At 57.1% G+C, this 115,343-nt stretch carries 109 protein-coding genes, 2 tRNA genes and 1 riboswitch (2 of these 112 running past the window's edge); of the genes, 34 read left to right on the top strand and 77 right to left on the bottom strand.

The window, feature by feature from the left end; genetic code table 11:
• On the bottom strand, positions 1-1,804 hold the start of the coding sequence (locus OYT1_RS04120; protein WP_062626885.1) for a YhdP family protein. 2,042 nt of this gene lie to the left of the window's left edge; only the first 1,804 of its 3,846 coding nucleotides appear in the window; the start codon lies at positions 1,802-1,804; the stop codon falls past the left edge of the window.
• A gap of 90 nt (positions 1,805-1,894) precedes the next feature.
• On the opposite strand from OYT1_RS04120, the gene glnE reads away from it, so the two are divergent.
• The 4 genes from glnE (at position 1,895) to OYT1_RS04100 (ending at position 9,794) form a co-directional block, all read left to right on the top strand.
• Positions 1,895-4,570: a bifunctional [glutamate--ammonia ligase]-adenylyl-L-tyrosine phosphorylase/[glutamate--ammonia-ligase] adenylyltransferase gene (glnE, locus tag OYT1_RS04115; RefSeq protein ID WP_062626884.1), complete on the top strand. Its 2,676-nt coding sequence runs from the start codon at positions 1,895-1,897 to the stop codon at positions 4,568-4,570.
• Positions 4,537-5,055, top strand: coding sequence for a DNA polymerase III subunit chi (locus tag OYT1_RS04110; protein ID WP_232013226.1), 519 nt, complete (start codon positions 4,537-4,539; stop codon positions 5,053-5,055). The genes glnE and OYT1_RS04110 overlap by 34 nt, the downstream gene beginning before the upstream one ends.
• 520 nt (positions 5,056-5,575) lie before the next feature.
• Positions 5,576-8,377: a valine--tRNA ligase gene (locus OYT1_RS04105; protein WP_062627026.1), complete on the top strand. Its 2,802-nt coding sequence runs from the start codon at positions 5,576-5,578 to the stop codon at positions 8,375-8,377.
• A 172-nt stretch (positions 8,378-8,549) separates the two neighbouring features.
• Positions 8,550-9,794, top strand: a complete 1,245-nt coding sequence (locus OYT1_RS04100; protein ID WP_062626883.1) for an MFS transporter — start codon at positions 8,550-8,552, stop codon at positions 9,792-9,794.
• An 8-nt stretch (positions 9,795-9,802) separates the two neighbouring features.
• On the opposite strand, the gene OYT1_RS04095 is transcribed toward OYT1_RS04100, so the two are convergent.
• Positions 9,803-10,123 (bottom strand): rhodanese-like domain-containing protein, encoded by a 321-nt coding sequence (locus OYT1_RS04095; RefSeq protein ID WP_062626882.1) that lies wholly within the window; start codon positions 10,121-10,123, stop codon positions 9,803-9,805.
• A gap of 99 nt (positions 10,124-10,222) precedes the next feature.
• Between OYT1_RS04095 and OYT1_RS04090 the strand changes: the two genes are divergently transcribed.
• Entirely contained in the window at positions 10,223-11,641 is a 1,419-nt protein-coding gene (locus tag OYT1_RS04090) for a M48 family metalloprotease (protein ID WP_062626881.1), read from the top strand.
• A 62-nt stretch (positions 11,642-11,703) separates the two neighbouring features.
• Here the strand turns inward: OYT1_RS04090 and OYT1_RS04085 are convergent, their stop codons facing one another.
• From OYT1_RS04085 to pmbA, 7 genes are all read right to left on the bottom strand, one after another.
• A complete protein-coding gene (locus OYT1_RS04085; RefSeq protein ID WP_062626880.1) occupies positions 11,704-12,111 on the bottom strand; it encodes a pilin in 408 nt (135 codons plus the stop codon).
• 185 nt (positions 12,112-12,296) lie between these two features.
• A complete protein-coding gene (locus OYT1_RS04080; protein ID WP_062626879.1) occupies positions 12,297-14,675 on the bottom strand; it encodes a GspE/PulE family protein in 2,379 nt (792 codons plus the stop codon).
• Between the two features lie 27 nt (positions 14,676-14,702).
• Positions 14,703-15,128, bottom strand: coding sequence for a universal stress protein (locus OYT1_RS04075; protein ID WP_062627025.1), 426 nt, complete (start codon positions 15,126-15,128; stop codon positions 14,703-14,705).
• 10 nt (positions 15,129-15,138) lie between these two features.
• Positions 15,139-15,879 carry a TerC family protein gene (locus OYT1_RS04070; RefSeq protein ID WP_062626878.1) on the bottom strand — a complete coding sequence of 247 codons (741 nt, stop codon included), beginning with the start codon at positions 15,877-15,879 and terminating at the stop codon, positions 15,139-15,141.
• Between the two features lie 113 nt (positions 15,880-15,992).
• Positions 15,993-16,874, bottom strand: a complete 882-nt coding sequence (sucD, locus tag OYT1_RS04065) for a succinate--CoA ligase subunit alpha (RefSeq protein ID WP_062626877.1) — start codon at positions 16,872-16,874, stop codon at positions 15,993-15,995.
• Between the two features lie 2 nt (positions 16,875-16,876).
• Entirely contained in the window at positions 16,877-18,040 is a 1,164-nt protein-coding gene (gene sucC / locus OYT1_RS04060) for an ADP-forming succinate--CoA ligase subunit beta (RefSeq protein ID WP_062626876.1), read from the bottom strand.
• A gap of 121 nt (positions 18,041-18,161) precedes the next feature.
• Positions 18,162-19,532, bottom strand: coding sequence for a metalloprotease PmbA (gene pmbA / locus OYT1_RS04055; protein ID WP_062626875.1), 1,371 nt, complete (start codon positions 19,530-19,532; stop codon positions 18,162-18,164).
• A 71-nt stretch (positions 19,533-19,603) separates the two neighbouring features.
• On the opposite strand from pmbA, the gene yjgA reads away from it, so the two are divergent.
• The 8 genes from yjgA (at position 19,604) to OYT1_RS04015 (ending at position 27,581) form a co-directional block, all read left to right on the top strand.
• Complete coding sequence (yjgA, locus tag OYT1_RS04050) at positions 19,604-20,122, top strand: ribosome biogenesis factor YjgA (protein ID WP_062626874.1); 519 nt, start codon at positions 19,604-19,606, stop codon at positions 20,120-20,122.
• On the top strand, positions 20,119-20,790 hold the full coding sequence (locus OYT1_RS04045) for an alpha/beta hydrolase (protein ID WP_062626873.1): 672 nt from the start codon (positions 20,119-20,121) through the stop codon (positions 20,788-20,790). Before yjgA ends, OYT1_RS04045 begins: the two co-directional genes overlap by 4 nt.
• A 16-nt stretch (positions 20,791-20,806) precedes the next feature.
• Positions 20,807-21,487: a leucyl/phenylalanyl-tRNA--protein transferase gene (gene aat, locus OYT1_RS04040; RefSeq protein ID WP_062626872.1), complete on the top strand. Its 681-nt coding sequence runs from the start codon at positions 20,807-20,809 to the stop codon at positions 21,485-21,487.
• Between the two features lie 134 nt (positions 21,488-21,621).
• Positions 21,622-24,135 carry a bifunctional diguanylate cyclase/phosphodiesterase gene (locus tag OYT1_RS04035; protein WP_084612001.1) on the top strand — a complete coding sequence of 838 codons (2,514 nt, stop codon included), beginning with the start codon at positions 21,622-21,624 and terminating at the stop codon, positions 24,133-24,135.
• A 132-nt stretch (positions 24,136-24,267) separates the two neighbouring features.
• A complete protein-coding gene (locus OYT1_RS04030; protein WP_062626870.1) occupies positions 24,268-25,038 on the top strand; it encodes a ZIP family metal transporter in 771 nt (256 codons plus the stop codon).
• A gap of 9 nt (positions 25,039-25,047) precedes the next feature.
• Positions 25,048-26,382: a 30S ribosomal protein S12 methylthiotransferase RimO gene (gene rimO, locus OYT1_RS04025; RefSeq protein WP_062626869.1), complete on the top strand. Its 1,335-nt coding sequence runs from the start codon at positions 25,048-25,050 to the stop codon at positions 26,380-26,382.
• 16 nt (positions 26,383-26,398) lie between these two features.
• Positions 26,399-26,611: a DUF3820 family protein gene (locus tag OYT1_RS04020; RefSeq protein WP_062626868.1), complete on the top strand. Its 213-nt coding sequence runs from the start codon at positions 26,399-26,401 to the stop codon at positions 26,609-26,611.
• A gap of 193 nt (positions 26,612-26,804) precedes the next feature.
• Positions 26,805-27,581: a restriction endonuclease gene (locus OYT1_RS04015; protein ID WP_062626867.1), complete on the top strand. Its 777-nt coding sequence runs from the start codon at positions 26,805-26,807 to the stop codon at positions 27,579-27,581.
• A 92-nt stretch (positions 27,582-27,673) separates the two neighbouring features.
• Here the strand turns inward: OYT1_RS04015 and OYT1_RS04010 are convergent, their stop codons facing one another.
• The 6 genes from OYT1_RS04010 to hisS all read right to left on the bottom strand — a co-directional run bounded on the left by OYT1_RS04010 (position 27,674) and on the right by hisS (position 36,363).
• The gene (locus OYT1_RS04010; protein ID WP_062626866.1) at positions 27,674-28,258 is read right to left on the bottom strand and encodes a superoxide dismutase; all 585 of its coding nucleotides are present in this window, start codon (positions 28,256-28,258) and stop codon (positions 27,674-27,676) included.
• A 144-nt stretch (positions 28,259-28,402) separates the two neighbouring features.
• Positions 28,403-31,816, bottom strand: a complete 3,414-nt coding sequence (locus OYT1_RS04005; protein WP_084612000.1) for an EAL domain-containing protein — start codon at positions 31,814-31,816, stop codon at positions 28,403-28,405.
• Between the two features lie 61 nt (positions 31,817-31,877).
• Positions 31,878-33,278 carry a ribosome biogenesis GTPase Der gene (gene der / locus OYT1_RS04000; RefSeq protein WP_062626864.1) on the bottom strand — a complete coding sequence of 467 codons (1,401 nt, stop codon included), beginning with the start codon at positions 33,276-33,278 and terminating at the stop codon, positions 31,878-31,880.
• Positions 33,279-33,290: 12 nt separating this feature from the next.
• The gene (gene bamB / locus OYT1_RS03995; protein WP_062626863.1) at positions 33,291-34,445 is read right to left on the bottom strand and encodes an outer membrane protein assembly factor BamB; all 1,155 of its coding nucleotides are present in this window, start codon (positions 34,443-34,445) and stop codon (positions 33,291-33,293) included.
• Between the two features lies 1 nt (position 34,446).
• Positions 34,447-35,085 carry a YfgM family protein gene (locus OYT1_RS03990; protein ID WP_062626862.1) on the bottom strand — a complete coding sequence of 213 codons (639 nt, stop codon included), beginning with the start codon at positions 35,083-35,085 and terminating at the stop codon, positions 34,447-34,449.
• A gap of 9 nt (positions 35,086-35,094) precedes the next feature.
• A complete protein-coding gene (gene hisS, locus OYT1_RS03985; RefSeq protein ID WP_062626861.1) occupies positions 35,095-36,363 on the bottom strand; it encodes a histidine--tRNA ligase in 1,269 nt (422 codons plus the stop codon).
• A 282-nt stretch (positions 36,364-36,645) separates the two neighbouring features.
• Here hisS and OYT1_RS03980 point away from each other — a divergent pair, with 282 nt between their 5' ends.
• From OYT1_RS03980 to OYT1_RS03965, 4 genes are read left to right on the top strand one after another with little or no spacing between them, the layout of a single operon-like run.
• Positions 36,646-37,170, top strand: a complete 525-nt coding sequence (locus OYT1_RS03980) for an SRPBCC family protein (protein ID WP_062626860.1) — start codon at positions 36,646-36,648, stop codon at positions 37,168-37,170.
• 26 nt (positions 37,171-37,196) lie between these two features.
• Positions 37,197-37,670, top strand: a complete 474-nt coding sequence (locus OYT1_RS03975) for a VOC family protein (protein WP_062626859.1) — start codon at positions 37,197-37,199, stop codon at positions 37,668-37,670.
• A gap of 38 nt (positions 37,671-37,708) precedes the next feature.
• Positions 37,709-38,206 carry an SRPBCC family protein gene (locus OYT1_RS03970; RefSeq protein WP_062626858.1) on the top strand — a complete coding sequence of 166 codons (498 nt, stop codon included), beginning with the start codon at positions 37,709-37,711 and terminating at the stop codon, positions 38,204-38,206.
• A 12-nt stretch (positions 38,207-38,218) separates the two neighbouring features.
• Complete coding sequence (locus tag OYT1_RS03965) at positions 38,219-38,524, top strand: helix-hairpin-helix domain-containing protein (RefSeq protein WP_062626857.1); 306 nt, start codon at positions 38,219-38,221, stop codon at positions 38,522-38,524.
• 16 nt (positions 38,525-38,540) lie between these two features.
• Here OYT1_RS03965 and ispG read toward each other — a convergent pair whose 3' ends face one another.
• From ispG to xseA, 9 genes are all read right to left on the bottom strand, one after another.
• Positions 38,541-39,773, bottom strand: coding sequence for a flavodoxin-dependent (E)-4-hydroxy-3-methylbut-2-enyl-diphosphate synthase (gene ispG, locus OYT1_RS03960; protein WP_062626856.1), 1,233 nt, complete (start codon positions 39,771-39,773; stop codon positions 38,541-38,543).
• Between the two features lie 2 nt (positions 39,774-39,775).
• Positions 39,776-40,654, bottom strand: coding sequence for a RodZ domain-containing protein (locus tag OYT1_RS03955; protein ID WP_084611999.1), 879 nt, complete (start codon positions 40,652-40,654; stop codon positions 39,776-39,778).
• On the bottom strand, positions 40,651-41,403 hold the full coding sequence (gene pilW, locus OYT1_RS03950) for a type IV pilus biogenesis/stability protein PilW (RefSeq protein WP_062626854.1): 753 nt from the start codon (positions 41,401-41,403) through the stop codon (positions 40,651-40,653). Before pilW ends, OYT1_RS03955 begins: the two co-directional genes overlap by 4 nt.
• Positions 41,400-42,485 (bottom strand): 23S rRNA (adenine(2503)-C(2))-methyltransferase RlmN, encoded by a 1,086-nt coding sequence (gene rlmN / locus OYT1_RS03945; RefSeq protein ID WP_062626853.1) that lies wholly within the window; start codon positions 42,483-42,485, stop codon positions 41,400-41,402. Before rlmN ends, pilW begins: the two co-directional genes overlap by 4 nt.
• On the bottom strand, positions 42,485-42,910 hold the full coding sequence (gene ndk / locus OYT1_RS03940; RefSeq protein ID WP_062626852.1) for a nucleoside-diphosphate kinase: 426 nt from the start codon (positions 42,908-42,910) through the stop codon (positions 42,485-42,487). Before ndk ends, rlmN begins: the two co-directional genes overlap by 1 nt.
• Before the next feature lie 90 nt (positions 42,911-43,000).
• The gene (locus OYT1_RS03935) at positions 43,001-44,119 is read right to left on the bottom strand and encodes a DegT/DnrJ/EryC1/StrS family aminotransferase (RefSeq protein WP_062626851.1); all 1,119 of its coding nucleotides are present in this window, start codon (positions 44,117-44,119) and stop codon (positions 43,001-43,003) included.
• A gap of 29 nt (positions 44,120-44,148) precedes the next feature.
• A complete protein-coding gene (locus tag OYT1_RS03930) occupies positions 44,149-45,798 on the bottom strand; it encodes a glycosyltransferase family 39 protein (RefSeq protein ID WP_062626850.1) in 1,650 nt (549 codons plus the stop codon).
• Positions 45,795-46,670: a methyltransferase domain-containing protein gene (locus OYT1_RS03925; protein ID WP_084611998.1), complete on the bottom strand. Its 876-nt coding sequence runs from the start codon at positions 46,668-46,670 to the stop codon at positions 45,795-45,797. The genes OYT1_RS03930 and OYT1_RS03925 overlap by 4 nt, the downstream gene beginning before the upstream one ends.
• A gap of 738 nt (positions 46,671-47,408) precedes the next feature.
• Positions 47,409-48,755 carry an exodeoxyribonuclease VII large subunit gene (xseA, locus tag OYT1_RS03915; protein ID WP_062627024.1) on the bottom strand — a complete coding sequence of 449 codons (1,347 nt, stop codon included), beginning with the start codon at positions 48,753-48,755 and terminating at the stop codon, positions 47,409-47,411.
• A 342-nt stretch (positions 48,756-49,097) separates the two neighbouring features.
• Here xseA and OYT1_RS03910 point away from each other — a divergent pair, with 342 nt between their 5' ends.
• From OYT1_RS03910 to OYT1_RS03880, 7 genes are read left to right on the top strand one after another with little or no spacing between them, the layout of a single operon-like run.
• Complete coding sequence (locus OYT1_RS03910) at positions 49,098-49,706, top strand: MotA/TolQ/ExbB proton channel family protein (protein ID WP_062626847.1); 609 nt, start codon at positions 49,098-49,100, stop codon at positions 49,704-49,706.
• A gap of 3 nt (positions 49,707-49,709) precedes the next feature.
• Positions 49,710-50,132, top strand: a complete 423-nt coding sequence (locus OYT1_RS03905) for an ExbD/TolR family protein (RefSeq protein ID WP_062626846.1) — start codon at positions 49,710-49,712, stop codon at positions 50,130-50,132.
• 1 nt (position 50,133) lies between these two features.
• Complete coding sequence (gene lpxK / locus OYT1_RS03900) at positions 50,134-51,117, top strand: tetraacyldisaccharide 4'-kinase (RefSeq protein ID WP_062626845.1); 984 nt, start codon at positions 50,134-50,136, stop codon at positions 51,115-51,117.
• The gene (locus OYT1_RS03895) at positions 51,098-51,286 is read left to right on the top strand and encodes a Trm112 family protein (RefSeq protein WP_062626844.1); all 189 of its coding nucleotides are present in this window, start codon (positions 51,098-51,100) and stop codon (positions 51,284-51,286) included. The genes lpxK and OYT1_RS03895 overlap by 20 nt, the downstream gene beginning before the upstream one ends.
• The gene (kdsB, locus tag OYT1_RS03890) at positions 51,286-52,062 is read left to right on the top strand and encodes a 3-deoxy-manno-octulosonate cytidylyltransferase (protein ID WP_062626843.1); all 777 of its coding nucleotides are present in this window, start codon (positions 51,286-51,288) and stop codon (positions 52,060-52,062) included. Before OYT1_RS03895 ends, kdsB begins: the two co-directional genes overlap by 1 nt.
• Before the next feature lie 2 nt (positions 52,063-52,064).
• A complete protein-coding gene (gene adk, locus OYT1_RS03885; protein WP_062626842.1) occupies positions 52,065-52,721 on the top strand; it encodes an adenylate kinase in 657 nt (218 codons plus the stop codon).
• Positions 52,718-53,116, top strand: a complete 399-nt coding sequence (locus OYT1_RS03880) for a GlcG/HbpS family heme-binding protein (protein WP_062626841.1) — start codon at positions 52,718-52,720, stop codon at positions 53,114-53,116. The genes adk and OYT1_RS03880 overlap by 4 nt, the downstream gene beginning before the upstream one ends.
• Before the next feature lie 72 nt (positions 53,117-53,188).
• Here OYT1_RS03880 and OYT1_RS13970 read toward each other — a convergent pair whose 3' ends face one another.
• The 13 genes from OYT1_RS13970 to OYT1_RS03815 form a co-directional block, all read right to left on the bottom strand.
• Positions 53,189-54,316: a methyl-accepting chemotaxis protein gene (locus OYT1_RS13970; protein WP_062626840.1), complete on the bottom strand. Its 1,128-nt coding sequence runs from the start codon at positions 54,314-54,316 to the stop codon at positions 53,189-53,191.
• Between the two features lie 94 nt (positions 54,317-54,410).
• On the bottom strand, positions 54,411-55,181 hold the full coding sequence (locus OYT1_RS03870) for an oxygen-binding di-iron domain-containing protein (protein ID WP_062626839.1): 771 nt from the start codon (positions 55,179-55,181) through the stop codon (positions 54,411-54,413).
• Between the two features lie 144 nt (positions 55,182-55,325).
• Positions 55,326-55,402, bottom strand: a tRNA-Pro gene (locus OYT1_RS03865).
• Positions 55,403-55,660: 258 nt separating this feature from the next.
• Positions 55,661-55,749 (bottom strand) — tRNA-Leu (locus tag OYT1_RS03860).
• A gap of 43 nt (positions 55,750-55,792) precedes the next feature.
• Positions 55,793-57,103, bottom strand: a complete 1,311-nt coding sequence (locus OYT1_RS03855; protein WP_062627023.1) for an adenylosuccinate synthase — start codon at positions 57,101-57,103, stop codon at positions 55,793-55,795.
• Between the two features lie 2 nt (positions 57,104-57,105).
• Positions 57,106-58,275 (bottom strand): ATP phosphoribosyltransferase regulatory subunit, encoded by a 1,170-nt coding sequence (locus OYT1_RS03850; protein WP_062626838.1) that lies wholly within the window; start codon positions 58,273-58,275, stop codon positions 57,106-57,108.
• A 4-nt stretch (positions 58,276-58,279) separates the two neighbouring features.
• A complete protein-coding gene (locus OYT1_RS03845; RefSeq protein WP_062626837.1) occupies positions 58,280-58,465 on the bottom strand; it encodes a DUF2065 domain-containing protein in 186 nt (61 codons plus the stop codon).
• Positions 58,466-59,362 (bottom strand): protease modulator HflC, encoded by an 897-nt coding sequence (hflC, locus tag OYT1_RS03840; RefSeq protein WP_062626836.1) that lies wholly within the window; start codon positions 59,360-59,362, stop codon positions 58,466-58,468. It lies immediately after the preceding gene.
• Complete coding sequence (gene hflK / locus OYT1_RS03835; RefSeq protein WP_062626835.1) at positions 59,363-60,544, bottom strand: FtsH protease activity modulator HflK; 1,182 nt, start codon at positions 60,542-60,544, stop codon at positions 59,363-59,365.
• Entirely contained in the window at positions 60,535-61,716 is a 1,182-nt protein-coding gene (hflX, locus tag OYT1_RS03830) for a GTPase HflX (protein ID WP_062626834.1), read from the bottom strand. The genes hflK and hflX overlap by 10 nt, the downstream gene beginning before the upstream one ends.
• Positions 61,716-61,946 carry an RNA chaperone Hfq gene (gene hfq / locus OYT1_RS03825; protein WP_035382914.1) on the bottom strand — a complete coding sequence of 77 codons (231 nt, stop codon included), beginning with the start codon at positions 61,944-61,946 and terminating at the stop codon, positions 61,716-61,718. Before hfq ends, hflX begins: the two co-directional genes overlap by 1 nt.
• Positions 61,947-62,024: 78 nt before the next feature.
• A complete protein-coding gene (locus tag OYT1_RS03820) occupies positions 62,025-62,414 on the bottom strand; it encodes a YchJ family protein (protein WP_062626833.1) in 390 nt (129 codons plus the stop codon).
• Positions 62,411-62,788 carry a VOC family protein gene (locus OYT1_RS03815; protein ID WP_062626832.1) on the bottom strand — a complete coding sequence of 126 codons (378 nt, stop codon included), beginning with the start codon at positions 62,786-62,788 and terminating at the stop codon, positions 62,411-62,413. The genes OYT1_RS03820 and OYT1_RS03815 overlap by 4 nt, the downstream gene beginning before the upstream one ends.
• A 114-nt stretch (positions 62,789-62,902) precedes the next feature.
• Between OYT1_RS03815 and OYT1_RS03810 the strand changes: the two genes are divergently transcribed.
• Positions 62,903-63,937 (top strand): aldo/keto reductase, encoded by a 1,035-nt coding sequence (locus tag OYT1_RS03810; RefSeq protein WP_062626831.1) that lies wholly within the window; start codon positions 62,903-62,905, stop codon positions 63,935-63,937.
• A gap of 1 nt (position 63,938) precedes the next feature.
• Here OYT1_RS03810 and OYT1_RS03805 read toward each other — a convergent pair whose 3' ends face one another.
• The 12 genes from OYT1_RS03805 to OYT1_RS03745 form a co-directional block, all read right to left on the bottom strand.
• Positions 63,939-64,832: a mechanosensitive ion channel family protein gene (locus OYT1_RS03805; protein WP_062626830.1), complete on the bottom strand. Its 894-nt coding sequence runs from the start codon at positions 64,830-64,832 to the stop codon at positions 63,939-63,941.
• The gene (locus tag OYT1_RS03800; RefSeq protein WP_062626829.1) at positions 64,832-65,563 is read right to left on the bottom strand and encodes a pseudouridine synthase; all 732 of its coding nucleotides are present in this window, start codon (positions 65,561-65,563) and stop codon (positions 64,832-64,834) included. The genes OYT1_RS03805 and OYT1_RS03800 overlap by 1 nt, the downstream gene beginning before the upstream one ends.
• 2 nt (positions 65,564-65,565) lie before the next feature.
• Positions 65,566-66,057, bottom strand: coding sequence for a nicotinamide-nucleotide amidase (gene pncC, locus OYT1_RS03795; protein WP_062626828.1), 492 nt, complete (start codon positions 66,055-66,057; stop codon positions 65,566-65,568).
• 27 nt (positions 66,058-66,084) lie between these two features.
• Positions 66,085-67,260 carry an O-succinylhomoserine sulfhydrylase gene (locus OYT1_RS03790; RefSeq protein WP_062626827.1) on the bottom strand — a complete coding sequence of 392 codons (1,176 nt, stop codon included), beginning with the start codon at positions 67,258-67,260 and terminating at the stop codon, positions 66,085-66,087.
• A gap of 35 nt (positions 67,261-67,295) precedes the next feature.
• A riboswitch (SAM riboswitch) is annotated at positions 67,296-67,373 on the bottom strand.
• Between the two features lie 29 nt (positions 67,374-67,402).
• Positions 67,403-68,929, bottom strand: coding sequence for an amidophosphoribosyltransferase (gene purF, locus OYT1_RS03785; protein ID WP_062626826.1), 1,527 nt, complete (start codon positions 68,927-68,929; stop codon positions 67,403-67,405).
• A 21-nt stretch (positions 68,930-68,950) separates the two neighbouring features.
• The gene (locus OYT1_RS03780; RefSeq protein WP_084611997.1) at positions 68,951-69,442 is read right to left on the bottom strand and encodes a CvpA family protein; all 492 of its coding nucleotides are present in this window, start codon (positions 69,440-69,442) and stop codon (positions 68,951-68,953) included.
• The gene (locus OYT1_RS03775; protein ID WP_084611996.1) at positions 69,439-70,116 is read right to left on the bottom strand and encodes an SPOR domain-containing protein; all 678 of its coding nucleotides are present in this window, start codon (positions 70,114-70,116) and stop codon (positions 69,439-69,441) included. Before OYT1_RS03775 ends, OYT1_RS03780 begins: the two co-directional genes overlap by 4 nt.
• An 18-nt stretch (positions 70,117-70,134) precedes the next feature.
• A complete protein-coding gene (folC, locus tag OYT1_RS03770; protein ID WP_062626823.1) occupies positions 70,135-71,421 on the bottom strand; it encodes a bifunctional tetrahydrofolate synthase/dihydrofolate synthase in 1,287 nt (428 codons plus the stop codon).
• 353 nt (positions 71,422-71,774) lie between these two features.
• On the bottom strand, positions 71,775-72,659 hold the full coding sequence (gene accD, locus OYT1_RS03760; RefSeq protein ID WP_062626821.1) for an acetyl-CoA carboxylase, carboxyltransferase subunit beta: 885 nt from the start codon (positions 72,657-72,659) through the stop codon (positions 71,775-71,777).
• A 59-nt stretch (positions 72,660-72,718) separates the two neighbouring features.
• A complete protein-coding gene (gene trpA / locus OYT1_RS03755; protein WP_062626820.1) occupies positions 72,719-73,519 on the bottom strand; it encodes a tryptophan synthase subunit alpha in 801 nt (266 codons plus the stop codon).
• The gene (trpB, locus tag OYT1_RS03750; RefSeq protein WP_062626819.1) at positions 73,516-74,757 is read right to left on the bottom strand and encodes a tryptophan synthase subunit beta; all 1,242 of its coding nucleotides are present in this window, start codon (positions 74,755-74,757) and stop codon (positions 73,516-73,518) included. Before trpB ends, trpA begins: the two co-directional genes overlap by 4 nt.
• Complete coding sequence (locus tag OYT1_RS03745) at positions 74,705-75,325, bottom strand: phosphoribosylanthranilate isomerase (RefSeq protein WP_062627022.1); 621 nt, start codon at positions 75,323-75,325, stop codon at positions 74,705-74,707. Before OYT1_RS03745 ends, trpB begins: the two co-directional genes overlap by 53 nt.
• Before the next feature lie 125 nt (positions 75,326-75,450).
• Here OYT1_RS03745 and queD point away from each other — a divergent pair, with 125 nt between their 5' ends.
• Together queD and OYT1_RS03735 are read left to right on the top strand one after the other, a co-directional pair.
• Positions 75,451-75,897 (top strand): 6-carboxytetrahydropterin synthase QueD, encoded by a 447-nt coding sequence (queD, locus tag OYT1_RS03740; RefSeq protein WP_062626818.1) that lies wholly within the window; start codon positions 75,451-75,453, stop codon positions 75,895-75,897.
• 13 nt (positions 75,898-75,910) lie between these two features.
• The gene (locus OYT1_RS03735) at positions 75,911-76,864 is read left to right on the top strand and encodes a GGDEF domain-containing protein (RefSeq protein WP_062626817.1); all 954 of its coding nucleotides are present in this window, start codon (positions 75,911-75,913) and stop codon (positions 76,862-76,864) included.
• Between the two features lie 26 nt (positions 76,865-76,890).
• Here the strand turns inward: OYT1_RS03735 and OYT1_RS03730 are convergent, their stop codons facing one another.
• From OYT1_RS03730 to clpS, 10 genes are all read right to left on the bottom strand, one after another.
• Positions 76,891-77,856: a diguanylate cyclase gene (locus OYT1_RS03730; RefSeq protein ID WP_062626816.1), complete on the bottom strand. Its 966-nt coding sequence runs from the start codon at positions 77,854-77,856 to the stop codon at positions 76,891-76,893.
• Between the two features lie 10 nt (positions 77,857-77,866).
• Positions 77,867-78,496, bottom strand: coding sequence for a DedA family protein (locus OYT1_RS03725; protein ID WP_062626815.1), 630 nt, complete (start codon positions 78,494-78,496; stop codon positions 77,867-77,869).
• 12 nt (positions 78,497-78,508) lie between these two features.
• Entirely contained in the window at positions 78,509-79,441 is a 933-nt protein-coding gene (gene secF / locus OYT1_RS03720) for a protein translocase subunit SecF (RefSeq protein ID WP_062626814.1), read from the bottom strand.
• A 9-nt stretch (positions 79,442-79,450) separates the two neighbouring features.
• Positions 79,451-81,262 carry a protein translocase subunit SecD gene (gene secD, locus OYT1_RS03715; protein WP_062626813.1) on the bottom strand — a complete coding sequence of 604 codons (1,812 nt, stop codon included), beginning with the start codon at positions 81,260-81,262 and terminating at the stop codon, positions 79,451-79,453.
• An 11-nt stretch (positions 81,263-81,273) separates the two neighbouring features.
• Positions 81,274-81,600: a preprotein translocase subunit YajC gene (gene yajC, locus OYT1_RS03710; RefSeq protein WP_062627021.1), complete on the bottom strand. Its 327-nt coding sequence runs from the start codon at positions 81,598-81,600 to the stop codon at positions 81,274-81,276.
• Positions 81,601-81,672: 72 nt separating this feature from the next.
• Positions 81,673-82,779, bottom strand: coding sequence for a tRNA guanosine(34) transglycosylase Tgt (gene tgt, locus OYT1_RS03705; RefSeq protein WP_062626812.1), 1,107 nt, complete (start codon positions 82,777-82,779; stop codon positions 81,673-81,675).
• Positions 82,780-82,851: 72 nt separating this feature from the next.
• Positions 82,852-83,937: a tRNA glutamyl-Q(34) synthetase GluQRS gene (gene gluQRS / locus OYT1_RS03700; RefSeq protein ID WP_062626811.1), complete on the bottom strand. Its 1,086-nt coding sequence runs from the start codon at positions 83,935-83,937 to the stop codon at positions 82,852-82,854.
• Between the two features lie 44 nt (positions 83,938-83,981).
• On the bottom strand, positions 83,982-84,518 hold the full coding sequence (locus tag OYT1_RS13545; RefSeq protein ID WP_145983664.1) for a hypothetical protein: 537 nt from the start codon (positions 84,516-84,518) through the stop codon (positions 83,982-83,984).
• 18 nt (positions 84,519-84,536) lie between these two features.
• Complete coding sequence (gene clpA, locus OYT1_RS03690) at positions 84,537-86,798, bottom strand: ATP-dependent Clp protease ATP-binding subunit ClpA (protein ID WP_062626809.1); 2,262 nt, start codon at positions 86,796-86,798, stop codon at positions 84,537-84,539.
• 1 nt (position 86,799) lies between these two features.
• Entirely contained in the window at positions 86,800-87,108 is a 309-nt protein-coding gene (clpS, locus tag OYT1_RS03685) for an ATP-dependent Clp protease adapter ClpS (RefSeq protein ID WP_062626808.1), read from the bottom strand.
• 237 nt (positions 87,109-87,345) lie between these two features.
• Here clpS and OYT1_RS03680 point away from each other — a divergent pair, with 237 nt between their 5' ends.
• On the top strand, positions 87,346-87,549 hold the full coding sequence (locus OYT1_RS03680; RefSeq protein WP_062626807.1) for a cold-shock protein: 204 nt from the start codon (positions 87,346-87,348) through the stop codon (positions 87,547-87,549).
• 87 nt (positions 87,550-87,636) lie between these two features.
• Here the strand turns inward: OYT1_RS03680 and selD are convergent, their stop codons facing one another.
• The gene (selD, locus tag OYT1_RS03675; RefSeq protein WP_062626806.1) at positions 87,637-88,683 is read right to left on the bottom strand and encodes a selenide, water dikinase SelD; all 1,047 of its coding nucleotides are present in this window, start codon (positions 88,681-88,683) and stop codon (positions 87,637-87,639) included.
• 8 nt (positions 88,684-88,691) lie between these two features.
• Here selD and mnmH point away from each other — a divergent pair, with 8 nt between their 5' ends.
• The 3 genes from mnmH (at position 88,692) to OYT1_RS03660 (ending at position 93,460) form a co-directional block, all read left to right on the top strand.
• Entirely contained in the window at positions 88,692-89,747 is a 1,056-nt protein-coding gene (gene mnmH, locus OYT1_RS03670; RefSeq protein WP_062626805.1) for a tRNA 2-selenouridine(34) synthase MnmH, read from the top strand.
• 247 nt (positions 89,748-89,994) lie between these two features.
• Entirely contained in the window at positions 89,995-91,494 is a 1,500-nt protein-coding gene (locus OYT1_RS03665) for a metallophosphoesterase (protein WP_062626804.1), read from the top strand.
• A gap of 1 nt (position 91,495) precedes the next feature.
• On the top strand, positions 91,496-93,460 hold the full coding sequence (locus OYT1_RS03660; RefSeq protein WP_062626803.1) for a CHAT domain-containing protein: 1,965 nt from the start codon (positions 91,496-91,498) through the stop codon (positions 93,458-93,460).
• A gap of 636 nt (positions 93,461-94,096) precedes the next feature.
• Here OYT1_RS03660 and OYT1_RS03650 read toward each other — a convergent pair.
• Entirely contained in the window at positions 94,097-95,122 is a 1,026-nt protein-coding gene (locus OYT1_RS03650) for an IS110 family RNA-guided transposase (RefSeq protein WP_062627780.1), read from the bottom strand.
• Here OYT1_RS03650 and OYT1_RS03645 point away from each other — a divergent pair.
• The gene (locus OYT1_RS03645) at positions 95,069-96,223 is read left to right on the top strand and encodes a DUF2971 domain-containing protein (RefSeq protein WP_119283464.1); all 1,155 of its coding nucleotides are present in this window, start codon (positions 95,069-95,071) and stop codon (positions 96,221-96,223) included. The genes OYT1_RS03650 and OYT1_RS03645 overlap by 54 nt on opposite strands.
• Positions 96,224-96,511: 288 nt before the next feature.
• Positions 96,512-96,796, top strand: coding sequence for a DUF4287 domain-containing protein (locus OYT1_RS03640; protein WP_232013225.1), 285 nt, complete (start codon positions 96,512-96,514; stop codon positions 96,794-96,796).
• A 29-nt stretch (positions 96,797-96,825) separates the two neighbouring features.
• Here the strand turns inward: OYT1_RS03640 and rplS are convergent, their stop codons facing one another.
• The 16 genes from rplS to ribBA all read right to left on the bottom strand — a co-directional run bounded on the left by rplS (position 96,826) and on the right by ribBA (position 114,155).
• On the bottom strand, positions 96,826-97,191 hold the full coding sequence (gene rplS / locus OYT1_RS03635; RefSeq protein ID WP_062625286.1) for a 50S ribosomal protein L19: 366 nt from the start codon (positions 97,189-97,191) through the stop codon (positions 96,826-96,828).
• Entirely contained in the window at positions 97,188-97,964 is a 777-nt protein-coding gene (gene trmD, locus OYT1_RS03630; RefSeq protein ID WP_062625287.1) for a tRNA (guanosine(37)-N1)-methyltransferase TrmD, read from the bottom strand. Before trmD ends, rplS begins: the two co-directional genes overlap by 4 nt.
• Positions 97,961-98,461, bottom strand: coding sequence for a ribosome maturation factor RimM (rimM, locus tag OYT1_RS03625; protein ID WP_062625288.1), 501 nt, complete (start codon positions 98,459-98,461; stop codon positions 97,961-97,963). Before rimM ends, trmD begins: the two co-directional genes overlap by 4 nt.
• 13 nt (positions 98,462-98,474) lie before the next feature.
• The gene (gene rpsP, locus OYT1_RS03620; RefSeq protein ID WP_062625289.1) at positions 98,475-98,729 is read right to left on the bottom strand and encodes a 30S ribosomal protein S16; all 255 of its coding nucleotides are present in this window, start codon (positions 98,727-98,729) and stop codon (positions 98,475-98,477) included.
• 88 nt (positions 98,730-98,817) lie between these two features.
• Positions 98,818-102,888 carry a DAHL domain-containing protein gene (locus OYT1_RS03615; protein WP_062625290.1) on the bottom strand — a complete coding sequence of 1,357 codons (4,071 nt, stop codon included), beginning with the start codon at positions 102,886-102,888 and terminating at the stop codon, positions 98,818-98,820.
• Complete coding sequence (locus OYT1_RS03610; RefSeq protein WP_232013224.1) at positions 102,885-103,922, bottom strand: cytochrome-c peroxidase; 1,038 nt, start codon at positions 103,920-103,922, stop codon at positions 102,885-102,887. The genes OYT1_RS03615 and OYT1_RS03610 overlap by 4 nt, the downstream gene beginning before the upstream one ends.
• A complete protein-coding gene (locus OYT1_RS03605; protein WP_062625291.1) occupies positions 103,909-104,946 on the bottom strand; it encodes an HD domain-containing phosphohydrolase in 1,038 nt (345 codons plus the stop codon). The genes OYT1_RS03610 and OYT1_RS03605 overlap by 14 nt, the downstream gene beginning before the upstream one ends.
• On the bottom strand, positions 104,943-108,200 hold the full coding sequence (locus tag OYT1_RS03600) for a PAS domain S-box protein (RefSeq protein ID WP_062625292.1): 3,258 nt from the start codon (positions 108,198-108,200) through the stop codon (positions 104,943-104,945). Before OYT1_RS03600 ends, OYT1_RS03605 begins: the two co-directional genes overlap by 4 nt.
• An 83-nt stretch (positions 108,201-108,283) precedes the next feature.
• Entirely contained in the window at positions 108,284-109,396 is a 1,113-nt protein-coding gene (locus OYT1_RS03595) for an FIST signal transduction protein (protein WP_062625293.1), read from the bottom strand.
• 136 nt (positions 109,397-109,532) lie between these two features.
• A complete protein-coding gene (locus tag OYT1_RS03590; protein ID WP_062625294.1) occupies positions 109,533-110,216 on the bottom strand; it encodes a thermonuclease family protein in 684 nt (227 codons plus the stop codon).
• A gap of 7 nt (positions 110,217-110,223) precedes the next feature.
• Complete coding sequence (locus OYT1_RS03585; protein ID WP_062625295.1) at positions 110,224-110,679, bottom strand: hypothetical protein; 456 nt, start codon at positions 110,677-110,679, stop codon at positions 110,224-110,226.
• Between the two features lie 26 nt (positions 110,680-110,705).
• Positions 110,706-111,206, bottom strand: a complete 501-nt coding sequence (locus OYT1_RS03580) for a phosphatidylglycerophosphatase A family protein (protein ID WP_062625296.1) — start codon at positions 111,204-111,206, stop codon at positions 110,706-110,708.
• On the bottom strand, positions 111,190-112,143 hold the full coding sequence (thiL, locus tag OYT1_RS03575) for a thiamine-phosphate kinase (protein WP_062625297.1): 954 nt from the start codon (positions 112,141-112,143) through the stop codon (positions 111,190-111,192). Before thiL ends, OYT1_RS03580 begins: the two co-directional genes overlap by 17 nt.
• A gap of 15 nt (positions 112,144-112,158) precedes the next feature.
• On the bottom strand, positions 112,159-112,611 hold the full coding sequence (nusB, locus tag OYT1_RS03570) for a transcription antitermination factor NusB (RefSeq protein ID WP_062625298.1): 453 nt from the start codon (positions 112,609-112,611) through the stop codon (positions 112,159-112,161).
• Positions 112,608-113,060, bottom strand: a complete 453-nt coding sequence (ribH, locus tag OYT1_RS03565; RefSeq protein WP_062625299.1) for a 6,7-dimethyl-8-ribityllumazine synthase — start codon at positions 113,058-113,060, stop codon at positions 112,608-112,610. Before ribH ends, nusB begins: the two co-directional genes overlap by 4 nt.
• A gap of 9 nt (positions 113,061-113,069) precedes the next feature.
• Positions 113,070-114,155: a bifunctional 3,4-dihydroxy-2-butanone-4-phosphate synthase/GTP cyclohydrolase II gene (gene ribBA, locus OYT1_RS03560; protein ID WP_062625300.1), complete on the bottom strand. Its 1,086-nt coding sequence runs from the start codon at positions 114,153-114,155 to the stop codon at positions 113,070-113,072.
• A gap of 112 nt (positions 114,156-114,267) precedes the next feature.
• Here ribBA and OYT1_RS03555 point away from each other — a divergent pair, with 112 nt between their 5' ends.
• Positions 114,268-115,343 carry the start of an efflux RND transporter permease subunit gene (locus OYT1_RS03555; RefSeq protein WP_062625301.1) on the top strand. The gene runs 1,966 nt beyond the window's last position, so the window shows 1,076 of its 3,042 coding nt (coding positions 1-1,076); its start codon is at positions 114,268-114,270; its stop codon lies beyond the right edge, outside the window.

Raw genomic sequence — 115,343 nt, 5'->3', positions numbered from 1 at the left:
AAGCATTCTCCACTTTTGGCCAGCCCGGCGCATATTCCAGCACCACATTCTGAGCACGCGTTTCCAACTTGAACTCACCTTTGCGCTTATTGGCGAAAGGAAAGTCCTTCAGATCACCCTTGATCTTGAGTCGCAGACCTTCGGTCTGACCGCCCTGCAATGCGGTCGCCAGCCAATCATGCGTCTCTTTGTTCAGTGCCAATAGCGGAATATAACGCGCGGCGTGATTCACTTCCGCATGAGTCAGATTGGCATTGAGATCAATGATGCCGAGCCCGTTCGCAACATTCTGGAAGGTGAAGGATAAGGAACCAGTGACATCGGCATTACTGAAACTGGACTCGGCCAGCTCGAACTCCATGCCCTGCTGGTTACGTTGCCAGCGCAATTGAGCCTTCAGCTCGGGAAAGTCCAGCGGCTCACGCATCAAGGTGGGCGCATCCACCGTGATGTGGTGCGAACTGATCGTCACGCTGCCGCTTTGCTCCGTGCCGGTGACTTCGCCACTCATCCCAGTGAAGCCCGGTACGGTATCTGTCTTGTGCAGCCCTAAGTCCTCGAAACGTCCGTTGATCTGGTACGCTTTGAGTTGCTCACCCTCCACCTCCCAACTCGCGCGCAAACCACTCACTTGACCTTCTGGGGCAAGTTGCGTCAGTTGTTCGCGCAATGCGGGTGCAAGCGGAAAGAACTGCGACAGATTCAGTAGTGTCGGAAGATGTAGTTGGCTGGCGCGAAGTTCGCCGCGAGGCGGATATTTGGCATCGCTCTCTGTCAGCTTGAGAAAGAAATCCGTAGGCGGCAGCACAGTGCCCTGCATCAGCCGCAAGCCGAGCTGCTTAGACGACACCTCGAACTCGCCGCGACTCTCACGCCAAGCCAAACGACCGTTCAGGCGACTCAATGCCAACTCAGGGACATCGTTCCCCAGCTTGCTCACCACATCCACTAACATCAGATCCGCAGCCGTTTGGGTGAGTCGCCCCCCCTCCAAGCCGATCCAAGCGCGCACACCGCCGCGACCTTGACTGATACTGGAAGGAAGATCGACCCAAGGTCGCCATGCGCGCAGATCGGTGCGATCCAGCTTGACGAAAAACTCACCCCGCCAATCCTGCATCCGATCGAAAGTCTTGCCGGTCAGATTGCCACGTAGATCAAGTGGCGTTGCCAACGCTTCCGGCAACATCGCCTTCACCGCAAAACGGTGGCGCTCGCCCCGATTCTCGATCAAGGCGAACACCTTGCTCAAATGCAAAGGCTCCGCCCCGCGCTGCTCATCGAACCACGAGACTTGAGCATCGCGAATAACGATCAGCTGCTGATACAACAGCAAGTCGGCCAATCCACTGTTCTGGTCGGACTTCGACAAAGGCACGCCAGCCACATACACCACGCCCTGCGCATCTCGACGCAGCACCAGACTGGATTTATTGATCTCTAGGCTGTGCAGACTCAACTTCCCTAACAGCATTGAGCGCCATGACAGCGTACCCTCGACCTTTTCCAGCACCAGCGCCGGTTGTTTTTCAGCATCCAGCACGCGCACGCTATCAACCACCAGATGCGGACGAAAAGCATCCCAATCGGCGTGGATCACGCCAAGCTGCACGGGAAGACCGACAGCCTCAGTCAACGCCGACTGGAAGCGTTCGTGGTAACGCATGATGTCGGGCAGCACCCAATAGCGCAACGACAGAACGCCGCCGCCCAGCACGATCAACAACAACCCACCCAGGATGATGAAATAATGAGCCAGCCTGCTCGTGTGATGCCAAATGTAACTAGGAGTCGTCTTCAGCATTGGCAATAACGAGGGAATGAGCGAATCAGCACGTTTCGGGTCTTATAATGGCGGCATGGCAAGGTCGCATTCTAACTGGAAGCCCCCTCGATGAACACAGCAAACGACTTCGAAATCCACTTGCAACACCTCACTGGCTGTAGTCGCTACGCCAGTCGCATCCTCGCCGCCGACTCTGCCCAGCTTGATGCCCTCCTCGCACGATATGCACAGCCGTTCGAGCGTGACGAGATGGTGGCGCAACTGGACGCGGCAACAGACGAAGCCGCGCTTTCCAGCGCCCTGCGCCGCCTGCGTAAACAGGTCATGTTGCGTCTGATGCTGCGCGATTTGAACGGCTTATGCGGGCTGGAAGAAGTGATGACCACCATGACGGTGCTAGCTGAAGTCGCCGTACAACAAGCGCAGCGATGCGTGATGGCAGCGCTGACCACTCAGTTCGGCCAGCCTATCGGTGAATCCACCGGCCAGCCGCAGGAATTACTGGTCATCGGCATGGGCAAACTGGGCGGCGGCGAACTCAACGTCAGTTCGGACATCGACCTCATTTTCGTGTTTGCCGAGAATGGCGAGACCAACGGCCCCCGCGTGCTATCCAACCACGAATTCTTCACCCGCCTCGGCAAGCGCCTGATCGCGCTCATCAACGACCTCAACGGCGACGGCTACGTGTTCCGTGTCGATATGCGCTTACGCCCCTACGGCGACAGCGGCCCGCTGGTGATGAGTTTCGCCGCACTGGAAGAATACCTCGTCACCCAAGGGCGAGAGTGGGAGCGCTACGCTTGGATCAAGGCGCGCGTCATTTCTCCGGAGCAGTCGCCCGCCATCGCCGATCTCACAAAACTCGCTCAGCCTTTCGTATTCCGCAAATATCTGGATTTCGGCGCCTTCGATTCCATGCGCAAGTTGCACGCGCAGATCCGCGCCGAGGTCGCTCGCCGTGATCGCGGCAACAACATCAAACTCGGCCCCGGCGGCATCCGCGAGATCGAATTCATCGCTCAGGTGTTCCAGTTGATCCGTGGCGGACGCGACGCCAGCCTGCGCATCCGCCCTACCCGACACGTTTTGCAACTGCTAGTGCAACACAAAGAGCTGAATGCCGACACCGCAGCCCGCCTCGACTCGGCTTACGTCTTCCTGCGCAATCTGGAACACCGATTGCAATACCTCGATGACCAGCAAACGCAAGAGCTGCCGAGCGATCCGAGCAACCAGCTCATCGTGGCTCAAGCGATGGGGCTGGCGGATTACGCTGCACTGCTGACCGAGCTCGCCCCTATCCGCGAATTCGTCAGCCAGCAGTTCCAGACCATTTTCAGCACCCAGCAGGAAACGCCGGAAGTCTGCGCGTGGTGGAGCGAGAACATCAGCAGCGAGGAAACCTCGGCCACACTGACAGAGTTGGGCTATCACGCACCCGCCGAAACCGCCGAACGACTGGTGCAACTGCGTCTGGGCAACCGTTACCGCCAGCTGCCGGAAATGAGCCGTCAGCGCATGGACAAGTTAGTGCCGCAACTGGTCACGCTATGCGCCGCCCAAGCCAGTACCGACGAGACGCTCGCACGCTTGCTTGCCCTGCTCGAAGCCATCGCCCGCCGCGCCTCCTACCTCGCCTTCCTCGCCGAATATCCGCAGGCGCTGCCACGTCTGGTCAACATGGCCGCCGCAAGCGCTTGGGCCTGCGAATACCTTACCCAGCACCCCATCCTACTGGACGAACTGCTGGATGACCGCGAGATCTATACCGCGCCGGACTGGGCTGCGCTGGATGCCCAACTGAGCGCGCAACTAGCCGATTGCGGCAACGACACCGAGCACCAGATGGATGCGCTGCGGCAGTTCCAACACGCGCAGACGTTCCACCTGCTGGCGATGGATCTGCAAGGCCTGTTGCCGCTGGAAACCTTGAGCGACCACCTGTCCGATCTGGCCGACCTGATGCTGCGCCACGTGCTCACCCTGTGTTGGAATGGGCTGGCGCGCAAGCACCGTGAGGTGCCGCAGTTCGCCATCATCGCTTACGGAAAACTGGGCGGCAAAGAACTGGGCTACGCCTCCGACCTCGACCTTGTTTTCCTGTACGACGATGATGCGCCCGATGCCAACGTGATCTACGCCCGCCTCGGCCAGCGTATCAACACCCTGCTGTCCAGCTACACCGCCGCCGGTCGGCTGTACGAAGTGGACCTGCGCCTGCGCCCCAACGGCGACAGTGGTTTGCTGGTCAGCAGCGTGGAAGCGTTTGAGGAATACCAGCAGAAGCACGCTTGGGTGTGGGAGCATCAGGCGCTGACCCGCGCCCGCTACTGCGCGGGTGACGCGAAGATCGGCGCGGCGTTCGAACACATACGCACCCGCGTGCTGCAACAGCACCGCGAATTGCCCAAGCTGCGTGACGAGATCGTCGCCATGCGCCAAAAAATGCACGACGGCCATCCCAACAAAAGCGCGCTGTTCGACATCAAGCACGATGCCGGTGGCATGGTGGATATTGAGTTCATCGTCCAGTATCTAGTGCTGGCGCACGCCCATGCCCACCCCGAACTGGTCGAGAACAAGGGCAATCTCGCCCTGCTTCAACGCGCCGCCGATGCCGGGCTGATCCCGCCCGAATCCGCGCGGCCAGTCGCGCAGCTCTACCGCGAACTGCGCCGCATCCAGCACGCTATGCGACTAAACAACCTGTCGCCGCGCGTCGAGCCGGACGCACTGGATATTTCGGCGTGTCTAGCACTGTGGAAAGTCGTACTGACGTAGCTCGCGCCGTCGCCTGCTATAATCGCGCGTCTTTCAATAACCGCCTGCCACCCGTGACCAAGATCCGTTTCTATACCGGTGCGCCCGACAAACTGCGCGCCACTTGCCTGTTGAGCAACAAAGCGATGCAGAGCGGGCTGCGGGTGATGGTATCCACGCCGGACGAGGCGATGACGACCACATTGGACAAGATGCTGTGGACTTATCCCGGCATCGCGTTCATGCCGCATGGTCGCACGAACGATCCCGCCGCCGCGACCTTGCCGGTGCTGGTGGATCACCTCAGCGACAACTTCCCGCACCACGATCTGCTGATCTCACTGCACCCGACCACGCCAGCGTTCTTCAGCCGTTTCGAACATCTGGTCGAGATTGTCGGTTTGGACGACGAAGACAAGCGCCTCGGCCGTGAGCGCTTCGCTCTGTACCGCAACCGTGGTTACGAGTTACAGCATTTCGATCTAAGCCAGAACGAGGGTGTATGAGATGACGCAAAAGCCTGCAGCTGACTTGCTCGCCGGCTTGCCGGTGCTGACCGAGGTGATCGAGGACATTGCCGATCTGCCCGTGTTGACCGAAGTGGAGCCGGAGCCCGCCGTAGAAAGCGTGAGCGAAGCTCAGGCCGAAGTCACGCCTGAACCGGCGATCACCGCCACACCCGTGGAGCCAGAAGTTGTCGCCGTCCCGCCCGCTGCCGAGCCGGAAGTATCACCCGCCCCAGCCACGATAGACGAAGAGGCATTAGCTCTATCCCTGATGAGCCGCCTTGAACCGAAGCTGGATGCGATGCTGCGCGACAAACTGCAAGACCAACTCGAGAGCGTTTCCGACGAGCTGCTCACTCAGGCACTGCGACGTATCCAAGCCGAGCTGCCACGATTGATGCGCGAACTGCAGCCGCCTGAGAGCCGCCAGCAAGCCGCCACTCCCGTAGCCATGACCTCGCCTGTTATAATCCCGCCCCTTCCGGCGGCGCCGAACACCTCTGACAAGAATAGAAATACGATGGAACTCGCTAAAAGCTTTGACCCACAATCCATAGAATCGCACTGGTATCCCGAGTGGGAACAGGCGGGTTACTTCCGCAGCCGCATCGCCGCCAACAAGCCCGGCTATTGCATTATGCTGCCGCCGCCCAACGTCACCGGCACGCTGCACATGGGTCACGCCTTCCAGCACACGCTGATGGACGCGCTCACCCGCTACCACCGCATGAAGGGCGACAACACCCTGTGGCAACCGGGTACCGACCACGCGGGTATCGCCACACAAATTGTGGTCGAACGCCAGTTGGATGCGCAAGGTATCTCTCGCCACGACTTGGGGCGCGAAAAATTCTTGGAAAAAGTGTGGGAATGGAAGCAATTCTCCGGCGACACCATCACCCGCCAGATGCGCCGCTTGGGCACCTCGCCCGATTGGGAACGCGAGCGTTTCACCATGGACGAAGGCCTGTCCGAAGCGGTCACCGAAGTGTTCGTGCGCCTGCATCAGGAAGGCCTGATCTACCGCGGTAAACGTTTGGTGAACTGGGACCCGGTGCTGGGCACCGCCGTGTCCGATCTCGAAGTCGAGTCTAAAGAAGAAGACGGCTCGCTGTGGCACATTGCCTATCCGCTGGAGTCCGGTGTAGGCGCGCTGATCGTCGCTACCACTCGCCCCGAGACCTTGCTGGGCGATGTGGCCGTGGCCGTGCATCCCGAAGACGCGCGCTACAAACATCTGGTCGGCAAGAACGTCCGCCTGCCGCTGTGCAACCGCCTCATCCCCATCATCGCCGACGAATACGTCGATCCCGCCTTCGGCACCGGCTGCGTGAAGATCACCCCCGCGCACGATTTCAACGACTACGCCGTCGGCCAGCGCCACGGCATGACGCCGATCAGCATCTTTACGCTGGACGCAAAGATCAACAACCACGCACCTGCCGTTTATCGCGGGATGGACAGGTTCGATGCGCGCAAGAAGATCGTCGCCGATCTGGAAGGACAGAAGCTTCTTGTGTCGATCAAGCCGCACAAACTGATGGTGCCGCGCGGCGACCGTACTCACACGGTGATCGAGCCGATGCTGACCGACCAGTGGTTCGTCAAGATGGACGGGCTGGCCAAGGAAGGCTTGGACTGCGTCGCTTCCGGCGAAGTGAAGTTCGTGCCGGAGAACTGGACCAACACCTATAACCAGTGGCTGACCAACATCCAAGACTGGTGTATCTCGCGCCAACTGTGGTGGGGCCACCGCATCCCGGCTTGGTATGACGAGCAGGGCAACATCTACGTCGCACGCACCCAGCAGGAGGCCGAAGACCAGTGGCGCGAAGCGCTGGAATCCAAGTCCGACGATGAGATCGCCACTGCACTGCAAAAGATGACCGAGGACATTCCGCCACTGCGTCAGGACGAAGACGTACTGGATACCTGGTTTAGCTCCGCGCTATGGCCCTTCTCCACCCTGGGTTGGCCGGACAAGACACCGGAACTGGACGCCTATCTACCTACTTCGGTACTGATGACAGGCTTCGACATCATCTTCTTCTGGGTCGCCCGCATGGTGATGATGAGCAAGCACTTCACCGGCAAAGTGCCGTTCAAAGAGGTCTATGTCACCGGTTTGGTACGTGACCAACACGGCCACAAGATGAGCAAATCCAAGGGCAACGTGCTCGACCCACTCGATCTGATCGACGGCATCTCGCTGGATGACCTGCTGGCCAAGCGCACCAGCAATTTGATGAATCCCAAGCAAGCCGAGAGCATCGCCAAAGGCACGACCAAAGATTTCCCGGACGGCATCACTGCCTTCGGCACCGACGCCGTGCGTTTCACCTTCGCCAGCCTCGCCTCTCATGGTCGCGACATCAAGTTCGACTTCAAGCGCTGCGAAGGCTACCGCAACTTCTGCAACAAGCTGTGGAACGCGACCCGATTCGTGTTGATGAACTGCGACGGCAAGGACGTGGGACTGGATGCCAGCCTGCCGCTGGAATACTGCGCAGCGGATCGCTGGATGATCTCGCGCCTTCAACAAGCTGAAGCTGCCATCGCTGCCGATTTCGACAACTATCGTTTCGACATGGCCGCCCGCACCGTGTACGAATTAGTGTGGGATACCTATTGCGACTGGTACGTGGAACTGGCCAAGGTGCAGATCGCCAACGGCAACGAAGCGCAGCAACGCGCCACCCGCCGCACCTTGGTGCGCGTGCTGGAAACCATTCTGCGTCTAGCTCATCCCATTATCCCGTTCATCACCGAAGAGTTGTGGCAGACCGTCGCACCGCTGGCGGGCATGAGCGGCGCAAGCATCATGGTGCAAGCATATCCGCAGTCTGATGCCAGCAAAGTGAGCGAGGCGGCGCTGGCCGAGATCGCTCAGATGCAGGAGATGGTCAATGCCTGCCGCAGTCTGCGCAGCGAGATGAATCTGTCGCCCGCTCAGCGCGTGCCGCTGATCGCCGCTGGCAATACCGCCGCGCTGAACGCTGCCGCGCCGTATCTGCAAGCGCTGGCCAAGCTCTCCGGCGTGGAAGTGGTAGCCGAGTTGCCCGAGACGGATGCTGCCGTCGCTATCGTCGGCGAATTCAAGCTGATGCTGAAGGTAGAGATCGATGTCGCTGCCGAGAAAGTTCGATTAGACAAGGAGATCGCCCGCCTCACTGGGGAGATAGCCAAGGCACATGCCAAGTTGGGCAACGAGACCTTCGTTTCACGCGCGCCCGCAGCCGTCGTAGAACAGGAGAAGCAGCGCCTCGCCGACTTCGGATCGACCTTGACGCAGTTGCAAGCGCAGCGCACGAAGCTGGGCTAAACACAAACCCGTCATTCAGGTGAAGGCCGGAATCCAGTTGTTCAATTAGCCTCGCGTAGCGGACAAAAACTTAAGGCTTTGTCCGCTACGAGGAATATTTCCACCGCTGGATTCCGGCCTTCGCCGGAATGACGGCTTAACGCACAGCGGGAACAAGCCCTCCCTCCACACAATGCCCGCCACCCTCACCCCACAACGCGAACGTAATCTATTGCTGACGCTCGCTGGCATCCAGTTCAGTCATGTGTTGGATTTCATGATCATGATGCCGCTCGGCCCCGTGCTGATCGCGGCATTCGGCATCAGCACGCACGAGTTCGGCTTATTGGTGGCGTCTTACAGCTTCAGCGCGGCGCTATCCGGCTTGTTTGCAGCGACATTCGTGGACAGGTTCGAGCGCAAGCGTATGTTGCTGGGGATGTTTGGTTTGTTCGGATTGGCCACGCTGGCTTGCGGGTTAGCACCCAGCTACACCACGTTACTGATCGCGCGCGGACTGGCAGGCGCATTCGGCGGCATCATGGGCGCGATGGTGCAGACCATGATCGGCGATGTCATACCGTTCGCACGCCGCGCCAAGGCAGGCGGACTAGTCTCAGCAGCGTTCTCAGTCTCGACTGTAGCGGGCGTGCCCTTATCCTTGTGGCTGGCGAATCACTTCATGTGGCGCGCACCATTCGTATTGATCGCGGTGCTGACACTGTTGTTCATAATCATCGGTTGGCGCGTGTTGCCTGATCTACGCCATCACCTTTCCCCTTCGACCAGCTCAGGACAGGCCAAGCGTTCCCATCCGTTCACTGCCATGTTCGAGGTTCTGCGTGATGCCAACCATCTGCGTGCGCTGCTGTTCTCAGCACTGATCATCTTTTCCGGATTCACAGTGATCCCCTACATCACGCTGTACAGCGTCGGCAACGTGGGCATCTCGCTGCACGACATTCCGCTGGTGTATCTGGTGGGAGGCGCCGCCACGCTAGTGACGGCGCGACTCATCGGTCACATCGCCGACTCGCACGGAAAAGTAAAGATTTATCGCTGGGTAGCGCTAGCGGCGATGCTGCCGTTGCTAGTGGTGACGCATATCGGCGCTGCACCGCTGTGGGTGTGGTTGTGCTGCACCACGAGTTTCTTCGTACTAGTTTCGGGACGGATGATCCCCGCGATGGCCATTATCACCTCGGCGGCTCAACCGAAACTGCGCGGCACGTTCATGTCGTTACACTCCACCGTCCAAGCGTTCGCGATGGGGCTGGCCACCTTGCTCGCTGGCCTGCTCATCCATCAGGATGGCATTGGAACGCTGACCGGTTATGGCACGGTAGGCAGCATCGCGGTGACGGCGAACCTGCTCGCCATCGGCTTCGTTGCCCGCATCGAGATGCACGGGCAAGCAGCAGTGCCGCCTCCCGCCTAGGTTGCGCGTTAGTCCGCAGTCAGCGGCTGACCGGATTGCGCCCAAGCCAAGATACCGCCTTGCAGGTTGTACACTTCAGCATAACCCTGATTGATCGCAAAGGCCGCAGCCTGCGCGGAGCGCCCGCCCATCTGACAATAGAACACTAACGGAGCACTCCGCTCGAACTCAGCCAAACGCATAGGCAGCAGGTGCAGCGGCAGCTTGGTCGCACCCTTGATGTAGCCGCGCGCGATCTCAGCATCGGTACGCACATCGACCAGCGTGGTCGAGCCTGCGCTCAGCATGGTTTGCAGTTCGGTCGCAGTGATATTCTTAAAATCTGGCATGGTTACCTCTCAACAATCAACTCGACGCATCGGTCGATAAATAAGGCGCGCATTTTCCTGATTTCGCCCCTAAGTGTCCAGCCGAGTTATCATAGAGGTATGAAAAAAACCGCACTGATTCTGCTCTCCACTTTGCCCTTGCTGGTTTACGCTGACGGCCTACCGGATTTGGGCGACACTTCGCAGGAAACCATCTCGCCGCAACAGGAACGTCAAATTGGCCGGCAGAGCATGTTCGAGATTCGCGCCAGCAAAAGCTACCTGAGCGATCCAGAGGTCAATGACTACCTCAATCAACTCGGTTACCGCTTGGTCGGAAACAGTAACGAACCCTCGCAAGACTTCGAGTTCTTCGCCCTCAACGAAAACAATGTCAACGCCTTCGCCTTACCCGGCGGCTTCATTGGCGTCAATGTCGGGCTGATCCTCACTGCCCAAACCGAGTCCGAACTGGCTTCAGTGCTGGCACACGAGATTTCGCACGTGACTCAGCACCATCTGGCTCGGATGATCGCCGGCCAGAAATACGACACATTAGCCTCGATGGCGGCAGTGGCCGTCGCGATCCTCGCGGCACGCAACAACCCTCAGGCCTCGCAGGCGGCCATGGTCGGCGCGCAAGCAAGCATCATGCAGCGCAGACTGGACTTCACCCGCACCTATGAAAAGGAAGCTGACCGCATCGGCATCGAACTGTTGGAGCGCTCAGGCTTCGACACTCGCGCCATGCCCGCCTTCTTCGAGCGTATGCAAAAGGCCAATGGTTTATTGGAAGGGAATGCCCCCTCTTATCTGCGCACTCACCCATTGACCTCGGATCGGATTGCCGACGTGGAAAATCGGGTACAACAATTGCCCTACAAATTGGTGGCTGACAGCCTGACTTTTCGTCTGATACGTGCCAAGTTGCAGTCCATAGAAAAAAGCCCCTCTAGCGCTGTCGCTTACTTCACTGCCGCCCTAGGGCCGCAGAAATTCGGCGATCCAGTCGCTCAACGCTACGGCTTGGTGCTGTCCTTGCTGCGCCAGCGCAAGATGGAGCGCGCAGAGCTAGAGTTCGCCATGCTCTACCACCAAGCGCCAAAAAACCCGATGCTGGAAACACTGGCGGGGCAACTATTAAGCCGCAAGCACTCCATCAAGGATGTCAGCGCCTTCTACAAGCAGGCCTTGCAAAGCTACCCGCAACATCGTGCGCTGGTCTATGACTATGCCGACCTACTTCTCAAACAGCAGAGCTATACGCAAGTCATCAAACTGCTGGAGGAACGTATCACCGGCACGCCTACCGACCCTAGACTGTACGAACTCCAAGCTCAAGCCTATGCGGGGATGGATCAGCCGCAATCCTCACACCGCGCCCTGGCCTATTCCGCCTTGTTGCAAGGCAACCTGATGGGCTCTATCCAACATATGCAACTGGCTAAGCAAAGCGGCACCGACTTCTATCAGAATGCAGCGATCGAGAGTGAGTTGAAAGAGTTGTACGAAATGTTGGCCGTCCACAAGAAGAAATAGCTTTGTGTGACACTCAATGAAAAACGCCCGCCGAAGCGGGCGTTTCACTTTAGCGAGCCGAATTACTTACAGAAGCCAGCTGCCAAGCAAGTGCCACTTTGTGTCCAAGTGATCGCGCTACCTGCGGCATTCAATGCAGGCGTCAACACCGAAGTATAACCACCCGATGCAGCTGTTCCTGTAGCAGTAACAACGCCATCAGCTACTGCAACGCTGGCCAGATTAGCGGTAGCAGCGGGCGCAGCGGGGATACCATTAGTCGCATGTGCGCAACCAGTGAAGGTGCCCAGATCGTTCTGGCACACGGTCACTGCCTTTTGATAGGATTCGCTGATGGACAGCACTTCGCTGAACTTAGCTTTCTTGGTGTAGTTGCTGTAAGCCGGGATCGCGACGGCGGCCAAGATACCGATGATGGCGACAACGATCATCAGTTCGATCAGGGTGAAACCTTGTTGTACTTTTTTCATTTCTATCTCCTTGGGTTTAGAGTGGGTCATACCGCCACGGAGTAACAAAAGCAGGCTTCATGCCAACCTTAAAAAAAATAATCATTCATTTGATTATATTGAGATATATACACACTCAAGAATCCAAATTCAGCAGCTTCAATCAGTGAAGCTGCCCATCCCGAGCATAGCACTGACAATTTTCGTCACTTGATACAGACTGAGCGCACTTGATGCATATCAGTGAAACCTTGCAACACTTTCTCGATACCGTCTTGCTTCAAGGTACGCATCCCTTCGCCCAGTGCCGTGACGATCATCTCGGCCACTCGCGCATGCTCTTGGATGTTTTTCTTCATAGCATCGGTACCCACCAACAATTCGTGCAAACCAAGTCGGCCACGGTAGCCAGTTCCAGCGCAGCTATCACACCCAACCGGCTGGTATAAGGTGAACTGCCCATTCGCATCAGCAAAGGTACGCGCCCATTCTGCGCGTAAGGCCTCTCGCGCCGCCTCGGGGTCGTTTTGCCAACGCTCGATATGCTTCAGTTCATCAGAGTACTCCGTTAGCAACAAGTCGATCTCATCTTCCGACGCGATGTAGCTCTTGCGGCAATCCTTGCACAAACGCTTAGTCAGGCGCTGCGCCAACACACCGAGCAGCGCATCCGCGAAGTTGAATGGATCCATGCCCATATCCAGCAAACGGGTGATGGACTCCGGCGCGCTATTTGTGTGCAAGGTGGCAAACACCAAGTGACCAGTAAGCGAAGCCTCGATACCGATGGAGACGGTTTCCTTGTCGCGCATTTCGCCAACCATGATGATGTCTGGGTCGGCACGTAGGAAGGCGCGCATGATGGTGGCGAAATCCAGCCCCGCCTTCTTGTTGATCTGAACCTGACGCAGCCCCTTCTGGGTGATTTCCACAGGGTCTTCCGCCGTCCAGATCTTGGTATCCGGCTTATTGAGCGAGCTCAGGATAGAGTGCAGCGTGGTCGTTTTACCAGAACCGGTCGGGCCGCAGACAAAGAACAAGCCGTAGGGTTTGCTGACCACGCTCTTCAGCATCTCTAGGTTGTACGGAGAAAGTCCAAGCTTCTCGACTGGCAGCGGCTCGCCCGAGGCAAGAATACGCATCACGATGTCTTCGACACCGCCTTGCGAGGGTAGCGTCGCAACCCGCAGCTCGATGTCGAGAGGGCCAAACTTTTTGAACTTGATCTTGCCATCTTGCGGTTTGCGCTTCTCGGAAATGTCCAAATCGCACATGATCTTGATGCGGGTGATGAGCGCATTGCGATACGAGGCGGGCACCTCGATGTACGGCAACAGCGAACCATCCTTACGGAAGCGAATCAGCGTTTTGGCTTTCCCCGGCGCTGGCTCAATGTGGATGTCGGACGCGCCCATCTTGTACGCATCGACGATGATCTTGTTAACCAGTTTGACCAGTTCGTTGTCGGCTGCCGCACTAATGTCCTCTGGATTAGCGCCTAACTCATCGTCGTCCCCTCCCAGCGAAGTGAGCAAATCGTCCACTGAGCCTTCCATATCGTGCGAACTTTGCGAAGACTCCCCTAGCCCTTTGCTGAAGAAAGCATCAAGCGTGGCGCGGAACTCGCGCTGCGAACACACTCTGAAAACCAGTTTGGCTTTAGGAAATACCGCATTTGCCACTCGCGAGGCGCGAGTACGCTCGGGATCGGGAGTCAGCACGACCAACCCCTCTTGCGTCTCTTCCAATGGGACCCAACCGCTACTCACCACGTATTCACGCTTCAGGTTTTTAAGCAGGTCAGCGGGTTTGATCCGATCAAACCGGAACGGCTCGTAAGGCACGCTGAAGAAACGCGACAAACTCGAACCCATTTGAACCGCTGTTACATGAAAGTCATCCAGCAACACGTCCTCGACATCGTTGCCCTTGCGCCGCGCCGTCCGCGCAGCCAACTCCAACTCAGCCGATGAAACAACGGCATCGGCCACCAGATAATCGAACTTGCCCTTGATCGCCGTCGGCGTCTGCCGCTGTTGCATCGCCACCGGCAACGCACGGGCGACCTCTTGCACTGTTTCCAACACGATGGCAGAGAACGGCTGGTCGGCCTTATTGTTGATCAGTTGAATCACACCGACCAACACATCGCTCTCAGGTTTGAGTACCGGCACTACCAACATCTGCTTGGTGCGATAGCCGGTGCGACGATCCACATCTTGCAAGAATCGCAGTTGCGACCCGATACGTGCCAACTCTTGCTCGTCATACACATCATTGATGTTGATAGTCTTGTGATTGAGCGCACAGAATCCGGCAATGCTTTGCTGCGTCATCGGCAAGCGCAAATCCTTGAAGGTATTCAGCCCAACTTTGACCTTGGAGACCAGCGAGAGCTTGTCTTCGCTGACCTCGTAGATGGTGATGCGATCGGCATTGCATAACGCGGCGACATCGCGACTGATATCGCCCGCCACCTCATCCGCCGTCGCAGTCTGAATGCGCGCCAACAGCGCATGTAGTCCACGAGATATCTCTGATGAGGCACCCGGCAATCCCACTGGCGTCAAAGAAAGTTCGACCATCGCTATATTCCCCCGCTCCGCCTAAAGCTATTTGATCAGCACAACTGGCACACTCGCCAGCTTCGCCACTTTGTCTGCCACCGTTCCCAGCAAAAGCGAGGAAAGCGTCTCATGCCCTCTCGCGCCAACCACAATCAAATCCACCTGCTGCTCCTGCGCATACTGGACGATGCCTTCGGCAGGCGTACCCACGCTGATGTGGTAGCTATAGGCCAACCCAACGCCATCCAGTTTCTGGCACGCCGGAGTCAATGCCTCCATGCCTTGCTCGCGGTAGTAATCGTTGATTGTGTCTTGGCTGATGAACAGTTTGACGTTGCCCGTCGCCAGCTTCCATTGCACGTTGAGCAGAAACACTTGCGGCGCGTCTTTCAGCCAAGACAAGCTATTGATGACATAGTCCACCGCGCGATTCGCGCCTTCCGAGCCATCTACTGGAATCAATATCTTCATCGTCATCCCCTCAACCCTTGCGATTCGGCGAACTCGCCACTTGCTCGTCCAGCACATCGACCACCGGCGCTAAAGCTGCCTTACGCAACGCCAACCATTTGCCCAAGCCCACCACCAGCACAGCGCAGATCACCGGTAGCACAACATGCAGCCACGCCGCCGACTCCATCACCGGATGCAGAGTCTCATCACTCACCACCATCTCACCCGCCACATAGCCGAGCAGAGCGCCACCGATATAGATGATGACCGGAAAACGGTCGATCAGCTTCAGCACCAGTTGACTACTCCAAGCGATCAGCGGAATGCTGATCAGCAGACCGAACACCAGCAACGTCGTGTTGCCATTAGCCGCCGCTGCCACGCCCAGCACATTGTCCAGACTCATCACAAAGTCCGCCACGATGATGGTCTTCACCGCACCAAGCAACTGATCGTTGGCCTTGATGTGATCCCCGCCCTCGTCTTCTTCCGGCAGGATCAGTTTCACGCCTATCCACAGCAGCATCGCCGCTCCCGCCAATTTAAGATAAGGCAGCGACAGCAAGCCGACCGCAAAGAACGTCAGCGTGATCCGCAAAAAGATTGCGCCCAGCACGCCGTACATCACACCCAGCTTGCGCTGCGCCTCTGGCAAATTACGACAGGCTAAGGCGATCACCACCGCGTTGTCGCCCGACAACAGCAAGTCGATCATGATGATTTTGAACACGTCCACCCAGAACGAGGTGGAACTTAACATTTCCAGCATTTCAAACCTTTCTTGGGAAAGGGGGAAGGGAACGCGCCTTTGGCTCTCAAGGAAGAAGGGTAAAACCGCGCGGTGAAGCGCTCCGCAGCACCACTCTTCCCCCTTATCCCTTCTCAGCCTTTCAACACTTTCTTCATCACCCGCCCCATGTCTGCCGGGTTGCGAGTGATATGAATGCCGCATTCTTCCATCACGGCCAATTTATCTTCTGCACCACCCTGACCGCCGGAGATGATCGCTCCAGCGTGGCCCATGCGTTTGCCTTCTGGCGCGGTGATGCCAGCCACGAAACCGACCACGGGTTTGGTCATGTGCTGCTTGATCCAGCGTGCGCACTCTTCCTCATCGCTGCCGCCGATCTCACCCACCATCACCACCGCATCGGTGTCGGGATCGTCGTTGAACAGGCGCATCACATCCAAGTGCTTCAGGCCGTTGATCGGGTCGCCGCCGATGCCGACGCAGGACGATTGCCCCATGCCCAACTCGGTGAGTTGCGCCACCGCCTCATAGGTCAGCGTGCCGGAACGCGACACCACGCCGATGCGTCCCTTCTTGTGAATGTGGCCGGGCATGATTCCGATCTTGATCTCGTCCGGCGTGATGATGCCGGGACAGTTCGGGCCGATCAGCAAGGTCTTTTTGCCCGCCATTTTGTAGCGGGTGCGGATCATGTCATGCACCGGGATGCCCTCAGTGATGCAGATCACCAGCTCCAGCTCCGCCTCCACCGCCTCGTCGATGGCTGCCGCCGCGCCGCCGGGCGGCACGTAGATCACGGAAACCGTCGCGCCCGTAGCCCGTTTGGCATCCAGCACCGAGGCGTACACCGGAATACCCTCGAACTCTTCGCCCGCCTTCTTGGGATTGACCCCCGCCACAAAGCAGTTCGCGCCGTTAGCGTATTGCTTGCAGTGGAAAGTGTGGAACTGGCCGACCTTGCCGGTCATGCCTTGGGTGATGACTTTGGTATCTTTATTGATAAGTATCGACATGCTTAACCTCGCGCCGCCGCAACGACCTTCTCAGCCGCATCAGCCATATTCCCCGCCGAAATGATGGGTAGGCCAGAGTCGGCCAAAAGCTGCTTGCCCAACTCGACATTGGTGCCCTCCAGCCGCACCACCAGCGGCACGGTGAGCTGCACTTCGCGCGCTGCCGCCACCACGCCCTGCGCAATCACGTCGCACTTCATGATGCCGCCGAAAATATTGACCAGAATGGCTTTCAGCTTGGGGTTGCGCAGCATCAGTTTGAACGCCTCGGTGACTTTTTCCGTGGTAGCTCCACCGCCCACATCGAGGAAGTTGGCCGGATTGCCGCCGTACAGCTTGATGATGTCCATGGTCGCCATCGCCAGACCGGCTCCGTTGACCAGGCAGCCGATGTCGCCGTCGAGCTGGATGTACGACAGATCGAACTTCGAGGCTTCGATCTCTGCGGGGTCTTCCTCATCCAAGTCGCGCAAGGCGACGATCTCAGGATGCCGATACAGCGCGTTGGAATCGAAATTAAATTTGGCATCCAGCGCCAGCACGTGATTGTCAGCGGTAAGAATGAGCGGATTGATCTCGGCCAGCATCGCGTCTTTCTCGACGAAGGCGCGGTACAAGCCTTGCAACACAACACGCGCCTCGGCCAACGCGGCTTCCGGCAGTCCGATGGCGCGCGAGGTCGCATCGGCCTGCACATCAGTCAGCCCAGCCACTGGGTCTATCCATTCGGTCTTGATCTTCTCCGGCGAATGCGCGGCGACTTCTTCGATCTCCATGCCGCCTTCGGAGCTGGCGATCAGCGCTACGCGCTGCTTGCTGCGGTCCACCACCATGCCGAGGTAGAACTCGCGCGCGATGGCCGCGCCCTCTTCCACCAGCAGACGACGCACGGCCTGACCTTGCGGGCTGGTCTGATGGGTGATGAGCTGCATACCGAGAATGGCCTGCGCATGCTCGCGCACGGCCTCCAGCGACTTGGCCACCTTAACGCCGCCGCCCTTGCCGCGACCACCCGCATGGATCTGAGCTTTCACCACCCACACGCTGCCGCCCAGCGACTGCGCCGCCGCAACGGCTTCATCCACGCTGAAACACGCCACGCCTCGCGGCGTGGGCACGCCATACTGGCGCAGCACCTCCTTGGCCTGATATTCGTGTATTTTCATCCTGCTACCTGACTAGATTGTTATATTTTTGAAATCCCTGAACAGCCGCAATGTTACCCAATAATCTCCAGAAATGCGGCGGAATTCACGCCAAAAACCGCGCCAATTCGCTGTTTTCCCGTTATTCGCCCGCCACCGTCATATTCTCGATCAAGATTGAACCACATTGCCTAGAACCGTGAATCAACACGTCGTTGCCGACGGCGGCGATCTGGCGGTAGATATCCTTGAGATTGCCGGCGATGGTGATCTCTTCCACTGGGTATTGGATCTCGCCATTCTCCACCCAAAAACCGGCTGCGCCGCGCGAATAGTCGCCGGTGACATAGTTCACGCCCTGACCGAGCAACTCGGTGACCAAAAGCCCGCGCCCCATCTGCTTGAGCAGTCCGTCAAAATCAAAATCACCCGGCTTGAGAATGAGGTTATGCGTGCCGCCGGAGTTGCCGGTGGTTTGCATGCCAAGTTTGCGAGCGGAATAACTGGCAAGGAAATAGCCGCGCAGCACGCCGTCTTCGACAATGTTGCGGCGCTGCGTGCGCACGCCCTCGTCATCAAATGCCCCCGAAGCCAACCCTTTACGGATGTCCGGCACGTCGCTGATCTGGATGTGCGGCGAAAAGATTGGCTGATCGAGCTGATTGAGTAAGAACGAGGATTTGCGGTACAAGCTGCCGCCGCTGACTGCATGGACGAAATGACCGAGCAAGCTGGCCGCAATCGGTGCTTCGAACAACACCGGCACTTGCATGGTCGCGAGCTTGCGCGATTTCAATCGGCGCACGGTGCGGGCGGCGGCGATGCGGCCGATCTCGGCAGCGGGCAGTAGATCAGCCGCGCAACGTGCATCGCTGTACCAATAATCCCGCTGCATGGCGTCATCCTTACCCGCGATCACGGCGCAACTCACGCTGTGACGCGAGGTCGGGAATCCACCAACAAAGCCCAGACTGTTAGCGAACACGAACTGCGACTCGTGCACATTGACCGTCGCCCCTTCGGAATTGCGAATGCGGCGGTCGGCAGCGAATGCGGCCTGTTCGCATTGCTGCGCTAGGCTGATCGCACCTTCCACATCAAGCGCCCACGGGTGATACAGGTCGAGATCGGGAAACTCGGTCGCCAGCAGATCAGCATCCGGCAGTCCGGCACAATCATCCACAGCGGTATAGCGTGCGATGTTCAGCGCAGCATCCACCGTATCGCGCAAGGCCTGCGGCGAAAAGTCCGAGGTGCTGGCATTGCCGCGCTGCTGGCCGAGATAAACGGTGATGCCCACACCTTTGTCGCGCGTGTATTCGATGGTCTCGACTTCGTTCTGGCGCACCGTCACCGCCTGCCCGAAACCGTCCGACACTTCGGTGGCGCTGGCCGTCGCTCCGCGCTCACGCGCATAGCGGATCATGTCCTCGGCGATCTGACGCAAGGTGGCAGCGGAATGAGAAAAACGGTCGGAATTTTGAGAGGCGGGGCGAGTTTCGGCGGTGGACATTACGGCGATAGGGCAAACGGTTAATTCGGAAGGCGTTATCATACACGCCATTCAATCTGAAGCAGGAAGCCATGCACTACCACGAACAAGCCAACGAGCTCGATGACGAGATCGAATTACCGCCCAGCAAGACCAAGATCAAGCAGCAAATGCACGAATTGCAGGACTTGGGCGAACGACTCACCGAGCTCTCGAACGAAAAGCTGCGCGAACTCGACCTACCCGAGCGTTTGCTCGACGCCATCAAGGAACTCAAGAAGATCAACAAGTTCGGCGCACAACGCCGCCAGTTGCAATACATCGGACGCTTGATGCGCGAAGTCGAGCCGGAACCCATCATCGCCAAACTGGATGCTTGGAACGGTGTATCGGCGACACACGTCGCGTGGCTGCATCGCTTGGAACAATGGCGTGACCGTCTGCTCGACCAGCCCGACGCACTGGGCGAACTGCTGGCGACCCATCCACAAGCCGACGGACAGCGCCTGCGCACACTGGTACGCAACGCCGTCAAGGAACGTGAACTGGCCAAGCCGCCCAAGAACTACCGCGAGATATTCCAGATGTTGAAGGAGATCATGCCGGAATGAGCGTACTCACTCACATCCTACTGGACAGCGGCAAAGCGCCACGTCACAGTCTCATCTGGCTACATGGTTTGGGCGCGGATGGCAGCGACTTTGTGCCGATGGTGGACGAGCTGAAGTTGCCTGTTCCCGTCCGCTTCATTTTCCCCCACGCACCGATGCGCCCGGTCACGATCAACGGCGGCTTCATGATGCGCGCGTGGTACGACATCGTGGCGACCGATATCGGCGCCAAACAGGACAGCCGAGGCATCATCGCCTCGCAGGCCGAGGTCGAGAAACTGATCGCGATGGAAGTCGCACGCGGCGTGTCTCCCGAGCACATCTTCCTCGCTGGATTCTCGCAAGGTGGTGCCATCGTGCTGCATACCGGCTTGCGCCATGCCCAAAAACTCGGCGGCATCCTCGCGCTTTCTACCTATCTGCCTTTGGCCGACACACTAGCGAACGAAGCCAGCGATGTCGCCCACGACACACCCATCTTTATGGCGCATGGTCGCAGCGATCCTGTGGTTCCGTATGCGCTGGGCAAGCTGTCTGAAGAGCGACTACTGGCGCATGGTTGCACGCTGGACTGGCACGAATACGCCATGCCGCACTCCGTCTGCCAGCAAGAGATCACCGACATCGAACGCTGGTTAACCGAACAGCTCAACGCCAAACCAGCCTGAGCCTCACCGCATCGGCATGATCCCGCTGCTGCACCGCGACACCCCCTTCCCGCCCGTCGAGCAGGCATTGACCTATCCCAATGGCCTGCTCGCAGCAGGGGCTGACCTCTCGCCGCAACGCCTGCTCAATGCCTACCAGCGCGGCATATTTCCGTGGTTTTCGGAGGGCGAACCCATCCTGTGGTGGACTCCCGATCCGCGCATGGTGCTAGTTCCTGCCGAGCTCAAACTTACAAAATCCCTGCGCAAAACCTTACGCAACGGCCACCACGAAGTTCGTTTCGACACCGCCTTCGAGCAGGTGATGCGCGCCTGCGCCGAACCGCGTGAGGGACAAAATGGCACTTGGATCAGCGAAGCGATGATCGCCGCTTACGGCGAACTTCATCGGCTAGGCTATGCGCATTCGGTCGAGACTTGGCTGGACGGCGAACTGGTGGGCGGGCTGTACGGCATGGCCATCGGTCGCATGTTCTACGGAGAATCCATGTTCAGCCGCCTCCCCGATGCCTCCAAGATCGCCCTCGCTCGGCTGTGCGCCCACCTGCAAACTCAAGGCTGCGAACTGATCGACTGCCAGATGAACACGCCGCATTTGGCCTCGCTCGGCGGCAAGGAGGTTCCCCGTAGTGAGTTCCTCGCTCAGATAACCAGACTTATACAAGCACCTGCCATGAGCTTTGCAGTCATGGCATGATGGAGACAGCTGCTCACGAACGTAGTGCAGAGCTCGCATCACGAGCAAAACAGTCCGTGATGCGCCTAATCAGAAGTGATAGTGTTTTCAGGACGATTCAGTTAGTGTTTCACAAGACCAACTCGTGGTGACCTATGTCAACCTCACGCTCTGAAACCTTACGTTTGCGCATGCTGATGGCAGCGGTCTTTGCTTTAGGGCTGCTGATCCAAGTATTCAGCATGGTACTTGATGGTTACGGTAGCCATTTAGTGATGCAAAATCTCGCCTTTCACGGCGCGATCGAGATGGCCGGAGCCGTCATCGCTGCAATGGTCGCGTACCTGCTACTGCGCCTGAATACCATCGGCAAAGGCAGCAGTTTCAACTACCCCATCGCGGCTGCACTGCTGGCTATGGGTGGCCTAGACAGCCTGCATGCATTGATGTCGAGCGGCGACCTGTTCGTTTGGCTACACAGTCTAGCGACCGGTGTCGGTGGTTTGCTGTTTGCGCTGATCTGGCTCCCACCCCATGTACTCCAAGCGAAACAGCACCATGCGCCGCTGGGCGCGATCCTGTTAGCAATCGTTCTTGGCGCACTTTCGATACTCTTCTCCGAGCAGATACCCCACATGCTCGAAGCAGGCAGATTCACCACCACCGCTGTGACCTTGAACATCGGAGGAGGACTCTTACTGCTTGCCGCTGCGGCCAAATTGCTGCAGACCTACCGTGTTTCAGCCAAACCTGAAGACCTGCTGTTCTTGTTCCAATGCATCATCCTATCCGTAGCGGCACTCACCTTCGCCTATTCCAGCGTCTGGGATTGGCCGTGGTGGGGTTGGCATGTGCAACGGCTAGCAGGCTACAGCTTGGCCTTGTGGCTGATCGTCCAGACCGCCAAGAAGATCGAGCTGCAAACACGGATGAGCAATCGTCGGCTGCAACAACAGATCGAGGAGCGCAAGCGTGTCGAGAGCCAGCTGCGCATCGCAGCTATCGCCTTCGAGACGCATGAAGCCATCATGATTACGGATGCGAATGCAGACATCATCCGGGTCAACCATGCCTTCGAAGTCATCACCGGTTATAGCGCAGAAGAAGTGCTCGGCAAGAACCCTCGCATCCTGAGTTCAGGTCAAGAAGAGGCCGGATTCTATGCCCAGATGTGGAAACATCTGCTAGAGAACGGGTCTTGGAGTGGAGAGATACTGGATAAACGCAAGAACGGGCAGATCTACCCGAAGTGGCTGACCATCACAGCCGTGAAGAACCGAGACGGCGAGACGACCGAGTTCGTAGCGATCTTCAGTGACATCACCCGTCGCAAACAGGCGGAAGAAGAGATATTCAGCCTCGCCTTCTATGACGCGCTCACCAAACTCCCCAACCGCCGCTTCCTGCTAGAGCGACTACAACAGTCGCTTGTCGCCTCATCCAGAAACCATCATTACGGTGCGCTATTGTTCCTAGACATGGACCGATTCAAGATCCTGAACGACACACTGGGGCATGACCACGGAGACCTGTTCCTGATCGAGGTGGCCAAGCGTATGCAACACAGTGTGCGCGATATGGATACGGTAGCGCGCATCGGAGGGGACGAGTTCGTCATCCTCATCGAAGAGATCGCCCCCGATAGCCATGATGCATTGCAAAAGGCTGCCATGATCGCCGAAAAGATCCGTCTCGCATTAGCGCGCCCCTATCACCTCAACGACAAGGAGTATCGCAGCTCGCCCAGCATAGGCGTATGCCTGTATCGAGGCGAACAGGAGAGCGTTGACGACTTGCTCAAACATGCGGATATGGCGATGTACCAAGCCAAGGAATCTGGCCGAAATGCCGTGCGCTTCTTCGATCCCGCCATGCAACTCGCCGTCGAGAACCGTGCCGCCTTGGAGGCAGAGCTGCGTCATGCCTTGCCCAACGGACAATTCCAACTGTATTACCAAGTACAACTGGACAGCCAACTGCGCGCATTGGGAGCAGAAGCACTCATACGTTGGGCCCAACCGCAACGCGGCATGGTATCACCCGCACAGTTCATCCCGATCGCCGAAGACAGCTCACTGATACTAGAGATCGGAAACTGGGTACTGGAGACCGCATGCAAACAACTGGCAGCATGGAGTACCCGCGAACTTACGCGTGACCTCAGCCTTGCCATCAATGTCAGTGCGCAGCAGTTCAAACGCCAAGATTTTGTGCAGAACGTCTCAGCCATGGTTGAACGCTATCAGATCAGCCCTTCGCGACTGAAGCTAGAGCTGACAGAGAGCGTCGTCCTGAGCGACGTGTCGGATGTCATCGGCAAGATGCATGCTTTGAAAGCGGTGGGCATCAACCTGTCGCTGGACGATTTCGGCACAGGCTACTCCTCCTTGTCCTACCTCAAGCAACTTCCGCTGGACCAGATCAAGATCGACCAGAGCTTCGTGCGTGACATCACCAGCAACATCGACGACGCGACCATGGTGCAGACCATCATCAGCCTAGCCAATCACTTCAACCTCAATGTGATCGCAGAGGGTGTCGAAACCGAAGAGCAACTCCACTTCCTCAAACAGAACGGCTGCATGGCCTATCAGGGCTACCTACTCGGCAGACCGATGCCTATCGACGAATTTGAGACATCCTTGCAACAGCTAGCGGCAGCGAACTGACGTCCCAGACCGGAAACGCCGCCCCCGCTCGCTCGGGTGCTCTGTTCGCTGCACCGTGCCTCAAGCCTCTTGCTAAAGTTTTCCGAGCCTCCCTGCGTTATAATCCGCGCCCTGCCTTTTGTCTGAACCTTCATGAGTGTCCTGAACTGGATCATCGTCACTAGCCTACTCGGCGGCGTGTTGAGCGTGGCTTGCGCGGCGGTGTTCGCGCTGAATGCTCGCGCCCATTTTGTGAACGCGTTGGTGAGTTACGCCATCGGCGCGCTGTTGGGCGCGGTGTTCCTTGATATTCTGCCGGAAGCCATCGCGCTGACTTCCAACGTACCTGCCGTCAGCGCGACCTTGCTGGCGGGCATCATGTTGTTTTTCGTGCTGGAGAAACTGGTGCTGTGGCGGCATTGCCACCATGACCATTGCGAGGCGCACGAGCCGCATACGCACAATCACGATCACGGTCGTAGTGGCACGATGATCATCGTCGGCGATACCTTCCACAACTTTGTCGATGGCATCATCATCGCCGCCGCCTTCCTCGCCGACACTGAGCTGGGCATCATCACCGCACTGGCCATCATCGCCCACGAGATCCCGCAGGAAGTCGGCGACTTCGTCATCCTGCTGCACTCGGGTTACAGCAAACTGCGCGCCTTCCAGTTGAATCTGATTTCCAGCTTGGCGACGCTGGTCGGCGGCATGCTAGGCTACTTTACTCTGCAAACCATGCAAAGCTGGGTGCCGACGCTGCTGGCGCTGGCCGCCGCCAGCATGATCTACGTCGCCGTCGCCGACCTTATCCCCGGCCTGCACAAACGCACCCAGTTGCGCGACACCTTGCAGCAAGTCATCCTGATCGCGCTGGGCGTGGGCACGGTGGCGCTGGTCGGCGCGGTGGTACACATCTAGGAACCCAACATGAGCACTTCCAAAACTGCCCCGCGCGTCGGCTTCGTCTCCCTCGGCTGCCCCAAGGCGACCTCGGACTCTGAACTCATCCTCACTCGCTTGCGCGCCGAGGGCTACGTGATCTCGCCTAGCTACGCCGATTCCGACGTGGTCGTGGTGAACACCTGCGGCTTCATCGACAGCGCGGTGGCAGAATCGCTGGATGCCATCGGCGAAGCACTGGCCGAGAACGGCAAGGTCATCGTCACCGGCTGTCTGGGTGCCAAGGGCGACATCGTGCAGCAGACGCATCCCAAGGTGCTGGCCGTCACCGGCCCGCACGCCACCGACGCGGTGATGGACGCGGTGCATGCGCAACTGCCCAAGCCGCACGATCCTTACACCGATCTAGTGCCGCCGCAGGGCATCCGCCTCACGCCGCGCCATTACGCCTATCTGAAGATCTCCGAAGGCTGCAACCATCGCTGTACTTTCTGCATCATCCCTAGCCTGCGCGGTGATCTGGTCAGCCGTCCAGTGGGTGATGTGATGGCTGAAGCGGAGAAACTGGCCGAGTCCGGTGTGAAGGAATTGTTGGTCATCTCGCAGGACACCAGCGCTTACGGCGTGGACGTGAAATACCGCACCGGCTTCTGGGGCGGTCGCCCGCTCAAGACGCGCATGACCGAACTCGCTGCTGCCTTGGGCGAACTCGGCATCTGGGTGCGTTTGCACTATGTCTATCCCTACCCGCACGTGGATGAGGTCATCCCGCTGATGGCGCAGGGCAAGATCCTGCCCTACCTCGACATCCCATTCCAACACGCCAACGCGCGCATCCTCAAGTTGATGAAGCGCCCGGCCAGCTCCGACAACGTGCTGGAACGCATCCGCCGCTGGCGCGAGATCTGCCCAGAGCTGGTCATTCGTAGCACCTTCATCGTCGGCTTCCCCGGCGAGACCGAAGAGGAATTCGAAGAGCTGCTGGATTTCGTCGAGGAAGCACAGATCGACCGCTTGGGTGCCTTCGCCTATTCGCCGGTAGAAGGCGCGACTGCCAACGACCTGCCTGACCACGTACCGCCCGAAGTCCAGGAAGAACGCCTCGCCCGCCTGATGATGCTGCAAGCCGAGATCAGCGCCGAGAAGCTGGCACGCAAGGTCGGCCAGACCATCACCGTGCTGGTGGATGCGGTGGACGAAGACGGCGCGGTAGCGCGCAGCGCCGCCGATGCGCCCGAGATCGACGGCTTGGTCTATATCGAGAACGGCCAAGACTTGGAACCGGGCGAATTCGCCACCGTGCGCATAACCGATTCCGACGAACACGATCTATGGGCAGAAGTGATCGAGTCGGACGACTAAAGCTGTCGCTGATCGCATGCAGCCCGAAGACCTTCAGCGCCTAGTCACCCTCGCCATGCCTTACGGCAAACACAAGGGAACACTGATCGCCAACCTGCCCGGCAATTACCTCAACTGGTTCGCCCGCACCGGCTTCCCGCCCGGCGAGATCGGTCGCCTGCTGGAGCTGATGCAGGAACTGGATCACAACGGGCTATCGCATTTGCTTGATCCGCTGCGCAAGCGCTAGATAGAAGAGTGAACTCTATACGCAACGCATGTGCAGGACTTGTAGATGCGCATCTAACTGGAGTAAATTGGGCGCAATCTATTCTGGCAAGAAATTTCATAAAAATCACATTGCCATTGAGCTTCATCTTGTAAAAATCGTTGTGTACATCAGTTAAGACCTGCCCTCACTCAACTACCATAGATCACCCTAGATGAATAAGCGCACTAAAGAGCTGTTTAAACGTCTTGAGACTCAGGATCAAGCAAAGCACCGTAATGATTTTGATGAGCTTATGGAAATGCTAATTCCCAAAGGAGTATCAAATCACCCCAAAGGAACCGTTGCCCATTTTGCCGATGAGTTGCATCAACCTGTAGAACTATTGATTGACCAATTTGAAAGGGCAGGCATTAGAAACCTGACACCACTCCATCGCATTAAGTTGACTCACAAGAGCTCACTTCTACAATATTTGAGAACATCTCAAAGAGGAAACTACGATGCGTCAATAAGCTCTGAATTGTTGTATGAGCAAAAGCTCATTGAGCCGCGTCAAATTGTACTTTTTGAGGATATAAACGAAGAACTTATATCCCTCATGGCTCACAACCCAAAGCTCCTCTACCAACTACCACCGAGGAAATTCGAGGAGTTAATTGCCAAGCTATTTTCAGACCGAGGTTATGAGGTGTCTTTAACTCAAGCTACAAGAGACGGTGGATATGACCTACTCGCTAAAATCAACGATGGAATTACATCTACAATAGTGTTGGCAGAGTGTAAGCGATACAAGCAAGAAAATAAGGTTGGAGTTGAGATTGTAAGAGGGTTGTATGGTGTCACCGAAGCACATCGAGCAAATCAAGGATTAATTATTACCTCGTCTTTCTTCACGAAAGATGCAATAGAGGAACAACTCAGGATTGGAAATCGCATTGGTCTGAGAGACTTCAACAACTTAGTTGATTGGCTCAAGCCCTATAGCTAGGTAGAGAGGGCTAAAATCAGCCACTCGTTTACGAGTCGACGAAAAAACAAAAGCCCGGATCACCGGGCTTTTTGCTGGGCTAAAAACCAGACTTAAGCGAAATTCGCTTCAGCAAAGCTCCAGTTCACCAAGTTATTCAGGAAGGTCTCGACGAACTTGGGGCGCATGTTGCGGTAGTCGATGTAGTAAGCGTGTTCCCACACGTCCACGCACAGCAGTGCCTTGTCGCCGGTGGTCAGCGGTGTACCGGCGGCACCCATGTTGACGATATCCACCGAGCCGTCGGCTTTCTTCACCAGCCAAGTCCAGCCGGAACCGAAGTTGCCCACGGCGGAAGCTTGGAACGCTTTTTTGAATTCGTCCAGCGAACCCCACTTGGCGTTGATCGCGGCTGCCAGCGCGCCGGAAGGTGCACCACCGCCGTTCGGAGTCAGGCAGTTCCAGAAGAAGGTGTGGTTCCACACTTGCGCAGAATTGTTGTAGATGCCGCCCGCCGGAGCCTTCTTGACGATGGCTTCGAGATCAAGGCTTTCGTACTCGGTACCCTTGATCAGGTTGTTCAGGTTGGTGACGTAAGCCTGATGGTGCTTGGCATAGTGGTAATCGAAGGTCTCGGCGGACATGTGCGGCGCGAGGGCATCCTTGGCGAACGGCAGTGCGGGTAGTTGGTGTTCCATTGCGGTCTCCTTATGAAATTGTTTGGTGCGCGATTGTAGCGAATTCTCCCTGCTGGGACAATGGTTGAGTGTATTTATCAAGATAGGGCCGCGCCGTAGCAGATCGGTCAAACAGCCCTACTCTTTCGGCGGGCGAAATCTGAATCAAGACAAGCTTCCTGCCATCATTGCGTCGAACGCTTCCGCCGGCATGGGCTTGGCGTATAGATAGCCTTGGGCAAAATCGCATCCGGCTGCGGCAAGAATATCGCGCTGCTCCACCGTCTCCGCGCCTTCGGCCACCACGCGCAGGCCGAGTTTGTGTGCCATCACGATGATGGCCTCAGACAGCGCGAGGTCGCTGGGATCCGTGGCCAGATCGCGCACGAAAGAGCGGTCGATCTTGAGGAAATCCACGTCGAATTTCTTCAGGTAAGCCAAGGCCGAATAGCCGGTACCGAAGTCATCCACGGCGATCTGCACTCCGGCGGCACGGAACTGCGCCAACTTCTCGATGACACTCGCCCGCTCATTCAGCAGCAAACCTTCGGTGATCTCGATAATCAGACACTCGCCCGGCAGATCGGTATTACGCAGCTGTTCTAGCCACACCTCGCTCGCCTCACCGATGAACTGGTTCGGCGACATGTTCACGCTCACCTGCCGACAACTCGCCCCCCGATCGTGCCAACGCTTCATCCAACGCAGCGACTCACGCAACACCCAATCACCGATGTCGCCGATCAGTCCGACCTCCTCCGCCAGTGGGATGAACTCCATCGGACTGACCAGACCACGCTGCGGATGCTGCCAGCGGATCAAGGCTTCGGCCTTGACGATACGCCCGCTGCCCATCGCCACGATAGGCTGGAAGTACACGCGAAACTCGTCGTGCGCCAATGCAGTACGCAGATCGCGTACCAGCGCCTGCCGTTGCTGGGCCTGTTCCTGCATCCCGCTGGTGAAGAAGCTGTAGCAGCTCCGCCCCCGATTCTTGGCGACGTACATCGCCTGATCGGCATTCTTCAGCAAGTTTTCCAGATCGCCAGCATCGTTGGGATAGATGGTGATGCCGATACTGCCGGACAAATAGACCATCTCGTGACCGACTTGGAACGGCACCGCCAGCGCATCCACCAGCATTTGCGCCACCTCCTCGACCCGGCGGGTGTCCAACAGTTGCGGCATGATGATGGTGAACTCATCGCCACCGATGCGCGCTGCCGTATCGGTATCGCGGATGGTGGCGCTGATGCGATGCGCCGCCTCCACCAGTAAAGCATCGCCCGCATCATGCCCCAGTGTATCGTTTACCTCCTTGAAGCGATCCAGGTCGATGAACAACAGCGCTAGCAGTCGCTGCTCGCGCTGGGCACGACGGATCTCCTGCTCCAGCCGGTCTCGGAACAAGCGCCGGTTGGGCAGATGCGTCACCGTGTCGTAATTGGCTTGCCGCCAGATAGTATCCTCGGCACGCTTGCGCTCGATGGCGATGCTGGCCAATGTGGCCGCCTGCTGAATCAGCTTGATGTCTGCGGGAGTGGGCAGCCCCGGATGACGCTGATAGATCGCAAACGTGCCCAACACTTCGCCCTTGGCAGAGTGAATGGGCTCGGACCAGCACGAGCACAACTCACTGCGCGTGGCGAGCTCCCGATAAGGTGCCCATGCCGCGTCGGTTTGCAGGTTTTCGGCAACGACCCGCTCGTTACGGAAGGCTGCCGTCCCGCAGGGCGTGTTGCCATCTGCCACCAACAATCCGTCGATGGCTTGCTGGATGAAGTCCGGCAAGCTGCATGAAGCGCCCAGCCTCAAGCGCCGCCCGCTCTCGTCAAGCAACAGGATAGAGGCGATCAATCCATCGTGCGCTTGCTCGACATAACGTACGATTTCGACCAAGATGTCTGACAGATTATTGTTGTAAGCCAACAACTCGAAGATACGGTTGCGGAAGCGCTCCAGCTCGATCAGTCGATGCCGCTCGGTCGTATCACGGACGATGCCGACCAGCCCGATCACCTTGCCAGAGGGATCTCGCAACGGCCATTTATTCTCCTCCACGAACAGCGTCCGTCCATCGGCGTGTTGTAGAAACTCCTCATGGTGCAGCGACTCGCCCGAGGTGAGCACATAAATATCCTGTTCCTGAAAAGCAGCGGCTCTGTCATGAAGCATCAGCTCAAAGCTAGTGCTCCCGACGATTTCCTGCTCGCTACGCCCTAGGAATTCCTCGAATGCCTTATTGCATCCGAGGAACACGCCGTTCTTGTCTTTGTAGAAAATAAACTCAGGAATGGCGTTGATGACCGAACGCAGCAGGTGGCCGATGGCGTAGATGGCATCGTTCTGCGCAGACTCTTTCTCGTACCTCAAGCTCTGGATGCGATCTGCCAAAGCGAACGAGAGCAACAGCATCTCCAGCGCAGTGCCTATCATCAGCATATAGGTCGAGAGAAAGTTAGTCGGCACCCAACCGAGGTTGCGCAGCCCCAATAGGGAAGTGCCGATCAGCGGCATCGCCCAAGCCAACAGGAACAACCAAGCACTGCGGTTACCACGACGCCAGCAGACCACCGCATTGCTGATGGCAAATATCGGGAACAATGCGCCCAGCAACGAAACCATCACCGCCGCCCATTGGTAAGCGAACCACACCGGAAAAACCACGGTCAACAAAAACAGGCCGGCGAACACCGACATCACCCGATGATGCAGAGGGGATGTCCTAGCCGTATCGAGGAAACTCTGCACGAAGCGCGCACCAAAGAATCCCGCCACACCGAACCCCAATGGCAATGCGACGTTGCCCAGTTGCGGCCAATCCGGCCATAGGTATTGACTCCCCATACCGCTCATCGCCAGTTGGCCGATGGTCATGCCAAGGGCTGCCAGAACGTAATTCAAATAGTTACGATCACGCAGCGATGCGTACAACATCAGGTTGTAGAGCGACAACGACAGCATCAGGCCGAAATACAGCGCCAGCAAGGTATGCAGACGTTGATCGTAAGCGGAGAAGGCCTCCTGCCGCCACACTCTGACGGGGATGGTCAGCGTCCCTGCCGAATTCACACGCAAATATACCGTCGTTTGACCCTGCGACAGGGGCAACGGGACAACAAAATTAGGGTGACTCAGCGGGCGCGCAGAAAATGGCAAGGAATCGCCCATGACCGTGCGATCCCAGCCGCTTGCATTGGAGCGATAAAATTCGATCTGATCCAGCGTTGGGAAAGCCACTTCCAGCAAGTGCGACTGAGCAGTCACATCACGGGATTCAAGCGTGAGCCGTAACCAGTAAGCCGAGTTGGAATAGCCGAAATTGATGTCTCCGCCCCCAGTTCGGGCGGAGGCCGCCGAGTGGAACTGATTCGCCAAGGTCGGCGAGGACACTTCGTCGATGGTCAGCGTGCCCGCCCGGTCTTCCAGATAGTCGATGTAGGAAGACGCTGGGAGCGTCCGCGTAAAGTCATCTACCCGCAGCACGGGTGATGCCATCAGCGGCGTGGACATCGTCAGCAACAACCCTAAAGCAAGGAAGAGTCGCGCCACAACAAGCCATGTCCACGAGGTATTCATGGCTGTCACCCTAGCAGGATTTCATTCCGCAAATGTCAGGGGAAGAGAGAACAATTCTGGCCTAGCCGTACATCCTGCGACCACGGATGCGGGCGCGGTGGGCGGCGCGTTGCTCGTCCTCGGTCAGCGGTTTGGGCGCACGGTCGGCGAACGGGTTCTTGCTGGAGTTGAACTGGATGCGCAGCGGGGTGCCTTGCAGACTGAACGCCTCCATGAACACGCGCTCCAGATAACGGGAATAGCTGTCCGGCACTTTATCCAATCCACTGCCGTGGACGATGATGAGCGGCGGGTTGCTGCCGCCTTGGTGGGCATAACGCATCTTGGGACGCGACACCGAACTGCGCGGCGGTTGCTGCTTCTCGATCGCCATCTGCAACACGCGAGTCAATTTAGGCGTAGGCAACTTGGCCATCGCCGCCGCATACGCTTCGTTCACCGACTTCAATACGGTTCCCACACCGGTGCCGTTCAGCGCCGAAATAAAATGGTGTTTGGCAAAACCTAGAAAATGCAGCTTGCGCTCGATATCGCGCTTGGCGGTATCTCGCTGATAATTGTCCAGCCCGTCCCACTTGTTGACTGCCAGCACCAGCGCACGCCCAGCTTGCAGCACGAAGTCGGCCATATGCGCATCCTGCTCAGTGATCTGATCGGAGGCATCCACTACCAGCACCACCACATTGGCATCTTCGATGGCTTGCAAGGTCTTGATGACGGAGAACTTTTCCACCGCCTCGTCGATCTTGCCTCGACGACGCACGCCTGCGGTGTCGATGATGGTGTATTGGCGGCCTTCGCGCTCGAAGTCGATATAGATCGAATCGCGCGTGGTGCCAGGCTGGTCGAACGCGATGACGCGCTCTTCGCCCAGAATGGAGTTGACCAGCGTAGATTTACCCACATTGGGACGTCCAACGATGGCAAGTTTGGGATGGTCGGATTTATCTTCTGCATCCTCTGACGGCTCAGGGAATTCCTCCAGCGCGATCTCGATGACCTCTTCCACGTTATCGCCGTGGGCGGAGGAGATCGGCAGCGGCGTGCCCAGCCCCAGTTCGTGGAACTCGGCGGTGACGCGTGCCTGCTGCATCCCTTCGGCCTTATTCACCACGAGTAAAACGGTGCGACCAGTCTTACGCAGCTGTTGCGCGATGATGCGATCCTGCGGTGTCAACCCTGCGCGACCATCCACGAGGAACAGCACTAGATCGGCTTCGTCCACCGCTTGCCGCGTCTGCCGCGCCATCTCATGCAAGATGCCGTCTTTGGCCACCGGCTCCAGACCGCCGGTATCCACCACCAGATAAGGTTTAGAGCCGACGCGCCCACGTCCGTAGTGACGATCACGGGTCAGCCCCGGCAGATCGGCCACTAGCGCATCGCGGCTACGGGTAAGGCGATTGAATAGTGTGGATTTGCCGACGTTGGGACGACCGACCAGAACCAGAGTTGGCAACATGTGTTTTTCCGATCAGTGTAGTGCGAAGGAGTACAAGCCACCCGCACGGGTCTGCACCAGTACGCCTTTATCAAATTCGACTGGCTCGACCAGAATGGCGCTGCCATCGGTCTTCAGGCGAGAGGCGAAACTGCCATCCTCACGACTCAAAGCATGAACGTATCCTTCCAGATCGCCGACCACCAGCCAATCGCCCAATGGCGTCGCCACCGATGTCTTGCGGTAACTCAGCTGTTCGTTCTTCCACACCGTGCTGCCGCTACTCTTTTCGAGCGCGAGCACGCCGCCATTGGCATCGGTGACATACAGGAATTTACGCAACAGATAGAGCCCCTTATCGCTCGAAATATCGCGGCTCCACAGCAAGCTGCCTTGTACGATGTCGAAACAAGCTAGGCGACCTTGAAAAGCGATGGCGCAGACTTGCTCGTCGTCCACCACCGGGGTGCTGGTCACATCGCTGATGCGCTCCAACTCGGTGTTGCCACGCGGCTGCGACACGGCCGTTTCCCACAGCAATGCGCCCGTCTTCAGATCGAGCGCGGCAAGCTTGCCGCCTGCGAATCCTGCGAACACAGCGTTACGCTGAACCGCCACACCTGCGTGGCTACGCACGATCAATGAAGGCGTAGCGCGTAGGTAGTTCCACAACTGCTTACCATTGGCCGCATCCAACCCAGCGATGCGTCCATCTCCGGTACGCACCACGACGACGCCCTCAGCAACTTGCGGAGCGCTCATCACCTCGCTAGTCACTTTGACCTGCCAGCGCAGCTTGCCATCCTCTCCGAACGCAGCCAGCTCGCCTTTTGCACCGCCAACCAGCAACAGACCTTCGCCCGCACCGACGCCGCCAGAAATCTCGAAGCCCGCATTGACATGCCACGCTTGCTTGCCGTCATTGCGCGACAAGCGATACAGCTCGCCCTTGCCATTCGCGGCATAAACAGCATCCGCAGTCACCACCGGGGCAAGTGGATTGTTACCGATCTCACCAACGTTTTGCTGCCAACGCACGGTGAACGCTGCACGCTCGCCGAACTGCACCAGCGCGGCAGGCAGATTGTCCTTGGCGCGATCCGAGCTGAACCAATCCTTGATCGTATGCTGAACGCCAGAGCAGCCAGCCAGCCCACACAACATCCCTACCGCGAAGAGGCGACGCATATCAGGCACCACCTAGCGCATCCAGCTTCATCTGGATCAGGTTGCGATACATACTCTTGGCATCGGTCTTGTCGAAGGCGACCTTGTAAGCCACTTTAGCTTCAGCGGTCTTACCCTGCGCGTTGAGGATGTCACCCTTGAGATCGGCATACAGCCCGTCGAACGATTCGCCATGCTTGGCTTCCGCCAACTTCAGCGCCTCGTCATATTTCTTTTCGTCCAGCAATGCAGCGCCCAGCTTGAGACGAGCGACGTTCTGCAAACCCTCTTCCTTGGCGTGCTCGACCACCCACTGCAACTGCACTTTGGCGCGAGCCGTGTCATGTGCATCGACCAGATTGATCTGCGCCGCCAGCAACTGCGCACGGCTGGCAAACGGTGTGGAACCAAATTTCTGCGCCACCGCATCGGCAGCATCGTTCACTCGCTTGGCATCGCCCGTACTGAGTTGCTTGACTAATTCGCCATAGAGCTTGGACGCTTCAGCCGTCTGCCCAGCTTGATATACGTTCCATCCTTTGATCGCGGCGAAACCCAAAGACGCCAACAACAGCGCAATCAGCACACGCTTGCCATTGTCTTTCCACCAGCCCTTGAGCGACTCAACCTGTTCCTGTTCCTGCAAATCCAGTGCTGCCATGTTCGTTCCTTACTCAGTCAATGCTTTGATTTTTTGCGCCAATACTGCCAGCGCCACCTTGCCCTGCTCACCACCGCGTAGTGGCTTCAATGTAACTTCGTTTGCAGCGGCTTCATCGTCACCAATGATGACGGCGCAGACTGCTCCGCTACTGTCCGCCTTCTTCATCTGCGACTTGAAGCTACCACCACCACAATGCAGCAGCACGCGCAGATCAGCGTCGCGCAAAGCTTCTGCCACCAGCGTAGCAAAGGCGCTCGCCTGTTCGCCCTGATGCACCAGATAAACATCCAGCGGCATGGGCGGATTCTGCATGCCATCTTCTTGCATCAGCGCCAGCAGACGTTCCACACCCATCGCAAAACCACAGGCTGGCGCAGGTTTTCCGCCGATCTGCGCCACTAGTCCGTCGTAGCGACCACCTGCGCAGATCGTACCTTGCGCGCCTAATCGGGTGGTCACCCACTCGAACACGGTACGGTTGTAGTAATCCAGCCCACGCACCAATCGAGGATTGATCTCGTAGGCGATGTCGTGGCGCTTCAAGAGGGCCTGCACCGCCTCGAAATGCGCGATAGCTTCGGCATCTAATTCGTCCATCAACTTGGGTGCGCCCGCCACCAATTCCTGCATCGCTGGGTTCTTGGTGTCCAAGATGCGCAGCGGATTGCTGTACAAGCGGCGCGTCGCATCAGCATCGAGCACATCTTTATATTGCTCGAAATAAGTGATGAGCTTGTCACGATGCCGTTGACGCGAAGCCACATCGCCCAAGGTATTCAGTTGCAGCGCCACATCACGTATACCCAGCTTGCGCCACAGGCGCGCGCACATCACGATCTGCTCGGCGTCAATGTCTGGCCCGACAAAGCCCAGCGACTCGACCCCAATCTGATGAAACTGACGATAGCGCCCCTTCTGCGGACGCTCATGGCGGAACATCTGACCGGCATACCACAAACGCTGCGGCGCATTGTACAGGAGGTTGTGCTGCAACACGGCGCGCACGCAGGAGGCCGTACCTTCGGGGCGCAGCGTCAGATGGTCGCCGTTCAGACTGTCTTCGAAGCTGTACATCTCCTTCTCGACGATGTCAGTGACCTCACCGATGGCGCGTTTGAACAGCGCGGTCGGCTCGACCAAAGGCATACGGATATTGCGATAGCCATAGCTTTCCAGCCAATCACGCACCGTATCTTCGAACCACAACCAAAGTCCCGCCTCGTCCGGCAGGATGTCATTCATGCCGCGAACGGCTTGCAAAGGGGAATTACTCATTTGATACCGACATTCAGCGCATGGGTGGCAATCGCCGCCACATGCTTACTTAGGGGATTTATCGAGGGCGCGATGGTAGCAGGAAAGGGCTTGTTTATGAAGCGCTTGTTATGTCTGGAATAGCCATTTACCGTGTTTTTCAGGCAGTGCAAATTCACTTAAGTGGTTTCCTGCATAGCCAAACAGTAGCCGCTTGCGTTAAGCTCCTGCCCGCCGCGATGATGGAACAGTCAACCATCTGAATGACGTAAGAAAATTGCACCCACCCTCAGGAAAATCCGTATGTTTAAAAAAGTCGTCATCGCGCTCATCCTACTGCTGCCCGCCCTTGTTCTATATGCGTCGAAGAAGCCCGACGACCTGCACGTCGAACGATCGATCAGCATTAACGCCACAGCAGAACAGATCTTTCCGCTCATCAACGAGTTTTACCAGTGGGAAAAATGGACGCCCTACAACAAAGACCCCGCCATGAAAAAACTGTTCTCCGGCAGCCCTAAAGGCGTAGGAGCGACTTACACATGGAAAGGCAATAAGGATGTCGGCGAGGGTGAGATCACCATCACCGATTCCACACCTCCCAACAAAATCGTGCTCGACTTGCACATGATCCAACCATTTGAAGCGCACAATGCAGTCGTGTTCACCCTGAGCACAGATGGCAAGATGACGAAAGTCACTTGGGCCATGGATTGCAAACAGAATTTAGTGTCGAAGGTGATGGACGTGTTCTACAGCATGGACTCGATGATCGGTAACGACTTTGCCGCAGGACTAGCCAAACTGAAATTAGCCACGGAGACATAATCGCTCACGCTCAACAGGAGAATCTCATGTCCAAGATCACCCCATTTTTGTGGTTCGACGGTCAAGCGGAAGAGGCGATGAATTTTTACGTCTCGGTCTTCAACGACTCAAAGATTCTTAACGTCAATCGCTATGGAGATGCCGGACCCGGCCCTAAAGGCACGGTGATGACGGCCAGCTTTCTGCTCAACGGCCAGCCGTTCCTCGCCCTGAACGGCGGCCCAGTCTTCCAATTCACGCCAGCCATCTCCTTCGTCGTAAACTGCGAAACGCAGGAGGAAGTCGATAGCTACTGGGCGAAACTCTCCGCTGGAGGACAAGAAGGCCAATGCGCCTGGCTAACCGACAAGTTCGGCATATCTTGGCAAATCGTCCCCAAACAGCTCGGACAACTATTGAGCGACCCCGACCCTGCCAAAGCAGGACGGGTGATGCAGGCCATGCTAGAAATGAGCAAGATCGACATCGCCGAACTGCAACGGGCTTACGACGAAGCCTAACAAGCACGAGAACGCATCAACCTCATTCAGGAGATGTCATGCACAGCCACGTTCGAATCGACCCCAAACTCGACCTCACCTTTGAGCGTGTCGTCGATGTACCCAAAGAGCTGATCTGGAAGGTTTGGACCCAGCCGGAACATCTCATGCCTTGGTTCTGCCCGCTGCCGTGGCGCACCATAGCCTGCGAGATCGACCTCCAGCCCGGCGGTCTCTTCCGCACCGTGATGCGCTCGCCCGAAGGTCAGGAGTTCCCAAATGTCGGCTGCTTCCTTGAGACCATCGAAAACGAAAGACTGACCTGGACTAATGCACTGCTGCCAGCTTTCCGCCCAGTCACCCACAAAGCCGGCGAATCCGTCGATTTCCTCTTCACCGCCACCATCCAATTAGCCACACACGGCACCGGCACGCGCTACACCGCCACCGTTCGTCATGGCGACGAAGCGGGATGCCGACAACATGCAGAGATGGGATTTCACGAAGGCTGGGGAGTGGCGCTCAATCAACTGGTCGCCTACGCCAGAACATTATAGGAAAGTGCGCTGATGCCCGCTCGGAAACAACTGCGCCCCCCACCCGACGCGGCTCGACTGGAAGACCTCCCCAACATCGGGAAATCCATCGCCGCCGACCTGCGCAGCCTCGGCATCCACCAGCCTCAGCAACTATTCGACCACACCCCGCTGGCACTCTACCTCTATCTCGCCACTACGATGGGCAAACGCCACGATCCTTGCGTGCTCTACACCTTGCTAGCAGCGCGGCATTATCTGGAAACGGGTGAGGTCGTGCCTTGGTGGAAATTCACGGAACAGGGAAAGCAGCTACTTGGCTCGGTATTAGCCAAGTAGCACTACGACAGGCGACTTAAGCATCAACCTTAGACTGGTATTTCCGCGCCACGTAGTCGTCCACGATCTGCTGGAATTCGGCGGCGATGTTGTCACCGCGCAAGGTGACGGTCTTTTCGCCATCAACATAGACGGGGGCGGAGGGCGTTTCGCCGGTGCCGGGCAGGCTGATGCCGATGTTGGCCATCTTGCTTTCGCCGGGGCCGTTGACGATGCAGCCCATCACTGCCACGGTCATCTCCTCCACGCCGCTATATTGCTCGCGCCACACCGGCATCTGCGCACGCAGATAACCTTGGATGCTTTGCGCCAACTCTTGGAACACGGTGCTGGTAGTACGTCCACAGCCGGGGCAAGCGGTGACCATCGGCGCGAAGGCGCGCAATCCCATCGTCTGCAATATCTCTTGCGCCACGACGACTTCTTCGGTGCGCGCGCCGCCGGGAGCGGGGGTCAGCGAGACACGGATGGTGTCGCCTATGCCTTGTTGCAGCAATACGGCCAAAGCAGCGGTAGATGCGACGATGCCTTTGGAGCCCATGCCGGCTTCGGTCAAACCGAGATGCAGCGCGTAATCACAACGCTTGGCCAATTCTTGATACACGGCAATCAAATCTTGCACTTCGCTGACCTTGCAGGACAGCACGATACGGTCATGCGGCAAACCAAGATCTTCTGCGCGCATGGCGGAGTCCAGCGCGGAAACGATGAGCGCTTCGCGGGTGATCTCGCGCACATCTTTAGGCTGGGGCGACTTGGCGTTCTCGTCCATCAGCCGCACCACCAAATCTTGATCCAGACTGCCCCAGTTCACACCAATGCGCACTGGCTTGTCGTACTTGATAGCGACGCCGATCATCATGGCGAACTGATCTTCGCCCTTGCGGTTCTTGCCGACGTTGCCGGGATTGATGCGGTACTTCGCCAGCGCTTGCGCGCAATCAGGAAACTCCGTCAGCAGACGGTGCCCGTTGTAATGGAAATCGCCGATCAGCGGCACCTTGCAACCTAGCGCATCCAGCCGTCGGCGAATATGCGGCACAGCAGCAGCGGCTTCGGAGGTGTTGACGGTGATGCGCACCAACTCGGAACCGGCTTCGGCCAATTCAAACACTTGTTTGGTGGTACCGCTGATATCGGCGGTGTCGGTGTTGGTCATCGACTGCACGACCACCGGCGCATTACCACCGATGGCGATGCCCTCCACCCAAACGCGCGGCGAGGCGCGGCGTTGCGCTGCTTGACTCATAATCACTCCAACTTCATGCGGGCTGAACCGTTGACGGTATTCGGCGTGAGATCGACTAGCTTACCCTTGAAATACACCTTCACACCACCGACTCGCGCGATCGCTACATAGAACGGCGCCTCGCCTTCAAAACTCAGCTCACTACCCGCCGGATTACGCTGCGAGATCAACATCGCGCCACGCTTATCACGCACTTCCGCCCACGAACCCTCGACGAACACCAAGCGCAAGGGCGCTTCGGTAGCCACTGCCACTGCGGAGGACTGATCGACAGGTGCGAGCACCGGCACCGCTTGTGCGATAGCTTCGGTACTTGATACGGCTTCAGCCTGCACGGGCGCAGATTCCGGCGCAGAAGCCGAGTCGATCAAAGGAACTGAAACGGCGACAGGGGCGCTCACCGCTGACAGCGCCTCATCCACATGCGCCGACTCACCACTCGGCGATCCGAAGAGACTCCACGCACCTATGCCCAGCACCATCAATACCGCTGCGCCGATGCCGGCACTTTTCAACAACGTCGCTTTGCGTTCGTCATATTCACGAGGCAGAGGCACATCCACAGTGGAAGCCACCACGACCGACTCAACGACAGGTGTCGCACAAGGCAAACCAGCGATCAGCACTTTGTCATCGAGTTGCAGCATGCGCGCGTAACTACGCACGAAACCTCGCAAGAATGCGCCTTCTGGGATCGCAGCAAAATCATCAGCTTCCAGCGCCTTGATCTGTCGAGGGGCGAATTTGATGCGACCATAGACATCATCGATGCTCAAGCCTTGTTGTTCACGCGCCGTGCGCAACGCCACACCTACGGAACTTGGCCTCTCCAAGCTCACCTCATTAGGCTCGTTGCTTTCCTGAATTTGTGTATCCATCATTGTCCATACAACATCAATTGAGTTTCACGCGCGTCGGGATAGCGCTTGCGCAATTGCTGCGCGTAGCTTTCCGCCGCCTCGCCCCTAGCCAGTTTGCGCTCGATACGCACCGCCAGCCAAAGATTCGCTGGCGTCAGTGCTTCTGGCGCAACTTGTTCGAATTGCAAAAAGTGTGACTTAGCTCCAGCCCAGTCTCCTCGATCAAAATCTAGCTCAGCCAACGCGATCAGCGCCTCAGGCAAACGAGGACTCGATACCAGCGCCCGCAGCAAAAAATCTTCCGCCGCCTTGTCATCACCGCTCTTGTGCGCACACAGCCCAGCATTCACCAATGCCTTTTCCGGCGTTGAATACAGTGGGTTTTTCACTGCTGCGGTGAATTCAGCGATGGACTCTTTCTCTCGCCCGCGCTGACACAAGAACCAGCCGTAGTTGTTATGCGCCTCCGAACTAGCCGGATCAAGCTTCAGACTTTGCAGAAAGTCGCTTTCCGCCTCTTTATCCTCATGCAACGTCATCTGGATCAACGCGCGCATGGTGTAGGCCGGAGAGTAGTCACGGTAACCATTAAGCGCTGTGGCAATCTCATCCAACGCGATGCCATACTGACCGCGCTCGTAATACAGCGCCGCCAACTCGGTATGTACTTTAGCGCTCGCCAGCCCCCGCCCCGCCGTATCCGACGTATTGCCCTGCTGACTCGCACAGCCCGCCAGGACCAACATCGCCAGAACTGACAGCCATCTCATCGCTGAAACTCCACGATGCGCTGCCCCGTGCGCTTGGTCTTGTCTTGCACCTGCCCCGCCAACTGGCCACAAGCTGCCGCGATGTCGTCGCCGCGCACCTTGCGCGTCGTCGTCACGATGTCGGCCTCAATCAACATCTCGGCGAAACGCCGCACCGCCTCTGCGGGCGAACGCTTGTAAGGCGCTTGCGGGAAGGGATTGAACGGGATGAGGTTGAATTTGCACGGCACGTCGCGAGTCAGCGCGATCAGTTCGCGCGCATGTTTGGCGGTATCGTTGACGCCGTCTAGCATGATGTACTCGAAGGTAACAAAATCGCGCGGCGCTTTGTCCAGATAGCGCTGGCAAGCGGCCATCAGTTCGCGCAGCGGATATTTCTGATTGATCGGCACGAGTTGGTCGCGCAAAGCATCGGTCGGTGCATGCAGCGACACCGCTAGCGCCACCGGACACTCGTCGCGCAATCTATCCATCGCCGGAACAATGCCGGAGGTCGAAACCGTGACGCGACGGCGCGACAGGCCGTAGCCATGATCGTCCAGCATCATACGCAGCGCCGTCACCGTGTTGTCGAAATTCAGCAGGGGCTCGCCCATGCCCATCATCACCACATTGGTGATCGGCCAGTTGCCATCTGCGTTCTTACCAACTTCGCGGTTCGCCCACCACAGTTGGCCGATGATCTCGGCCACGGAGAGATTGCGATTGAAACCTTGCTTGCCAGTGGAGCAAAACGCGCAATCCAGCGCACAACCCGCCTGCGTCGAGACGCACAGCGTGCCGCGCTCGGTTTCGGGGATGAACACGGTCTCGACCGCGTTGCCGGTGCCCACATCCAGCAGCCACTTGCGCGTGCCGTCAGAAGACAACTCTTCGCGCATCACCGTGGGGGCGACGACCGTGGCGCGTTCCTGGAGTTTGCTGCGTAGCGAGAGCGCAAGATCGCTCATCGCCTCGAAATCGGGCTCCCCGGCCTTGTGCACCCAGCGGAACACCTGCTTGGCGCGGAAGGGCTTCTCGCCCTGCTCCGCAAACCAGGCAGTCAGTCCGGCCAGATCAAAGTCGAGGAGGTTTTGTTGCATTAACGTGCGTAAACGTTCAGTGCTGGGAAGAAATAAGCGATCTCCACAGCTGCAGTTTCAGCAGCGTCAGAACCGTGTACGGCGTTCGCGTCGATGCTGTCGGCGAAGTCGGCGCGAATGGTGCCTTTATCAGCCTTCTTAGGATCGGTCGCGCCCATTAGTTCGCGGTTCTTCAGGATCGCGCCTTCGCCTTCCAGCACTTGGATCATCACCGGACCGGAGATCATGAAGTTCACCAGATCATTGAAGAAAGGACGTGCAGCGTGCACTGCGTAAAAACCTTCGGCTTCAGCGCGCGACAATTGCGCCATACGCGAAGCGGCGATCTTCAGGCCAGCGCCTTCAAAACGGGAATAGATTTGACCGATGACATTCTTAGCTACGGCATCGGGTTTGATAATCGAAAGGGTACGTTCAACAGCCATTACTATCTCCAACCAGTTAAAGTTAATCAGAATTTCTGAGGGCGCGATTCTAGCAGGGTTTGAGGTGGCTGTCGCAGCGGCAAAACCGCATCAACTCAGCGACTCGCGCACCGCCAGCACCACGCGTTCCACGTCCGTCTCGCTCATTTTGGGAAACAGCGGCAAGGTGACGATGCGCCGCCCTACGCTCTCCGCCACGGGGAACAGGCCTTCGTGAAATCCGCGCTCGCGGTAGAGTTGGAGCAAGTGGATGGGCGGGTAATGCACGCCGCAGCCGATCTGACGTTCTTTCATCTTGCCCATGAAATCGGCGCGCAGAACACCTTCCGGCAAGACGATCTGGAACATGTGCCAGTTGGTCGTTTCAAAATTCTGCACCGGCAGTTGCACGCCGGTCTCCGCCTCAAACCCCGCGCCGAAGCTGGTGAAGTAATGTTGCGCCAAGGCATGACGGCGTGCGGTGATAGCTGGGAGTTGCGGCAACTGGTTGAGGCCGATCACGGCGGCGACATCGGTCATGTTGTATTTGCCGCCCAGTACGTCCACCTCGATGCCGTCGAAGCCGCTGCGCGTCACGCCTTGTAATCGATATTTTTCGGCCAGCAGTGCCTCGTCTTCGTTGTTCAGCACCAAGCAGCCGCCTTCGGTGGTGGTGAGATTTTTGTTGGCCTGAAAGCTGAATGACACGAAATCGCCGAAGCTGCCGATGCGCTTGCCGCGCCAAGTCGAACCGATGGCCTGCGCGGCGTCTTCCACCACGCGCAAGTTGTGCTTGGCGGCGATGGCGTACAGCCGGTCCATATCCACCGGCAAGCCGGACAGGTACACCGGGATGATGGCGCGGGTGCGCGGTGTGATGGCCGCTTCGAGCTTATCGAGGTCGATGTTGCGCGTTATCGGGTCGATGTCGGCGAACACTGGAGTCGCACCGACTTCGAGGATGACATTGGCCGTCGCCACCCAAGAGATGGGCGTGGTGATGACTTCGTCACCGGGGCCGATGCCCGCGATGCGCAGGGCGATCTCCATAGTGCACGTTCCGGAGTTGAAGGTGCGCACCGGACGACCACCAAAATACTCGGACAGTTGCTTCTCGAACTCGGCGACCTTGGGGCCGCTGGTGATCCAGCCGGAACGCAGCACCTCGCCGACGGCAGCGATGGCGGCTTCGTCCACATGGGGGCGGGTGAAGGGGAGAAATTCGGTCATTGCGGTCTCCTTCGCTAGGTTCGCCGGAGTTATTTCCGGCTCACCACTACGAATTGGTAGTCTTGATATACCACCTTCATCGGCAGCTCCAGCTTTTGCAGCATCGGGTAGGTGTAAATCGGCATGATCGCCAACGCCTCCGATTGGTCGCGCCAGATCGGGGCGAACTGCTCGATGGTAGGAATCCAGCGCTCCGGCTCTTGCTGGATGCCGAAGGCCATCTCATCTTGATACTGCACTAAAGTGAAGGTGCGCTTGAGGTAGAACGGAATGGTCTGCTCGTATGTCCACACCTGATACAGCGGCATTTCCGGCTTGATCAACGGGCGGATAGTTTCGGCGATGTGGATGCCATTACGCTCGCGGGCCGCAGCGTTATACCCAGACAACACCACTTGATAAGCCAGCAAGGAGCCGAGCGAGATCACCAGCACCGCCGCAAACTTGCTGCCACGTCGCAGCAGCAAAGAGCCGATCAACATTGCTGCCAACCAAATGAGCGCAGCACCTTCGACCCACCGAGCATAAGCCGCATACAGTGCAGCTTGCTCGGGGTAATCGGCGAGTTTTGCCATCATCGGAGCCAAACTCACGGCCACTCCAGCCAACGCCAAGATCGGCAGCAGCAAGCGGAACAAGCGCTCGGGCTCGATGGTGGCCAACCGTTGCCCCATCAGCAAGGCCATCGGCGGGAACATCGGCAGCAAATACGACGGTAGCTTGGAACCCGAGACCGAAAAGAACACATAGACGAACACGATCCACACTAACAGGAAGCGTTCGGGATTGAAGTCACGCACAGAGCAAACGCTGTCGCGCCAAGTCCGCAGCAAGGTGTCAAACATCAACAGCGTCCACGGCATCGCCCCTAGGATCAAGATGGGGACAAAGTAGTACCAAGGCTGGTAGCGCCCGAGGTCTTTCGTGGTGAAGCGAGTGTAGTGCTCGTAGATGAAGAAGCGCTGGAAGAATTCGGGGTTGGCCTTCATCACCAGATAGAACCACGGCGCGCAAATGGCGAGGAACAGCAACAAACCGCTCACCAGATGCAAACGCTTCAGCAGCGCCCATTCACGCTGGATGGCGATATAGATGAACAAGGCCGTACCCGGCAGAATGATGCCCATCAAGCCTTTGCTCAACACCGCCAGCGCCATCGCCGCCCAGGCCAGCAGCATCCAGCCACGCCGTTGCGGCACGCTATACGGATTGCGTTGCGCCAGCATCAGGGCGAACAAGCCGAGCGTAACGAAGAAAGTCACGCCCATATCGAGCGTGTTGATATGCGCCATGCCGACGAACAGCAAACTGCTGCCCAACAACAACGTGGCATAACTGGCCGCCGTGCGTCCGAACAGGCGCATGCCGGTGTACCAAGTCAGCAGCAGACCGAGGAAACCTGTCAGCGCCGCCCACAAGCGGGATGTCCATTGATGTTCGCCGAACGCCTCGTAAGCAACCGCTGTCGCCCAGTATTGCAGTGGAGGCTTCTCGAAGTATTTGAGATTGTTCAGGCGCGGCGTAACCCAGTCTCCACTGGCGACCATCTCGCGCGGAATCTCGGCGTAACGACCTTCGTCCGGCTTGACCAGCAAACGGTATTCGAGATTGGAGAACCAGATGATGGCGACCGCAAAGATCAGCAGCCACCAGCCGCGCTTACTCAAACCTTCCCTCATGCGGGCTTCCTTCCTACCACCAGCAGGGAGCCGCCCGCCGGGAAGGTCAAGCCAGCGCCCATCACGGCGCGCTCGACCTTCATCAGTCCGCCGAACAGGCTATTGAGCACGGGGCTGATGCGCAAGCCATCATCCATGCCATCGGCGGCAGGCGGCGCGTTGCGCTGCATCACCCGCGATGCCCACATCGCGGGCAACAACAGCGACACGAAAGACGTGACGTATTCGACCTCGAAACCGACACCGGTCATCTTCTCCAGAAGCTCGGTACGGGTGTAGCGACGCTTATGGTGCGCGTATTCGTCCATCCGACTCCACAGCGAGGGATGTTGCGGCACAGTGAAGACCACCCCGCCGCCCGGCTTGAGAGCATCACGCATCTGCGCCAGTGCGCGCGTGTCGTCGTCGATGTGCTCCAGCACGTCGAACGAGCCGATCAGATCGAACTCTTCTTGGAAGGGAATCGCGGTCGCATCCATTTGCAACAAACTGGCAGACGGTACGCGCTGCGCCGCGAAGCCCAAGCCTTCGGTGAAGATATCGCTGCCAGAAAGCGCCGCCTCGGGATAAGTGGCACGGATGTTTTGCAACACAAAGCCCGTGCCGCAACCGATCTCCAGAATCTTTGCCGGATTCGGGAAGTGGCGCAGCATCTCGCGCTTGAGCAACTCGTTACGCGCCACGAACCAGAAATTGTCCGCCTCGACCTTGGCGTAACGCTGGAACAACTCGGGATCGAAACCATCGTTCTGCGCCGCCAACTCCGGCGCGAACGACGGAAAACCACCGCGCTCCACAGGCACCGCCCCACACTGCGGGCAAACCCAGTCGGAACGGTCAAACGAGTGATGGCAGGCTAAGCACAGTTTCATGGAAATATATACGGAAAATCAAGGCGCGAATTTTAACCGAAAGCGACAAGGTCTAGGCTGCGATGATTTCAGGGCGTGACAACAAGGACGTATTCACCCCCTACCTCAAAAACAATCGAAGCATACAGCCCTCTCAGAAACCACAGGAACACCTATCCGAAATTTTTGCCAACGAAGGCCCAATATGCCTTACATCATTGGATACTTCAACACACTGATTTTATGTACATTTCAAACATATCGTTGACATATAAAGCCGAAATCGGCGACATTGCGGCCTCGAAATTTTGAAATCGGAATCACATTTGAGTGCCATGGACGCGCCATACACCGTACTCCTCATAGCAGCAATGCTATCGCCGATATTTGCAATTGGGTTCGCCACCTATTACTACAGGCTCTTTCGCAGAGCGCCCGAACCCAAGCTCGCTGTGCCTGCCGTGGCGTTCATAGCGATCCTGCTAATATCGGCTATCATTTCGTATTTTCTCGGCATTGGCATAGGAGTCGAGGTCGCTTGTTCATCCGCTTCATCAGGCAACCTGTGCGGGTTATTTGGGTACTTCGTTCTAGGCCCACTTTTCTCATCTCTTTCCATTATCTTGGTCGCGAAATTCTGGTCGACCTATGCACGCAAAACACGCCGACCCTAAGCACCCCAAGGAAAGACCACGTTTGTCTAGCACGCGCCAGCTCAATCATGCATGAGAACATCTTGGCCTCTCTCGCACTTCGGCACTAGGCTTTCCCTGCTTCACGCACCCCGACCCTAGCCGAGCCTCGCGCGAAGGTGATGTTCAACTCGTCGCCCGCCTTGAGTTTCGCGCTATTGATCACCACCCGCCCCTGCTCGTCTTGCACCAGACTGTAGCCGCGCGCCAGCACTTGGCGGGGATCGAGGTAGCTCAGGTGTTGCGCGAGCGTATCTAGTCGCTCTTGTCGCTGACTGAGCAAGCGTTGCGCAGCGACACGTAGGCGGACGGCAAGTTCGGCCTGACGTTGTTGCTGCGTGGCGAGATCGGGACGGATGGCGATCAAGCGGCGACTGGCTGTCTGCCAGCGCCAGTGCTGGCGCTGCACACCGTATGCCAATGCGCCGCTCAAGCGTTGGCGTAGATGCTCCAAATGCTGGCGCTGTTGCTGCGCCCGCGCTGCCGGATGCACCAAGCACCGTTGCAAATAATCCAGTTGCTGCATGGAACGCTGGAGTTGACCTTGTTGGCTGCGCACCAGCCGCTGTGCAGCTTGTTGCATCCGCTGCTGCAAGGTGGCGCGGTCCGGCGTAGCGGCTTGCGCGGCGGCGGTCGGTGTCGCAGCGCGCAGATCGGCGACGAAATCACTGATGGTGAAATCGGTCTCGTGACCGACACCGCTGATGGTAGGAATCTCGCTCTCCGCGATGGCGCGCGCCACCACTTCCTCGTTGAACGCCCACAGATCTTCGATACTTCCACCGCCTCGACAAACGATCAGCACATCGCACTCGGCTCGCCGATTGGCGGCGGCGATAGCCTGGGCGATCTTCGCCGCCGCGCCCTCGCCCTGCACCGGCACCGGATAGAGCACGACAGGAATGGCGGGCATGCGCTTGTGCAATGTGGTCAACACATCACGCAGCGCCGCCGCCTGAGGCGAGGTGACCAGACCGATGCGGCCCGGGTAAACGGGCAAGGCGCGTTTGCGGGCGGCATCGAATAGCCCTTCCGCTTCCAGTTTGCGCTTGAGTCGCTCGAACGCTTCGTACAGTGCGCCCAACCCCGCCGGACGCATTTGTTCGATGGTGAGCTGGAAGTCACCGCGCGCTTCGTACAAGGTGGCCAGCGCCAGCACTTCGACTTGAGAACCATTGCGCGGCTGCCAGTCTAGAAACTGGTTTCGATTGCGGAACATGACGCAACGCACCTGCGCTTGCTCGTCTTTGAGCGACAGATACCAGTGGCCGGAAGCAGCGTTGGTGAAGTTGGAAATCTCGCCTTTCACCCACATCAGCGGCAAGCCGCCTTCTAACAACTGGCGCACCAACCGCGTGAGATCCCTTACACGAAAAACCCGGTTCTTGTCTTCAAAAAAGAGTTCAGAATTCATCTTGACTTCCACTAATTATTCACAAACCTAGCAACCACGCCACTTTCTGGGGCGTTAGCCATCGAAAAATAGTCATAAATTCACAACACATTGTTTTTATTGGTTTATATTTATGCTCAATAAATGAGCAGAGGGAATATTTCAGTTACTTTGCAGTGCATTAGCGCATTAGTGCGCAACTCATCCACAGAGTTATCCACAGCTTTTGTGCACAACAAGAAAATCTCTTTTCGTATGAGGTTTTAGCGTGATTTTGCTCAGACTAAGGATGAGATACCTTGCTCAAACTGACCTGACACGCTACAGTTCGCCCCGTCATTTAAGCATAGTTGGAGCACCTCAGTGTTTGCCATCGTTGAAGCGGCCGGCTGGCCGATCTGGTTGTTGATTATCTCCTCTATCGTTGCCGTCGCGCTCATCGCCGAGCGGCTGATGTTCCTGCGCAACAAGACCGTCGCACCACCCGATCTGCTGAATCAGGTGGTCAAGGAATTGGGACAGCATGGCGTCACCGACACGATGCTGGCGCGCCTTTCTACCCACTCGCCGTTGGGACGCATCTTTGCGGCTGGGCTAAAGAATGTAAAAAGTACGCCTGAGGTGATGAAGGATTCCATCGAAGAAGCCGGACGTGCCACATCGCACGAGCTGGAGCGCTTCCTCACCACGCTGGGTACGGTCGCTTCGATCAGCCCCTTACTCGGCCTTTTCGGTACTGTGGTCGGCATGATCGAGATCTTCGGCTCGCAAACTGCTGCCGGCAATACGCCCGCCATCCTCGCTCATGGCATTTCGGTGGCACTGTACAACACCGCGTTCGGCCTGATTGTGGCCGTACCCAGCATGATCTTCTACCGCCATTTCCGCGCCAAGGTCGATACACTGACCATCGAGATGGAACAGCAGGCGATCAAGTTGGTCGAGATCGTCCACGGCGAACGCAAGGATTAAGCCGTGAACTTCCAGCGTGGCCGCTCCCGCGAAGAGCCGGAGATCAACCTGATCCCGATGATCGACATTCTGCTGGTGATCCTCATCTTCATGATGGTCACCACCACCTACGCCAACTTCTCTGGCTTACAGATCAATCTGCCACAGGCGGGCGGTGACACTCCGTCGGCCAAAGTCAACAAACAGATCAACGTCTCGGTAGATGCAACAGAGAACTACGCCATCGACGAAAAACCGGCGCTGTACTCCGGCGTAGAAAGCTTGGCAGCTGAGCTTCATCGCGCAGCGGGCGAGGACAAAGAGCCGGTCATCGTCATCAATGCCGATGCCAAAGCCACGCATCAGTCCGTGGTCAACATCATGGAAGCGGCACGCTTGGCCGGCTATAGCAGCATCACCTTCAAGACCGAGAAACGTAGCAAATAGCATGGCGCTGGAACGGCACTGGACTGGCTACACGCCACTGCACCTCGTCCTGCTGCCGCTCAGTTGGCTGTTCGGCGCACTCGCTGCCGCGCGCCGCACACTTTACCGTCTCGGTCTCCTCGCCAGTCACGCCCTGCCCGCTCCCGTCATCATCGTCGGCAACATCAGCGTCGGCGGCAGCGGCAAGACACCGCTGACCTTGTGGCTGGCTCAACAACTGCTGGATGCCGGCTGGCATCCCGGCATCATCAGCCGAGGCTACGGCGGTAGCGCCACCCATCCGCAGGAAGTGCGCAAGTCCAACACTGGCGAACAAGTGGGCGATGAACCGTTACTGATGGCGCAGCGCGAGCTATGCCCAGTATGGATAGGACGTGACCGCGTCGCCGCTGGGCAAGCGCTACTTGCGGCGCACCCCGAATGCGATGTGATCTTGTCCGATGACGGCTTGCAACATTACCGCCTGCGCCGTGATTTCGAGATCGCCGTGGTGGATGGCACCCGCCGCCTTGGTAACGAACAACTCTTGCCCGCCGGCCCTTTACGCGAGCCGGTTGCGCGCTTGCTCGGCGTGGATGCCGTCGTGGTCAACGGCGGCTCAGCCAAGACTGGCGAATTCGCCATGCAGCTGCACGGACAACAGTTCTACAACCTACTCAATCCCACTACGCTGGCGCAGCCCGCTGATTTCACCGAGCAGAACGTGCATGCTGTTGCAGGCATCGGCCACCCCGAGCGCTTCTTCCGCCATCTAGAGTCGCTGGGCCTAACGATCACCCGCCACCCTTTCCCCGACCACCATCCCTACCGCACCGTCGATCTCGACTTCTCCGATGCCGACGCGATACTCATGACGGAGAAAGATGCGGTAAAATGCGCGGCCTTCGCTAATGAGCATTGCTGGGTACTGCGGGTGGACGCGCAGATGAACACCTCACTCACCGAACGAATTCTGGACAAAATCAATGGACGCCAAGCTGCTTGAGATTCTGGTTTGCCCGCTGTGCAAATCGCCGCTGATTTACCACAAGGCCGAACAGGAACTAATCTGCCGCGCTGATCGCTTGGCATTTGCCATTCAAGATGACATCCCGGTGATGCTGGCTGACGAGGCTCGCAAGCTGACACCGGAAGAAGCTGAAGCTCTGAAATAATGACACCGTTCCACGTCGTCATTCCCGCCCGCCACGCCTCTACCCGCTTGCCGGGCAAGCCGCTGCTGCCGATCGCGGGCAAGCCTATGGTGGTACGGGTGGCGGAGCAGGCGGCGCAGAGCGGCGCACAGCAGATCTGGGTCGCCACCGACCATCACGCCATCGCCGCCGCCGTACACGAACACGGCTTCAAAGCTTGCCTAACCCATGAGCATCACACCAGCGGCACCGACCGCCTCGCCGAAGTGGTGGAGCAACGCGGTTGGAGCGACGACACCATCGTGGTCAACGTGCAAGGCGACGAACCGCTGATCCCACCGCAGCTCATCAGCGCGGTAGCACAACATTTGGCCAACCATCCCGAATGCGCCATCGCCACCGCCTGCCACGCTATCCACAACGAAGCCGATTTCCGTAATCCGAACATCGTTAAGGCAGTATTGGATAAAGACGGCAATGCGCTGTATTTCAGCCGCGCACCGATTCCGTATCCACGCGATACCTTTGCTGCCGGGCAAACTCTGCCGGAGCAACTTCCCGTACTGCGCCACATCGGCATCTATGCCTATCGCGCCAGCTTCCTGCGCGCTTATAGCCAGCTCATCCCCGCCGCCATCGAGCAGTTCGAGGCACTGGAGCAACTGCGCGCGCTGTGGCATGGCTACAAGATCGGCGTCACCGTTACCGACGACGCCCCCCCCGCAGGCGTGGATACCGAAGCGGACTTACACGTGGCGCGAGCCACTTTCGAACAACTTCTATCACAAGGAATCTGACCATGCGACTCATCCTCCTCGGCGCTCCAGGCGCAGGCAAAGGCACCCAGGCTAATTACATCAAAGAGAAGTTCGGCATCCCGCAGATCTCCACCGGCGACATGCTGCGCGCGGCAGTCAAGGCGGGCACCCCGTTGGGCATCGCTGCCAAGCAGATCATGGATGCGGGTGGTCTAGTGTCGGACGACATCATCATCAATCTGGTGAAGGAGCGCATAAAGGAGGCGGACTGCGCCAATGGTTTCCTGTTCGACGGCTTCCCGCGCACCATCCCGCAGGCGGATGCGATGAAGCAAGCCGGTGTGCCGATCGACTTCGTGGTCGAGGTGGACGTGCCGGACAGCGAGATCATCACCCGCATGAGCGGCCGCCGCGTGCATCCGGCATCGGGTCGCACCTATCACATCAAGTTCAATCCGCCCAAGGTGGAAGGCCGTGACGACGAGACCGGCGAAGAGCTGATCCAGCGCGCCGACGACACCGAAGAGACGGTGAAGAAGCGCCTCGACGTGTACCACAGCCAGACCAAGCCGCTGGTTGAGTACTACTCCGGCTGGGCGGCGCGCGGCGAAGCGGGCGCACCGAAGTACGTCCACATCCCCGGCGTGGGCAGAGTCGAAGGCATCCGCGACCAAGTGTTCGCGGCGTTGGGCGCATGAGCAGCAAACCCGTCCTGACGCTGGATGACGCGCGCCGCATCGCAGCGGCAGCCGAAACCGAAGCGCAAGCTAACGGCTGGAAAGTGACTATCGCCGTCGCCGATGACGGCGGTCATCTGCTGTATCTGCAACGCACCCACGACACCAAGTTCGGCAGCGTGGAGACGGCGATCATGAAGGCGCACGCGGCCGTGGCGTTCCAATATGCCACCAAAGACTCGGAAACGGCGGTGCAGACTGGCCGACTGATTCACCTCGCTCTGCCTGGCGTGATCCCGGCGGAAGGCGGCGTGCCGCTGCTGCGTGATGGCGTGGTGATCGGCGGACTGGGCATCAGCGGGGTGAGAGCCACGCAAGACGGGCAGATTGCAGCGGCAGGTGCAGCGGCGCTGTAGTTAAGAGTAAGCCTAGCTAAAACACAACGCGGCGCTGATAACAGCGCCGCGAACTTACTCAGATACAAAAAGTCAACTCGGCGAGTGACACAGCAGATTAATATCCACCTCTCCGGCGTGAGCGATACGATCCAGCGCCTTGATGACTTCCATACTACTGGCTTCAGTCTTAGCCAAGAACGCCAAACCTTGCTCTGGATTTCCTCCCCTTAGCGCCTCAAGCGCTGCCCTACCGTTCTCATGAACCTGTTTATGTGGAGCATCCATCTCACGATAGCCATCCAGCTTGGTAAAACAATCTTTACCTTCGCCTTCGGTGTACCACTTACCAAGGCGACAGTCAGAATGGGACGAGAAACTCTCCGGCGTACGATCCGATATCCCCATGAATACTTTGTATACTTCGAACTTGAACAGGATGTGGTCAATCTTGGCCACTTCGACAAAGCTGCGCAACGCAGCTGCGGAGATGGTTCCTTCCATCTGGTGTGAAAGCTCAAGCAGGCTCTTCATATTGTCCATCACCCGCGCCACCTCTTGACTGAAGGCATCTGACTTCTGTGCCCACTGCATCATTTGGCTGCGCGTCTGCTCGGTTTCCTGCTGAATCACCGCCACCAGACCCGATATTTCATTGGTCGCATTAGCGGTACGCTCAGCCAGTTTGCGAACCTCGTCAGCCACCACGGCAAAGCCACGTCCCTGCTCCCCGGCTCGCGCCGCTTCAATGGCCGCATTTAGTGCCAATAGATTGGTCTGATCGGCAACTTCCTTGATGAGTTTGACGATGCCACCAATCTGCCCAGCACGCTGAGTCAGGTTGTGAACATTCTGCGAGGTCTGCTGAGTGTCGCGCGACAAGGCTACCAAATTCTCGGCAATCTGCACCACAGCGGCACGATTGGCACCGGAGATGCTGGCAGCCTCAATGGCGTGCACCTTCTCCTCCTTCATCGCGCTAGCCACCTGCACCTGAGACTGCTGAAGTGCGGTGAACGAATCGCCAAAAGCCAGCATATTCCTATGCAAACTAACATTGACCGACTCGCGTAGTTCTACATTATCGAGCGAGGACTGAAGCTCTGCGACTCGCCGATGCGCCGTAGCCAACTCGGCCTCCAGCTCCTGAGCTCTGCGCTCCGAGATACGAAGCCTCTCTTGGAGACGATACTCTTCTTCTTTTGATTTACTAAAAAACATAATCCCCTCCTGATTTGATACGCTGCGTCATTACAGCGTATCGGCACCGAAGGGGATAGCTTGAGCAGAAGGAGAAAGCTCCCTCAATCTGGGACTATGGCAAACGATAGTGATCCTGTGTCATCACATCCACGCCACAAGGCAGATTCTCGATCCAGTCCAAGAATTCGTTCACCATCTTCTTACCCTTGAACATACGCCCATGTTGCGGCACGATCATTTCAACATCCATCTGTCTCACCATATTCACCCAGTAGCGACAAATCTTGTTAGAGACCATGTAACGACGATGGAACGCATCCATTGTTGGAATGTGCGCATTAAAGTCCGTCACCGGAGTGTCCGCCTCGTTATGATTAACGATCGAAGCGCCCATATCACCTGAGAACAGAATCTTGCTGATTGGATCATAGAATTGGAAGTTACCTTCCGAATGCATAAAGTGGGCTGGGACTGCTTTGATGATGCAGTTGCCCAACGTAAGGTTCATACCTTGATCAGGTATCGACTCAATGCGACCTTCAGCATTACCTACGCTGCAAAAATGCGGCACAAAGCGCGCCCACAACTTGGAGATCACCACCTTACAATCAGCGTGGATCATCCACTTATTGATGGATGCGATGATGTCTGGATCGGAGTGCGAGGCGAGAATGAATTCCAGCCGTTTGGGTGGAAAGTAATTGTGCATCGCCATCAGCAAACCGTTGTAGGTCATGTTGCCACCCGGGTCGATCAACGCACCATGACCGTTATCTACGATCAAAAACTGGTTGGCCTGCACTGCGACATTGGCCGTATCATCCACCAAATCGTCGAACATCAAACACAAATGCTTACCATCATTGAAGAGTTCGATCGCCATTTTGAGTTCTCCTTTATTGTTATCTGCTGGGGAATTCCCCTCCTGAGCTGCTCCCATGGCTGCGAGCAAGGGTACGATGATAACCGTTATACAACGCGTACAAAAGAAAAGGCCAGATAAGTACCGGCCTTTTCCCTTCTGATTTGGTCGGGGTGAGAGGATTCGAACCTCCGGCTTCTACGTCCCGAACGTAGCACTCTACCAGGCTGAGCTACACCCCGAAGTTTATTGCATTACCCTACTAGCGGACACTTCGGCCAGACAACCCACCGAACGCCGAGCAAGCTGCCCATCCACCGGCATATCGCCTAAACGAGGGGCGCGAATATATCCGAACGTAACGGGTTTTGGCAAGTCAGTCGAATTCAAAATCAGCTCAGAATGGACGTTTTCTGCTGATACGGAAATCGCTCATCCCAACAGTATCCAAGCATTTTGCGCAGGCGCACAAGTTGCTCTACATGGGTTCTAACTAGATATGGTGCCCGGGACCGGAATCGAACCGGTACGCCGATCTCTCAGCGGCAGATTTTAAGTCTGCTGTGTCTACCAATTTCACCACCCGGGCGGATGGATACGGGCGCTGCTTGTAGTAGCACCCGTGGTTGTCACTACTCGAAGGGGTGACGCAGGACGATGGTTTCGTCGCGATCTGGGCCGGTGGAGACCATATCCACCGGCACTTCGCAGATGGTGGCGATACGTTCCAGATAATCGCGGGCAGCCTTGGGCAAGGCAGCGTAGTCCTTCACGCCGACGGTACTATCAGTCCAGCCAGGCATCTCTTCGTACACAGGCTCGCAGCCTTCCAGCGCATCCGCGCCCGCAGGCAAGATGTCGCTGAACTGGCCGTTGATGTTGTAGCCAACTCCGATACGCACGGTCTCCAAGCCGTCCATCACGTCCAACTTGGTAATACACAGGCCGGATACACCGTTGATTTGGATGGAGCGCTTCAGCGCAGCCGCATCGAACCAGCCGCAGCGACGTGCGCGGCCTGTAGTCGAACCGAATTCGTGACCACGTTTGGCTAAGCCTTCGCCGATTGGATCGCGCTTATCTTCCGCATCATACAGTTCGGTGGGGAACGGGCCGGAGCCAACGCGTGTGGTGTAGGCCTTGGTAATGCCCAGCACGTAATGCAGTTGCTGCGGGCCGACACCGGCACCCGCCGAGGCCGCGCCGGAGATGCAGTTACTGGAAGTCACGAACGGATAAGTGCCGTGGTCGATGTCCAGCAACGTACCTTGTGCGCCTTCGAACAACAGATTCTGTCCGGCCTTGTTGGCTTCATAGAGTGCGCGTGGCACGTCCATCACCAGCGGTTTTAAACGATCAGCCAGCGCCAGTGCGCCGTCCAACGTCTGTTGAAAATCAACGGTGGCGACGTTGAAATAGTTCTTTAGCACGAAATTGTGATAATCCAGCACTTCGCCCAGTTTGGCGGCGAATCGTTCGCGGAAGAACAAATCTTGCAGACGAATGGCGCGACGCGCGACCTTGTCTTCGTAGGCCGGACCGATGCCACGTCCGGTCGTGCCGATCTTGGCTGCTCCCTTGGCGATCTCGCGCGCCTTGTCCACCGCCTCGTGGTACGGCAGGATCAGCGGGCAGGCTTCGGAGATGCGCAGGCGGTCGTAAACGTTGATGCCCGCTTCGACCAGCTTGTCCATCTCCTTCAACAGCGCGGTAGGTGACAACACCACACCGTTGCCGATGTAGCACATCACATGGCCGCGCAGGATGCCGGAAGGGATCAGGTGCAGAACTGTCTTTTCTCCGCCAATCACCAGTGTATGTCCGGCATTGTGACCACCTTGGAAACGCACCACGCCTTGCGCATGGTCAGTCAGCCAATCCACCACCTTGCCCTTGCCTTCATCGCCCCATTGGGTACCGATCACCACTACATTCTTAGCCATGTTCATTCCTGGTTTTTCAATTCGACGATCATCCATGAGCCATCACACAACACCAGCTCACGATCACAATTCAGTTCAGCGCGATGCGCTAGGTCACCTAACAAATCCACCACCACGATCTCGCCCTGCGCACGCAGGGCAGCGATCTTTTCCTGCAAGTCCGTGTCACTGCGCTGCGGCACGAGTATGCCTTTAGGCGTGGTGACGGGCAGAGACAAACGATAAAGCTGACGCAGATCCATGCTGAAACCGGTAGCGGCACGAGCACGACCAAAACCTTTGCCCAGCTCATCGTAACGCCCGCCCAGCGCTATCGCATCATGACTACCGGCGTGATACGCCGCGAACACCATACCGCTGTGATAGTGGTAGCCACGTAGTTCGGCCAAGTCGATACCGACCTCTTGTGCCAGCACACCGACCGCATCGGCGGCAGCTTGCAATGCATCCAGCGCAGCAGTGATCTCCGGCAATGACGGCAACAGTTTGCGCGCACGCGCCAGCACGTCGTCAGCCTTACCGTACAGACCCGGCAAAGCGAGCAGCGGCGCTTGCTTGTCAGCAGGCAAACCGGCCAGTAGTTCACGCAACTCGGTCATATCCTTGCGCTGCAACACACCAAATAAAGTCGCTTCGAGATCAGCAGCGATACCGGCATCACGCACCAAGGCGCGGAACACACCCACATGAGCCAGATCGAGATGAACCCCGCCTATGCCCAGCAAATCAAGCAACTCCAGCATCAGGTGCTGAATCTCCAGATCCGCGTCCAAGCCAGATACACCGTACAGTTCAGCGCCAATCTGCAGCAACTCGCGGCTAGGTGACAGACCGACCGGCTGAGTGTGCAGCACGCTACCGGCGTAGCACAAACGAGTCACGCCCTGACGATTGAGCAAGTGTGCATCGATACGGGCGACTTGCGGTGTAATGTCGGCGCGTAGCGCGAGAGTCCGCCCGCTCAACTGATCCACCAGCTTGAAGGTGCGCAGATCCATGTCGCGGCTACCGTTGATGAGCAGCGACTCAACGTATTCCAGCATGGGTGGCGACACCAACTGGTAACCGGACACACGCAGACGTTCGAGGATACGCGCGCGCATCTGCTCGATGCACCACGCTTCGTCCGGCAAGACATCCTGGATATATTCAGGCAACAACCAATTCGACATTCTTTTACTTTGCAAAATAAAGCAGTAACAAACCGCACACCATGGACGTGATGCCCATGAACCGCAACTGACCATCAGACAACTGGATCAGGCGCTGAAACGTCTCTCGCCATGCCGCAGGAAACAGGAAGGGCATCATCCCTTCCATGACCAGCATCAGCGCCAGCCCTGCGACCCAGTAATCGCCCATCTACTTAGCAGCAGGTGCGCTTCCAGCTGCCTTTCCCGAACTCTTCAGATACTTGAAGAAGGATGAGCTTGGATCGACCACCATCACGTCACTCTTATCCTTGAAGCTCTGCTTGTAGGCTTCCAGGCTACGGTAGAACGAGTAGAACTCGGGATTTTTGCCGAACGCCGCGCCATAAATGGATGCAGCCTTGGCATCGCCCTCACCCTTGGTCTTCTGTGCATCGCGATAAGCCTCAGCTAACGTCACTTCGCGCTGCCGATCTGCATCGGCGCGTATCTTTTCGCTTTCTGCATTGCCGGTCGCGCGCAATTCGTTGGCCACGCGCTTACGCTCGGCATCCATGCGACGATAGATGGATTCGCTGATCTCATGTGGAAAATCAACACGTTTCAGGCGAACATCCAGCACTTCCACGCCAATCTTGGCCGCATCAGCATTGGTCTTATCACGCAGCACCTTCATGATCTCGTCGCGTTCGCCCGATACCACTTCGTTGATGGTGCGCTTACCAAACTCTTCACGCATCGCCGCATCGACCGTTTGCATCAAGCGCGTCTGCGCACGCACTTCGTCGCCGCTTACGCTTATGTAGTACTGCTTCACATCGGCGATACGCCATTTCACATAGGAATCGACCAGCACGTTCTTTTTCTCAGCCGTGATGAAGCGCTCAGGCTCTGGCGAATCCAAAGTGAGGATGCGCGCATCGAAATAACGTACGTTCTCCATCACCGGGACTTTGAAATACAGGCCGGGCTTGGTTTTGATACTGACCACCTCACCTAGGCGGAACACGATGGCGCTCTGCCGCTGATCGACCACGAAGATACTCAAGCTCAACAGGAGTACAACTCCGATCAGCCCCATCAGCAAATTATTCTGATGCTTGCTCATTTAGCGCCCTCCCCGATCACGACCCAACGTCTCGCGGGTACGCTGTGCTGCTGGATCAAGCACCGGCTGCGAATCAGCAGCCTTGGTGACCTCAACAGGTGCAGCAGATGCTGGAGCTGCGGTAACCTGCATCAGCTTATCCAGCGGCAGATACAGCAAGTTATTGCCGTTTTTCTGATCCACCATCACCTTACTGGTGCTGCTCATCACTTGTTGCATCATGTCGATATACATGCGCTCGCGAGTCACCGCTGGCGCCTTTTCATACTCCACCAGAATCTGCTTGAAGCGGCTGGCATCACCCTCGGCATTGGCGATCATCGCCTGCTTGTAACCGTCTGCTTCTTGCAATAAACGCGCAGCAGCACCCTTGGCACGCGGCACCACGTCATTGGCGTAAGCCTGACCTTCGTTCTTCTGGCGCTCGCGATCCTGACCCGCGTTCACAGCATCATTGAACGCCGCTTGCACCTGCTCGGGCGGCTGAGCGTTCTTCAGCGAAACTTGGCTGACCAGAATACCGGACTTATAGCGATCCAAAATATCCTGAATCAGCTTGGTCGTCGCGGCAGCGACTTGAGCGCGTCCTTCATACAACACGAAGTCCATCTTGCTCTTGCCCACCACTTCGCGAATGGCGGTTTCTGCCGCCTGACGCACGTTCTCATCCGTGTTGCGGTTATTGAACAGATAGTCGGCGGGGTCTTTCAGGAAATACTGCACCGCAAACTGGATGTCCACGATGTTCTCATCGTCGGTCAGCATCAACGACTCGTCCAACTGTTTGTTGCGCTCGTTCTCGCGATAGCCGACTTCAACCGTACGCACCTGACTCAGATTGACGATCTCGACCGACTCGAACGGGTACGGCAGATGCCAGCGCGGGCCAGACTCCGTCGATTCGACGAACTTACCGAAACGCAACACCAAGCCACGCTGGCTCGCATCCACGATGTAAAAACCGCTAAAGACCCAAACTACCAGCCCGATGATGACCAGCAGCCCTAGTCCACCGCCAAATTTCATGCTAAAGCCACCGCCAGCACTGGGAGTATTTCCACCGCTGCCGCGACGCCCATCCAACAGCGCTTGCAACTTGGCATTCAGCTTGCGCACCAGCGCATCCAAATCGGGCGGGCCACCACTATTTTTGTTACCCCATTGCGGGTCGTTCAGTCCCATGTCATTCCGTCTTGTTGAGTTGCTTCTTCCACTTGGCGCGGCTGCGCCACCTGACGTTGCTCATTGGCCTCAACCAATGCCTGCCTCAATCCATCCATACCGTCGCCCGTCACCGAGCTCACGAAAACGCGGCAGATTCTACCACACTCGTCTCGCTCGACACTGGCAGGCAAGCCAACCAGATCGATCTTGTTGAACACCAAGACCTGCGGAATTTGATCCGCATCGATCTCGGCCAGCACTTTGTTCACCTCGGCGATCTGGATGTCACGATCAGGGCTGTTGATGTCCACCACATGCAGCAGTAGATCAGCCTGAGCCGTTTCTTCCAGCGTACCGCGAAACGCGGCCACCAAGCCGTGCGGCAGATGGCGAATGAAGCCGACTGTGTCCGACACGACCACCTGCGAACCGACCACCCGCCCATCCTCGACACTCGCCTGCCCCGGCAACCAGATACGGCGCGAGGTGGTATCCAGCGTAGCGAACAGCTGATTGGCGGCATACACGCCTGCCTGCGTCAGCCGATTGAACATAGTGGATTTGCCAGCGTTGGTGTAACCGACGATGGATACCGACAGCACCGCATTGCGCTGACGCGCGCGGCGCTGCAAGGCGCGCTGCTTCTTCAACTGCTTCAGCCGATCATTGAGCAACTCGACCCGCCGCGCCAATTTGCGTCTGTCTAGTTCAAGCTGAGTCTCGCCGGGGCCGCGTGCACCCACAGCGAACTTCTGCTGCCCCATGTCCTGATTCAAGCCTACCAAACGTGTGGAAAGGTACTTTAGCTGAGCCAGCTCGACCTGCACCTTGCCTTCGTGACTATTCGCGCGCAGAGCAAAGATGTCGAGGATCAACATGGTGCGGTCGATCACGCGGATGTTCATGCGCGCGGTCAGATTGCGCATCTGCGCTGGGGAAAGATCGTGATTGAATATAACGACACTGGCCTCAAACTGCTCGGCGATAGCGGCAACCTCATCGACCTTGCCGCTGCCCGCGAACAGCGAGGGATCAGGACGATAGCGCCGCCCTTCGACCATCGCGCAGACCTTCACGCCCGCGCTCTCTGCTAGCAAACGCAACTCCTCGCGGCTCTCGGCGTAATCTGGTTCGCCGAAATTAAGGCTAACCAGTACCGCCACTTCCGTGGCAGGTTGGCTGGCCGACATCAGTCTGCGTCGTAGGGGATGGTGACCGCGCGCGCCGGAACGATGGTCGAGATCGCGTGCTTATAGACCATCTGGGTGACGGTGTTCTTCAACAGCACCACGTATTGATCAAACGATTCCACCTGGCCTTGCAGCTTGATGCCGTTCACCAGGTAAATGGCGACCTGTACATGCTCCTTGCGCAGCGTATTCAGGAATGGGTCTTGTAACTGTTGCCCTTTTGCGCTCATGGTTCTACTCGCTTTGTTGTTATTGGGGCAGGCACTGTACTGGATTTTCGGGCGCACCGAAAGGGGCAAACGTGATAGCTACTCTGGGAAATCACCCTGCACGTAGAACCAGCGACCTTCCTCACGCACGAAGTGACTGACTTCGCGCATACGCTCCGCACGACCGCCAACACGATAGCGCGCAACGAACTCGACTACCGCACTATCTTCTTCAGCCTGATGGCGCAACACTTGCAATCCTAACCATTTCGGGCGCGGATCGTCGAACACGATCTCGGCAGGACGGGTACTGGCGTGCCAAGTCGCCAGCAGGTACGGCGCAAGCTCCAGCACGTAAGCGGCATAACGTGAACGCATCAAGGCTTCTGCGGTAGGTGAGGCTGAGCCAGCGTGCCAAGGCTGACAGCACGTGGCGTAGCTGCGTCCGCTACCGCAAGGGCAATCCAGCACTGGCGCGTGCTTCTTCACGCATTGACCTCAATGAATTCCAACGCATTGCCGTCCGGATCGCGGCAGAATAAGGCGCGTCGACCGGACTGGCTTTGCGTGTAGGCGATGCCCGCTGCGGCCAAGCGCTGCGCCAATTCCGTCACATCGTCCACCGCCACCGCCAGATGGCGATCTCGCCCGCCATGCTCCGGGCGCAACAAACCCACCTCTGGGTCGGGCAAGCGCATCAGATGGATTTGCTGACCGTCAGCCACGTCATACCACACGCCATCGAAACTCATGGATGGTCGCGCCGGATCGGGCGACAGGCTCAACAAGCCTTCGTAGAATGCGCGCGACCGCACCAGATCGGCGGACAAAAACGTGGCGTGCAACAGGGAGGAGATCTTCATCACAGCTAGAACGCAGGGTTACGGTGCGGCACTATAAATTTCGCCGCATCGGAAGGCAATCACCTCCACCTCATCGGCGTTAAAATAGCCGCCAAGCACTTTAGGAAGAACAACGTGGAATACCGAAAATTAGGTAGCAGCGACTTGATGGTGTCAGCCCTGTGTTTGGGCACGATGACTTTTGGCGAACAGAACACTGAAGTCGAGGCTCACGCCCAGCTCGATCTCGCCATCGCTCATGGCGTCAATTTCATCGACACTGCCGAGATGTATCCTGTTGCGCCGCGCGCCGAAACGGTACATCGCACCGAGGCCTACATTGGCTCCTGGTTAAAACACCAGCAGCGCGACCAGCTCATCGTCGCCACCAAGATCGCCGGGCCGGCGCGCGGGTTCAACTGGATACGCGGCACGCCACGTATCAACCGCGAACATCTGAACGCCGCAGTTGACGCAAGTTTGAGCCGTTTGCAAACTGATTACATCGATCTCTACCAGATCCACTGGCCGGATCGCTACGTGCCGATGTTCGGCGCGACCAGCTACGACGCGACACAAGAGCGTGATAGCACGCCGATCGCCGAACAGCTCGCAGCCTTGGCCGAGCTGGTCAAAGCGGGCAAAGTTCGTCACATCGGATTGAGCAACGAAACACCGTGGGGCGTGATGGAATTCGTACGTTGTGCCGAACAGCTCGGCTTACCGAAGATCGTCAGCATCCAAAACGCCTACCATCTGATGAACCGCACCTTCGAAAGTGGCTTAGCTGAAGTCTGCCACCATGTCGATGTTGGCTTACTCGCCTACAGCCCGCTGGCCTTCGGCCATCTCACTGGAAAATATCTCATCGATCCCCACGCGCATGGTCGCATCACCCTGTACCCCAACTTCGGCCAGCGCTACAACAAGCCCAACGTACCAGCTGCCTGCCGCGAATACATGCACATCGCGCAAGCGTCGGGTTTGAGCCCGGCCACGTTGGCACTCGCCTACGCCCGCACACGCGAGTTCACCACCAGCGTAATTCTCGGCGCAACGACATTGGGACAGCTACAAGAGAATCTGGATAGCGCCAACGTCCAGCTATCGACTGAAGTGCTAGAGAACATCGAAGCAGTGCATCGGCGATACCCGAACCCAGCGCCCTAAGTCAGCCAGCCCGCACCAGTGATACGCTGATCTTGCCTTCTTTGATGCGCATGTCGCGCTGCGGATAGGGAACTTCGATGCCGCGCAAGCGAAGTTGCGTTTCCAACGCCCATAGGTACCTCGCCTGAGTTGACTTTGGATGTCCGAGCGAATCCTCACCTATCCACACCACCAGCTCAAAATCCAGTCCGCTATCCCCTAGCCTCACCAGCCACACATCTGGGTCGCGCCCCGCCCCGCGCAGGGTCTGAGGCAAAGTCGTGGCAGCCGCGATACCCGCCTCACGCACTGATTCCTTGTCCGTACCGTAAGCCACTGAGAACGGGATATGAGTACGCCGCACCGCTTCGCCGAACGACCAGTTGACTACACGTCCGCTGATGAATTCTGAGTTCGGCACCAACACATCCATCAGATCGGAGGTGGTGATGCGGGTGTAGCGCAGATTGATCTCGATCACCACACCGGTCACGCCCGATTGCAGATCAACCACATCGCCGACCTTTATGGTCTTCTCGAACAAAATGATGATGCCGGAGACAAAGTTGTTGAGGATGTTCTGCAAGCCGAAGCCCAGACCGACACCGACTGCACCGCCAAGAAAAGCCAAGCTGGAAAGCTCGAAGCCCATGAAATTGAGCGCGAGCAGCACCCCAACGACCCATACCAGATAACCACTGATGCGCTGCAACAGATAGACACCGGGATCGTTCTTAGGATCGACTGTCATGCGCGAGATAGAACGACGCACCGCGCCCGATAGCTTCCATGCCGCCATCAAGATGACCGCCATACCCACGATACGTAGCAACGTGATGTCCGTCTTGCCGATCTCGAATAGTGGCTCACGCAAAAAGCCCAGCGTGTCATTCCACAATGTCTTGAAGAAGGCCATCAAAACCCCTCGTCTGCACGCAGATAGCGCCATTGCCCCGGCGGTAAATCAGACAACTTCACCTTGCCGATACGCACGCGTTTCAGCCCGACCACCTTCAGCCCGACGAGTTCGCACATACGGCGGATCTGCCGTTTACGCCCTTCGCGCAAAATGAAACGCAACTGGTCATCATTCAGCCAACTCACTTTGGCCGGACGCAGCTTCACGCCGTCCAGCGTCAGCCCGTGATTGAGCAGCGCCAGCCCGCGCTCGTCCAACTTGCCTTGCACGCGCACCAGATACTCTTTCTCCACCTGCGAGTCATCGCCGATCAACTGTTTAGCGATGCGACCATCCTGAGTCAGCACCAGCAAGCCTTGCGAGTCGATGTCCAAGCGACCGGCAGGTGCGATACCACGCAACTGCGAGGGATGAAAATCGATCTGCGCAGTATCGCCTGCGAACCGACTTGCCGCGCCGATCAAGGTCACCGCTGGCTTGTAACCGTCTTCGGCCTGCGCAGACACGTAGCCAACCGGCTTGTGCAGCAAAATAGTCACACGCGCCTGCTGCTGTGCCTGCGCCGCGCGCTCCAAGGTGATGCGCTGACTCGGCAAGATCTTCGTACCCAACTCGCTCACCACCACACCGTCCACCCGCACCCAGCCGCGCTCGATGTAACTATCCGCTTCACGCCGCGAGCACAGGCCCTGTTCCGACATGAGTTTTGAGAGGCGTACTTTTTCCATAATCAGGCCAGCAGGGTTTGTTGATTGAGTAGATCGGACACACCTTGCAAAGCGATGTGGACTGACTGCGCTCGGACTTCGCCGCGTCCGCCAGCGATATGATGCAAGCGGGAGACGACCTCGCCGTGCTTGCGCGCCCAAGCGAACCAGACCGTGCCAACCGGCTTATCCGGCGTACCACCATCCGGCCCAGCGATGCCGCTGACGGCCACCGCGAATTGGGCATGGCTGCGCAGCAACGCGCCCGTCGCCATCTCGCGCACCACGGCTTCGCTCACTGCGCCGTATCTTGCCAGCGTAGCCTGATTCACCCCCAGCATTTCGATCTTAGCAACATTGGCATACGTGACGAAGCCGCGCTCGAACCACGCCGAACTCCCCGCGATGTCAGTAATGGCCGCCGATACCGCACCGCCCGTGCAGGATTCCGCCGTCGCTAGCATCATGCCGTGCGACTTGAGCAACCCACCTACTTGCGCAGCAAGAATGTCCATTGATGTCCTCCGAAGGCCGAGAGAAAGCTAAGCCAAACCCCTCGCCAGATCGTTTTGAATATCGACCACCGCCTCCAGCCCGACCGCGATGCGGATCAGGCCATCGCTGATGCCCGCCGCCGCGCGTGCTTCCGGCGTGATGCGCGCATGTGTGGTGCTAGCGGGATGGGTAATCGTGGTCCTGGTATCGCCCAGATTAGCGGTCACCGACACCATTTTGGTGCTGTCGATCACCCGCCAAGCCGCATCCTTGCCACCCTTCACCTCGAACGACACGATGCCGCCGCCACTCTTTTGCTGCGTCATCGCCAGTGCATGTTGTGGATGCGAAGGCAAACCGGGGTAGAACACGCGCGCCACATTGGGCTGTTGCTCCAGCCACTGCGCCAGTTGCAAAGCGTTGGCACTGTGTGCATCCATGCGCAGTTTGAGCGTCTCCAGCCCCTTCAAAAACACCCAGGCATTGAACGCGCTCATGGTCGGACCGGCGGTACGCAAAAATCCGTACACGCCTTCCAGCAGCTTTTTGCCACCCAGCACTGCACCGCCGAGCACCCGCCCCTGACCGTCGATGTATTTGGTAGCGGAGTGGATCACAATGTCCGCGCCCAGTTTAAGCGGCTGTTGCAGGATGGGCGTGCAGAAGCAATTGTCCACCGCCAGCAGCGCGCCACATTCCTTCGCCACAGCGGAGATCGACGCGATGTCGGAGATCTCGGTCAGCGGATTCGACGGCGTTTCCAAAAAGAACAGTTTAGTGTTGGGACACACGGCGGCGCGCCATTGCGCCACGTCAGTCGCCGACACGTAAGTTGTCTCGATGCCGAACTTCTTCAGGATGTTGTTGAACAGATTCACCGTCGCGCCAAACAGGCTCTGCGAGGCCACCACATGATCGCCCGCCTTGAGCAAGCCCATGCACGCCGCCAGAATCGCCGACATGCCGGACGCTGTGGCAATGCACTGTTCCGCACCTTCTAGCGCCGCCAGCCGCTGCTCGAACATGGTCACCGTCGGATTGGTGAAGCGTGCGTAGATGTTGCCCGGTTCTTCGCCGATGAAGCGCTTGGCCGCTTGCTCTGCGCTATCGAACACAAAGCTGGAGGTCAGGAACATCGCCTCGCTGTGTTCGTGGAACTGGCTACGCTCGGTGCCCGCGCGCACCGCCAATGTCTCAGGCTGGTAATTTTCAAAATCTGACATGGTGACTCCCAAAAGCAAAACCCGGAAAGCTTAGAGCTAAACCGGGTTCACCCGCTTTAGCTGTATTTTTAACGCGCCCGCAAGCTGTTCCTCAAATCGGCGCAGGCGGAAATTAGCACTCGCCTTGTGACACGTCAACTGACTACATCGACGATGCGCTCATGGCCAAATCCAGCTCCATCTGATCTTCCTCTAAGGTGGAAAGCTTAGTCTTGCCGCTGCGAGCCGCTTCAACAGCATCAAGGTAATCAGGGGTGATATCCCCAGTGATGTAAACGCCATCAAAACAGGAAGCATCAAAACTTTCGATGTGCGGATTAGCCTTCTTCACTGCGGCCTTGAGGTCATCCAGATCCTGATAGATCAAGCGATCGGCGCTGATCTCATGGCAGATTTGCTCGTCGGTACGATTGGTGGCAATCAGTTCCTGACGCGTCGGCATATCGATGCCATAGACATTGGGGAAGCAGACGGGAGGGGCAGCGGAAGCGAAATATACCTTGCGCGCCCCAGCGTCACGCGCCATCTGCACGATCTCGCGGCTGGTGGTGCCGCGCACGATAGAATCGTCCACCAACAACACGTTCTTATCTTTGAATTCGACCGCAATGGCGTTGAGCTTCTGGCGCACCGACTTCTTGCGCATCGCCTGCCCCGGCATGATAAACGTGCGGCCGATGTAGCGGTTCTTGACGAAGCCTTCGCGGAATGGGATGCCGAGATGGTTGGCCAGTTGCAGCGCACTAGGGCGGCTGGAGTCAGGAATCGGGATCACTACGTCGATGTCGTGTTCGCCCCACTCACGCTTGAGTTTTTCGGCCAAATACTCGCCCATGTACAAACGCGTGGCATACACGGAGATGCCATCCATCACTGAATCTGGGCGGGCAAAATAGACGTACTCGAAGATGCAGGGATTGAGCGTCGCGCCCTCGGCACACTGCTGACTATGTATGTTGCCATCGAAATCGATGAACACCGCCTCACCCGGCGCGATGTCGCGCTCGAACTTGAAGCCCAGCGTATCCAGCGCCACACTTTCCGAGGCCACCAGGTACTCGGCCTTGCCGTTCATCTCGTGCGTACCGACCACCAGCGGACGAATGCCATGCGGATCGCGGAAAGCCAACAGACCATAGCCCGCGATCATTGCAACCACAGCATACGCGCCCTTCACCCGGCGCTGCACCCCTGCCACGGCGGCGAATATCTTTTGCGGATCAAGGCAGAAGCCTGTGGCTTGAGCCTGAATCTCATGTGCCAGCACATTGAGCAACACTTCAGAATCCGAGCCGGTGTTGATGTGCCGCAGATCCTGCTTGTACATGGCACGACGCAACTCTTCCGTATTGGTCAGATTCCCGTTATGACCCAGCACGATACCGAACGGAGAGTTCACATAGAACGGTTGCGCCTCGTTGTGATCCACCGCATTACCTGCGGTTGGATAGCGCACATGGGCGATGCCCGCGTTGCCCTTAAGGGCGCGCATATTGCGAGTTCGGAACACGTCGCGCACGAGGCCATTGCCCTTATGCAAACAGAAAGTGCGCCCCTCCAGAGTGGCGATACCCGCCGCATCCTGTCCGCGATGTTGCAGAACTTGCAAACCGTCATACAGCAACTGGTTGACGGGGGTTTGCGCTACTACGCCTAAAATGCCACACATAGATTCAGTCCAATACGAATATCAATAATGCAAGCGCTGCGCGAGGCTATCGGGCAGCCAATCCTTCTGCTCCAACGCGATGCTGACCAGTGGGCGACTGAAACTAGCCTGCCGCCAGAATTCTTGCTGAGGCAGGCTGGTCATGCCTCCCAACCAAGTCAGGATAAGCAACAACAATGCTCCACGCAGCGAACCGAATGCGCCCCCTAGTATTCGGTTCAACCAACCCACACCGACCTTGACCATCAACTTGGAGACCATCCACGCGACCGCATCGAAAGCAAACACCACCACCACGAAGATCGCCACGAAAGCGACCATCACTCGTACATATTCCGGCCCCGAAGCTGCGGGCAGCAACACACCCAAAGCGTGGCTGTACATCCGAGCCAATTGATAGCCGATGACCAAACCGACGAGGGACATCGCCTCGTGAGCCAAGCCGCGCCATAGCCCGAGGGCGATCGAGAACAGCATGACACCGATCACCACGAAATCAAAAATGGTCATCATTTACTCCCTAAATCAATTAAATCAGGATGGAGCCCCAGCCCAACCAACTTTTGGCGCGCGCCATCTGCGGCGTCACGCGAGCTGAATGGCCCCACACGCAAGCGAGTGCGCTCACCCGCCGACTCGGTATAAGCATGAAAGCCTTGCTTCTTGAGTTTGACTTGCCAGTCTTTGGCGATCTCAGCATTGGCATACGCACCGATCTGAAGAACGAAACTCGCCTTGCCGCCATCGGCCTTAGCATCCTCTGCCTTATGCGTCGGCTCGACCTTGGCGGGAGACTTCACCTCGGCCTTGGGCTCTGGCTTGATCGCTGAAACTGGAAGTGGTTTTTTTTCGGACTGCATCGCTGGCTCGGGGGCAGCAGCCTGAGGCAGGGGCGCTACAGCCGACGCGGCAACCGCCGTGTCGGCAGCGACCGGCGCCGAATCGGCTGGAACCGCCGAGGCAACAACAACGGGCGCAGGCGTTGGTTCTTGTGGCCGGAAAGCCGCGACCTTTTCCTTATCAGGAATGCGCAACTCGATGTCCACCCCTGCTGGCTTGGGCTCGCTATCCAGCACCATAGGCAGGATCACCGCCACCGCCGTAACCAGCGCCACTGCGCCGATCAACCTGCGTCGTGCCTGCCGTTTAAGGCTAGATTCCTCGTCTGTCACCTGTTTTGTTGCCATCGCCCGTACCTGTTGAAGTCAGCCTACGCGCAGTTTGCGCGCCTGCATCACTTCCGCCACTGTGTAGAATGAACCGAAGGCCGCGATTCTATCAGTTTCAGCCACTACCTTGCAGGCATGAAGCAAGGCAGCCGCAGTATTTTCAAAAGTCACGATCTCACCTTGCACGCTTGCCTCGCGCAACACCTGCGCCAGTTCTTTAGCCGTTGCTCCGCGCGGCGCGGCTATCCCCGCCACCAACCACACGTCAATTTGATCCTTCAGCGCTTCGACCACGCCTGCCATGTCTTTGTCCTTGAGCATGGCGAACACTGCGTAGGTCTTGGCAGGCGGCAGACTGGCGAGGTTCTGCGCTAACGAGCGCGCGGCGTGCGGGTTGTGCGCCACATCGAGGATCAGCGTCGGCGTGCCCGGCACAAACTGGAAGCGTCCTGCCAACTGGACCTCGACCAAGCCGCGCCGCACGGCATCCATGCTCACTGGCAAGCGCTCTTTCAACGCATCTAGCGCCGCCAGCACTGCGCTGGCATTGTGCAACTGAAACGCGCCACGCAAGGCGGGAATGGGCAAAGCATTACGCAAACCGACCTGACTGTGATAGTTCCACTGCTGCGCGCCCGCTCCATGAACATGAGACAGAACCTCGAAACCAAACTCGCTCGCCACGCACCACAACTCCGCCCCGATCTTCTCGGCATGGGCGCGCAAGGCTAACGGCACGTCGCTATCGGCACAGATCGCTACCCTGCCCTGCCGGAAAATACCCGCTTTCTCGAATGCGATCTGCTCGCGTGTGTCGCCCAGATAATCGATATGGTCAATGTCCACGCTGGTCACCACCGCCACATCGGCATCGAACACGTTCACCGCATCCAACCGTCCGCCCAGCCCCACTTCGAGGATGGAGACATCCACCTTGTGCTCGATGAAACACTGCATCGCCGCCAGCGTGCCGAACTCGAAATACGTCAGGGGGATATCACCGCGTGAGTGCTCGATCGCCTCGAACGACGCACACAGCTCCGCATCGCTCGCCTGCTGCTTGGCGATGCGGACGCGCTCGTTGAAATCCAGTAGATGCGGCGAGGTGTAGCAGCCAACCTTGTAGCCCGCCGCATGAAGTACGGCTTCTAGCATCGCACACACCGAACCCTTGCCGTTAGTGCCACCGACGACGATGACAGGAAATTCAGGATTGAGATTAAGCCGCTGCTTGACCTGCGCCACCCGCTCTAGGCCGAGCGCGATGGTTTTGGGGTGTAGGGATTCGAGGTAGGAGAGCCAGTCGGATAGGGTTTCAGGCATTTGGTATTTAGGATGCGATGCAGCGCATTGCACCGAATGGTCAGAAGGATACATACGGCGGAAGCCGGTTGGCTAGTTCGTGATTGTTGCCACTTTAGCGGCTTTGCAACCACAGCCTACCCCTTGCGGGTATGCGCCCTATGCTCACGGGAACGTCGAGTCAAACGAAAAATAACTCCCAAAAAAATTGCGCCTAACAAACCGCCAAGAAAAAACTTACCCAAGGCAATAGCAACAGCAGCCCCAGACACCAGCCCAAATCCAATGGCCATATCCAAGAGATAAAGTCCTGTCTCAACAGCCTTGCCAAAACGAGACTTCGACCAGAGCAACCCCATAGCCTGTAGTACGGCTTAAGCTGCCTCTTTCTCCGCCACCGCCGCCTGCTTAGTCAGCAAAGTGATCAGCGTTGCCAATTGGGTACGCATTTCGCGTCGATCCACGATCATATCCACGGCACCGTGTTCGAGCAGGAACTCGGCACGTTGGAAGCCATCGGGCAGGGTTTCGCGCACAGTTTGCTGGATCACGCGCGCACCGGCGAAGCCGATCAGTGCGCCGGGTTCGGCGATGACCACGTCGCCCATGAAGGCGAAGCTGGCAGAAACGCCGCCCATGGTGGGGTCAGTCAGCACGGAGATGAAGGGGACTTTTTCCTGCGAAAGCTGGGTCAGCGCGGCGCATGTTTTGGCCATCTGCATCAACGACAGCAGGCCTTCCTGCATACGCGCACCGCCGCTGGCGGCGAAGCAGACGAAGGGGCAGCGCTGTTCCAGCGCGACTTGCACGCCGCGCACGAAACGCTCACCGACGACCGAGCCCATCGAACCGCCCATGAAGCTAAATTCGAACACGGCAGCCACCACCGGCACACCCTGAACGTTGCCCTGCATCACCACCAGCGCATCGTCCTCACCGGTGCTTTTCTGCGAAGCGGTCAGACGATCGGAGTACTTCTTCTGATCCTTGAACTTGAGGGTATCCACGGGCTGCACTTCCGCGCCGATCTCGAAGCGGCCTTCGCCATCGAGCAAGGCATTCAAGCGCTGACGCGCACCGATTCGGTGATGGTGGCTGCACGTCGGGCAGACGTCGAGGTTCTTTTCCAGATCGGTGTAGTACAACACCGCTTGGCAACTCGGGCACTTGAACCACAAACCTTCCGGCACATTCTTCTTAGCATCTTCGCCCTCACGGCGATTGATCTTGGGGGGCAACAGTTTCTGGAACCAGCTCATAGTATTTCCTCCTTGTTCGTTTTCTCCGCTCGCGGCATGACTACCGCCAAGCGCAAAGCTCAGGCCCGATCTAGGGCCTGTCTGAGTTCATACACCAAGGCCGCTACGTTGGCGACCACGTTTTGTTCTGTTGAGTTTTCGATCTCCTGCACGATGCGGCTGCCAACCACTACACCATCGCACAGCTTAGCCACCGCTTCAGCCGTAGCCGCATCGCGGATGCCGAAACCGACACCGATGGGCAGATCGAGGTAACGGCGCAAGTGCGGCATTTTTTCCTCGATGGCGGAAAGGTCGAGGTTGCCCGCGCCGGTCACGCCTTTGAGCGACACATAATACACGTAGCCGCGCGCCAGTTTGGCGACAGCGGCGATGCGCTCATCGCGGGTGGTCGGTGCCAACAGGAAGATCGGATCGATGCCGTGCGCCTCCAGATGCTCGAATGCTGCATGGCTTTCCTCTGGTGGAAAATCCACCGTCAGCGCGCCATCCACGCCCACTTCGGCGCAGCGACGGGCGAACGTCTCCCAGCCCATCGCCTCGATGGGATTGCCGTAGCCCATCAGCACCACCGGCGTAGTCGTATCCAACTTACGGAACTCGGCCACCATGTCGAGCACACTGCGCAGGCTGACACCCTGTTTTAGCGCACGTTCGGAAGCGCGCTGAATGGTCGGACCGTCGGCCATCGGATCAGAAAATGGCACGCCCAACTCCAGCACATCCGCACCCGCCGCAACCAAACCGTGCAGCAGTGGCACAGTCAGCTTGGGCGACGGATCACCCGCCGTGATGAACGGGATCAGCGCCTTGCGCTGTTCGGCCTTGAGTCTTGCGAAAGTCGTCTGGATGCGGCTCATAGCGTGATCCCCTTGATACGTGCGACGGTGTTCATATCCTTGTCGCCGCGACCAGATAGGTTCACCAGCAGCACCTTGTCTTTCGCCATCGTCGGCGCGATCTTGATTGCGTGCGCCAAGGCATGGCTGGATTCCAGCGCTGGGATGATGCCTTCGTAACGGCACAGCGCGTCAAAGGCAGCAATCGCCTCGTCGTCGTCAGCGGCGACATACTGGGCACGGCCGATATCTTTGAGCAAGCAATGTTCAGGGCCGACACCGGGATAGTCCAGACCAGCGGAAATGGAATGTGTTTCGATGATCTGTCCGTTCTCGTCCTGCATCAGGTTGACCTTGTTGCCGTGCAACACGCCGACCTTGGCATTGGCGGTGAGCGGCGCAGCGTGTTTTCCGCTGGCAATGCCGTAACCACCCGCCTCCACACCGATGATCTGCACGTTCGGCACTTCGATGTAAGGATGGAACAGACCGATGGCGTTGGAACCACCGCCAACGCAGGCGATCACCGCATCCGGCTGGCGACCGATCATCTCCGGCATCTGCACTTTGGCTTCGTTGCCGATGACGCATTGGAAATCGCGCACCATCATGGGATATGGGTGTGGGCCGGCCGCCGTTCCGAAAATGTAGAACGTGGATTCGACGTTGGTGACCCAGTCGCGGATGGCTTCGTTACAGGCGTCTTTCAAGGTGCGCGAGCCGCTTTCGACGGGAACCACTTTCGCGCCCAGCAACTTCATGCGGAATACGTTCGGCGCTTGACGCTGGATGTCCTCCGCGCCCATATAAACGATGCACTCCATGCCAAAGCGCGCCGCCACAGTCGCGGTCGCTACGCCGTGCATACCCGCGCCGGTCTCCGCGATGACGCGCTTCTTGCCCATGCGCTTAGCCAGTAAAGCTTGTCCCATCGCGCTGTTGATCTTGTGCGCACCGGTGTGATTCAGGTCTTCGCGCTTGAGATAGATCTGCGCGCCGCCTAAATGTTCGGACAGTCGTTTAGCATGGTAGATGGGGCTGGGACGACCCACGTAATGCTTCAACTCATAAGCCAGCTCGGCTTTGAATTCGGGATCATCACGGAAACGCAGGTATTGTTGGCTCAACTCTTCCACGGCTGGGATGAGCGTCTCGGCCATATAGATGCCGCCGAACTGGCCGAAGTGACCGCCTAGGTCAGGATAGTTATAACTCAATGTGCTTAACCTCGTTGATGAATGCCGCGACCTTCGCCGCATCCTTGATTCCTTTTGCCGCCTCCACACCACTGGATACGTCCACCGCATAAGGCCGCACTGCGCTTATCGCCGCTGCCACATTGCCCGGATGCAAGCCGCCCGAGAGGATCACCGGTAGCGGCAAGTTGTGCGGAATGAGCGCCCAATCGAACGACTCGCCGGTGCCACCATGCGTGCCTTCGACATAGGCATCCAGCAACAGCGCCTGAGCGTCGGCATAACGCGCCGCGCATTGTAGCAAATCCACCCCTGCCTTGACCCGAATCGCCTTGAGATAAGGGCGACCAAACTGGCGACAGAACTCCGGCGACTCCTCGCCGTGGAACTGCAACACATCCAGCGCAACCTGCTGCTGCACAGCGCGCACAGCTTCCGCACTCGCATTGACGAACAACCCCACCACGGAAACGAACGGTGGCAGCGCCGCCAGCAAGCACTGCGCCTGCGCAATCGTGACATAGCGCGGACTCTTTTCGTAGAACACCAGCCCGATGGCATCTGCACCGCTAGCGGCGACGAACTGAATATCTGCAACGCGGGTCAGGCCGCACACCTTGATTCTAGTCATCTCGAACACACAAAATTCGTTACGGGCTGCATTGTAAGTGCATTCGAGCCCACGACCAAATTCATAGAACCCCCAACACCGCCGCTCGGCTATAATTCGCGGCAATTCAGCCTATCCGACCCACCATGCAGATCACCCGAAGACTGGAATTCGATGCTGGACATCGCATTCCCAACCACAACAGCCAGTGCCGTCATTTGCACGGCCATCGTTACGCGCTGGAAATCACCCTTTCCGGCGACATCATCACCACCGAAGGCGTGTCCGAACAAGGCATGGTGATGGACTTCTCGGAAGTGAAGCGCATTGCTAACGAAGTTGTAGTGGAGGTATGGGATCACGCGTTTCTAGTCTATCGCGGCGACCGCGCCGTGCTCGATTTTCTGGAAACCATGCCCGGCCACAAAACGGTGGTGTTGGATGTACCGCCCACCGCCGAACATCTGGCCATGATCGCCTTCAACCTGCTCAACAGCGCCTACCGCGATACTTATGGGAATCATCTGCGACTAGAGCGGGTACGGCTATACGAGACGCCCAACAACTGGGCTGACCATTTACGAACCGAGTGAACTGGAGCCCACCGTGAATCTGAGCGAAGTGATACTGCAACTACTGGAAGAAGTGCCACTCTTTTTCGGTGTCCCGGAAGAGCTCCTCAATCGTCACCTCGAAGACGCAAGTCTGATCAGCCTGACCAGCGGACAGACACTGCTCTCACCCGGCGAATCCTGCGAAAAGATCTACGTCATCCTGTCAGGACGGCTGCGAGTCAACTCGGGTGGACTGAGCGACGAACCGCTGGCGCTGTTCGGCACAGGAGAGACCGTAGGCGAGATGTCCATCCTCGACGACAGTAAATCCTTTTCCTACCTGATCGCCGATACCGATTGTGATTTACTCTCCATCGACCACGCCTCGATCTGGTCGCTCATCAATGATTCTCACCAAGCCGCACGCAACATGCTCAACATCTTGGCGTTGCGCATTCCCATCAGCGAACGCAGCATCCATGACGACATCGAAAGCCGTCAGGGTTACGCCGGATTGAATCATGTGGATGAGTTGACTGGCCTCTACAACAGCCAGTGGATGTATCAGATGTTCAGCCGCCAGATCCACCGTTGCGCGATGGACAAGGGCTACGCCACGCTGATGATGATCAGCATCGACCAGTTCAAGCATTACAACCAGCAGCATGGCCGTCTCGGCGGCGATCAGGCGTTACGCACGGCGGCGCAGACCATCCTTTCCTGTTTGCGTCCGAACGACCAAGCCGCGCGCTTCCATGGCAAGGTGTTCGCCGTATTCCTGCCGCGTACCACCACCGCCGAAGGCAGCAAAGCCGCCGAGCGTTTGCGCCAACAGGTCGAGCACGCCGTGATCGTCACACCTAGCGGCGATGCGCTGCCGCAAGTCACCATTTCTATAGGCTTGGCCGAGGTTCACACCGAGGAAACGCTGGAGCAGTTACTACAGAAGACCGAATCTGCCTTGCAACGCGCTCGACTATCCGGCCGGAATTGCATCAGTAACTAGGCAAATCGCCCACTCACGCTGACGCTCTAATTCCCCATACCCGCGACTCGATCACGCCCCTGCTCTTTGGCTAGGTACAAGGCGTGGTCGGCGGACAAGATGAGTTCGTTAGGTGTTGCTTTATCGCTAGGCACGATAGCGGCCACGCCGCAACTGACTGTGACGTGATTGAATGGCGAACGCTTGTGCGCCATTTTGAGGTCAGCGATGTTCTGCCGGATATAGTTCGCCACCCACACCGCGCCGTCGATCTCGGTATCGCCCAAAATCAAGGCGAACTCTTCGCCGCCATAGCGCGCCGCCACGTCACTGGCACGAGGTGCGGAGCGAGCCATCTGTTTAGCGACCGCTTGCAGACAGGCATCACCCGCCTGATGACCGTAGGTATCGTTGTATTGCTTGAAGAAATCCACGTCCACCATCACCAGCGCCAATGGCTTTTTGGCACGCTGACAGCGCCGCCATTCGCGCATCAGCAACTCGTCGAACATGCGACGGTTGGCGATGCCTGTAAGACCATCCGTGGTGGATAGACGCTGCAATTCCTTATTGGCCGCATTCAGTTGATGCGTGGTATCGACCAACTTGCGCTGCATCTCAACCAAACGACGCATCGCCGAGATCTTGGCTTGTAGCACCACTTGACTGATCGGCTTCATCAGGTAATCGTCACCGCCCGCCGTGATGCCATGCACCAAGTCTTCATCCTTGCTCATACTGGTCAAGAAGATGATCGCCGTCCACTCCTCAGGGTGTTCTTTGGCTCGGATGCGCTTGGCGATCTCGAAGCCATCGATGTCTGGCAGTAAGGCATCAAGTAGGATGATGTCGGGGCGTTCACGCTCATAGACTTCGAGTGCGGCCAGCCCCGTCTCGGCGGTGAGCGGGTTGGCGATACCCATGCGCTCTAGATAGTTACACAGTCCTTTGAGTACGACCTTGCTGTCCTCGACGACCAGAACCTTTAGGCTAGCGTTTCTGTGACTGGGCATGGCTCAACCTTTAGCGTCTGCGCTGCCTGACGAATTCGAGTAGCGCGGGTAGAAACGAAATGGCAATGATGCCGAGGATAATGAGCATCAGATTATCTTTGACCGCCGGAATGTTGCCGAAGAACAGACCGCACAGCGTGAAGAAACCAATCCAGACCACACTCCCCAGCGCACTGAACGTCAGGAAAAAGCGGTAGCTCATCTCGCCGATACCGGCCACGAACGGTGCGAAGGTGCGCACGATGGGGAGGAAACGAGCCAACAGGATAGTCTTGCCGCCATGCTTCGCGTAGAAAGCGTGCGTCTTTTCCAGATGTTCGTGCTTGAGCCAACGACCGTTGCTACGAGCGATCAGCCGCTTCCCAATCAACCGTCCGATCCAGTAATTGGTGTTATCACCAGAGAATGCGGCCAGCATCAACAAAGGAGCTAAGAGCTCGATCTGCAAAGCGCCCGTGCCGCACAGCGCGCCCGCCACGAACAGTAAGGAATCGCCCGGCAGGAACGGCGCGACCACCAGTCCGGTCTCGCAGAAGATGATAAGGAACAGGATGGCATACACCCAGACGCCATACTCCTGCGTCAGCAGTTGCAGATGGACATCCAGGTGTAGGATGAGATCGATGAAGGTCGCGAGCATGATGCCTCCGCCTTACGGCAACACTTCTTCGGCTTCGACCTTTTCAGGCTTGATGAAGTCCTCGCGCGACACTCCCAGCATCATCAGCAGCGGGCTGGCAACCAGCACCGAGGAGTAGATACCGAACAGGATACCGATGGTCAGTGCCAGCGCGAAATAGTGCAGCGTCTCGCCACCCAAGAACAGCATCGCCGTGACCATCATCTGGGTACAGGCATGGGTGATGATGGTGCGCGACATGGTGCGAGTGATAGCGTTATCGATCACCTCATGGACTTCGGCTTTGCGCATAGAACGGAAATTCTCGCGGATACGATCAAACACCACCACGGATTCGTTCACCGAGTAGCCCAGCACTGCCAGTACTGCCGCCAGCACCGACAACGAGAACTCCCACTGGAAAAAGGCGAAGAAACCCAGAATGATGACCACGTCATGCAGGTTGGCGATGATGGCGGACAGACCGAACTTCCACTCGAAGCGCAGCCACAGATAACCGACGATGCCCAAACTGACCAGCAACAACGCCATCGCACCGTTCTCGACCAGATCCTTGCCCACCTGCGGACCGACGAACTCGACGCGGCGCATCTCCACAGTAGCGTCATGCTGCTTCAAGGTATCGCGCACATGCTCAGACAACTTCGCCCCTGCCACGTTTTGCTTTAGCGGCACTTGAATCAACAGATCATGGCTGGAGCCGAAGTTCTGCACCTGTGCATCCTTCAGTCCGATGCCCGCCAGCTGCTCGCGTACCTTGTTCGCGTCTGCTGCTTGCGCATAGTGGAACTCCATCACGGTGCCGCCTGTGAAATCCACACCGAAGTTCAAGCCCTTGGTAAACAGGAAGAACACGGCCAGCAGGAAGGTCGCCAGCGACACACTGGTGGTGATCTTCCCGTAACTCATGAACGGGATGTCTTTTTTGATACGGAAGAATTCCATGCTTATTCCTCAGCCGATGGCTACTTTGGACAGGCGCGCACGGCGGCCATAGATCAAATTGACCAGCGCACGCGACACCAGCACGGCGCTGAACATCGAAGTCAGGATACCCAGACACAGCACCATGGCGAAACCACGTATCGGGCCGGAACCGAAGGTAAACAGCGCAATACCGGCGATCATGGTGGTAATGTTCGAGTCGAGAATGGTGGAGAACGCACGGTCATAGCCCGCATTGATCGCCGCCTGCGGCGACACGCCATTGCGCAATTCCTCGCGGATACGCTCGTTGATCAGCACGTTGGCATCGATCGCCATACCCAGCGTCAGCGCAATACCCGCCATACCCGGCAACGTCAACGTGGCTTGCAACATCGACAGCAGAGCTACCAGCAACAGCAGATTCGCGCCTAGCGCCAGCACCGAAATTGTGCCGAACATCAGGTAGTAGGCGACCATGAACAGCGAAATCATTATGAAACCGTATTTGGTCGAGTCGAAGCCACGCTGGATGTTTTCCTTGCCAAGGCTGGGGCCGACGGTGCGCTCTTCGACGATTTCCATCGGAGCCGCCAAAGCACCCGCACGCAGCAGCAGCGACGTGTCCTGTGCCTCTTCGGTACTCATCTTGCCGCTGATCTGCACGCGACCACCACCAATCTCTTCGCGGATCACCGGCGCGGTAATGACCTCGCCTCGCCCCTTCTCGAACAAGATGATAGCCATGCGCTTACCCACGTTCTCGCGGGTCGCCTCTTTGAATTTGCGTGCGCCTACGGCATCCAGATTCAGGTGAACGGCGGGTTCGTTGTTGCGATTATCGAAGCCGGGCTGGGCATCGTTGATGCGCTCACCAGTCAGCAATACGCTCTTCTTCACCACCACCAACGCACCTTCGCGATCTTTGAACACTTCGGTGCCGAGCGGCGCAACGCCGCCTGCGCTGATTGGATGTTCATCATCCACTAGACGCACTTCCAGCGTCGCGGTACGACCCAAAATATCTTTGGCGCGGGCGGTATCCTGCACCCCTGCCAGTTGCACCACCACGCGATCCACCCCCTGTTGCTGGATCACCGGCTCAGACACACCCAGTTCGTTCACGCGGTTGCGCAGCGTCAGCAGATTCTGCTGCACGGCGGAATCCTGAATGCGCTTCTCAGCTTCCAGCTTGAGTGTCGCCACCAACAAGAACTCGCCGCCCTCTTCCTTGCTGGTCAGCGCCAGATCGTTGAAGTGCTGCTTGATCTCGTTCTCGCCGCGAGTGCGGCCTTCGTTGTCGCGGAACTTGATGGCGATCTGCTTACCCTCGCGGTTGATGCCGGAGTAAGGCACGTTCTGCTCACGCAGCGTGCTACGCAGATCGGCCACAGCGGAATCCATCGCCTTGTTCAGCGCGGCTTTCATATCCACTTGCAATAGGAAATGCACGCCACCGCGCAGATCCAAGCCAAGATACATCGGCAACGCGTGCAAGCTGGCCAGCCAATTCGGCGAGCTGGACACCAGATTCAGCGCCACCACGTAGTCTTCACCGAGTTGAGTGGCCAGCACGTCCTTGGCCTTGAGCTGGCTGTCGGTATCGGCAAAACGAGCACGGATGCTGGAGCTATCTAGCGATAGCGCATTGACGTGCAGATTGGCAGCTTTGAGCGCCGCATCCACACGACCCAGCAAGGCAGTATCGACCTTCAAACCGCTACGCAGCGGCTGCACTTGAACCGCAGGCGACTCACCGTAGAAATTGGGCAGGGTGTAGATCAGCCCGGCGATCAGCACGAACAGGATCAGCAGGTATTTCCACAGCGGGTAGCGGTTCATTACGGCGATCCTTAGTTGGCGGAGCGGATGGTTCCCTTGGGCAACACGCTCTGGATGGTTTCCTTCTGCACCTGGATCACCACATTCTCAGCAATCTCGATACTGGTATAGGTCTCACCGATCTTGGTGACGCGGCCCATGATGCCGCCGGTGGTCAACACTTCGTCACCTTTGCTCAGCGCTTCCAGCATCGCTTTCTGATCTTTAGCGCGCTTCTGTTGTGGACGCAGCACTAGGAAATAGAACACGGCCAGCAGTGCGATCAGGGGCAGAAAGTCCATGATGCCGCCGCCCGCAGCGGGTGCAGCACCTTCGGCGTAAGCGTTACTGATCAGCAGATTGCTCAAAGAAATCATGGTGAAAACTCCGGTAAAAATTCAAAGGGGCGCATTCTAGCATGGAAGCTGCGACTATTTACTCAGGCTGCCGCGCTGTACACGGAAGCTGGCGGCGAACTCAGCAAACTGGCCGCGCTCGATGGCGGCACGGATGTCGCGCATCAGCTCTTGGTAATAATGCAGATTGTGGATGGTATTCAGCCGCGCACCGAGGATCTCGCCAGCGCGCTGCAAGTGATGCAGATAGGCGCGGCTGAAATTGCGGCAGCAATAGCATTCGCACTGCTCGTCCAGCGGACGAGTGTCGGCTTTATGCACCGCATTCTTGATGCGCACATCGCCGAAGCGAGTAAACAGATGGCCGTTGCGCGCGTTGCGCGTCGGCATCACGCAGTCGAACATGTCGATGCCCTGCTCCACCGCATCCACCAAATCTTCCGGCGTGCCCACGCCCATCAGGTAACGCGGTTTATCCGCAGGCAGTTGCGGTGCAGTGTGACGCAAGATGCGCATCATGTCGCCCTTGGGCTCACCCACCGACAGCCCGCCGATAGCGTAGCCGTCGAAGCCGATGTTGGTCAGCCCAGCCAGCGATTCGTCGCGCAGATGCTCATGCATCCCGCCCTGCACGATGCCGAACAGTGCATTGGGATTGCCCTCGTGCGCCTTTTTGCTGCGCTCCGCCCAGCCTAAGCTGAGGCGCATCGATACGCCCGCCACCTGCTCATCCGCCGGGTACGGCGTGCATTCGTCGAAGATCATCACGATGTCGGAGTTGAGCACCTTCTGGATACGCATGGATTCTTCCGGCGACAAAAAGCACTTGTCGCCATTGATCGGCGAACGAAACTCCACGCCACCGCCGGTGATCTTGCGCAAGTCGCCGAGGCTGAACACCTGAAAACCGCCCGAGTCGGTGAGAATGGGGCCATCCCAGCCCATAAACTTGTGCAGCCCACCGAACTGTTCGATGACGTGCAGGCCGGGGCGCAGCCACAGGTGAAAAGTGTTGCCCAGCACGATCTGCGCACCGATATCTTTCAGCTCGACCGGCGACATCGCCTTGACCGTGCCATACGTGCCGACCGGCATGAAGGCTGGGGTTTCCAGCTTGCCGTGCGCCAAAGTCAACGTACCGCGCCGCGCCGCGTCGGAAGTAGTGTGTAGTTTGAATTCCATGGATAAATGACCAGTGCTGATTTCCGTCACTCCGGCAAACGCCGGAATGACGGATGTTTAACGAAGGCGCGATTATGCCAGAGCGGGCATCGCCTTGAGGCCGCGCAATCTTTCCGGTTGCCAGTTCTGCACCGCCCAGCTCAGCAGATTCGGCAGATCACCCGCCAATTCGGTTGGAGGCTCTTGCCGCAAAAACGCCAGCACTCGCCACAGCGTCTCCGCCGGATGCGCCATATCCACCGGCGCCGCCAGCGTCTGCTTGCTCAACTTCTCCCCCGCCGCATTCACCGCCACCGGCAAGTGCATGTAGGCTGGGGTGGTCAACCCCAGCAGCCACTGCAACCAGATCTGGCGCGGCGTGGAAACCAGCAGATCGCTGCCGCGCACCACATGCGTGATGCCCTGCGCCGCATCATCCACCACCACCGCCAACTGGTAGGCGAACAAGCCATCAGCCCGCTTCACCACAAAGTCGCCGAGGTCGCGTTCGAGATTTTGGGAGATGAGACCTTGCAGGGCGTCGTCGAAACTACCCCCCCTCTCCCCTAGCCCCTCTCCCCGCTGGGGCGAGGGGAACCTATCCGTACGTACCCGCCACGCGGGTATGCGTATCGCTGAAGCCCCCTCTCCCATCGGGAGATAACCAGCGACTTGCCCGCTATGCGTGGTTGTTGCTGACTCATCGGCTTTACAACCACGGCCCGCCCCTTGCGGGTGTGCGGGCGTAGTCGAATGGCTAGTAGTTACATCAGGGTTAGGGTGAGGGCGCATCCCGCTCCGGCACGTCCCCGGATACACATAACCCTCGATGCCCTGCACCGCCGAGTCTGCGATCTCCCTACGAGTGCAGCCACATGGATACACCACGCCACGACTCTGCAACTTCGCCATCGCGTCCTCATAAGCCGCCGTGCGCTGGCTCTGGTAGATCACCGGCTCGTCGCTGTTCAGCCCAAATACCTCCAACGTACGCAAAATGTCGTCCGCCACACCCAAGACGCAACGCGGCGTATCTAAGTCTTCCATACGCACCAGCCAAATGCCGTGATGATGTTTAGCGTCAAGAAAACTCCCCACCGCCGCGACCAGCGAACCAAAGTGCAACAGCCCGGTGGGGGAAGGGGCAAAACGGCCACGATAGTTAGAGGAATGAGTCATTCGGTTTTGTAGGGCGGGTTAGCGAAGCGTAACCCACCGAAATTTCAGTAGCCCCAGACGATTGCCACGATTGCCTTTTTTGACTTGAAATCAAACATGACATACCGCCCACCCTCGTAATAGGTGGCATGACGAAATACTGGCTGCCCTGCCTTGATCAGCCGCTTGAATTCAGCTATTGGTATCTGCAACTCAAACGGATTGCTCTCTGTAGCTCGCCCCCGAGGAAGAGGATTTGGAATATCCAATCCCCCAACTATCCCATGCTCTGCCGTATAAAGTACAAATTCACTTGCACTTCTAGGCAAATCTAAAGAGTCCCACTGTTCTGCAATGTGATGTTTGAATGGGGCCGAATAAGCGTAAAGCACCTTTCCTTGCTCGGACGTTAACGTAATTTCCAATCGAGCCGAATAACAAGGACCAGAACCTATCGCTACCGTCACTTTATCTCGCGAAGATGGAGAAACAAATGAAACGGGACGCTCAACAGACTGTTCGCATGTTGGTGCAACTACCGGCTCTGCACGAACGATATGGCTCACTGCAACCAGAGCTAATGGTAAAACCGAGCGAAACATGAGCCCTCCAGTTTTCACTCAGACCACTACCGCATCTTCCTCAAACTCCAGCCCCACCTTGCCGTCCTTCACATCGACGGTGACTTTACCGCCGTTCGCCAGCTTGCCGAACAACAGTTCGTCGGCCAATGCGGAGCGGATAGCATCCTGAATCAGGCGCGCCATCGGACGTGCACCCATCAGCGGGTCGAAGCCGTGGTCAGCCAGATAATCCTTGAGCGCGTCGGTGAACATCACGTCCACTTTCTTCTCATGGAGTTGTTCTTCGAGTTGCATCAGGAACTTGTCCACCACGCGCAGGATGACTTCTTTGTCGAGCGAGGCGAAGGAGACGATGGCATCCAGACGGTTGCGGAATTCGGGCGTGAACATACGCTTGATGTCCACCAGCTCGTCGCCCGCTGCGGCGACTTTGGTGAAGCCGATCTGGGTCTTGTTCAGCGCTTCCGCACCGGCATTGGTGGTCATGATGATGACCACGTTGCGGAAGTCGGCCTTCCGTCCGTTGTTGTCAGTGAGCGTGCCATGATCCATCACCTGCAACAGGATGTTGAAGATGTCTGGGTGCGCCTTCTCGATCTCGTCCAGCAGCAGCACAGAATGCGGCTGTTTGCTGATCGCCTCGGTAAGCAAGCCACCTTGGTCAAAACCGACGTAGCCGGGCGGCGCGCCGATCAAGCGGCTGACGGCATGGCGCTCCATGTATTCAGACATATCAAAGCGGTGCAAGGGCATGCCCATCGAATACGCCAGTTGGCGCGCGACTTCAGTCTTGCCCACGCCGGTGGGGCCGGAAAACAAAAAGCTGCCGATAGGCTTCTGCGGATTGCCCAAGCCACTGCGCGACATTTTGATGGCGCGCGCCAGCACGTCGATGGCTTTGTCCTGACCGAACACAGTAGCTTTCAGATCACGGTCGAGGTTCTTCAGCGCGTTGCGGTCATCGTGCGACACGGTGCGCGCGGGGATGCGGGCGATCTTGGCGATGATCTCTTCGATCTCGTGCTTGCCCACGACCTTCTTCTGTTTGGACTTGGGCAAAATGCGTTGCGCTGCACCGGCTTCGTCCAGCACGTCAATCGCCTTGTCCGGCAAATGGCGGTCGTTGATGAAGCGAGCGGAAAGTTCGGCGGCGCTGGTGATGGCGGCGGCGCTGAACTTGATGCTGTGATGCTCCTCGAAGCGCGTCTTCAAGCCCTTGAGGATCTCGATGGTCTGCTCCACCGATGGCTCGGGCACGTCCACCTTCTGGAAGCGGCGTGACAGCGCGTGATCCTTCTCGAAGATGCCGCGATATTCCTGATAGGTGGTCGCGCCGATGCACTTGAGCGCACCGCTGGAGAGCGCGGGTTTGAGCAGATTGGATGCATCCATGGTACCGCCAGACGCCGAGCCTGCGCCGATCAAGGTGTGGATCTCGTCGATGAACAGCACCGCATTCGGCGCGTCTTTCAGCTCTTTCAGCACCGCTTTGAGGCGCTGCTCGAAGTCCCCGCGATACTTAGTACCCGCCAGCAAGGCGCCCATATCCAGCGAATAGACACGCGCATCCTTCAGAATCTCGGGCACGTCGCCCTCGACGATGCGACGAGCCAAGCCCTCAGCGATGGCGGTCTTGCCCACACCGGCCTCACCAACCAGCAAAGGATTGTTCTTGCGGCGACGGCACAGCGTCTGGATCACGCGCTCCAATTCTAGATCGCGCCCGATCAGCGGGTCGATCTTGCCTGCTAGCGCATGGGCATTGAGATCAAGTGTGTAATCCTTGAGTACGCCTTCGTTGCCTTCCTCTGGCTTGCTTTCGGTCGCGCCCTCCTGCGGAGCTGCCTTTTGTGTGGTGACTGATTCGACTTTAGCGACACCATGCGACAGATAGTTCACTACATCCAAACGCGAGATGTTGCGTTGAGCCAGGAAATACACCGCGTGCGACTCTTTTTCGCCGAACAGCGCGACGAGGATGTTCGCGCCAGTGACTTCCTTCTTACTGGCCGACTGCACATGCAAGATCGCTCGCTGGATGACACGCTGAAAACCTACGGTCGGCTGGGTATCGACTTCGCCGCTACCCGACGCGATGCTGGTGTTGTTATCAATGAACTCCAGCACCGCTGTGCGCAGCTCACTGATGTCCGCACCGCAAGCGCGTAGCACTTGTGCCGCCGAAGGATTGTCGAGCATTGCCAACAGTAGATGCTCGACGGTGATGAATTCATGGCGCTTCTGCCGCGCCTCGACAAATGCCAGATGCAAACTGACTTCCAGTTCTTGGGCGATCATTTCAATGTTCCTCCATCTCGCATCGTAGGGGGTGTCCGTGCTGCTTAGCAAAATCAGACACCAAAACAACCTTGGTTTCGGCGATGTCGCGGGTATAGACCCCACACACCGCCTTGCCTTCGTTATGCACTTTGAGCATGGTCTGCATAGCGCGTTCCAACTCCATAGCAAAAAATTTCTGCAACACTTCGATCACAAAATCCATCGTCGTAAAGTCATCGTTCAGCAGCAGCACCTTGTACTTCTTCGGCGGCTTGAGCGCTTCTTTTTCGCGATCCAGTAATGTGGTGTTTCCCTGCTTGGTAGCCATAGTTGCCAGTATCGTTTTACCTGAGTTCTTGAGCGTTATGGTTGACGATTAGCGACAGTTTTTCAAGCGTATTCAAAAAAAACATAATTCCGCTTGACTATGCTAGGTATTCGAGGGTACAAAGCGCGCTGGTGTTTGAATCAAAGTAGCGCAGTACTGGTTTTGCCGTGTGCGGTCTTCGTTTCAAACAGTTTGACGGGGGATGTCCCCGGTTTTTTGTAAGTAAGGAAAATACACATGGCAACTGGTACCGTAAAGTGGTTCAACGACGCAAAGGGCTTCGGCTTCATTACTCCTGATGATGGTAGCGAAGACCTGTTCGCGCACTTCTCCGCGATCAACATGAGCGGCTTCAAGAGCTTGAAGGAAGGCCAGAAGGTTTCCTTCGAAGTTGTCCAAGGCAACAAGGGCAAGCAAGCTTCCAACATCCAAGCCGCCTAATCAGCGCACTTGAATGTAAAAAACCCGCCGCAAGGCGGGTTTTTTGTTTGTGCGCCGAATGTATTCGCCACACACAGCCCGTTCTGCTTACTTCACTACGACCACACGAGCTTCACCCGCGCTCATTCTGCCGATCACTCGCGCTTCAGTAAAATTCGCCGCATGGAATTCAGCAAGGATAGCTTCGGCGGCTTCAGGAGCGCATGCGACCAGCAGGCCACCGCTAGTTTGCGGATCGCACAATAGCTTGCGCTGCCAGTCCGAAAAATCCTCCGCCAACGTGACCTCATCACCGTAGCTCGCCCAGTTGCGGTCAGCCGCGCCGGTGGCATAGCCCTGCTCGGCCAATAAATGCGCTACGGAAAGTATAGGCAGACTGGCGTAAGTGATCTCCGCTCCCAGCTTCGAGCCTCGACAGATCTCCAGCAGATGCCCCAACAGCGCGAAACCGGTGACATCGGTCATGGCGTGAACGTCCGACCGCTTGCCGAGCGCAGCGCCAACCGTATTGAGTTGCGTCGCCGTATCCACCATCTGGCGATAACCCTCGATGGAAAGCTCACCTTTCTTCAGCGCAGCACTCAATATACCCACGCCCAGCGGCTTGCCGAGGATAAGCACGTCACCCGCTTGGGCGCGATCATTGCGCTTGATCTTATCCGGATGGCCTACACCCACACCGACCAAGCCGTAGATCGGCTCCGGCGCGTCGATGGAATGACCGCCCGCAATGGGAATACCCGCCGCCGCGCACACCTCTGCACCACCCGCCAAAATGTCACGTATCGTTTCCAGTGGCAGCTTGTTGATGGGCATACCAACCACGGCCAGCGCCAGAATAGGCGTCGCGCCCATGGCATAGATGTCGGACAAGGCATTGGTGGCGGCGATGCGACCGAAGTCGCGCGCATCGTCCACGATAGGCATGAAGAAATCCGTAGTAACGACCACCGCCTGCTCGTCGTTAAGGCGATACACGGCAGCATCGTCGCTGCTTTCCGTACCGACCATCAGATTGGGATAGCTGGGCAAGGCTGGAATTGAGGCCAGCATTTGCGAAAGCACCGCAGGTGCTATCTTGCAGCCGCAGCCACCGCCGTGAGAGTATTCGGTCAAACGTATTGTTTCAGCCATTTCAGCAGATGAGAAAAATCGAAGCCGCAACCCTAGCACAGCTTGCTGAATACGACGACATCATCGACGTGCGCTCTCCTGCGGAATACGCCGAAGATCATATCGCTGGAGCGATCAGCGCACCTGTACTGAACAACGACGAGCGCGCCCGCATCGGTACGCTGTACAAACAAGTGTCGCCCTTCGAGGCCCAACGCCAAGGAGCTGCACTAATCGCGCGCAACATCGCCCATCATCTCGAAACACTGTTCATCGACAAACCCAAGCATTGGCATCCGCTGGTGTATTGCTGGCGCGGCGGGCAACGCAGCGGTGCGATGGCACACATACTGGCGCAAGTCGGCTGGCATACCGGCCAGCTGCAAGGGGGCTACAAGACCTACCGTCGCCAAGTCGTCGCCGACCTAGCGACCCTGCCGAGTCGCCACCATTTTCGCGTGGTATGCGGCCCCACCGGCTCCGGCAAAAGTCGTTTGCTTCAAGCGCTGACGGAGCATGGCGCACAGGTGCTCGATCTGGAAGGATTAGCGCAACATCGCGGCTCCCTACTCGGTGACCTGCCTGGCATACCGCAGCCCGCGCAAAAAATGTTCGAGAGCCGAATCTGGCAAGCATTCCAGCACTACGATGCGACTTTGCCCATCTTCGTCGAAGCCGAAAGCCGAAAGATCGGCCTGCTCCATCTTCCAGACCAACTACTCGAATCCATCCGCGCCTCCGATTGTTTGCAGCTCGAAGTTCCTATCGCCGCCCGTATCGAATTTCTGCTTGAAGACTACGCCCACTTTCTCCGAGAACCGACACCGCTTTTTGAAAGTCTGGCTCGACTCACCGAGCTCCACGGCAAACAGACCATCCAGCATTGGCAATCACTGGCGACGACGGGCGACTGGACCACACTGGTCGAAGCACTGCTGAGCTGCCACTATGACCCGGCTTACCAACGCTCAACACACAGCAACTTTCCTAAACTCGTACACGCGCCATCACTGCACATCGATGCACTCAATCCTGCGAGCCTACAAGCCCATGCAGCAAGGCTCCATGCTCTCAGCGGCAACTGAGGACGACACGCCCGCCCGAATCAGCGCTACTAGATGTGCCGACAGCGTCACGCCTTTCTGATTGACTCACGCTCACCGACTACCTAGAATCCCCACCCATTGCAAATCCGCCCTCAGCACATCGCGCCGCAAGTACGGTACGAGGCTCACGGCAGATTCCCCAGAATAGGAGCTGGCGCAAACGATTCCCGCACAGTCGGGAGCATTGCCTGTAGCTATTTTTCCTTATTCGAGCCAAGGGGGAGTCATGGATGGTTTGCCTGAGTTTGCAGAGATTCACGTCATTTCCGACATCCACATGGGTGGCAAACTTGGTTTTCAGATCCTGCGCAAAACTCAGCGCTTAGCGAACTTCATCCGCTGGGTAGCCAAGCAACGCCCCACCGAACGCGTCGCACTGGTTCTCAATGGCGATGTGATCGACACACTGGCCGAGGACATCTCTGGATATGTCGCAGTCGATGAAGCCGAAACCACGCTCAAGCGCATCATGGACGATCCTGCATTCGCCTCGATCTGGAAAGCACTGGCGGATTTCGTCCATACCGACAAACGCACGCTGGTGCTGATCATCGGCAACCACGACATCGAGATCGCCTTTCCCAACATTCAGCGACTGATCGCCGAACGGTTGAGTGGCGGCAACAACGCCGCGAAAGCCCACATCGAATTCTCCGCCGCAGGTGCGGGCTACGGCTGCAAAGTCGGCAAGGCGCGCATCTTCTGCACCCACGGCAACGAGGTCGATGCTTGGAACTTCAATCGCTACGAAGACCTGTCACGAGTTGCTCGACGCCTCAATGCTGGTCTGACACTGAACCGGGATGAGTGGACGCCCAATGCTGGCACACGCATGGTCAAAGAGGTGATGAACGAGGTTAAGAAGAAGTACGCTTGGATCGATCTGTTAAAGCCAGAAACCTCGGCTGCGATCGGCACCCTGCTCGCGCTAGATCCTACGCAACTCAGCAAGATCAGCAAACTTCCGCCGATTCTTGGTGCAAAAGTCGTCGGCGACTATCAGGCAGACAAACGCCTGTCAGCCGACTCGCTACACACTCCCGCCACAGCCAACAACCGGCCGCCTACACTGGAATCTCTGCTCGGCCCCAACGTGCTGGAGAGCATGAAAACGACGAGCGGTGCTTCTGGCCAGAGCGGTGATGACATGCTGCGAGCTCTAGAAAAATCCCGCACATCCTCGTTACAATCTCAGCCGCTGATGAGTGATGCACCGCTGGGCTTAGGACAGTTCGTCTGGGATAGACTCACCGGCTGGCTGACCGGTGTCAGCCGCGTGGAAGCATTGCGGCGCGCCCTGCAAGACTGGCTGCAAGGAGACCAAACCTTCGCCATCGACGACAAGGATGCAACCTACCAAGAGGTCACCGCCAAGCTGGGCGCGAACATCGATTTCGTTATCACCGGCCACACCCACCTGGCACGCGCCATCGACATGGGCGCAGGGCGCTATTACTTCAACAGTGGCACGTGGATACGCTTGATGCAGTTCACCAACGACATGCTGGCGAACGAGCAAAAGTTCCAGCCCGTGTATGACGTACTGGTGAATGGCCACCTGTCCGCCATAGATGCGGCCAAGATTAACGGCCAGCCTTTGCTGCTGGATCGCACCTCCTCCGTCTCCATCAGTCTGGAGAGCGGCAAGACAGTCGGGCGACTCAACCAAGTGATCGGCGATGGCACTCAAGCGCCAACCGTGCAAAAACAGTTTGTGAGGCCATAAGATGAAGACCATTCAAGATGTCGTACTCGAACTGGTGCGCCCAGGCCCCGCGCACAACCAGCTACTCTCGCCACTCACCACGTATGTCGCGCTGTGCGGCGGCGGCAGCCCCGTCAGCGTACATATCCCGTTCGAGCACCAGCAACTGCTAACGCGCATCCAGCGCTTACGCTACGAACTCGAAACCGGAGCTGCCTCGGAAGCACAGATCGCCCAGCGGCAAGCGGAGCTACATGAGATGGGCGACATCTTGGGCAAGGTGCTGGGCGACATCCCCACCTTGCTCGCCGAACTAAACCGAGTGCGCTGCACCGGCAGAAAGCTCGCGCACTTGCGTCTGTCCATCTCGGCCAGCGAGCTAGGTATGGTGCCGTTCGAGGCGGCTCTCTCGCCCGCCGGATTCCCCGGCAACGGCTCGCCGCTGTTCCTGCAATCGCATACGCCGATCACCCTCACCCGCGAGATACGCCGTGGCTTCCCGCTGCCGCTCAACTGGAATCGCACACCCAAGATCTTGTTCGCCTTCGCCTCACCGCCGGGACTCGCTCCCGTGCCTGCCGAAGCGCATCTCAGGGCAATACGCGACGCTATCGACCCGTGGGTGATGATCAAGGATGATGACGAGCGCCGCTTTAGGGAAGTGAAAAAGCTGCTGACCGTACTGCCCGATGCCAGCCTGCAAGCCATACGCGACCTGTGCAACCGCGAAAGCTTTACCCACGTTCACATCCTTGGGCATGGCGCACCGTTCAACAGCGCGGGCGACCGGCACTTCGGCCTCGCCCTGAGCCGCCATGATGATATTTCGACATGGGAAGTGGTCGATGGCGAAAGTCTGGCCATCGCGCTCACCGGCAAAAGTTCCGCAGGCAGCCCCCAAGACGCGCCCACGCTGGTTTCATTGGCCACTTGCGATTCCGGCAACATCGGCTCCGTCATCACACCCGGCGGCAGCATCGCCCACGATCTGCATACAGCAGGCATTCCTTGGGTCATCGCCTCGCAATTCCCGCTGTGGATGAAAGCCTCTACGCTGGCCGTGAGCGAACTATTCAGCGGCTTGTTGGCCGGTGAAGACCCGCGCTCCGTGCTTTACGACCTGCGCCGACGCTTGCGCACCGATTGCCCCAACACCCACGACTGGGCCAGCATCGTCGCCTACGCCACCCTGCCGCCCGACTTTGACAGCCAGCTTACGCTGTTCCGCGATGAGCAGATGCGCAACCGAATCTCAGTCAAACTCGCCAGACTGGACGATCTATTTGGCGGCAACCAGAACGCCGACCCGCCCCCCGCTGCGCTGACCGAACTCGCAACTATCAGCCAAGACACCCGCACCCTTCTCTCCCTCTGGTGCAACAGCGACACCGACGACCCAGCACAGCGCCTAAAACCTGCGAGCGCCATGCGTCTATGTATGGGTGGTGCAAGCGAAAAACGCTTAGGCGTTGCTTATCGGATAGCCAGCGAAAATGAAGATGACGCACAGGCAAAGCACTCCCTTCAAGAAAATGCACAATGCGCCTTCAAGAATGGTCGCGACTACTATTGTCTAGCCATAGAAGCCGATGCTTCCTCGACTTGGCCGATCACCCAGTACCTGTTCATGAACGCCTTGTTCGCCGCCGATGAGGCGCCCATTCGCCTGCCGTTTGGCATCCCCGCCCAAGACTGGTGGTTCATCGCCAGCCGCATGGCGCTGTGCGAAGCCAACACAGCACGCGGCCCCTTCGCCCTCACCGACATGGTCGAACTCAACCTGCTCGGCTGCTATTACGACCCGTCCAGCGACCCAGCCAAGGTGCGCGCAAATATCGATAACTACATCAAGCAAATCAAGCGGCAAGCGCACAAAGAACCCAAACACAAAAAAGCCCTACTGCAACAACTTAGCCGATATCGGTATTCCAAGAACAATGAGATTTGGGCAAGTGAGGTCGAGAATGCGATGGCCGGGTTGCGATAACGTGGGCAGAGGCACCGCTGATTGACTAACTTCCCCCAGCCCCCTCGAAGCTATTGGGCTGGTCTTGTCGTGGAAGTGAATATATCGTTTAATCCAGTCCACATAGGTTTGCTAGGTGCGGATGCTGTAATGTTTCACCCGCAACTTATCGCGGACTTGATCGAGCAACTTGGGGGATTTGAAAGTGGTGCTTTTATCTAAGAAATTAGGGGTTGCCATAATTCCCCCTTCAATAAAAACAAGGACTACATCAAGGATGCCAGAATACACACCCCAAAGGTGCCTTTCGAGGCATTTTTAGGGTGTCCACTTAACTACAAGGGCTTCCCCGTCATTGCAACTGACCGGTTGGTCTTTAGGTTTTTGTCTCTACTGTTCTCTTGATCACGTTTGCTGACTTTCGTTGCCGATGCGAGGTGGTGAAGGACTGCCAAACTACAACCGGTCATGTTGAGCCTATTGCTCGGACCCTGATGAAAGACGCGCGCGGGGGCCTCATTCGTTAGCCGGGTTTGTGTATCTCCCCTGTAAATTGATCAGGTTCACCCCGCGCGGGTCCAACCCGCTCACATCATCGACGTTCGTCCTGCCGTGATTCGTTTCCTCCCTTTGCTATAGTCGGTTTTTGCTGGCCGTTCAGGCTGCATCGGCGGTGAGCCGGAACGCTTCGCCGTAGGTCAGCACCGCCCAGCACAGTCGGGCATTCTTGGCGGCGATGGCAATGGTGGCGCGCCAGTAGCCACGTCGCTCGACGAGGGCTCTGGCCCAGCGACTGTGGCGATCTTGTTTGTCTCCGAGGCTGTTGAGCACGGCGCGCGCACCCAGCACCAGTAAACTTCGCAGGTAGCCGTCGCCGGCTTTGGTGATGCGTCCGAGCCTAGCTTTGCCGCCGCTGCTGTATTGGCCGGGAACCAGACCGAGCCAAGCCGCCAACTGGCGGCCATGCTTGAAGTCGTGGCCGTGACCGATGCTGGCGACAAGTGCAGTGGCGCTGGTCGGGCCGATGCCCGGCAGTTGCATCAGGCGGCGGCAGCGGTCGTCTGCGCGTGCCGATTCGGCCATGGCGCGGTCGTATTCGTGGATGCGTTCGTCCAGCCGGTCGGCGTGCTCAAGCATGTCGCCCACACAGCGGTTGGCCCAGCTTGGTAGGTCTTCCAGATGTGCACCGATCTCTCGCCGCAGGCGTTCGACCTTTTGCGGCAGGATGATGCCGAACTCGGCAATCAATCCGCGTATCCGGTTGTACAACGCGGTCCGTTCTTCGACGAACCCCTGCCGGGTGCGGTGCAGGGTAAGGGTGGCTTGCTGGTGTTCGTCCTTGATCGGCACAAATCGCATCTGTGGGCGGGTGACGGCTTCGCAGATGGCGGCAGCATCCGCCGCATCATTCTTGCCGCGCTTCCCGCTCATCCGGTACGGCGTGACGAACTTCGGCGCAATCAGCCGCACGGTGTGACCAAACTGCCGGAACTGCCGCGCCCAGTGATGCGCGCCCGTGCAGGCTTCCATGCCGATCACGCATGGCGGCAACTGGGCAATCAGTGGCAACAACTGATCTCGCGACACCTTCGGCTTGACCAACTCGGCTCGTCCAGCCTCATTAACGCCATGAACTGCAAAAACATTCTTGGCAAGATCGATCCCAATCGTGATAATGCTCATGACTTTCCCCTCCTGTTCGGTTTAGATGAAAACGTCCATTTCCATCTTGGCACTTTTGATGCCGTTCGCGGTAACTTCACCGCTCCTTCGGGACGGGGAAGTCCCTTTCATTCGTTAGGCAACTCTTCAATAATGAGCACTTCCACCTTTTTTGATACGGTGTCGGCAAAACTTTGGGAGAACTTCGAAGAGGAGTCCAACTTCCCATCGGCGCGCCCATTACTCGCGCACTACACATCGATTCAAACATTTGAGCAAATCGTCACAAAGGAGCAACTCTGGTTTTCAAACCCGCTCTTCATGAACGATCTTGAGGAACTCCAATTTGGCATGAATGAAGGTGCAAATGAGTTGCACAAAAGTGAAGCGATCCGCGACGCCTGTCAAAGTGAAAAGAATTACAAATTACTAATACAGAGCTTCAGCGATCTGTTTAATGCCTTTGATTCCCAGCATGTCTTAAATACTTACATCCTTTGTTTCTCGGAGCATCATCGCGAGGATGATGATGGGTTGCTTTCTATGTGGCGGGGGTACGGCGACGCGGGTGCTGGTGCGGCGCTAGTTATTGATACATCGAAAATTGATTCAAGACCAGAATCGCCGCTGATAATAGGAAAAGTTCGCTATGGATCAAAGGCTGAGCGGCAGGAATTGATAAGTAAAAAGTTATCGGATCTCGCCAAAGTAATTCAGGAGCACGCGAGAGTCGATAGTGACTATTATCAAGCTGCCTTGGCATGGTTACATCGTTTGACGTCATTTGCTCTCTTCACCAAACACCACGGCTTTCATGAAGAAAGAGAGTGGCGTGTCGTTTACATGAGTGATCGCGATAAAGAGAAAAAATTCAAAGGATTTTTCAGCCATCTCGCCACCAAGAAAGGCATTGAGCCAAAACTAAAGCTTCCCATAAAGCCAGTGCCCGAGCTTCTGGCAGATGACCTATCTTTGGCTAAAATTGTTGATAGGATAATTTTAGGGCCCTCTGTATCAAGCGCATTGGCAGCAAACTCACTCAGGCAAATGTTGAGAAATATTGGACAAACTGAACTTGCCGAGCGAGTGGTTTCGTCAGAAATACCATTCAGAGCCACATGATGTCTTTTCAGCGAAGTTGCCTAACGTTTCGGTCAAGCCGACACCAACCGGCTGCGCTGATTGGTTCCCTCCGTGCTTCGCACTCCGGTGCGGCTTACCTTTGTAGTTGCGCGTCAAAAGGCAACCCGTCGATGTCTCCACGGTGTCCTTTCAGAAAGCCGCAAGCCATGCACTTTGCTGTTAGTAGAGATCAGAAAAAAGCCGGGGTAAAGTCTTCTGATTGTATTTACCTTCAAGCGATTGAGCGTGGAGTGTTATAGCGATGAGTTGCATCCATAAGGAGTGAGTATGTCTGAAAGCGATCAGGTAAAAGGCCCAGCGTCTTACTTTCCTTCAATCGAGAAAAAGTACGGTTTCCCTGTAAACCATTGGTTTGATCTTTTGAAGCAGCAGCAAGGCCTCAAGCATATGGAGATGGTTGATTGGCTTAAGCGTGAACACAACATAGCCACGGCCACGCAAATGCGCTTGTGGCTCATTTTCGCAATCAAGCGGCTAGTTGAATTGCGGGAGGATCAGCTCGCTGTCCTGCAAACCATCAAGCTTCAATCCATAAAAAACGGGAGGCCGTAGCCTCCCGTTCTTTTGCCAGTGCTGCGCGATTATGCGCCGCGAACTGCCAGCTTTTCTTTGATACGTGCAGACTTGCCGGAACGCTCGCGCAGGTAGTACAGCTTGGCGCGACGGACGTCACCGCGACGCTTCACTTCGATGCTGGCGATTGCTGGGGAGTAAGTCTGGAATGTACGCTCGACGCCTTCGCCGGACGATACTTTACGGACGATGAAAGAAGAGTTCAGACCCTTGTTACGCTTGGCGATGACTACGCCTTCGTAAGCCTGTACGCGCTTGCGGGTGCCTTCAACCACGTTCACGCCAACGACTACGGTGTCGCCAGGTGCGAAGTTGGGGATGGTCTTGCCCAAGCGAGCGATTTCTTCTTGCTCTAGGATTGCGATCAGATTCATTTTGTTACCTCTTGTTGTACGGATGCTTGTTCCTGCTGGTACTCTGCCAGTAGCCGAGCTTCCTGTTTTGTTAACTGGCGTGCTGCCAGCAAATCTGGACGACGTTCTGCAGTTCTACCTAACGCCTGCTTCAGTCGCCACTTCTCTATCTCGGCGTGGTGTCCAGACATCAATACCGCCGGAACTTCCTCGCCGTTATAAACCTCGGGGCGCGTGTAGTGCGGACAATCCAGCAGTCCTTTCACAAAGGAATCCTGCTCTGCAGATGCGTCGTCGCCCAATACGCCGGGGATCTGTCGCACCACGCTGTCCACCACCACCATTGCCGCCAACTCACCACCGGACAAGACATAGTCACCGATGGAAAGCTCTTCATCCACCTGCTGCCGGAGCAAGCGTTCATCCACGCCTTCGTACCGCCCCGCCAGCAAGATCAACCCTTCATCCCGCGCCAGCAATTCCTTCACCACGGCGTCGCTCAACTGGCGACCTTGTGGCGAAAGATAGATCACTCGGCTCTTGGCTACGCCCGCTGCCGCTTGTGCTGCTTTGGCAGCGGTGATCGCCTGCGCTAGCGGCTCTGCCAACATCACCATGCCCGGCCCGCCACCGTAGGGACGGTCGTCGATGGTGCGGTAATTGTCGCTGGTGTAGTCACGTGGATTCCACGCCTGCAACTGAAACCTGCCCTGCTCCACCGCTCGCCGAGTCACACCATACTGAGTGATCGCTGCGAACATCTCGGGGAACAGCGTGACGACATCGAACCTCATGCGAGGTAATCCGCCTGCCAATCCACCGTGATGGTCTTGTTCGGCACGTCCACCTGATGCACCACCTGCTTGATGTACGGAATCAGCAGCTCGCCAGCTTCGCGCTTCACCACCAGCACGTCGTTAGCACCAGTTTCCAGCAGCGTTTCTACTGTGCCTAGCACCTCTTCGGCGAGGTTTTGCACCTTGCAGCCGATCAGGTCAGACCAATAGACCTCGTCACCTTCAGCTTCAGGCAAGTCGCCGCGCGGCACGGCCACCAGCAAGCCCTTGAGCTTCTCGGCGGCATTGCGATCCGTGCATCCGGTCAGTCTGGCGACCAGAATCTTGCCATGCACCGTACACTCTGCCAGCTCTACCTCACGCCAAGGTTGGCGCTCGTTACCCAGCCACCAGTGATCGTAGGCATCCAAGCTATCAAGGTATTCGGTAAAGGTCTGCACCTTGACCCACCCCAGAATGCCGTGCGCTGCGACCACCTTCCCCATGACGACCATGGGGCTTGTTTCCTTAGGCTGCTGCAACGACTGGATTGTTCTTGACCAGCTTAGCAACGGCGTCGGACAACTGCGCGCCCTTGTCTTGCCAGAAAGTCACGCGATCCATTTGCAGACGCACGCCTTCGTGGCCTTCCTTAGCGATCGGGTTGTAGAAACCAACGCGCTCGATGAAGCGACCATCGCGACGATTGCGCGAATCAGCAACGACCACATTGTAGAAAGGACGGTTCTTAGAACCACCGCGAGAAAGACGAATAACGACCATAGTCAAATCTACCTGAAATTATTTTTTAGCCCAATGCCAAAGGGCGCGAATTCTACGCAACTTCTTCCGCTGTGGCAAGCGCTTGGGGTTAGGTGGTGTGCGTTTTAAGTGCTTGTGCCAAAGCCAGCAATTCCTGCTCCAATTGTTCGACCGCTTCAACACAGGCCGGCTCTCGCGCTAAACGCTCGACCTGCTCCGCCAGATGCGCGCAACGCTGTGCGGCGAACACCGCCACCATGCCTTTAAGCGAGTGTCCGCTGTATTTGATCTGCTCGCTATTCCCTGCCGCGATGGCTGCATGCAGATTTTCAATATGCTGCGGATAGTCCTCCAAGAACATGCTGACGATCTCGTCGAACAACTCCTGACTTTGATCCATCTGCGCGAAGGCTTTATCGAAATCCATCACCAGCGCCTTGCTCGGCACCGCCTCGACGTGTTTGACCACGACAGGAGCAGCTTCCCTGGCCACGGCCATACCCACTCGCTCCAACTCCAACCACAACGCTTCGGTATCGATCGGTTTGGACAGATAGCCATCCATCCCGGCCTCCAAGCAGCGCTCACGACTGCCCTCCATCGCATGGGCAGTCATCGCAATAATCGGCGTATGGAGCGCGCCTCCCTGCTCTTGAATACGAATGGCCGCCGTAGCATCGTAGCCATTCATCTCTGGCATATCCACGTCCATCAGAATGGCATCGTAGCCGCCCTCTTGCCACTTCACTACAGCTTGCAAACCATTATTAGCAACCGTTACCTCATGGCCAAACTTGCTCAGCAAGCGCACGCCGAGGGTCTGGTTGACAGGATTATCTTCGGCAAGTAGCAGCTTCAAGCTGCGGCGAGCTTCACGCAAGGAGTGCACCGTCACTAAAGGCGTGATCTTTTCTGCCCCCATGCCCAGCGTCGTCATGATGGCATCGAACAGGTCCGACTGCGTGATCGGCTTGGTCAGATAGCTGGCGATACCGATTTCTTTGCAACGCAGTGCATCGCCCCGCTGCCCTTCCGATGTCAGCATCATGATGGTGGAACGTGCATATTCTGGATGCCGATAGATATATTCCGCAACGGCAAAACCGTCCATGCCTGGCATCCGCACATCAAGCAACACCAGTGCGTAAGGCGTCCCTGCGCCTGCCGCCCTAGCCAACTCATCCAGCGCTTGCGGGCCATCTTCAACGACAAAGGGAGCCATTCCCCAGCTCTGCAACATCTCATCTAGCAGGAAACGGTTGGTGGGATTGTCATCGACCACCAGTGCAGGCATTCCCCTCAGTTTGACGTCGCCCACACTGAACGCGGGCTGCTCGCCCTCGGCCAAACCAAAGTGCGCGGTAACATTGAAGATGCTGCCCTGCCCCGGCACACTTTCCACCCAAATATTGCCATCCATCAGATTGGCTAGCCGCTTGGTGATGCTCAATCCCAAGCCCGTGCCGCCGTATTTGCGCGTAGTCGAAGTGTCGGCCTGCGAGAATGAGTCGAAAATCATGCCTTGCTTGTCAACAGGTATGCCGATGCCGGTGTCGCGCACGCTGAAATGCAGCGTAATCCCTTCGCTAGCTGCCGCGACCAGAGACCGCCTCACGGAAACCTCGATTTCACCTTGCTCGGTGAATTTGACCGCATTGCTGATCAAATTAAGCAATATCTGACGTAAACGTCCAGGATCACCGACCAACCAATCCGGCAGATCCGGGGCAATGTGTAGCAACAGCTCCAAGCCTTTTTCGTGAGCACGGAATGCCACGGTTTTCATGGTCTGTGCCAGCGTGTGTTCAAGCGAGAAGTCGATCTTCTCAATGGTCATTTGCCCAGCCTCGATCTTCGAGAAATCAAGGATGTCGTTAATAATACCCAGCAATGAGTCCGCCGAACTCTTGACCAGCCCGATGTATTCACGCTGCTCAGCGTTTAGATCGGTATCCAACGCCAGTTCGCTCATACCGATGATGCCGTTCATCGGTGTACGAATCTCGTGACTCATATTTGCCAAGAAATCGCTCTTCACTCGGCTGGCGTTCTCCGCATCTTCTTTGGCCTGACGCATCGCTGCTTCAGCCTCTTTACGACGAGTGATGTCGGACAAGCTGCCCACCATACGCTGCGGATGACCTTCATCGTCACGCTCAACCACATCGCCTCGATCCAGTACCCAGATCACCGAACCATCGGTGCGACGCATTTGATATTCGCTCTCGTACCCCCCATGTCCTTCTAGACAATATTGGATCGCCTCCATCGCGACCTCTTTATAGTCCTCGTGCAGTAGAGATTCAAAGTCCGCCAATGGGTGCTCTAGATACTGCTCGCCCAATCCAAGCATCTCGCACCAACGGCGATTGTGCTTGACCATATTGGTACGCAAATCCCAGTCCCACAAGCCTTCGCCGGTCGCCATCATGGCGTAACTCAAGCGCTGCTCACTCTCTTTGCGCTCGATACTAGCGCGCTCCGCACGCTCCTTGGCAAGACGCAACTCCTCTTCGGCCTGCTGGCGCTCCGTCACGTCAGCATTGGTACCAACGACGCGCAGGGCATGACCGAGGTCATCGCGCTCCACCACTTTGCCATGACTCTGCACCCAGAGCCAACGCCCATCCACGGCACGCACTCGATGGATCGCTTCATAGAACGCGATCTCACCTTTCAGCAAAGTGACGACGCGCCCCATAATCATCGGCTGATCATCTGGATGAGTCAGCGCATTCAGCGCATCGATTGAGGTATTGGTATGACTCTTTACGCCCCCAAGCATTTCCGACCATCGCTCACTCAAATAGACTTCGCCCGTACCGACGTTCCAATCCCACAATGCCAAATTAGAACCGTCCAGCGCCAAATTTAGGCGCTCGGTGGCCTGACGCACGAACATCTCGCTGGACTTACGCTTGGTGATGTCAGAGCGAATAGAAACATAACGCAATGGCCGACCACCCTCGTCCATAAATGGCACGATAGTGGATTCCACCCAGTAAAAGCCACCATCTTTACGCCGATTTCGCACTTCGCCGTGCCACACCTTTCCTTGGCTGATGGTGCTCCACATTTCACGGAAAAATTCCTTGGAATGGAAGCCAGAATTGAGTACGCGATGATCTTTTCCAACAAGCTCCGCTAAGGGGTATTGACTGACTTCGCTAAACTTTTGATTGGCATATGTAATCAGTCCATTGCGATCAGCAACACTGACGATGGAGTGCTGATCCAATGCGTATTTTTGAAACTCCAACTCAGAGAGCGTAGCGTTCAATTCGTTGCGAGCATTATTCAGCCGCAACAATGACACAGCGGCATAACCTAAAACGGAGACAGAAAACAGTGTCAACAGCATCCGATACAGATCGGCGCTGAGCTGTGCTTCCTCGAAGTGCTGGTTGTAAAGATTGTAAAGATTGTCACCTTGCACCACGGTGGTAGTGGCCAACAACTGCGACGTATAAGCATCTACTTCGTCTTTCAAGCCGACCACGATGGCCGCATGATTAAGGAGCGCATCCAGATCAGCGCGTCGTGCATGTACGACTTCATTTTCTGGAAATGCAGCAATATCCTCAAGACTCTTAACGATAGCAGCATGAACAATCGCAGTCGGCGTGAAGTTATAAATCAATAAGTCACGTTGTAAAGACTCAATCAGAATTTCTAATCGGTCACCATCTTGGAAGCCACCTTGCCCTAACAGCTGGCTCACAGCCAACGGGATATAACGCAACGAGTTGCGCAGCACCGAGTTGTGCGACTTGAACGATTCGATCAATATCAACTTCGCTTGCCGCGACCGATCGTAAGCTGCAAAACTGCTCGCCAATTTCCCTTGTCGCAGATCAAACAGCGCTGGATACTTTTTCTGCAAGGTCAAAATGACGTCCGCCATTTCTCGCTCAGTAGCAACGATAGGATCGTAGTTATTGAGCAACCCCAGACGCGCCTGCAACACGTACTGGTTAAGCGTACCATCCAGTTGCCGCAACAAACGCAATTGGTTGGTAACGTCCACGTGCGCATCCGCATCCACAGCTGTCGATTTGACATACAGGAACGTCAACAACAACACCGCTCCGAGTGCAGCCAACCAGCGATCTGGCGAACCAGCACCCAGCGTCACCCAATGCCCAGACAGTTCTTTCCACAGCGCGATCCATCGTTTCATTGGGCCTGCCCTCCCAGTTCGCCTGTCAGCGAGTTCAGGAACTGCACGATGTCATCCAGATCCTGCTGTGGCATGGTACGCCCCAACTGATATCTGACCATCACCGCCACCGCATCAGGCAAGGTAGCCACACTACCGTCATGGAAATACGGCGCAGTCAACGCCACATTCCGCAAACCAGGCACTTTGAACTCATATCGAGCCTCTTCTTTGTGAGTGACGTTGAATCGCCCTAGGTCAGCTTCGGTCAGATTTCCTCTAGCCTCAAAATAATCGCCCATCAATCCCATCTTCTCGAACATATTGCCGCCGAGATTCACTCCTTGGTGACAGGCGATGCAGCCATAAGATTGAAATAACTCGTAACCGCGCTGGGCCTGCTCAGACATAGCGGAGTTATCTCCTTGCAGATAGCGATCAAACGGCGAGTCTGGGGTAACCAGTGAGCGCTCGAAGGTAGCGATAGCATCCTTAATGTTTTCGGCCGAGATATCCGCGCGATAGAGTTTAGAGAAAGCACTGCGGTAATCGCTATCCTGCTTGAGCTTGTCCGTTATCTGCCCCCAATTCGAACCCATCTCCTTGGGGTTATTGATGGGCCCCTCAATCTGCTCTTCCAGAGTAGCGGCACGCCCATCCCAAAACTGGGCAAAATTGAAGCCGCTATTCAGCACCGTCGGCGTATTGATGACACCTTCTGCCCCATTGATGCCGATGGCGTGTACGCGTCCATCCGCCCCCCCTTTATCTAAGGAATGGCAAGATGCGCATGAGATTGAGTTATCAGCCGACAAACGCGGGTCATTGAACAATTTACGCCCCAGCAACACCTTGTCCGCATCCAGCTTTATTTCACGGGGCAAAGGTTGGGTGTAGCCTAGACTGACCGTGATCGCATAAGGATCAAGAGGAGCCCCAGCATTTAATGCAAGCTGTGTACGGTAGAGTTGCCAGCTGAAGCTGACCACCAACACCAGCACCCCAAGCAGAGCTCCCAACAGGATATTTTTGAGACTGATTTTACTCTTCGTCACGGAACTGTTCCTTGATCGCTAGCACGTCATCCCAGCCCTTGAAGAAAGCATCAATACAGCGTGGGTCGAAATGCCGCCCGTTCCATTCGCGCAAGAAAGCCACCGCCTCGTCCACTTTCCAAGCACGCTTATAGGGGCGCTCCGAAGTCAAGGCATCGAACACATCAGCCACCGCCACGATGCGCCCGAACAGGGGGATATTTTCGCCAGACAGCTTGGCGGGATAGCCCGAGCCATCGAATTTTTCGTGGTGCGAACCCGCGATCACAGCGGCCACCTGCATCAGCGGGGAGTCACTAGCGTGGAGTATCTCGTAACCGATGGTGGCGTGCCGCTTCATGATCTCGAATTCAGCATCATCCAATCTGCCCGGCTTGAGCAGAATATTGTCCGGCGTACCGACCTTGCCGATATCGTGCATGGGCGCAGCGTCAAACAACATGTCCAGCTCTGCCTCAGGCAAGTTCAGATTACGCCCGATGATGCGCGAGTAGTGCGCCATACGCACAATGTGTGCGCCGGTTTCGGGATCCCGATACTCTGCCGCACGCGACAAACAGAAAATGGTTTCGCGTTCGCGCCTGACGATTTCGGCAGTCGCCTTCCGCACCTCGTCTGCAAGCCACTCAGCGCGATTAGCTAGCTGCTTGTGGCTAGTGCGCAACGCCAGCATATTCTTAGCTCGTGCAAGAAATTCAATACGATCGACCGGCTTAGTCAAAAAATCATTCGCCCCGGCATCTAATGCACGATAACGTACCTCCGCCTCGTGATCCGCCGTCACCATCAATACGGGAACCTCGCTGCAACCGGGCAAAGCACGGAAGCGCGGCAGAAATTCCAAGCCGCTTATATTCGGCATCATGTAGTCCAGCAACACCAAGTCCGGCTCATGCTCTGCGCACCACGCCAAGGCTTTAGCGGGATCCTCATAGGTCAATGGCTCACAGCCCTCAATCTTCGCCACCAACGATTTCAACAGCAGCAGGTTGATGGGGGTGTCGTCAACAATCAATACTTTCATGGCGAGTTTCCCCGAAATTGCACGATGTCTTGTTCCACGCTAGCAAACAAGCGCTGTAACTTGTCTGCGGCATTAGCGGCAGAATCCCACTGAGCTTTAGGTGCATCGGCCTCAATCGCTCCAGCCACTTCCGCCATTCGCCGCAAACCTAGATTGCCGCACGTCCCCCTGACCTCATGTGCCATGGATCGAACCGACTCAGCCTGCTGTTGGGCAATAGCCATCGGCAGTCGCCGTAATATGTCAGCCGTCGAGCTATGAAACACTTCCAGCAGCTCACACGTGGCAGCCTTATCGCCGAACAAATCTTCCAAATTTTTCAGATCAAGATGCTCGGACTCTTCACGAGGCGACATCCACCGCGCCAATACCTCGCTCACTCGCTGCGGATTGATCGGTTTGCTGATGTAGTCGTCCATGCCTGCATCTAAACAGCGCTCACGATCACCCTGCATGGCATTGGCAGTCATAGCGATGATGGGACGACGACTCTCACCTTGCTCTGCGATACGAATTGCCCGTGTCGCCTCAAAACCATCCATCACCGGCATCTGGCAATCCATCAAGATCACCGAGTAAGGTACTGTCTTGGCAGCCTCCACTCCTTCCGCCCCGTTGTTCACGGTGTGTACGGTGTAGCCCATTTTGGCAAGATGATGCTGCGCCAAACGCTGATTCACCGGATTATCCTCGACCAGCAGAATGATCTTGCGCTCAACCTCCGATGCTGCGACATCCGCTAGAGGTGCAACTTCCTCGCGCGTCTTGGGCACTGTTGCCTCGACAAGATGGCCATTCACTTCTTGCGCCAGTGCGTCGTGTAGTTCGGACTGACGCACTGGCTTAGTCATGCACACGGAGAATCCCGCCAGCTTGGCCTCCTCGAACAGATGGCGCTGGTCGTAGCCGGTCAGCATCACCAGCCGCGTCTGGCTGAATGCTGGATTAGCCTGCAATGCCCTCCCCATCTCGATGCCATCCATACCGGGCATGGCGTAATCGAGAATAGCGATGTCGTATTGACAACCATCGACCTGCGCCTGCTGCATCAACTCTATGCCTTCACGCCCGCTCGCTGCCGCATCGCAACTCATACCCCAGGAACGGATGTAACGCGAAAGTATCTCGCGGTCGGTGTGCTGATCGTCCACCACCAACACTCGCAGATTACTCAGCTCGCGGTGCGACATGATTTCTGGCATGGGCGCATCCGATGACTGATATGGCAGCGTGAACCAGAACGTCGAGCCTTCGCCTTCAGCGCTAGTGACACCGATGCGCCCTCCCATCAATTCGACCAACTGCTTGGAGATAGCTAAACCCAACCCCGTGCCACCATATTTGCGCGTAGTGGAGCTATCGGCCTGAGTGAACGATTGGAATAGGCGCGCCTGTATCTCGGGCGACATGCCGATACCACTGTCGCGTATCTGGAAGCGCACCATGCCCGTGGCTTCGTCACGCACGGCGCACATCACCACCTCACCCTTATCGGTGAATTTCACCGCATTACTCAATAGATTGAGCAGCACTTGCCGCAAGCGGGTCGGATCGCCACGCAGCATAGGCGCAAGGGAAGGCTCGATGAAAGTCATCAGCGAAATCTTCTTTTCGCGCGCCTTGACCGCCAGCAACTCAGCCACACCTTCGACCAAACGGACCGGCGAGAAATCAGTCACTTCGATCTCCATCTTCCCCGCCTCGACCTTGGAGAAATCAAGGATGTCGTTGATGATGGTCAGCAGAGCTTGTGCCGAGTCGCGCACAGCCCCAGCAAACTCTTTCTGCTCGGAGTCCAGCGGAGTGTCGAGCAAGAGATCTGTCATACCGATGACTCCATTCATCGGGGTGCGAATCTCATGGCTCATGGTGGAAAGAAACTCGGACTTCATCCGCGAAGCGGTCAGCGCCTGATCGTGCGCCTCACGCAAGGCAGCTTCGGCCTGACGCCGCACACTGATGTCGCTATACACGCCGATATAATGAGTCAGCACACCCTCGTTATCACGCACCGGAGCTGCCTGTAGCTCAACATCAAAAGCCGAGCCATCCCTACGGTAATAGACGACCTCAATCGTGAAGTCCTCGCCCTGCCGCATGGCGGCACGTAGCGCCTCTAACTTGCCGACATCGGTACGCTCGCCGGACAACAAATCACGCGTGGGCCGACCGATCAATTCCTCAGCGCGATACCCAGTCATCCGAGTGAAGCCATCATTGACGTGCTCAATGGTAGGTACACGATCCGGCGAAGGTGCGCTGGTGATGATGATGCCCTGATTGATGCTATCCACCGCCATCGACACCAGTTTGAGGCGAGTGCGGATCTGTGACTCTTCGGTGATGTCACGCTTGATTGCCACAAAATGAGAAACCTCGCCATCAGTCTTGATTGGCGTGATGGTCATCTGTTCAGTGTACAACTCACCATTCTTACGCCGGTTGATCAGCTCATTCTCCCACACCCTGCCGGACAGGATGGTTCGCCACAAGGTTTGATAGAACTCCCTATCCTGAAGTCCAGAACTCAAGATACGGGTATGCTGACCAACCATCTCATCGGCGCGATAGCCGGTGATGGCACAGAAGGATGGATTGACATACTCGATGATGCCGCCGACACTGGAGATGACAATCATATTGGCCGCGCTATCCAGTGCAGCTTGCTGCAAACGGATCTTGGCTTCTGATGCCTGCTGCAGGGTAATGTCTTGGAATGACACCAACGAGCCGACGACAGCAGCATCCTGCACCAGCGGGCGCGAACGATACGAGACCGGCACGAAACGCCCATCTCTATCGATAAAATGGCTCTCCCCTTCCACCGATGCACCGTCTCGATAGACGCTAAGCAAAGGACAGCGCTCCGCCAGAAACTCGCCGCCATCAGGATGGCGATGATGGATGACTCCATGAATGTTTCGACCGATCAATTCATGCTCTGAATAGCCAAGAATGTGTTCAGCCGCCGAATTCATAAAGGTGAGGTGACCATGAAGATCAGTCGCATACACGCCATCACTCAAGGTATTGAGCATCGTGCGAGTCAACTCTGCGTTCTGTGTACGCAACTGCTCATTCACCGCATTCAACTCATCCGAGTTGACTGCCAGCGCGTTCTCCAGCAGCACCCGCTCCTGCTCGATTTCTTGATAGTAGCCACCTATTGCTTCCAGAAATGGCAACAGCGCAGCATCCGGCTCGAAATCTTTACCCAAGTACCGCTGCAACTGTCGTTTTAACAAACGATGCATCGAGTTTCCTGTCCTTCTTCGCTCCATCTCACGAGCTGAGGCCGATGCCTGACTAAAATCTATCGGCTCAGTCATGATGACGCTTATTCGTAGATCGTGGTCAGCGTCATGGTCTGGTTATGCAACTGGCACTGCAAGATGTCACTAAACGGAGCCAATTCACCGTAAGAGTAGAATCCGGTGATAGCAGTATTCTCTCCTAGATTTTCACGCACGATCTCCAATTCGTCCTCAGTCAACTGCCCCAACACCAAGCGACGTCCGACACAACTCACCACTAGGCATAGACCGGTGGCGTTGCTCGAAGTCGGCTGTGCTGCTTCAGCGGCCAATCCGGCGTTATCAATCAAACTATCGAGATTGGTACGCATCAGTTTGCACAAATAGCCCTGCGGAACATCTCCTGCGAAAGTCAGGCTATGGGCGCTCTCATCCACCGCCAGCAAAGTGCGGATCAACGCTTTTTCCTGTTTAGTCTCCTGAATACTCAGCGGGAAACGCAAGCCGGTGCCAGGCAAACCTGCTGCCTGCTCACCCAGATACTTCTTATATAACTCTAGCGCAGGCTGATGGTCGATCTCATACACCACATTGCCTACCGACTTAGTCACTACTCGTTCAGCACCAAACTCTTGCCACCCAGCGAAACAACCACTCTTGACCGTTAGCTCACCATAAAAACCAACTGCCACGATACGCCCCGCCACAGCCAACCCATCGGCCATGACCCACGTTTTGCCGAAACGCGTGCCATCACCTGCCAAACCACCCGTCACCGCAACTCCAGCCTGATTCAATCCCTTTGCCAGTTCGCTACCATTCACTTGCATACCGTCAGACAGGACGAATACATGCCTCAGGTCGTCAGCCTTCAATTCAGCCATCAAACTAGCACCCAGCTCACTGACTTCAGCCCCGCCACCCAGATCAGCCACCGCAACGCGCACACGCCCCTGCTCGAACTTGACCGCCGTCACCACTACATCGTCGTCACTGATACCCGTATCCAGCACACTACCGGAAGATGAGCAGCCGACGATGTGCGCCTGTGGGAAGCGCTCGTTCAGTTGTGCGTAGCAGTCCGCCGTCTGAAAAAACCCATCATCTGCAAAGGCCAATACCAAATCGGCATCGACCAGTTCATTTCCCTTCTCCCAGCCGTTTTTACTAGACCATCGAATCTGTTTGGTTTTCACGTTCACTCCCTCCTTCGGTTAGATGCCCCAATATACCCGCGCAGCTGCTTCACCACTGACCATCGGCAAGTTACCAAAAATATTTAGGCCCGTGAGACGGAGAATTTACCGCCTACTCGATGCGTGGAGTATGCGCTCAGTGATGCAAGTTTGCTGGGAGGCAAAGTGTCGGGCAAGGGATGCCATCACCGTCTTTGTCTAAAGTGGACAGGCCGCAATGACTCAAGTAGAAATGTGCTTCGTCGCAAGAGTGCATTTGAATGCATCGATGCTTGCTACCGCAAGTGAAGTCATTAGCACCACCCTCCGCTTTAGGCGGAAGACGTCCGATTTCCGACTGCGCCTTGCGCCACTCCCAAGGCGCAGTCGGCGCTAGTTGCGACCACAAGCCGCGTCGAGCTTGCTGTGCCTCGCGCTGCAAAGTGATGTAGTCTTTGTTGCGATGGAAGTAGGAATGCTCCCAAGCCATGCCGCTAGACACCTGCTGCTGATTGACACTGCGGCCATTGAGCAGAAGTTGCGCCACCCACCGACCGTATTTGTCAGTAGCCACCGTTTCGACGAGCACCTCGCGATTCAGCACCTGATCGACCAAAGCCTGCCGTGACCTCATCCCGAACGGTTGTGACTTTTCTGGCGCGTCGATCTCGGCCAGACGAACTTTGAGAGGACGCCTGCCCGACTTCGCGATCAACACGGTATCGCCATCAAGCACGGCAATCACTTTGGCAGTGAATGTGTCTGCCTGGGCAGTCGAGAAGCAAAAACCACATCCCAGCAACACGATATAAAAAGGCCGGATCAGTCTCAGACTACGCATCTCAGGACTAGGAGTTAGGACGCAGCCTGATCGCTTTGATATTCATTTGACTAATCAGGTTTTGAGTAGCTTGCATGAGCAGAGAGTGCTCGACCAGTTCAGGTGCAGGCACAAACAAACGCTGAAAGTCCTCCGCCTTCATCGTGGTAGCACTGAAGCTGAGATGCCCGTCCTTATGCTCCACCGTCAGCAAATAGTCTGAAGATTTATTGACCTTGAACGAGGTATCGGTAATCTTGAGATACAAGGGCTTGAAGACGATTTCCTGCTTGATCTCTGCTGCTTCGAATATCGCAGCGAATTTGCTTACGAACGGTTCAACAACATTCAGTCCGGGAGCAAACGTGGCACGATACTGGGCGCGACTCACAATCAAAGGCGCACCCAGAGGTGGTGTTTTTCCCGGCCGAAAGTAGGCCAACAACAGGAAGCTGACCGTAAGGATGGTAAGCGTTTCTAGCATGGTAGCCTCGCTTTCTATTCAATGACTCAAAACAGGCTTTTGACCACAGCCAAGCACAGCAAGGTGTAGCCCGCTGCAAGAATGTCATCGAACATCACTCCCAAGCCGCCATGCCAGTGCTGGTCGAAATGCCGAATAGGTTGCGGCTTGACGATGTCGAAGAAGCGGAACAGCGAGAAGGCGAGCAGATTCCAAATCAAGCCCGACGGAGTGAAGAACAGCACCAACATGAAAGCTACGATTTCATCCCACACCAAGCCGCCATAGTCCGCCACACCGAGTGCACGCCCGGTCTTCTGACACGCCCACACGCCAATGGCGAACAGCCAGATCAGTAACAGGATGAAGCCAGCCTCAGTGAATCTAGGCGCCAACCATGCGAACAGCGGGAATGCGACTAGCGTCCCCGCCGTACCAGGAGACTTAGGGAACAGACCACTGCCAAAACCGAACGACAGGAAATGCGCAGGATGGCTAAGCACAAATTTCCAACTCGGTTGCACGCGCAACTCATGCGAAGTGGTCATAACCGCCAGCCTCCATCGTCATATTATTCCCCTGTACATCTCGCACCACGCAGCCAGCATTCGACGTGACTTTTCCGATACGGGTCAACGGCAAAGTCAAAGTCGCCGCAAGTTGACTCAACGCCTCCCTGCACGACTCGGGCGCAGTAAAGCATAGTTCATAGTCATCTCCCCCCGCGAGAATGCAACGCTGCACCATTGCCGCATCCTTGAACTGCGACATGATTTCGGATACCGGAAGCGCATCAAATCTTAGCTCAGCACCAACCTTCGACGCTTCCAGAATATGTCCGAGATCAGCCAGCAAGCCATCCGAGATATCAATGGCGCTATGCGCCAGACCGCGCAGCACCAATCCCAGTTCGACGCGCGGCTGCGGCTGGTGCAAGCGTGTTGCACATGCAGCGAATGCCGCTTCATCCAGCACGACACGCTCTTGCAGGTGCGCCAGCGCCAGTGCCGCATCGCCCAACGAGCCAGACACCCAAATATCATCACCGAGCTTGGCGCCGTCACGCCGTAATGCCAACGCTGGCGGCACTTCACCCATGATGGTGACACAAAGATTGAGTGGGCCGCGCGTAGTATCACCGCCCACCAAGTCCACGCCTTGCTGTTCGGCCAGCGCAAAGAACCCCGCAGCAAAACGCTCCAGCCAAACATCATCGACCTGCGGCAACGAGATCGCTAAAGTCGCCCAGCGCGGCTTCGCCCCCATCGCGGCAAGATCGGAAAGGTTCACCGCCAGTGTCTTGTGTCCCAGTAAAAATGGATCGGCATCGGGAAAGAAGTGCGTGCCGGACACCAGCATATCGGTCGAGATCGCCAGCACGTGCCCTGCCGAAACTTGCAAAAGTGCAGCATCGTCACCTACGCCCAACACCGCGCCGGGTGTCGCACGAGTGAAGTAACGTCTGATCAGGCTGAATTCGGACAAGTCCGCCGCCGCGAGTTATTTAGCGGCGACTTCCGTCGCACGCAACTGCGCAGCCAGCTTATCCAGCACGCCGTTGACGAACTTGTGGCCGTCGCTGCCGCCGAAGGTCTTGGCCAGTTCGACTTCCTCGTTGATGATGACACGATAGGGGATCTCGGGATGATGCGCCAACTCATATGCTCCAAGCATCAACACCGAATATTCCACTGGACTGAGCTCGGACACAGGGCGATCCAGATGCGGCGCGATGGCCTCGGTCAAAATCTCCGTGCGGTTCAGCGTACCGCGCAGCAAGTCGCTATAAAATTCAACATCATAACGCCCTAGACTTTTCTCATCCTTAGTCATCTGCTCGATGGCTGTGATGTCCTCGCCGGACAAGCGCCATTGATAGACGCCTTGCATCGCCAACTCACGTGAGCGACGGCGCGCACTCTTGGCCGGAGCCGAATTCTTTACTTCACTCATTTGATCGCTTTCAGCAGATTCGCCATTTCGATGGCTACCAACGCAGCTTCCGCGCCTTTGACGCTCATCCGCACTTCGGCTTGTTCATCGGTATCGGTCGTCAAGATCGCGTTGGCGATAGGCACGCCGCCATGTACTTGCACCTCACCCACACCGCGCGCGGACTCGTTCGACACCACTTCAAAGTGGTAAGTGTCGCCACGAATCACCGCACCCAACGCGATCAGCGCGTCGAACTTGCCGCTCTGTGCCATCGTTTGCAGCACCAGCGGAATCTCCAGCGCGCCGGGGACGGTTGCCAGCAGAATGTCGTCTTCCTTCACCCCCTGCTGCACCAGCCGTGCGCGACACGCCGCCAACAAACCTTCACACACCACATCATTGAAGCGACTCTGCACGATGCCGATGCGCATCCCTGTGCCATTCAGATTGATACTGATCTCTTTCATGCTATTCCTTTATGCGTAACCGGTTACTTCCAGCCCGAAGCCAGTCATGCTGGGCAGTTTGCGTGGCGTGGCGATCAAACGCATCTTGCCAACGCCTAGATCGCGCAATATCTGTGCGCCGATGCCGTAACTGCGAGCATCCCACTTGGCAGCCTGATGGGCTTGCGGCACTTCCGCAGTGCGCGCCAACAAATCTTGCGCCGATTCTGCGTGGTGCATCAACACCAGCACACCCGTATCGGACTGGCTGATCTTGCTCAGCGCGTCATGGACGCTCGTGCCTTGCATCAAGCTGACTTGCTCCAGAAAGTCCAGCGCCGATAAGGGTTCATGCACCCGCACCAAGGTCTCGGCATCCGACTTGATGTCGCCCCTGACCAGCGCCAGATGAGCGCGCTGCGAGGTTTGGTCTAGGTAACTGACCAACTCGAACTGACCGTAAGCCGTCTGGATAGGACGACTGGAGACGCGCTCGACCAAGCGCTCGTTATGATTGCGATACTCGATCAGGTCAGCGATTGCGCCGATCAACAGTCCGTGTTGTTTAGCGAACGTCACCAGATCCGGCAGGCGCGCCATTTCGCCGTCGTCCTTGAGGATCTCGCAGATCACGGCCGCCGGTGTCAGCCCAGCCAGTTGTGCCAGATCGCAACCTGCTTCGGTGTGACCTGCGCGCACCAGCACGCCGCCATTCTTAGCGCGTAGCGGGAAAATGTGACCCGGCTGCACGATGTCGGCAGAGGTGGCGCGCGGATGTGCCGCGACCTGAATGGTGCGAGCACGATCCGCCGCCGAAATACCGGTGGTCACGCCGGTGGCCGCTTCGATGGATAGCGTGAAGTTAGTGCCCAGCGGCGAGCCGTTCTCGCGCACCATCAGTGGCAGGTCGAGTTGCTTGCAATGCGCCTCGGTCAGCGTCAGGCAAATCAACCCACGCCCGAAGCGCGCCATGAAGTTGATCTTTTCTGGTGTAACAAAATCAGCCGCAAAAACCAGATCGCCCTCGTTCTCACGATCTTCTTCATCCACCAGCACCACCATGCGTCCAGCGCGCATTTCGGCGATGATGTCTTGTATCGGTGCTATATCGGTCATAATTTCAAGCCATTTTTGAATGGGCGCAATCTTACCACTAGAGCAGCTATCGTTAAGCAATACCACTTATAATGCCGCCACAAAAATCAGCGCGCGCGCACTGAATCCAATAATGAAGCACACAAATCTTTCCGAATGGGCAATCAAGAACCAAGTTCTGGTTCTGTATTTCCTATTCGTGACACTCGCCGCAGGCATCCTCGCCTACACCCAGCTACCGCAAAAGGAAGATCCAGATTTCACTTTCAAAGTGATGACGATCAAGGCCACTTGGCCGGGTGCGACTGCGCACGAGATGGAGCTGCAAGTCACCGACACGCTGGAACGCAGCTTGCAAGAGACACCTTGGCTGGACAACGTGAGCAGCTATTCCAAGCCAGGCGAGAGCACGATCTTCGTCACACTCAAGGACGAGATGCCGCCTGCCGAGCTGGAACACGCTTGGATGACGGTGCGCAAACACTTGGCTGACATGCGTGACACACTCCCAGAGGGCGTGAATGGCCCGTTCATCGACGACGAATATGGCACAACCTACAGCGCCATCTACGCCTTCACCGCTGACCAGCCCAATTACGCAGCGCTAGAACATGAGGCCGACCTAGCGCGCCAGTCGCTGCTACAACTGTCCACTGTCAGCAAAGTCGAGCTGATCGGCACCCAGCCGGAGAAAGTCTATATCGAATTTTCGGCAGCGAAGCTGGCGACACTCGGCATCGCGCCTATGCAGATCGCCGCTGCCATCAAGTCGCACAGCACCTTGGAGTCAGCGGGCGAGATCGTCACTCAGGACGACACCACGCGCATCCGCCTGAGCAGCCCGCTAGTCAATCTCGCCGCCCTGCAAAACCTGACCATCACCGCTCGCGGAAAGACCCACCAGCTAGGCGACCTCAGCCAGATCACTCAGGGCACTGAGAATCCGGCCCGCTTCAAGATGAGGTATCGTGGGCAAAACGCCATCGGCCTTGCCGTCGCCGCCCAGCCGAACGGTGACGTGATCGAATTTGGCCACGGCTTGGAGACCACACTCGCCCACGTCCGCAGCCATCTGCCGCAGGGGATGCACCTCCACCAGATCAGCGATCAACCCAAAGTCGTCAAGCAGTCCATCAGCACCTTCATGAAAGCGTTGAGCGAAGCCCTGCTGATCGTGCTTGCGATCAGCTTCCTCAGTCTAGGCTGGCG

The sequence above is a fragment of the Ferriphaselus amnicola genome (genome assembly GCF_000974685.2).
GTDB lineage: Bacteria > Pseudomonadota > Gammaproteobacteria > Burkholderiales > Gallionellaceae > Ferriphaselus > Ferriphaselus amnicola.
The sequence above is the reverse complement of the archived record's forward strand: the minus strand, read 5'-3'. Positions and strand labels throughout refer to the sequence as shown.

Coding starts and splice junctions, on each gene's coding strand:
- glnE (WP_062626884.1), top strand. CDS start 1,895: ATGAACACAGCAAACGACTTCGAAATCCACTTGCAACACCTCACTGGC.
- OYT1_RS04105 (WP_062627026.1), top strand. CDS start 5,576: ATGGAACTCGCTAAAAGCTTTGACCCACAATCCATAGAATCGCACTGG.
- OYT1_RS04100 (WP_062626883.1), top strand. CDS start 8,550: ATGCCCGCCACCCTCACCCCACAACGCGAACGTAATCTATTGCTGACG.
- OYT1_RS04095 (WP_062626882.1), bottom strand. CDS start 10,123: ATGCCAGATTTTAAGAATATCACTGCGACCGAACTGCAAACCATGCTG.
- OYT1_RS04090 (WP_062626881.1), top strand. CDS start 10,223: ATGAAAAAAACCGCACTGATTCTGCTCTCCACTTTGCCCTTGCTGGTT.
- OYT1_RS04085 (WP_062626880.1), bottom strand. CDS start 12,111: ATGAAAAAAGTACAACAAGGTTTCACCCTGATCGAACTGATGATCGTT.
- OYT1_RS04080 (WP_062626879.1), bottom strand. CDS start 14,675: ATGGTCGAACTTTCTTTGACGCCAGTGGGATTGCCGGGTGCCTCATCA.
- OYT1_RS04075 (WP_062627025.1), bottom strand. CDS start 15,128: ATGAAGATATTGATTCCAGTAGATGGCTCGGAAGGCGCGAATCGCGCG.
- OYT1_RS04070 (WP_062626878.1), bottom strand. CDS start 15,879: ATGCTGGAAATGTTAAGTTCCACCTCGTTCTGGGTGGACGTGTTCAAA.
- sucD (WP_062626877.1), bottom strand. CDS start 16,874: ATGTCGATACTTATCAATAAAGATACCAAAGTCATCACCCAAGGCATG.
- sucC (WP_062626876.1), bottom strand. CDS start 18,040: ATGAAAATACACGAATATCAGGCCAAGGAGGTGCTGCGCCAGTATGGC.
- pmbA (WP_062626875.1), bottom strand. CDS start 19,532: ATGTCCACCGCCGAAACTCGCCCCGCCTCTCAAAATTCCGACCGTTTT.
- yjgA (WP_062626874.1), top strand. CDS start 19,604: ATGCACTACCACGAACAAGCCAACGAGCTCGATGACGAGATCGAATTA.
- OYT1_RS04045 (WP_062626873.1), top strand. CDS start 20,119: ATGAGCGTACTCACTCACATCCTACTGGACAGCGGCAAAGCGCCACGT.
- aat (WP_062626872.1), top strand. CDS start 20,807: ATGATCCCGCTGCTGCACCGCGACACCCCCTTCCCGCCCGTCGAGCAG.
- OYT1_RS04035 (WP_084612001.1), top strand. CDS start 21,622: ATGTCAACCTCACGCTCTGAAACCTTACGTTTGCGCATGCTGATGGCA.
- OYT1_RS04030 (WP_062626870.1), top strand. CDS start 24,268: ATGAGTGTCCTGAACTGGATCATCGTCACTAGCCTACTCGGCGGCGTG.
- rimO (WP_062626869.1), top strand. CDS start 25,048: ATGAGCACTTCCAAAACTGCCCCGCGCGTCGGCTTCGTCTCCCTCGGC.
- OYT1_RS04020 (WP_062626868.1), top strand. CDS start 26,399: ATGCAGCCCGAAGACCTTCAGCGCCTAGTCACCCTCGCCATGCCTTAC.
- OYT1_RS04015 (WP_062626867.1), top strand. CDS start 26,805: ATGAATAAGCGCACTAAAGAGCTGTTTAAACGTCTTGAGACTCAGGAT.
- OYT1_RS04010 (WP_062626866.1), bottom strand. CDS start 28,258: ATGGAACACCAACTACCCGCACTGCCGTTCGCCAAGGATGCCCTCGCG.
- OYT1_RS04005 (WP_084612000.1), bottom strand. CDS start 31,816: ATGAATACCTCGTGGACATGGCTTGTTGTGGCGCGACTCTTCCTTGCT.
- der (WP_062626864.1), bottom strand. CDS start 33,278: ATGTTGCCAACTCTGGTTCTGGTCGGTCGTCCCAACGTCGGCAAATCC.
- bamB (WP_062626863.1), bottom strand. CDS start 34,445: ATGCGTCGCCTCTTCGCGGTAGGGATGTTGTGTGGGCTGGCTGGCTGC.
- OYT1_RS03990 (WP_062626862.1), bottom strand. CDS start 35,085: ATGGCAGCACTGGATTTGCAGGAACAGGAACAGGTTGAGTCGCTCAAG.
- hisS (WP_062626861.1), bottom strand. CDS start 36,363: ATGAGTAATTCCCCTTTGCAAGCCGTTCGCGGCATGAATGACATCCTG.
- OYT1_RS03980 (WP_062626860.1), top strand. CDS start 36,646: ATGTTTAAAAAAGTCGTCATCGCGCTCATCCTACTGCTGCCCGCCCTT.
- OYT1_RS03975 (WP_062626859.1), top strand. CDS start 37,197: ATGTCCAAGATCACCCCATTTTTGTGGTTCGACGGTCAAGCGGAAGAG.
- OYT1_RS03970 (WP_062626858.1), top strand. CDS start 37,709: ATGCACAGCCACGTTCGAATCGACCCCAAACTCGACCTCACCTTTGAG.
- OYT1_RS03965 (WP_062626857.1), top strand. CDS start 38,219: ATGCCCGCTCGGAAACAACTGCGCCCCCCACCCGACGCGGCTCGACTG.
- ispG (WP_062626856.1), bottom strand. CDS start 39,773: ATGAGTCAAGCAGCGCAACGCCGCGCCTCGCCGCGCGTTTGGGTGGAG.
- OYT1_RS03955 (WP_084611999.1), bottom strand. CDS start 40,654: ATGATGGATACACAAATTCAGGAAAGCAACGAGCCTAATGAGGTGAGC.
- pilW (WP_062626854.1), bottom strand. CDS start 41,403: ATGAGATGGCTGTCAGTTCTGGCGATGTTGGTCCTGGCGGGCTGTGCG.
- rlmN (WP_062626853.1), bottom strand. CDS start 42,485: ATGCAACAAAACCTCCTCGACTTTGATCTGGCCGGACTGACTGCCTGG.
- ndk (WP_062626852.1), bottom strand. CDS start 42,910: ATGGCTGTTGAACGTACCCTTTCGATTATCAAACCCGATGCCGTAGCT.
- OYT1_RS03935 (WP_062626851.1), bottom strand. CDS start 44,119: ATGACCGAATTTCTCCCCTTCACCCGCCCCCATGTGGACGAAGCCGCC.
- OYT1_RS03930 (WP_062626850.1), bottom strand. CDS start 45,798: ATGAGGGAAGGTTTGAGTAAGCGCGGCTGGTGGCTGCTGATCTTTGCG.
- OYT1_RS03925 (WP_084611998.1), bottom strand. CDS start 46,670: ATGAAACTGTGCTTAGCCTGCCATCACTCGTTTGACCGTTCCGACTGG.
- xseA (WP_062627024.1), bottom strand. CDS start 48,755: ATGAATTCTGAACTCTTTTTTGAAGACAAGAACCGGGTTTTTCGTGTA.
- lpxK (WP_062626845.1), top strand. CDS start 50,134: ATGGCGCTGGAACGGCACTGGACTGGCTACACGCCACTGCACCTCGTC.
- OYT1_RS03895 (WP_062626844.1), top strand. CDS start 51,098: ATGGACGCCAAGCTGCTTGAGATTCTGGTTTGCCCGCTGTGCAAATCG.
- kdsB (WP_062626843.1), top strand. CDS start 51,286: ATGACACCGTTCCACGTCGTCATTCCCGCCCGCCACGCCTCTACCCGC.
- adk (WP_062626842.1), top strand. CDS start 52,065: ATGCGACTCATCCTCCTCGGCGCTCCAGGCGCAGGCAAAGGCACCCAG.
- OYT1_RS03880 (WP_062626841.1), top strand. CDS start 52,718: ATGAGCAGCAAACCCGTCCTGACGCTGGATGACGCGCGCCGCATCGCA.
- OYT1_RS13970 (WP_062626840.1), bottom strand. CDS start 54,316: ATGTTTTTTAGTAAATCAAAAGAAGAAGAGTATCGTCTCCAAGAGAGG.
- OYT1_RS03870 (WP_062626839.1), bottom strand. CDS start 55,181: ATGGCGATCGAACTCTTCAATGATGGTAAGCATTTGTGTTTGATGTTC.
- OYT1_RS03855 (WP_062627023.1), bottom strand. CDS start 57,103: ATGGCTAAGAATGTAGTGGTGATCGGTACCCAATGGGGCGATGAAGGC.
- OYT1_RS03850 (WP_062626838.1), bottom strand. CDS start 58,275: ATGTCGAATTGGTTGTTGCCTGAATATATCCAGGATGTCTTGCCGGAC.
- OYT1_RS03845 (WP_062626837.1), bottom strand. CDS start 58,465: ATGGGCGATTACTGGGTCGCAGGGCTGGCGCTGATGCTGGTCATGGAA.
- hflC (WP_062626836.1), bottom strand. CDS start 59,362: ATGAGCAAGCATCAGAATAATTTGCTGATGGGGCTGATCGGAGTTGTA.
- hflK (WP_062626835.1), bottom strand. CDS start 60,544: ATGGGACTGAACGACCCGCAATGGGGTAACAAAAATAGTGGTGGCCCG.
- hflX (WP_062626834.1), bottom strand. CDS start 61,716: ATGTCGGCCAGCCAACCTGCCACGGAAGTGGCGGTACTGGTTAGCCTT.
- hfq (WP_035382914.1), bottom strand. CDS start 61,946: ATGAGCGCAAAAGGGCAACAGTTACAAGACCCATTCCTGAATACGCTG.
- OYT1_RS03815 (WP_062626832.1), bottom strand. CDS start 62,788: ATGAAGATCTCCTCCCTGTTGCACGCCACGTTTTTGTCCGCCGATCTG.
- OYT1_RS03805 (WP_062626830.1), bottom strand. CDS start 64,832: ATGGCCTTCTTCAAGACATTGTGGAATGACACGCTGGGCTTTTTGCGT.
- OYT1_RS03800 (WP_062626829.1), bottom strand. CDS start 65,563: ATGGAAAAAGTACGCCTCTCAAAACTCATGTCGGAACAGGGCCTGTGC.
- pncC (WP_062626828.1), bottom strand. CDS start 66,057: ATGGACATTCTTGCTGCGCAAGTAGGTGGGTTGCTCAAGTCGCACGGC.
- OYT1_RS03790 (WP_062626827.1), bottom strand. CDS start 67,260: ATGTCAGATTTTGAAAATTACCAGCCTGAGACATTGGCGGTGCGCGCG.
- purF (WP_062626826.1), bottom strand. CDS start 68,929: ATGTGTGGCATTTTAGGCGTAGTAGCGCAAACCCCCGTCAACCAGTTG.
- OYT1_RS03780 (WP_084611997.1), bottom strand. CDS start 69,442: ATGATGACCATTTTTGATTTCGTGGTGATCGGTGTCATGCTGTTCTCG.
- OYT1_RS03775 (WP_084611996.1), bottom strand. CDS start 70,116: ATGGCAACAAAACAGGTGACAGACGAGGAATCTAGCCTTAAACGGCAG.
- folC (WP_062626823.1), bottom strand. CDS start 71,421: ATGCCTGAAACCCTATCCGACTGGCTCTCCTACCTCGAATCCCTACAC.
- accD (WP_062626821.1), bottom strand. CDS start 72,659: ATGAGCTGGTTCCAGAAACTGTTGCCCCCCAAGATCAATCGCCGTGAG.
- trpA (WP_062626820.1), bottom strand. CDS start 73,519: ATGAGCCGCATCCAGACGACTTTCGCAAGACTCAAGGCCGAACAGCGC.
- trpB (WP_062626819.1), bottom strand. CDS start 74,757: ATGCGGCGAAGGTCGCGGCATTCATCAACGAGGTTAAGCACATTGAGT.
- OYT1_RS03745 (WP_062627022.1), bottom strand. CDS start 75,325: ATGACTAGAATCAAGGTGTGCGGCCTGACCCGCGTTGCAGATATTCAG.
- queD (WP_062626818.1), top strand. CDS start 75,451: ATGCAGATCACCCGAAGACTGGAATTCGATGCTGGACATCGCATTCCC.
- OYT1_RS03730 (WP_062626816.1), bottom strand. CDS start 77,856: ATGCCCAGTCACAGAAACGCTAGCCTAAAGGTTCTGGTCGTCGAGGAC.
- OYT1_RS03725 (WP_062626815.1), bottom strand. CDS start 78,496: ATGCTCGCGACCTTCATCGATCTCATCCTACACCTGGATGTCCATCTG.
- secF (WP_062626814.1), bottom strand. CDS start 79,441: ATGGAATTCTTCCGTATCAAAAAAGACATCCCGTTCATGAGTTACGGG.
- secD (WP_062626813.1), bottom strand. CDS start 81,262: ATGAACCGCTACCCGCTGTGGAAATACCTGCTGATCCTGTTCGTGCTG.
- tgt (WP_062626812.1), bottom strand. CDS start 82,779: ATGGAATTCAAACTACACACTACTTCCGACGCGGCGCGGCGCGGTACG.
- gluQRS (WP_062626811.1), bottom strand. CDS start 83,937: ATGACTCATTCCTCTAACTATCGTGGCCGTTTTGCCCCTTCCCCCACC.
- OYT1_RS13545 (WP_145983664.1), bottom strand. CDS start 84,518: ATGTTTCGCTCGGTTTTACCATTAGCTCTGGTTGCAGTGAGCCATATC.
- clpA (WP_062626809.1), bottom strand. CDS start 86,798: ATGATCGCCCAAGAACTGGAAGTCAGTTTGCATCTGGCATTTGTCGAG.
- clpS (WP_062626808.1), bottom strand. CDS start 87,108: ATGGCTACCAAGCAGGGAAACACCACATTACTGGATCGCGAAAAAGAA.
- OYT1_RS03680 (WP_062626807.1), top strand. CDS start 87,346: ATGGCAACTGGTACCGTAAAGTGGTTCAACGACGCAAAGGGCTTCGGC.
- selD (WP_062626806.1), bottom strand. CDS start 88,683: ATGGCTGAAACAATACGTTTGACCGAATACTCTCACGGCGGTGGCTGC.
- mnmH (WP_062626805.1), top strand. CDS start 88,692: ATGAGAAAAATCGAAGCCGCAACCCTAGCACAGCTTGCTGAATACGAC.
- OYT1_RS03665 (WP_062626804.1), top strand. CDS start 89,995: ATGGATGGTTTGCCTGAGTTTGCAGAGATTCACGTCATTTCCGACATC.
- OYT1_RS03660 (WP_062626803.1), top strand. CDS start 91,496: ATGAAGACCATTCAAGATGTCGTACTCGAACTGGTGCGCCCAGGCCCC.
- OYT1_RS03645 (WP_119283464.1), top strand. CDS start 95,069: ATGAACTGCAAAAACATTCTTGGCAAGATCGATCCCAATCGTGATAAT.
- OYT1_RS03650 (WP_062627780.1), bottom strand. CDS start 95,122: ATGAGCATTATCACGATTGGGATCGATCTTGCCAAGAATGTTTTTGCA.
- OYT1_RS03640 (WP_232013225.1), top strand. CDS start 96,512: ATGTCTGAAAGCGATCAGGTAAAAGGCCCAGCGTCTTACTTTCCTTCA.
- rplS (WP_062625286.1), bottom strand. CDS start 97,191: ATGAATCTGATCGCAATCCTAGAGCAAGAAGAAATCGCTCGCTTGGGC.
- trmD (WP_062625287.1), bottom strand. CDS start 97,964: ATGAGGTTCGATGTCGTCACGCTGTTCCCCGAGATGTTCGCAGCGATC.
- rimM (WP_062625288.1), bottom strand. CDS start 98,461: ATGGTCGTCATGGGGAAGGTGGTCGCAGCGCACGGCATTCTGGGGTGG.
- rpsP (WP_062625289.1), bottom strand. CDS start 98,729: ATGGTCGTTATTCGTCTTTCTCGCGGTGGTTCTAAGAACCGTCCTTTC.
- OYT1_RS03615 (WP_062625290.1), bottom strand. CDS start 102,888: ATGAAACGATGGATCGCGCTGTGGAAAGAACTGTCTGGGCATTGGGTG.
- OYT1_RS03605 (WP_062625291.1), bottom strand. CDS start 104,946: ATGAAAGTATTGATTGTTGACGACACCCCCATCAACCTGCTGCTGTTG.
- OYT1_RS03600 (WP_062625292.1), bottom strand. CDS start 108,200: ATGCATCGTTTGTTAAAACGACAGTTGCAGCGGTACTTGGGTAAAGAT.
- OYT1_RS03590 (WP_062625294.1), bottom strand. CDS start 110,216: ATGCGTAGTCTGAGACTGATCCGGCCTTTTTATATCGTGTTGCTGGGA.
- OYT1_RS03585 (WP_062625295.1), bottom strand. CDS start 110,679: ATGCTAGAAACGCTTACCATCCTTACGGTCAGCTTCCTGTTGTTGGCC.
- OYT1_RS03580 (WP_062625296.1), bottom strand. CDS start 111,206: ATGACCACTTCGCATGAGTTGCGCGTGCAACCGAGTTGGAAATTTGTG.
- nusB (WP_062625298.1), bottom strand. CDS start 112,611: ATGAGTGAAGTAAAGAATTCGGCTCCGGCCAAGAGTGCGCGCCGTCGC.
- ribH (WP_062625299.1), bottom strand. CDS start 113,060: ATGAAAGAGATCAGTATCAATCTGAATGGCACAGGGATGCGCATCGGC.
- ribBA (WP_062625300.1), bottom strand. CDS start 114,155: ATGACCGATATAGCACCGATACAAGACATCATCGCCGAAATGCGCGCT.